The sequence below is a fragment of the Streptomyces sp. VTCC 41912 genome, assembly GCF_045799175.1.
GTDB lineage: Bacteria > Actinomycetota > Actinomycetes > Streptomycetales > Streptomycetaceae > Streptomyces > Streptomyces albulus_C.
Genome location: NZ_JBJMAB010000028.1, coordinates 1 through 109,291 on the forward strand (window position 1 = coordinate 1; position 109,291 = coordinate 109,291).

A 109,291-nucleotide genomic window follows, 5' to 3' on the forward strand; every position below is an offset into this window, starting at 1 on the left:
CGTGGCGCCGCGCGGCCGGCACTGCACCCGAGTGCCGGCCCGCGGCGCCACGGCACCACGGGCCGCCGTACCCGCGGGGTCAGGGCCGCGCGGGCGCGGGGGAGCGTTCCCCGGCCAGCAGTCCGATCAGGCCGTCGGCCAGTTCGGTGCGCCAACACAGGTAGTCGTGGCCGCCGTTGAACTCCCGGACCACCGCATCGTGGTAGCCGGCCCGGGCCAGCGCCGCGCGCAGCCGGCGGGCCGCCGGGAGCGCCACCCACTCCTGTTCCCCGAACGACAGCCAGAAGCGCACCGGCAGCCGGGGCGCGGCGGCCAGTTCGCGGGTCAGCCACTCCGCGCCGGGGCCGTCGGGCCACCAGAACGACCCGGACTGGGCCAGCACGTTGCCGAAGCGGTGCGGGGCGGCGTGGGCCGCGTAGGCGGCGGTCAGCCCGCCCAGGCTCTGGCCGGCGATCACGGTGCGGGCCGGGTCGTCGGTGATCCGGACCCGCTGCCGCACCCACGGCAGCAGGTCCTCGGTGAGGAAGGCGACGTACGAGGGCCGGCAGGCCAGCTCCGTCCACCGCGTCGCGGCGTCCACCGAGTCGGGGAGGACGGCGACGAGCGGGGGGAGGCGGCCGTCGGCGATCAGGTTGTCGAGGAGGTGGGCGACGCCGAGCCGCGGTTGCCAGTGCTCTCCGTCGAGCAGCACCAGCACGGGCAGTTCGCCGGGCTCCGGCGGGCCGGTCGGCGGCGTGTAGAGCCAGACCCGGCGCGGCCCGCCGAGACGCTCGGCGGGCACCCGGTGCGCGGCCACGGTGCCACGCGGCACGTCCGGCCGCGGCGTCCAGTCCCGTGCGTCGGGGGCGCCGGGCAGTTCGGCGTAGGACACCGGATCGCCGCCCCACCGGCCGGGCAGCACACGGGAGTTGAACGGGTCGGGGCGCCGCTGGGCGCGCAACCACCGCCAGTACCCCGGGTCGTCCGGCGCGGGGCCGTCGCCCGCGTCGACGCACAGGTCGTAGGTGCCGCGCCAGTCACGGCGCAGCCGGAGCGTCCAGTGCCAGACGTCGGTGCCGGGGAGTCGGGTCATGAGGTTGCCCCGCGGGTCGCGGGGATCCCCGAGCTTGTTCGGGAGGACGTGCACGGCCCGGGTGCGGGGCGTGCCGCGCCACAGGAAGGTCACCGCGGCGTGCTCCGGGCTGCCTTGCGGGTCCGGCCCGACCAGCGGGGTGCCGCGGCGGTGGACGTCCGCCCAGAACGCCGGGCCGTCCGCAGGCCCGGGAAGTGCCGCGGCCGGTGTGGCCAGGCGGGGCAGGGGGGTGGGGCGGGGCAGGCGGGGTGGGTGGCGCGGGGTGCCGTGGGGCGGGACGGACATGAGGGCTCCGAAGTCGCGAAGGGGACGGGGTCCGGCGGCTCGAACTTGCATTACTTAGGTAAGCCTAAGCTAAGTTGATGTCAGCGCGCCCCGCCCGGGTGCCCTCACCAAGGAGATTGACGCCGCATGACCTCTCTGCCCCGCCGCATCCGTCGCACCGCCGCGATCGCCGTGGCCCTCGCCGCCGGCAGCACGCTCGCCGCCGCCGGCCCCGCGAACGCCCGGCCGGCGACCTCCGCCGCCCCCGCCGCCTCGGCGCCGATCGCCAAGGGCCTCTACCAGTCCGCCTACTCCGAGCGGCACCACGTGCTGTGGGCCACCGCCGCCGTCGGACGGCCGCCGGTGACCTCCTCCGCCCTGGTGCAGGTCGATCCCAAGAGCCTGAAGGTCAAGGCCCGTTACACGCCCCCGGTCAGCAACCCGACCAACGGCGCCGTCGAGGCGGTCTACGGCGTCGCGGTCGACGACGAGCACGACACCGTCTGGACGACCACCACCCGCGACAACGGCCTGGCCGTCTACGACCAGCGCACCGGCAAGCACCTCGCCTCGCTCCCCGGCGTGAACCACGCCCGCGAGGTCGTCGTCGACGAGCGCCACGACACGGCGTGGGCCAGCGGCTTCGGCGACGGCAGCGTGGTCGCCTTCGACACCCGCACCTTCAAGGAGAAGAAGCGGGTGACGGTCCCCGGCGCCACCCCGGCCGGCCTCGCCGTCAACGAGCGGACCGGCGTCGTCTACGCCACCGACCTCGCCGGTGACCGGATCATCGAGATCGCCCCGCGGGCCGCCGCCCCGCGCTTCATCCCGGCCGGTGACGGCCCGATCTCGATAGCCCTGTCCAAGGACGGCCGCACCGCGTACTCCGCGGACCAGGCGGCCGGCGCGCTCTCCGTGATCGACCTGCGCAAGGGGGCCGTCACGAGGACCGTCCCGACCGGCGCGGGCGCCCTCTCCGTCGCCGCCGACCCGCGCACCGGCCGGGTCCTGGTCGCCAACCGCACCACGGCGACCGTCTCGGTCGTCGACCCCCGCAAGGGCGCCGTCGTCAAGACCGTCACCACCGGCGCGAACCCCAACCACGTCACCGTGGTGCACGGCACGGCGTTCGTTCTCGCCAAGTCCGGCTCCGGCCCCGCCGGCGAGGACGAGGTGCACCGCTTCCGCCTCACCCGCTGAACGGCCCCGACAGCCCCCTCCTTCACCAAAAACATGCATTCTGCACGGTCTCCCCATGACAGTCATGACTGTCTCACCGTTCGTCGGCGTGACAGCGTGGCTGTTGCCACCGCCCGAGGGGAGTGCGATGAACAAGGGGTACGCGGCCTTCTGCGACGCCGACCGGCAGTTCTACGACGCTCCGCACCGCGTCGCCGGCGATCCCGCCGGACGCACCGCACCGTACGCGGTGTTGAGCCGGGAACTGCCGGACGGCTGGCAGCGCCACCGCGCGGGCGACTGGCTGGCGTTCCGGCCGCTGGATCGCGAACTGCCCGCCCAGGGCTGGAAGATCCACGTCTCGGCCTGCCTGGACAACGCGGAACGGGTGCTGGCGAAGGTCTGGGACCACTGCGTCCCGCGCTCGGTGGCCTTCAAGTGCATACCGAGCCGCTACCTCCTCCACATGCGCAACGCCAAGTACGCGGACCGCGGGGCCAGCGGCAAGTTCCTGACCGTCTACCCCGCCGACACCGAGCAGTGCGGAGTGCTCGCCGAGGAACTGTCCACCCTCCTCGCCGGCGAGCCGGGACCGTACGTCCTGAGCGACCTGCGCTGGGGCGCCGGACCGGTCCACGTGCGCTACGGCGCCTTCACCGAACGGTACTGCCACGACGAGCACGGCGACCGGCGGCCGGCGATCGAGGACGACCGCGGAACGCTCGTCCCCGACCTCCGCGAACCCGCCTTCCGCCCCCCGACGTGGGTGCCGCTCCCGGACTTCCTCGCGCCGCACCTGGCCGCCCGCGACGCCACCACCGTCGCCGACCTGCCGTACACCATCGAACGGGCCCTGCACTTCTCCAACGGCGGCGGCGTCTACGTCGCCCTCGACCGGCGCACCCAGCGGCGCGTGGTCCTCAAGGAAGCCCGGCCGCACGCCGGCCTGGCCGCGGACGAGGCGGACGCGGTCGCCCGCCTGGCGCGCGAACGCGACGCGCTGCAACGGCTGTCCGGCCTGGCCTGCGCGCCCGAAGTCCTCGACTGGTTCACGCTCGGCGAGCACACCTTCCTGGCGCTGGAGTTCGTCGAGGGCCGCCCCCTCAACACCTTCTTCGCCCGCCGCCACCCCCTGATCGAGAACGACCCCGGCCCCGAGCGACTGGCCGACTACACCGCCTGGGCCCTGCGGGTGCACGGCATGGTGACGGAGGCGGTCGAGGCGATCCACGCCCGCGGGGTCGTCTTCAACGACCTCCACCTGTTCAACGTCATGCTCTCCGAGGACGAGTCGTCCGTGGTGCTGCTGGACTTCGAGGCGGCCTCGATCGACGATCCGGACAGCCGGCAGACCGTCGCCAACCCCGGCTTCGTGGCACCCGCCGACCGCCGCGGCCCGGACGTCGACCGCTACGCACTGGCCTGTCTGCGGTTGGCCCTCTTCCTGCCGCTGACCAGCCTGTGCGCCCTCGACCCGGGCAAGGCCGCACACCTGGCCCGGATCGCCGCCGAACAGTTCCCGGTGCCGGCCGAGTTCCTGGCGCCGGCGGTCGCGGAGATCACCCGCGGCCGACCCACGCCGGTGACGGTCGACCGGGCCGCGCCGGACGCCGCACCACCGGGCTGGCCCGACGACTACCTCCCGGTCCGCCTCGGCGACTGGCCGCACAGCCGGGACTCCATGGTCCGCGCCCTCCTGGCCTCGGCCACCCCGGAGCGCGAGGACCGGCTGTTCCCCGGCGACGTCGCCCAGTTCTCCGTCGCGGGCGGCGGAACCTGCGTCGCACACGGCGCGGCCGGCGTGCTGTACGCCCTGCACGCGACCGGGGCCCGGCCCTTCCCGGCCGGGGAGGAGTGGCTGCTGCGGCGCACGAAGAGCCCGGTGTCGGGCAGCCCCCTCGGCTTCTACGACGGGCTGTCCGGCGTGGCGTGGGTGCTCGACCGGCTCGGCCACCGCGAACCGGCCCTGGACCTGGTCGACCTCATCGCCGCACAACCGTGGCAGGCGCTCGCCCCGGACCTGCACGGCGGACTCGCCGGCCTGGGCCTGGCACTCGACGAACTGGCCGCGTCCACCGGCGAACGCGCCCTGCACGACAAGGCGTTGCGCTGCACGGAACTCGCCGTCCACCGCCTCGGGGCCGCCCACACGGCCGGTACCGGCACCGCCCCGGCGGCCCGCGCCGGACTGCTGCACGGCGCCACCGGCGTCGCGCTGCTGTGCCTGCGGATGGCCGAACGCACCGGCGACGCGGGCCTGCTGGACCTGGCCGCCGACGCCCTGCGCCGCGACCTCGCCCACTGCGTGCGCAGCGCCGGCGGCACCCTCCAGGTCAACGAGGGCTGGCGCACCATGCCGTACCTCGGCGCCGGCAGCGTGGGCATCGGCATCGTCCTCGACGACTACCTCGCGCACCGCCCGGACGAGGAGTTCGCCCGCGCCCGAAGCGAGATCGTCCGTGCCGCACAGGCCAAGTTCTACGCCCAACCGGGCCTGTTCCGCGGCGCGGCGGGGATGGTGCTGTACCTCAGCCGCACCACCGCCACCGGGCCCGGCACCGAACGGGCCGACCTCGACCGGCAGATCGACTCGCTCTCCTGGGGCGCCGTCCCCTACCGAGGCCACCTGGCCTTCGCCGGGGAGCAGATGATGCGCCTCTCCATGGACCTGGGCACCGGCACCGCCGGATGCCTGCTCGCCCTGGGCAGCGCCCTGCACGACACGCCCGTGCACCTGCCCTTCCTCCCGCCGCTGCGGCGGCCCTGAAGCCGGTCCCGGTCACCCGGGACCGTTCCTGAAGAACACTCCCGTCCCACGACGAAAGGAAGTCCGATGTCCCTTCTCGACCTCCAGACCCTCCAGACCCCCGAGCCCGAGGGCAACGACGACCTGCACACCGGCAGCCGCGCGAGCCTGCTGCTCTGCGGCGACAGCAGCCTGAGCGTGACCACCTGTAAGTGACCTCCGGTCACCCCGGGGCGACACCGAACGCCCCGGGGTGACCGTCCGCACGACGGAGGTGACGTTTCCCGCCATGCCCGCAGCCCCCCGGCCGCCGACCGGGACCGCGCCGGCCGCGCGACCCCGCGGCCACGGTGACGCCGCGGCGGTGCTCCGCGGCGCGCTCCGGCACGGCGCGGCCGGATCCGCGGCCCTCTGCCTGTGCGCCCTCGCCGTCGCCGCGACCGCCCTCGCCCTGCCCGCCCAACTCGGCCGCACCCTCGACCTGGTGCTGGCGGGCGCCCCCGCCGCGCCCGGCGCCCTCGCCCTGAGCGGCGCCCTGCTGGCCGCTGAGGTCGTCCTGGAAGCAGTCGCCGCCCTCCTCGGCGGCAGCACCACCGCCCGCAGCACCGCCTGGCTGCGCCGCCGCGGCCTGGACCACCTGCTGTCCCTCGCCCCGCACCGGGCCGCCGACCGCTTCGCCCCCGGCGACCTGGTGACCCGCCTGACCGGCAACGCGGCGGAGGCCGGCACCGCGCCCAGCACCCTGGCCGGGGGAGTGGCGGCGCTGCTCACCCCCGCCGGCGCCCTGCTCGCACTGGCCCTCACCGATCCCTGGCTGGCCGTCGTGTTCGTCGCCGGACTCCCCGTGCTGGCACTGCTGTTGCGGTCCTTCACCCGGGACTCCTCCAGCGCCGTGCGCCGCTACCAGCAGGCCCAGGCCGAGCTCGCCGCCCGCCTCGTCGAGGCGCTCGGCGGGGCCCGGACCATCGCCGCCGCCGGCACCCTGGAAGCCGAACGCCGCCGGGTCCTCGCCCCGCTGCCACGACTCGGCGCACAGGGACACCGGATGTGGCGGGTCTACGGGAACGCCGTGGCCGGCAGCGCCGTCGTGGTGCCCCTGCTGACCACCGCGGTACTGGCCGTCGGCGGCATCCGCCTGTCCCACGGGGCCCTCACCGTCGGCGCCCTGCTGGCCGCCGCCCGCTACGCCACCCTGGCCGCCGGGCTCGGCGGCGTGACCGGCCAGCTCAACGCCCTGGTGCGCAGCCGGTCCGCGGCCCGCCGGCTGGGCGCCCTCCTCGCCCTGCCCCCGCTCACCACCGGCTCCCGCCCGCTGCCCGCGGGCGGCCCGGGCCGGCTCGAACTGCGCGCGGTCACCGTCGTTCGCGACGGCGCACCCGCGCTGCGCGACGTGGACCTGGTGGTGCCGGGCGGCACCACCCTGGCGGTGGTCGGTGCCTCCGGCTCCGGCAAGTCGCTGCTGGCGGCCGTCGCCGGACGGCTCGTCGAACCCGACGCCGGGCGCGTCCTGTTGGACGGCGTCCCCCTCGACGCGGTCGATCCGCGCGAACTGCGCCGGGAGGTCGGCTACGCCTTCGAGCGGCCGGTGCTGTTCGGCGACACCCTCGGCGAGGCCATCGGCTGCGGGCCCGACCGGCCGGCCGCCGAGCGGGACCTGGTGGCCGCGGCCCGCGCCGCCGGCGCCGACGCCTTCGTCCGGCTGCTGCCCGAGGGGTACCGCACCCCACCGCACCGGGCGCCGCTCTCCGGCGGTGAGCACCAACGCGTCGGACTGGCCCGGGCGTTCGCCCACGCCGGCCGGCTGCTGATCCTCGACGACGCCACCTCCGGCCTGGACACCGTCACCGAACACCAGGTCACCCGGGCCCTGCTGCACGACGTGCGGCCGGGCACCCGGCTGCTGATCACCCACCGGGTCGGCTCCGCGGCCCGCGCCGACCTGGTCGCCTGGCTCGCGGACGGGCGCCTTCGCGCGCTCGCCCCGCACGCCGAACTCTGGCAGGACGCCGCGTACCGGGCGGTCTTCGCCCCTGGCGCCCCGGACACGCCGCCCCCCGCCGAACCGGAGACCGCCCCGTGACGGCCCCCGCCTTCCGGCTGCTGCCGCGCGCCGTGCGCTTCCTGCGGGCCCGGCCCCGGGCGCTCCTGGCGATGGCGGCCTGGTCCGTGCTGGAGTCCGGGCACACCTTCGTCGGCGGCTACGCCGTCGCCCACGCCCTCGACGCCGGGTTCCTGGCCGGGCGCACCGGGACCGGTCTGGCCTGGTTGGCGGTGGCCGCGGTGACCGTCGTCCTCGGCGGGATCGCGGGCCGCGGCGTCTTCCGGGGACTGGCCGCCCTCGTCGAGCCGCTGCGCGACCGGCTGGTGCGCCAGGTGGTCACCGCCGCGCTGGGCCGGGCGGTGGCGGACCCCTCCAGAGCGGCGGACAGCGCCGTGGTCTCCCGCCTGACCAACCAGACGGAACTGGCCCGGGACAGCTTCGCCGGCCTGGTGCTGGTGGCCCGCTCCTTCGTCTTCACCGCTGCCGGGGCCCTGATCGGGCTGCTCTCGCTCGCCCCGGAACTGCTGCTCGTCGTCGTCCCGCCGCTGCTGGCCGGACTGGTCCTCTTCCTGGCCACCCTCGTCCCGATGGCCCGCCACCAACGGGCCTTCCTCCAGGCCGACGAGGCGCTGGCGGCGGAGCTCGGCGCGGTGGCGACCGGCCTGCGCGACGTGGTCGCCTGCGGGGCCCAACGCCGCACGGCGGCTCGCACCCACGCCCTGATCGAGGCCGAGGCCCGGACCGCCCGCCGCCTGGCGCGCTGGACGGCCGCCCGCAGTCTCGCGCTCGGCATCGCCGGCCAACTGCCGGTGCTCCTGCTGCTGTTCGCCGCCCCCTGGCTGCTGCGCCGGCACCTCACCACCGGGGACGTCCTGGGCGCCCTCACCTATCTGACCCAGGCGCTGCAACCCGCCCTCCAGAGCGTGATGCAGGCCCTCGGCACCGCCGGCACCCGCCTCCTGGTGGTGCTCGAACGGCTCACCGGCGAGACCCCGCCCGACCCGCCACCGGCGCCCCCGCCCGCGCCGACGGCCCCGCCCGCCGACGGCCCCCGGGTGGAATTCCGCGCCACCACCTTCTCCTACGGCACCGGCGCCCGCCCGGTCGTCCGCGACCTGCACCTCACCGTCGAACCGGGCGAACACCTCGTGGTCGTCGGACCCAGCGGAACCGGCAAGTCCACCCTCACCGGGCTCGCCGCGGGGCTGCTCACGCCCACCGCCGGCGAGGTCCGCGTCGCCGGCCGCGCACCGTCCGCACCCACCACCGGCCCCGACCCGCACCGCGTCCTCATCCCGCAGCAGGCCTACGTGTTCACCGGCACGGTGCGCGAGAACCTGCTGTACCTCTGCCCCGACGGTGCGCCGCCCCGCGCGCTCGCGGCATCCCTGGACGCCGTCGGCCTCGGCCCGCTCGTGGACCGGCTGGGCGGGCTGGACGCCCCGCTCGACCCGACCGCGCTGTCCCAGGGGGAACGCCAACTGCTCGCCCTGGGCCGGGCCCACCTCTCCCCGGCACCCCTGGTACTCCTCGACGAAGCCACCTGCCACCTCGACCCGGCCGCCGAGGAACGCGCCGAACGCGCCTTCCGCGACCGCCCCGGCACCCTCGTGGTCGTCGCCCACCGGATCAGCTCCGCCCGGCGGGCCGATCGCATCCTGGTCCTGGACGGCACCCGCACCGCCCTCGGCACGCACGCCGACCTGCTGCGCCGCTCGCCGCTCTACCGCGACCTGGCGGGCGGCTGGGACCCGCAGTGCCCGGAGCGACCCCCGACCGGGGCGCACCTCGCGTGACGCCGCGGTTGCCCGGTCACCGCCCTACACCCAGCCCGCCGCCTGGGAGATGCGCAGCGCGTCGACGCGGTTGCGGGCGCCGGTCTTGCGGTTGATGGCCGCCATGTAATTGCGCACCGTGCCCTTGCTCAGATAGAGCTCGCCCGCTATCTCCGGCACGCCGGCCCCCTTGGCGACCAGCCGCAGCACCGCCAACTCGCGGGCGGTCAGCGGAATGTCGGCGGCGTTCAGCAGGTCGCGGGCGAGGGAGTGGTCGAGGTAGCGCTCGCCCGCCGCTACCTGGCGCACCGCGTGCCGCAGGCGGTCCGGCGGCGCGTCCTTGTCCACGAACCCGCGGGCCTTGGCCGCCAGGGCCCGTTGCAGCACGCCCGGCCGGCAGGCGCTGGCGAGGACGAGCAGGGCGCAGTCCGGCCCGCCGGGCGGCCCGGCCGTCGGGATCGGGTCGACGCCGTCACCGTCCACCACGCACACCTGCGGACGGAAGGACCGGGCGGTGCCGGAGGCACTGCTCCAGCAGGCGGCCACCGCCTCGATGTCCTTCTCGTCGCGCAGCAGCGAGGCGAGCGCCGAGCGCAACAGCCGCGTCTCATGAACCACCAAGACCCGGATCACCTGTGTCCCTTCGGGCCGTTCGACTCTGGATGTACGGCTGAGATTCTCACCGGCCGCGCCCGACGGCGGGCGGTTTCCGGCCCGTCTGACCTGAAAAGGCAGTTCACGACCGTATTGACGCACTGCCCAATACATGCCGGACATGGCGGGATCGCACAACGATCCCCGCCCGCCGCCCTTGATCCGTCCCGCCCGCCGACCGGCCGTCCGCCGTGGACACCGCCCACGACCCCCGACCGCCACCGGCCCACGACGGTTCCGCCTCCGTCCGCCGCCCGCTCCGTAGGAACCGCACAGTGCCCCCGGTACCCCGGACGTGGCCCGGGCCACCGAGCGACGGCGTATTCCTGCCACCGCGCACCCGCTCCGGCGGACCGGCCGCACGGTCGCCGACGACGCCCCGTCACCGCGACGGAGCAATGCCGCGTGATCTTCCGGCCACTGGTTCGTTCTCGCGGTGATCCCGGCATCGGGCCGGGACCGGTAGAGGAAGGAAGTTCCGTCGTGGGTAAGGCATTGAATGTGGTCGCGGGCACTCTGGGAGCCGGTGCGCTGCTGCTGTCGGTGGCGGGCACGGCCAGCGCCTCGGGCGGCGGCGACCGGTTCATCGAGAACGTCCACTGCACCCCGTCGTTCAGCCTCAGCCTGCTGTTCCCGCCGACGGACGGCTGCCGCTCGGACGTCGCCATCGACAACCACAAGAGGATCACCAAGGTCGTCCAGCGCGCCGGGGCCAGCATCTACGGCACCGACGTGGACGGCCGCAGACGCGGTCGCTGACACCGCCACGTACGAAACCGGCCCTGAACGACATCGCACCCCGAACGACATCGCACCCCGGAGCGCGCGCTCCGGGGTGCGATGTCGTTCGGGGCCGGCCGCCCGGGAACGCCGTTCGCCACTGCGCACGGAAGGGGCCGGTAGTCGCCCCCTGGATGCCGCGCCTGTGGGCGTCGTCCCAGTTCCCCCCGCCGCCGGGGGCGCCCGCGGCACATTCCGGCCAGCCGCACGTTTCGCGACAACCCTTTGCAACTGCGCTACGGGGCAGCACGGTTCGCGCTACACAGGAGGGGCCGGAGGGGGCCCGCTGCCGGGCGGGGCGACGGCGGTCGACGGGGAGGTTCGGACGGTTGCTGACGATCAACATCGTGGTGCTGCTCGCGGTGATCGTGTTTCTGCGGTTGCGCCGCCGCACGCAGTCCCGGAGCCGGTTCGACGAGAAGGTGACGGTCGTCATCGTGCTGGCGCTGGGCGTCCTGCTCGCGCCGACGCCGGTCGGGCAGGGGATCGTGCAGTTCCTCAGCCAACTCGTGCACGGCATCTCGCAGTCCGGGCAGTGAGCACCGGACCGACTCGGTACCCGGCCGGCCAGGGGAGGAACATGCATGACCCAGCGCGCCCGACGACGCGTCACCACCCGACGTCCTGACCGACGCCCCGCGCGTCGGCCCGTCCGCGGGCCCGCCCGGCGCCCCGTCCGCCGCCCGCGCGGCCGAGCGGCCCGGCGCAGGGCGCGCGAACGGGCCCTCACCCGTCTCGCCGTCGCCGCGCTGCTGCTCGCCGCGCTCGTCGCCCTGGCCCGGGCGCACCCCGTCGCCACCGTCACCGTCGGCGTCCTCGCCGCCGCGGCGACGCTGGTCCTCCTCGTCCGGACCGGCCGCCTCGACCTCCCGGGCGTCACCGGCCCCCGCCGGGACGTCACCCACACCCTCGCCGCCCTCCAGCACATGACCGGCACCCAGTTCGAGCACGCGGTCGCCGACCTCGCGCGCCAGGATCCGGCCGTGCGCTCCGCCACCGTCTCCGGCGGGGCGAACGACCGCGGCCTGGACGTCCTCGTCGTCCTGCGTGACGGCCGCCGGATCGCCGTCCAGTGCAAGCGCTACGCCGAGGGCAACCGGGTCGGTGCGCCGGCGATCTACACCGCGAACGGCACGTACCGCGCCTACCACCAGTGCGACCAGGCCGTCATCGTCACCACCTCGCGGTTCACCCGGGACGCCGAGGTCGCCAACGCCTCGCTCCCCGAACCCCTACGGCTGATCGACGGGCGCAGGCTGGCCCGTTGGCTCGGCGGCGGCGCACCGCCCTGGACCTAGGGCACATCCGATGGGTCGGGGGCGGAGAGACCGCCGTCCGCCGCATCCGGTCAGTGCACCCGGGGCCACACCGTCGCCGTCAGCATCACCATCCACGCCACGCCGATCGCGACCCCGCCCCTGCCGGCCCTGCCGTCCGGCAGGCGCCACCCCCGCAGGACGCCCACCGAGCCGAACCCGACGGCCAGCCCGGCGAACGCACCGATCGCCAGGACCTCCCCGAAGCCGGGGTGTTCGCGGGCCAGACTGGCGGACAGTGCGACGACGGTGACGCTCAGGGCCACGCCCAGCGGCACGAAGAACAGCCCCGGCTCGGCCCGCCCCACCACTGAAGCCCCCTCCACCCGTCGAGTGCAGCGGCACAGTACGCCACCGCGTCGTGCCCGGCGAGGATCTCGGCGGATCCTTCACCAACACCTCCCGACCGACCCGCGTGCCGGTCCGGCCGCCGCCCGGAAACGGACCCGCGTTCCCTTTTTCGCCAGGCCGTATATAGGCTCACGGCCGTAACACGTCTGACGGGGGAGCAACACCGGAGTGCAGCAGTTGCGGCAGGACGATCCGCCACGGATCGGGGACTTTGTGACGTTGGCGCGCCTCGACGCCGACGGGAGCCGGGGCGTGCCCGAACGCCGCTACCTGGCGCGCAGCGCGGACGGCGGGCGCACCGTCGTGGCGTGCCTGCCGGCCCCCGGCAGCGACCCGGCGCAGTGGGCGGCGGAGGCACAACAGGCGGCCCGGCTGACCCAGCCCGGGTTCTGGCCGGTCACCCAACTCGGGGGGACACCGGCCTTCCCCTGGTACGCCAGCCCCTACCGGCCCGCCCTGCCGCTGCCGGCCGTGCTGGCCGCCCACGGCGGCCCGCTGCCCGAACCCCTGGTCCGCACGCTCGGCGGCGCGCTGGCCGAGGCCCTGGCCTCCGCCCACGTCCTGGGCATCGTCCACGGCGGCGTGTGCCCGGCGGGCGTGCTGCTGACCGCCTGCGGGCCGTTGCTGGGCTGCTTCGGCGCGACCCGCGCCCACCCCCTCGCAGCGACCGCGCCCCCGCGGACCAGCGTCCTGGAGACCGGCTGCCTGGCTCCCGAACGCGCGGCGGGCGGCCCCGCGGACCGGGCCGGCGACGTCTACGCCCTGGGCGCCGTGCTGGCGTACGCGGCGACCGGCCACACCGTGCCGGAACGCGACGAGGTCCCCACCGGACTGCGCGACCTCGTCTCCGCCTGCCGCTCGCGCGACCCGCAGGGCCGACCCGAACCGGTCGCCGTGCTGGGCGCGTTGCTGCCGGGCGCGGCGTACGGCGGACTGGCCGGCGCCACCGAGCCGATGTCCCTGCCCGGCCGCGTCGTCGAGGCGCTGTCCCGCCAGTCGGCGGGGGTCCTCGCCACCGCACTGCCCACCCAGGAGCGCTGAGGCGTGATCTCCCCCCTTCTGCACGACGACCCGCACACCGTCGGCCCGTTCCGCCTCCTCGCCCGCCTCGGTGGCGGCGGCATGGGCACCGTCTACCTGGCCCGCTCGGCGGCGGGCCGCACCGTCGCGGTGAAGACACTGCACAGCCGGCTCGTCTCGGACACCACGCTGCGGACCCGGTTCCGGCTGGAGGCGGACGCGGCGCGCGTTATCGGCTCCGGGCACGGCGCGGCGGTCGTCGACGCCGACCCCCAGGCCCCCACCCCGTGGCTGGCGACGGAGTACGTCCTCGGCCCGCCGCTCGACACCGCCGTCGAGGCGGGCGGGCCCCTGGCGGAGCCGGCCGTGCGGGCCCTGGGCGCCGCCCTCGCCGCCGGGCTGGAACAACTGCACCGCTCCGAGGTGGTGCACCGCGACCTGAAGCCGTCCAACGTCCTGGTGACGGCACAGGGCCCACGCATCATCGACTTCGGCATCGCCCGGGCCTTCGGCGACGAGCACCTCACCAGCGTCGGCAACGCCGTGGGCACACCGGCGTTCATGTCGCCCGAACAGGCGGCGGGCCTGGAACACGCCGCGGCCGGCGACGTGTTCGCGCTCGCCGGCGTGCTGGTCTTCGCGGCCACCGGCGCCGGCCCGTTCGGCGGCGGCGCCCCCACCGACCTGCTGTACCGCGTCCGGTTCGGCGAGCCGGAACTCGGCCGGGTCCCCGAGACGCTGCGCCCCCTGCTCGCCCGCTGCCTGGCCAAGGACCCCGCACACCGTCCGACCACCACCGAGCTGCGCACCGCACTGGACGCCGCGGGCCAGACCCCGGCCGGCCACGGCGCCTTCGCGGAACTGCTGCCCGACGCGGTGCTGAAGGAGATCGCCCGGCGCAGCGACGAGGTGTGGCGCGAACCGCCGCACCGCCTGCCGCCGCCGGCGCCCGCGGACGCCCCGCGCGCCGAGCCGGCCGCCGGACCGGGGGTCTCCCGGCGGCGGCTGCTGGCCGTGGCCGGCGGCGCCCTCCTCGGGGGCGGACTCCTCGGCGGCGGGGGCTGGGCCCTGTTCGGGGGCGGCGGTGGGGGCGACACCCCGAAGAAGGACGCCGTCGAGCGGCCGAAGCCGCCCAGCGCGCTGTGGAGCGCCGGCCTGTGGTGCCCGGAGTCCGGCGGCGAGGTGATGCGGGTGGGCCGCAACCTGGCCCTGCGTGCGGGCATCGTGCTGTGCGGCATCAACGCCGAGTCGGGCAACGCGACGTGGCAGTCGAACATCGAGGAGACCTACCGCTCGGCCACCGACGGAACCCGGATCTACGCCTTGCGGGAGGCCGAGCAGGGCGCGTCGCTCGCGGTGTGCGAGGTCGCGCAGACCGACGGCGCGTTGGGCAAGCCCCTGGTGGAACTGTCCGCGTTCGCCGGCAAGGAGAAGTTCAACCAGCTGGTGTGCGTGGCCGAGGGGGTCGCGTACCTGGTCGCCAAGGCCGCCGCCGGCGGACGCTGGTACCTGGTCGCCGCCGACCTGGGCACGGCCAAGGAGCGCTGGCGCACCCCGGTGGACGGCCCGCAGGCCGAGAACAGCCCGCCCGCGCTGTGCGGCGCCGTGTCCGGGGCCCGGGTGGTGCTGTGCGGGAGCCCGTCGGAGGGCTCGAAGTTCCTCCACCTGTCCGTGCACGACAAGGCCAGCGGCCGCCAACTGTGGCAACTCGCCGAGACGTTCGACGGCGCACCCCCGTCCCATCTGGTCCTCGACGACCGCACCCTGTACCTGGGCGCGCAGGCCCTCACCGCCCGGCGGCTGTCCGACGGGGAACTGGCGTGGGTCTTCGGCACCCGGCGCGACGTCGGCGACAGCGCGGGGGAGGAACGGCGGTACGGCCCGCCCGTCGTCCAGGACGGCGTCGTCTACTGCACCGAGGCGGACCGCGGGCTGGTCGCCGTGGACGCCCTCTCCGGCACCCTGAACTGGCAGGAGAAGGGGCTGTCCGGCAGGAAGAGCCTGCGGGACGTGGGCGTGGCGGTCGGCAAGCGGTACGCCTACTGCGCCGACGACAAGGGCGTGCGCGCCGTCGACCTCAAAACCCGTGAGGCCGTCTGGACCTACGAGGCGACGCCCGTCGTCCTGACCGCCGACGCCGAGGCCGGCCACCTGTACGTCCGCCAGGAGAAGCGGACCCTCGCCCTTCCACTGGCCTGACCCGCCCCTCCCGCACGACCCAGGAGACGACCACCGTGAAACCCCTCGGCCAGGGAGACCCGCTGCGCCTGGGCCCCTACCGCCTCCACGGCGTCCTCGGCGAGGGCGGCATGGGCAAGGTGTACTTCGGCGTGGACGCGTCCGCGCGTCCCGCCGCGGTGAAGGTCCTACTGCCCGAACTCGCCCACGACGGGCACCTGGCAGAGCGTTTCCTGCGCGAGGCGCGCACCGCGCAGGCGGTGACCAGCGAGGGCGTGGCGCGCGTCCTGGCCGCCGAGTTGGCGGGCGGCCGACCGTGGATCGCCACCGAGTTCCTGGCCGGCCCCACGCTGGACGACGCCGTCACCCGCTTCGGACCGCTCGACGACGCGGGCGTACGGGAGTTGGCCCGGTCACTGGCCCGCACCCTCCAGGACGTGCACGCCACGGGGCTCGTCCACCGGGACGTGAAGCCCCCCAACGTCGTGCTGACCGCCCGCGGCCCCCGCCTCATCGACTTCGGCATCGCCCGCCCCGAGCACGGCCTGACCCTCACCCGCACCGGACAGATCCCGGTCACCCCCGGCTACGGCGCCCCGGAACAGGTCCTCGGCCAGCGCGTCGGACCGGCGGCCGACGTCTTCTCGCTCGGCGCCGTCCTCGCCTACGCCGCGGCCGGCCGCCCCGCGTACACCGGCGCCGAGATCACCGCGGTCCTGTACGAGGTCGTGCATGGCGAACCGGACCTGGCGGCCGTGCCCGAGCCCCTGCGATACCTCCTCACGCCGTGCTTCGCCAAGGACCCGAAGGCCCGCCCGCTGCCCAGCCAGGTCGCCGACGCCGCGGCGGCCCCGCGACAGCCCGAGAAGCTGTGGAAGTCCGGCCGGTTGGGGGAGGAGATCCGCCGTCGGGAGGCGGCGGCGCGGCGCGTGACGTCCCAGCCGGCCGGCCCGGCGCCCACCGCCGGTCCCGGCGCGGTCGGCGGCGGCCCCGGCGTCTCCCGCCGGCGCCTGCTGCTCGCCGCCGCCGGCGGCGGCGCGCTGCTGGCCGCGGCGGGCGGCGGAACGGCCTGGTGGCTCAGCCGCGGTGACGCCCCGTCCGACCCGTTCGACGTCCCGCCCGCCGTGCAGGTCCAGGCCGCGCCGTTGGGCTCCGCCGACGGCACCCCGACGCCGCTGTGGGGACCCCTCCAGGACGTGGCCGACGCCGGCTCGCCGGCTCCGCTGCCGGTGCGCGACGTGGTGGTGTTCGGGGCCTCCGGCGGCGGCATCGCGGCGCGCCGGGTCACCGACGGCCGGGAACGGTGGCGGGTCGGCGACGCCAAGGCGGACGCCGGCTACCTCTCGATCGGGGACCGCCTGGTGGCCACCGCCGACGCCGAGGGGACCCTGCGCACCTGGGTCGCCGCCACCGGATCGCCGCGGTGGACGGTGGACGCGCAGGTGGGCGCACTGCTCGCGGCCGACTCCCGCGCCGTCTACCTGCTCACCACCGACGGTCGGCTGCGCTGCGTCGGCACCGACGGGAAGGTGCGCTGGACGCAGCGGCCACCGCTGTCGCTGGCCGGCGGGCACCCCGTCGCGGCCCTCGGCGCCGGCCACTTGGTGCTGTGCACGCAGACCGGAGACGTGGCCGCCGTCCGCGCCGGCGACGGCGCCCGCGCCTGGGTCCGCAAGGGCCAGGCGGACGGAGCGCTCCGGCCCGCCATCGACGGCGGCACCGTCTACCTCGGCGGCCGGAGCCTGGCGGCGGTGGAGGTCGCCGGCGGTCGCCAACTGTGGTCCCGGGACCCGTTGCGACCGCCCCGGCGCGGCACCGGCGGCTGGGGCCCGCCCGCCGTGACCGGCGGCGTGGTCCACGCGCTGGACTGCGACGCACTGCGCTCGCTGCACGCCGACGGCAGCCAGGCCGCCGACCCGATGATGGTCGCCGGCGTCGTCCCGCCGTGGCTGCCACCGGTCGTCCAGGGCAACGGCGTCTGGATCGTGGAGAGCCAGGAGACCGGCGTGACCGGCCTGCCGCGCTCGGGCCAGGGCCGGCCCCAGACATACGCCCTCGCCGGCGGCCCGCCCCGCACCATCGCCGCCAGCGGCAACCGCCTCTTCGTCCTCAACCACGCGACACTGCTGGCACTTCCCGTGTACTAGGCGGTTTCGTTTGGATCGGCGTGCGGACCGGAGGAAGACGCCCGCGATGTGGAGTCCGCTCGGGGAGAGGGGTGAGGTCTTCTCGTAGCGGGTGGCGATGCCGCGCCACTGCGTCGAGCGGTCGATGCACCGCTCGACGGGTTGCGCTGCTTGTATGCCTCCCGGTCGAAGGCCGGTAGGGACACCCGGTCAGGGGTGGAGGGCCGCGCGCAGGGTGCGAATCTGGTCGGTGAGGTTGTGTTCGCTGATGCGGGCCTGGGGGAAGAGGATGTCGAAGCCGTGGACGGCACCGGGGACTTGGACGAGTTCGGTGGTGACGCCGGCGGCGGACAGGCGTGCGGCGTAGTCACGGCCCTCGTCGCGCAGCGGGTCGATCTCGGCCACGGCGATGTAGGTGGGCGGCAGGCCGCTGAGATCAGTGGCGCGGATCGGGAAGGCGTACGGGTCGGCGTGACTGTCCTTCGCGTAGTACTGCACGGCCAGTTCCATTGCGCCCCGGTTGAGGACCGGGGTGTCGGTGAACTCCCGTGCCGAGGCGCTGGTCAGGCTGCCGTCCACGCTGGGGTAGGTCAGGGACTGGAAAAGCAGGTGCGGGCCGGACAGGTCGCGGGCGCGGAGCACGGTGGAGGCGGCGATGTTCCCGCCGGCGCTGCCGCCGGCCACCGCGATGCGGGTGCGGTCTCCGCCGAGTTCGGCCGGGTTGTCGGCGATCCAGGTCAGGGCGGCGTAGGCGTCGTCGGCTGCGGCCGGGTAGGGGTGTTCGGGGGCGAGGCGGTAGTCGACGGAGACGACGACGGCGTGGGCGTCGCGGGCGTACCGCAGGCAGCGTCCCTCTTCGGCCTCCGGGGATCCGTAGGTGTAGGCGCCGCCGTGCACGTAGAGGATCATCGGCAGGTCTTCGGTGGTGTCGGGGCGGTAGACGCGCAGACGTAGTTGCCCTGCGGGGCCGGGGACGTACAGGTCTCGCACTGTGACCTGGTCGTCGGCGGGGGTGTCGGGGTGTGCGCGCAGCAGTGCGTAGCGCTCGGGGTCGGCGAGGACGGCATCCAGGCCGTGGACGGGGAAGACGCCGGTGTCGGCGGTGTCGAGCAGGGTCTGGATCTCGGGATCGACAGCGGGGACGGGCATGGCTGGATGGCCACCTTCCGGGTGTTCGACCGGGGGCTGCCCGGTCTGTTGTGCGGAACTGACCTCAGTCTCTGCCGATCACGGGCGGCACAGAAGTGGCCCGTGGGCCGCTATGTGCAACTATTGGGCCATGGTTGTTGCGACACCGCATCATGTGGCCGTCCTCGCCCTTGCACCGGTGGTGGCCTTCGACTTGAGCATCCCGGCCCAGATGCTGGCCGCGGTCGAAACCCGCGCGGGCACCGCCGCCTACGAAGTGCGCACCCTCACCCCGGACGGCTCTCCCGTACCGACGGTGAACGGGTACGGCGTCACGCCCCAGGGCGACCTGTCCCTGCTGGAGGACGCCGACACGGTGATCGTCGCCGGCACCCGCTGCCCGGAGGTACTGGACGCCGGCGCGGTGGACGCCTCCGTCGCCGAGACACTGCGCAGTGCGGCCCGGCGCCGCGCCCGGGTGGTGTCCCTGTGCACCGGCTCGTTCGTCCTCGCCGCCGCCGGCCTGTTGGAAGGCCGCCGGGCCACGACCCACTGGCGCTACGCGCAGCAGTTCCGACGGCTCTTCCCCGCAGTCGACCTCGACACCGCCCCGCTGTACATCGCCGATTGCGGGATCCTGACGTCGGCCGGCGGCGCGGCTGCCATCGACCTGTGCCTGCACCTGGTCCGGGAGGACCACGGCAGTTCCGTGGCGAACCGGGTGGCGCGGTACAACGTCGTCGCGCCCATGAGGGACGGAGGGCAGGCACAGTACATCGAACACCCGGTGCGGGAGGACGTGGGCACCTCGACGGCCGGGGCGCGGACGCTGATGGCGGAACACCTGGCCCGGCGGCTGTCCCTCAAGGACCTCGCGGCCCACTGCCACATGAGCGTACGGACCTTCACCAGGCGCTTTCGGCAGGAGACCGGGCTCTCTCCGGCGGAATGGCTCGCCTCGGCCCGCTTGGCACACGTACGCCATCTGCTGGAGTCGACCGAACTGCCTGTCGACGACATCGCCGCCAGGGCCGGCCTGGGCAGCGGCACCAACCTGCGGCAGCACATGCGCACCGCCCTGGACACCACCCCGTCCGCCTACCGCAGGGCATTCCGCTCGGCCACCACTGCCTGCGCACCACCCCTCTCCGAGGACCAGCGGGTCCGGTCCGCGGGCACCTGACGCCGTTCGCCGCGGGGCCCCCGAACACGACAGCCTGCACGGGGAGTCGGCCGCGCCGAGAGGCGAGCTCGTCTGGTACCTGGTGACGCCCCGCTACGAAGTCCGCGCCCAACCAGACGTGTTGTCCACCGGCAGCGACGTCCACCGGGCGTCCGCCCCGAGCACCGCGAGGCCACGGATCGGAGCGCTCGCCTGGGGGCGTCCTTCGCACCGGGCGCACTGCGGATGCGGGCGACGCACCGGTAGCGGTGCCGGAGCGTCGGTGAAGGACGGCGGGCCGGCGCCCGATCGGTGCGGATCTCAGTCGCCGTAGGCGGCGACCGCGATCCGGACGAACCCGCGGACCAACGGACGGGCGTCGCCGGCGCTCCACGCCACCACCACGCGGCTCGGGGCCATGTCGACCAGCGGCACCACGGTGAGCCCCGGCACCGGCTCGTGGTCCAGGAGGGTCATGCCGACCGTGCCGTTCCAGAGCACGGCCTGCTGGCACTCCTGAACGGTCCGCACCACCGGACCCTCGCGGGGCTCCCCGCCGTGCCAGTACGCCTGCCACCGCGGATCGGTGCCCTCCGGGAACCGGAACCAGCGGCGGTCGGCCAGGTCTGCCAAAGCGATAGGGCTGTTGCTGCCCCCGCTGACGGGTACCGCGCCCTGGCTGTGCCTGGCCGCGGCCGCCGGCTTCGTCGTCCTGCAACTCGCCGCGACGCGTGTCCACCTCGTCCGCGGCGACCGCCGGATCGCGCTCAACCTCACACTGCTCCTGGCCGCGGCCACGACCGGTTGGCTGGCCACGACCTGGCTGTGATCCCCGGCCGGACCGGCACCACCCGGCCCCAGGCATCCGCCGCGTGGCGACCGTGCGACCCGTGGCGCACCGAGGCCAACGGCCCACGTCCGCACGGTCGCACCGCGCACCTGCCTGTTGGCCAAAACCCCACGCTTCTTTCAACGTTTCCTGCGCTATGTTCTCCCAAATCCAGATCGGCGTTCTTATCGCCCGTCTAGGGGCGGTCATTTCCTTTTCTTCCGGTACGTGTTGAGCGCATCTGCTGACTTGTTGAGGGAGACACCATGAGAAACCGGGTCCTTGCCGTGGCGGTGGCGACCGGCGCGGCCGTGCTCTGCCTGCCGGGCACGGCACAGGCCGCCGACCCCGGCGCCTGCACCAAGAGCCACGGCGGCCCCGTGGCCACCGTGGCCTGCCAGGGCGTACCGCCCACCACGGTCTGGCGCGCCACCGACTGGTGCGTGCGCTACGTGAACGGCCAACCCTTCGACTTCTTCGTCCGGGGCGCACAGGTGACCGGCAACGGCACGTCGGTGGTCGCCTGCGGTCCGGGCACGTACGCCACGGACCACGTCAGCGCGGAGATCCTGTACGACGGCCGCCCGCGGACCCCCATCGTCGGCTACGGGGGCAAGTGCCTGGACGTCAAGGACGGCAAGTCGAAGAACGCCCAGCCGGTCCAGATGTACGACTGCAACGGCACGCCCGCCCAGGACTGGACGCTCAACGCGGACGGCACGATCGGCGCGTTGGGCAAGTGCCTGAACGTCGTCTGGGGCGGCAAGGACAACGGCACCCTCGTCGAGATCTACGACTGCGTCGCCGCACCGTCCGAGACCTGGCAGGTCCGCGACGACCGGACCCTCCTCAACCCGGCGTCGGGCAAGTGCCTCGACGTCCTGGGGTTCAACACCGCCAACGGCGCACGGCCGGGCCTGTGGGACTGCAACGGCGCCGAGAACCAGAAGTGGACCGTGACCCGCTGAGCACCCGAACGGGCCGCCGGGGCGGCGGAGTTCCGCCTCGGCAGCCCGTTCCGGTCCCTTCCGGCATGCCGCGTGGCCGACGGGTCCGATCAGCCGACCAGGCCGAGCGCGGCGAGGCGCGTCGGATCGGTGAGGATGTCGAGGCCGGTGATCCGGCCCTCGCGGATCGTGAACGACATGACCGACAGCGGACGCCCGTCGGCGAAGGACACCACACCGGGGGAGCCGTTGACGAGCACCAGGCGCGCATCGGCGGCGAACCGGGCGAAGGCCATCGCCTGGGAGGCGACGTCGTCCGCGCCACGCCGCAGCAGGCTGGGCAGGAGTGCCCCGCCGTCCGAGCGGGCCACGACCTCGGGGTCGAGGACGGCGAGGAGCGCTTCGAAGTCGCCGCCGCGCGAAGCGGCCAGGAAGGCGTTCACGACCTCGCGCTTGCGTGCCTGGTCGGTGTCGGCTCCCAAGGTGACGCCCTGGACGCGGCGGCGGGCACGACTGGCGAGCTGCCGGGTGGCTGCCGAGGTGCGGTTGACGACGGGCGCGATCTCGTCGAAGGGCACGTCGAACATGTCGTGCAGCACGAACGCCACCCGCTCCGCCGGCGCGAGGGCCTCCAGCACGACCATCAGCGCCATGCCCACCGAGTCGGCGACCAGGACCTCCCGCTCGGGGTCGAGCGTGGTCAGGCCGCTGACGACCGGGTCCGGCAGCCGCACCGAGCCGTCCTGTTCGGGCAACGGCTCCTCACGGCGCGCGGCGCGCGAGCGCAACTGGTCCAGGCAGCCGCGGCTGACGACGGTGGTCAGCCAGGCGCCCAGGTTCCGCACCTCGCCCACGTCCGTGCGGCTCAGCTTCAGCCAGGCGTCCTGGACGGCGTCCTCGGCCTCGGCCAGCGTGCCCAGCAAACGGTAGGCGACCGCGCGCAGTTGCCCGCGCTCCGCTTCGAAGCGCGCCGCCAACAGATCCTCTTCGCTCACCTGTCACATCCTCACACCGGTATCCGTCGGTCCCGTGACGGAACCTCATCGATCACGCCGCAAAGGCCCACGTCGCACTCCCGCGCCACCACCCCCGCCGGCCCGACCGCGTCCTACCGTGGGAGCACCAGATCGCGCCGGTACCAGGCCCCCTCTTTCCCGCCGAGATCGGCCGGGTCCGCCGGGCCGACCAAGACGAACCCGGCCTTGACCAACACCCTCCGGGACGCGGTGTTCGCGTGAGCGGCGGCCGCCCTGAGTGTCCGCAACCCGTGCCGCTCGACAGCCAGTCGGCACAGCTCCCGCACGGTTGCGGTCGCCACACCACGGCCTGCGACGTGCTGCGCGACCCGGTAGCCGAGCTGCGCCGTGCCCTCCTCGATGTCGACCAGGTTGAACCTGCCGAGCACCGCGCCATCCTCCGCGACGAGCACGTAGAAGGCGCAGACACCGGCCGCCTGCTCGGCCAACAGGGCGTCGTACCGACCGGTGAAGTCGGCGAAGTAGGCGTCGCCACGGTCGGAGATCGACGCGGCGAAGTACGCACGGTTCGCCCGCTCGAACGCCAGGACCGCGGGGGAGTGGCTGCCGTGCAGCCGGGTGAGTTCGGGCACCCCGCGACCCTAACCGGCCGAGGCGTCGAGCCCACCCCCGTTTTCCGTCGGCGAGGCTGCCGGTGAGGGGACGGCCCGCCGGACGACGAGGGCGGCAGCCAGGCACCCGGCACCGGCGACGGCCATCCCGGCGGCGGGGCCGAGGGCCGTCATCGCCCCGGTCGCGGCGGCCAGGACCAACGTCTCCAGCGTCATCCGCGTCGTACTGAACAGCGCGGCGCCCGCTCCTCCCCGCCGGGCGGGCACGTACCGGAGCGCCTGTCCGTCCGGGACGCCTTCGGTCAGGCCGAGGGCGAGCCCCACCACCCCCGCCGCGACGAGCAGGGCCGCCGGGCGGTCGGCGACCTGGAGGACGACCGCGGTCGCGGCGCAGGCCGACAGGGCCGTCGTCACCAACCACCGGGCCAGGCGGCGCGCGAGCCGAGCGGCCAGCAACGGCAGGACCGTCGACGGCACGGTCAGGAGACTGAGCATGACCCCTGCCTGGCCCGGACCCATGCCGTACGCCGACCCGAGCTGCGGGAGCACCGTCAACCCCACCACGAGCATCCCCATCAACGCGCCCGTCGCCACCGCGTACGCGCGGTAGGCGGGGATCCGCAACAGGTCCACGGGGATCGCGGGGACGGGCGCGCGCCGTTCCACCCGGACGAGGCGGGCGACGCCGGCCGCCGCGAGGACGAGGAGCCCGGCCGGCCCCCACCACGGAACGCCCGCCCCGAAGCCCAGTCCGAGTGCGGTCACCACGGCGGCGACGACCACCCCGAAGAGCACGGCCCCGGCGAGGTCGAACGCTGCGGACGGCTTCGGACCGCGCAGGGCGGGAAGCCCGCACGTCCCCAACGCCGCCAGCGCGGCCACGCCTCCCGGGGCCGCGAAGACCAGCGGCCATCCACCGACGGCCATGAGTGCCTGGGCAACGGCCGGCCCCAACGCCAGGCTGCTGCCCAGCACGGCCCCCGCGTACCCGTAGACCCGACGCCGCTCCTCCGGCGGGTAAACGGCCAGGACCATCGACGATCCACCGGCGGCACACATCGCCGCCCCGACACCGCCCACCGCCCGCAGCGCCACCAGCGACGGCACGTCCGGAGCGAGGGCGGACAACATGCCGGTGACGGCGACGACGGCATTGCCCGCGGCGAAGAAGCGGGTGCGGGCGCTACGATCCGCGCCCGCCCCGGCCAGCAACAGGGCTGCCGCGAACAGCCCGTTGTAGGCGAGGACGATCCACGGCCCCAGCGCATCCGCGCCGGGCACCTGCGCCGTCACTTCGGGGACGGCCGCCGTCGCACCGGTGATGGCGAGCGGAAACACCGCATCAGAGAGGAGGGCGGCCACCAGGACGCGCCGACGTTGACGAACGGACAAGACGAACAAGGGTGCGCTCCGGAACAAGGAGAATCCGAGCGCCACGAAGGCGCTCCTGGCCAGGGCTCAGGAGCGACGGCGAGAACCGGGGTCGTGCGCCGCCGCTCTCAGCGACGGCGCACCTTGTCTGTTTTCGGCACGAGCCCACGCTAGCAGGCCCTTCGGGCCGGGAACCTCGGTGACCCGATGCCGCGCCCTCACTCGAACTCCCCCTCAACACAGGGGCGTTGTGTGCGAAATGCGCCGCTTCCCGCGCCCGCCTGCCTCCCCCACAACCCCGGACGGCAGGCCGGGCCTGGAACCGCACGCCCCACCATCCGGCGTCCTACGGCACATGAACGGCAGCATGCGAGTGCGAGAGGCATCGACCGAGGACGCGGACGCGATGACGGACCTCCACACCAGGGCCCGGAGCGCCTACTACGCCGCCGGCGGGCAGACGGCGCCCGTCGGCCCGGCCCGGGGGGAGCCGACTACGTGCGCCTGGGTTTGCGCCTCGGCTGAGTGGCGATAGGGCGCGGGCGTCGTGCGGAGTGCTTTTCGTTGCCGGGTGGGCCGGAAAGTTGCCGGGTGGGCCGGAAAGGAGAACACCACATTTCCGTGGCACGCCTTCGTGCGCGGAAAGGGGCAGGGAGATGAATGCGCGGCGATGTCGAAACGGCGCCTGGCAGCAGCGAGCCCCGGTGCCGAGACGAGGGCTCGACACCGGGGCTGTTCGCCCTTGCTTACGTGTTTGGCTGCTTACTTCTGGAAGGCGCCGTTGTTGCACCCCATGTCGGAGCCCAGCTTGGTCTGCTGCGCGCCGGCCGAGCCCTCGCCGTTGAGTGCGTTCCCCAGCGCGCCGTCGAGGAGGCCGACCGCACCGAGGACGTCGATGTTCAGGTCGTGCGACCGGCACTGGGTGGCCTGGGAGACTCCGAAGATCCCTTCCCGCCCGCCCCTCTTGCCGCCGTCTTCCCGGTCGCTGGAGAAGGAGTTCGTCCCGCCCTGGCTCCCACCATGGGCGATTGCGGGGCCGGCGCCGAGGAAGCCGACGCTGCCCAGAACGGCGATCACCACGGCGGCCTTGCGAAGCTTGCGCATTTCATCTCCGGTAGGTTGAACGGAAGCGATCGGAAGGCGATCGACTTCGTACGGCTATGAAAGCTAGTGCGGAATGTGTCCCAACTCCTCGTTGACACGCGGAATTTCACGACTGCCGCAATGACGCTCTCTCGCGCTTATCGGATAACCCGTACCCTGCGCCGGTCACGGGAATATCGGCAGCTTTACATGAAGTGGGGTGAGGGGCCGGCCGGTCGGGACCCTCTGGTGGTGACTGGCCTCCGGCGGTCGTGACGCGGCGGAGGCGGGCATGGACGGGCCGGGCCGATGGTTGGTCAGCCCGGCCGGGGTGTGGCGTCGCTACGACCTGTTCCTGAGTCGGGCCCAGCGGCTCCAGCCGCCGTCCGTGGCGAAGGTCGCCACCAGGTCGGCGCCGCGGGCTGCCAGCAGGCGCCTGCGCTCCCAGCGCGAACGCGGCCGCAGGGCTCCCCGGTTGCCCTGCGTGGGGTGCGTGCGGGCGGTGAGCCGCCGACCGGCCTCGGCGAGGTCGGCCAGGATGCGTTCCCGGTGGTGCTCGTCGCGCGCACCGCGCAGCGCGGTGTACAGGCCCTCGATCTCCGCGACGGCCGCTCCGACGTGCAGATTGGTGCTGCCGATCGACGGCATCCTGCCTCGCGCCACCTCATGCCTCCCAGAAAATGAGTCAATGCGTAAAACACTTTCCCAACTGCGCAAGTCTGCAACCCTCTGGGGTGGCACGAACCCGCGCGGGAAGCGTTCCGCTCCCGGGGGCGGTGTGCTTGACGCCTTCAGGCAGGTGAGGGACGGCGCCGGGACGGGGAGCGGCGCTCGCCGTGGTGCCTGGATGGGGTAGGGGGACGGCTGTTGGACGGGCCCTGCTACGGGCGCGGAAGCCCGGGGCCGACCTTGCCGTGCTCCTTCCGCGGGCCGGGCACGTTCGCCGTCACCCGGCCGTCCTCGGCGAGCACCACGACGGCGTCGCCCTCGCCCAGCACCAGCGGTTCGGCCTTCGCGGGGTTGAGGACCACGCCGTAGGTCGGGGGTGTGTCGCCGTGTCGGGCGAGCCGGTAGCCGATGGCGGTCTCGCCGCGTTGGCGGGCGGCCTCGATGACGGTGGTGAAGTTCGCCGTGGTGCCTGGGGTGAGGTAGCTGGCGGCCGGCTTGAGGTAGATCTCCGATCCCTCCGGGTCGAAGAGGTCGGTGAACACGGCGTGGAGGTCCCGGTCCTCGGTGAGTTGGGTCAGCAGGAGACTGATGATCTTGGTGCTGACGATGAAGTCGTCGGCCTTGGTGACCTGGGCGATCTCCCGGTTGGCGTCGCTGTTCATCTCGGTGACGATCGAATACGGATTGCCGGTGCGGATGGCGATGTCGCGCAGGTGCAGCAGGGTCACCAGGGCGCGGTCGTCGGAGCGTTCGGGATGGATGTCGTCGTCGGTGAGGACGATGATGTGGCTGTAGCGGTCCAGGCCCAGGGACTCCAGGGACGGCCGGAGGGTCGGTTCGCAGGGTCGGTAGCCGACCGTGAGGTGCGCCAACTGGTCCCCGAGGTCTTCGGCGGGGGGACGGGGGGCCGCGACGTCGAGCAGCGCACCGGGCTCCACCAGGCGGTCCAGCAGCCTGACGATTTTGACGCCGCGGGAGTTCCACCCGATCACGAGGGTGCGGTCGGGGACCGGCAGTCGGTCGGCGGGCGGAGCGATCGCCGACGCGACGACGCGGGGGCGGCGCTCCGCCAGCCGGATGAGGATGTCGTCCTCGGCGATCACCAGCACCTGGTCCGTGCCGCCGATGGCGGTGTCCATCGGGGGGTTGATCAGGGTTGTGCCGTCGGCCCTGCGCAGGCCGACCGGGACGCCGAGGTCGAACCGGTCGAGGGCCTCTCCGTAGCTGGTGCCGGCCAGGGCGGTGGCGGGGTACGGATAGAACTCGTTGCCGACGAAGCTGAGCAGTTCGTTGAAGACGGTGGACAGGCCGGACTGCCGGTGGGACTGGACGATCAGGCGCACGGCGATGTCCTCGGCGTCGATCACCAGCGCCTCCTCGCCGGCCGCCAGCCGGGCCGCCGCCAGGTTCGGCGAATTCTGCACGGCGGCCACGATGTTCGGCCGAGTGCCCTTCCAGCGGCGGCTGTTGAGGAGCAGCAGGACCTTGATGACGTCGGTGTCGCTGTCGTCCCCGACCGGCGGCAGCACCATGACGGACTTGGCCGCGTCGAGGCTCACCAACTCCAGGTCCGCCCGTTGCAGGGGGCTTCCGGAGCGGCAGACCACCCGCGTGCGGCCGGTCTCCGGGATCCGCCGACGGATCTCGTCCTCCATCGCGACCTTGTCGCGGTCGGCGAGGATCACCACGCAGGAACGCCGTTCGCTCTGGTTGGCCTCCACCAGTTCCCCGATGACCGTGAAGACCTGCTCCGACCAGCCCAACACGACGGTGTGCTCGTGCTCGATCAGCCGTGACTTGCCCTTGCGCAGCTCCTGGATCTTGGCTTCGAGGCCGGTGGTCAGCACACCGATCAGCGCGCTGACGATGAAGATCCCGCCGATCGTCACCGTCAGCATCAGGCCCAGGAACACCGGCCCGCCGGTGTCGCCGCCCATCGTGCCGGGATCGAGCGTGCGGAGCAGGCTCATCCAGGCCACGCCCAGCCAGCCGCCGTTCTTCTCGGTGTCGGAGTTGGTGAACACCACCACCAGCACCGTCACCACGGCGATCAACGCGACCGAGGCGAGGCCCAGCCAGCCGATCAGGGCCGGCGTCCCCCGGTCCATCGTGCCGTCGAACCAGTACCGCAACCGGTCCCGCAGTCTCGCACGTGCCACGGAAGACCTTCCCTTTCACCCGATGACGTCACTTGCGCTCTTGCGCATCCGTCAAACCTATCGTCAACGGGACGAGTTGACGGGACGTCATGACGTGAGGTGCGGGCGCAGCGGACCCGAGAAGCTACCCGGGACGCTCGGGCGGAGGGGGTGCCGACGCCGCTTTGGGGGTGGCGAGGAAGATCGTGGCGAGGGTGAGGGCGGCGGCCAGCCATGTGATGGTGTGGAAGGCGTCCGCGAACGCCCGGGCCGTCTGCGGGGAGGTGCCGGCGTCCAGTGGGGACGTCGACGTGCCCGGCGGGAGGAGCGCGCGGTAGGCCACCGCGGCCACCGTGCCGAAGATGGCGATCCCCAGACCGGCCCCGGCCTCGTAGGAGACGGACTCGATGCCCGCCGCCGCGCCCGCCTGGGAAGAGGGCGCGGTGGACATGATGAGGTTCGAGGCGACCATCTGGACCAGGCCGTGACCGAACCCGATCAGGGCGAGTCCGAGCAGGACGACCGTGCCGGAGGCGACCAGGACGTACCCGGTCGCGGCGAGCAGCAGGCCGGCGGGGACGTCCGCCCGGGGGCGCCCCACGCGGGAGAGGACCATGCCGCCCACCGGGCCGGCCACCATCGCGGCCACCGGCATGGGGATCAGGTACAACGCGGCGTCCTCCGCCGACAGTCCGTTGACGAACTGCAGGTACTGCACCAGTTGGAGTTCGAAGCCGACCATCACCAGCACCGGCAGCACCGAGGCCACCACTCCGGCGCGCAGCCCCGGCAGCCGGAACAGGGACAGGTCCAGCATCGGGTGCGGCACGCGCTGCTGGCGCCGGACGAACAGCACCAGCGCGCCCAGGCCCAACGCGCCCGGCAGGGCCAGTTCCAGCGGTCCGACGCCGTCGTGGGTGAAGGCGATGATGGTGTAGGCGCAGCCCAGGAACCCCACGATCGACAGCAGGGGCGAGGTGGCCTCCCAGGGCTGCCGCTCGGACTCGATCTCGTTGCGCAGCAGCAGCATCACGGCGGGCACGGCCAGTGCCACGAGGGGCAGGTTGACGAGGAAGATCGAGCCCCACCAGAAGTGTTGGAGCAGGAGGCCGCCCACCACCGGTCCGAGGGCCGAGGCGCCGGCGGCGACCGCGCTCCAGGCCCCGATCGCCACCGCGTGGTCGCGGCCGTCGCCGAACGTCTGCCGGATGAGCGCCAGCGTGGCCGGGATGATCATCGACGCGCCGACCGCCAGCAGCGCCCGGGCTCCGATCAGGGTCAGCGGTCCCGTTGCCGCCGCGCACAGCGCCGAGGCCGCGCTGAACACCGCCAACCCCGCCAGCAGCAGGCGCTTGTGTCCGATCCGGTCGCCCAACGGGCCGCTCACCAGCACCAGTCCGACCATGAGCAGCGAGTACACGTCCACGGTCCACAGCAGTGCGGGCGAGGACGCGTGCAGGTCGTGGGCGAGCGTCGGGACGGTGATGGTGAGGATGGTGACGTCCATGGCCGCGGGCAGGAAGCACAGCAGCACCACGGCCAGCACCAGCCAGCGCCGAGCCCCGACCACGGGCAGCGTGTCGATCACCGGTCGGGGCTCAGAGCCGCCTTGACTCTGACGATGAGGTCGTGCAACTCGGCCAGGTTCGGGGCGTAGAACATGCAGCTCAGTCTGCCAGTTCGCAGATCCGTCAGCTCGGTTGGCACGACACCGCGCTCGGCGTGTCGGGGCGAGGCCACGAGCCGGCCGAGCAGGCGCAGCACTTCCGACAGGTCCAGGCCGGTCGGCAGTCCGTAGAAGTCGTAGTTGCCGACCGCGTGGGTGTCGAGGTAGTCGGCGCCGATGAGGTGGGCGCCGAACTCGTGGACGTGGCTCGACCCGGTGCGCCGGGCGTTGAGGTCGTGCAGGTGGACGACGCCGCCGCGGCCGATCGCGTCGATGCCGAAGCGCCCGCGGTAGCCGCGCCGTTGCATCTCCTCGGCCAGCCGCAGTCCGCCCTCGGTCAGCGGGCGGTACCACCAACGCTCGCGCAGCTCCCGCGCGGTGACGTTGCCGCGCAGGTGCGTGGCGCCCTCGAACAGCATGTCGGTCGTGTAGCACAGGTGGGGCGGGGCGTGCGCGGGAACCATGTACTCCACGGACGGGAAGCAGACGTCGCCGTCGAGGAACTCCTCGACCACCACCCGGTCTTCGTCGTAGAAGGTGCTCGCGGCCAGGCGTTCGGCGACGTCGTCGTCGCCCGGCCGGAAGATCAGCAGTCCGAGGCTGGCTTCCCCGCGGTCCGGCTTGACGATGCACGGCGTGCCGGTCGCGAGCATGGCGTGCACCGCCGCGGGCACCTCGTGTTTGGCCGCGCAGTGCGTACCGGTCGGGATGCGGCAGGGCCCGTCGGTCAGGCCGAGGTCGGCGGCGAGGTCGCGCAGGCCGGTCTTGGTGTCCAACAGGTCGCGCAGGCCCTGCTGCGGGGAGCTCTCGGGCAACTCGACCACCACGTCGTAGGTGCTGTGCAGGGTTTCGGCGAACCGCCACAGGTCGGCGGTGGTGGTGTGCGGGATCAGCCGGAGTCTGCGGCCCGGCCCCGCGTGGGCGACCACCGCGGCCATCAGCTCGGGATCGGCGAGCGCGTCGGCGAACAGCGACCCGGTGCGGCCCGCCGGGCTGAGGTTCACCACGCCGTCGAGCTCCAGGAACTTCCGTTGCCAGGCCAGGTCCCCGATCGGCTCGTAGGTGATGAGCATCTTGTCCAACGGCCCCCAGAACAGTGCCTGGTCCTGTTGGGCGTAGCACTCCGACAGCAGCTCGTCGACGTCGTCGGCGCGGACGGCGAAGTCGTGCAGGGTGTCGACCGCGTTGCACACGCAGAGGGTGGGCGTGGTCATGGTGTCTCCTCGCGTAGCAGTCCGTTGCCCTCGGACACCAGGGCGACCGCGGCCGCGACCACGTGCCAGAAGAGGTCCTTGCCGAGGGCGGCGGTGGCGTGGGAAGTGCTCGACAGGACGCCCTGGTTGGTCGTGCGGCGCACGTCGACGGGGTGCAGGTAGACGCCCGGGCGGGGCGGGTCGGCGTGGTCCGGCCGCGCGGCCGAGACCAGGTCCGGGCGGAGGTAGAGCATCAGGCTGGTCTCGGTGATCCCCGCGTGCTCGGCGTGCCAGCCCGGAAAGAGCGGCACCCGCCCGGCCAGCCAGTCCGGGTCGACCAGGCTCCACCAGCTCAGTGCGAGGAACTCCTTGCCCGCGGCGACCGGCCTGCGGCCCACCTCGTCCAGGGCCTCGAACAGGAACGGCTCGTTCTCGAAGTGGCCGTTGACGACCAGCAACCGGTGCCACGGCAGGGCGCACAACGACTCCAGCGCGTCCTCCAGGAAGGCCAGCAGCGATCGGCCCCGCACGTGGACGGTGCCGGGGAAGGCCAGTCCGCCGCCGCTCTGCGGCAACGACCGTGCGGCGATGGACTGCACCGGCAGGGTCAGGGCGTTCAACTCGTGGGCGATCTGCCGGGCGAAGGCGTCGGCGAGGACGGTGTCCACGGACAGTGGCAGGTGCGGACCGTGCTGTTCGACGGATCCCACCGGCCACACCACGGTCCGTCCGGTGGTGGCCGCCAGGACCTCGGCGCTGCTCAGGTCGCACAGGTGCGGCCCGGCCGACCGGGGCGTCACGACCGCACCTGCCGGGACCGGTCGGCTTCGGGGGCGGGTTCGGGGGCGTGGCCGGTGCGGTGCGAGCCGGTGGTCTCGGCGACGATGCGGACGAGCGTGGGGTTCATGTCGGTGTGCAGCGCGGTGTACACCTGGGCCGCCACCGCGCCGACCCGCAGGTAGTCGTGGACGTCGCGGCCCGACTCCACGCCGCCGGAGCCCAGCAGGGGCAGCGGGAACCCGGCCCGGCGCAGCTTCCACAGGGAGGCCAGGACGAGCGGTTTGATGCCCGGTCCGGAGTAGCCGAACACGCCGCCGAGGCGGAGGTCGCCGGTCTCCGCGTGCACGGCGGCGGCCGGCAGGGTGTCGCTGATGGTGACCGCGTCCGCGCCGGCCCGGGCGGCCGCGAACGCCCGGTCCTGGACGCCTTCGCCGCTGGCCAGCTTGACCGAGAACGGCAGCCGGGTGGCGGCGCGGGTGGCCGCGGTGTAGGCGTGCACCCGCTCGGGGACGTCGTCGAGGCCGTCCTGCTCGTTGAGGCAGGAGATGCCGAGTTCCAGCGCCCGGCAGCCCGTCGTCTCCACCTGGGCTGCCAGCGCGGCCAGTTCCGACGGGCTGTCGGCGTGCAGCGACGCGATCACGGGGAGCCGGTCCCGCGCCAGGTCGTTGAGGATGCCCACCCAGTGGTCGACGGACCGTTTGGAGTAGGTGGTGCTGTTGATCATCCCGGTGGGCAGCCGGACGATGCGCTCGTCCAGGCCGGTCGGCGGGTTGGGGTGGATGGTCTTGGTGACCACCGCGCCCGCGCCGGAGCGCAGCAGTCTGCGGATGTTCCGTTCCTGGTCGGTGAGGAGGCCGGAACCGACCACGACCGGATTGGCCAGGTCCATTCCCAGCACGCGTGTCGCGGCCGCCACGTCAGACCGCCGTCCTGGTTCGGCCCAGGGCCGCGAGCACGCCGTCGACCAGCAGTGCCGGGTCGGTGGCGATCTCCTTGGCGGACAGGAACGTGGCGGCGGCCACCTTGGCGAGGCCCTTGAGGAGATGACTGGCCGACTCGGCGAACGGCTGGTCGGTGATGCCCACGATGGGGCGGCCCAGGGCGCTGGCCCACCCCAGTTCGATGTGGGTGCCGTCGGTGCGCAGCAGGGTGCCGTCGAGGACCGGCAGCACCGGTACGAACACGTCGCACTCGCGCATCCACGCGTAGTCGCGCACCGACACCTCGTCGGGGGTGAACGAGGCGGTGTCGGCGCCGAATTTCTCCGCCACGTGCGCGGAGAGCACGGTGGCACCGGCCCGGCGCGATTGGTCGATGGCCTGGCTCAGGCATTCGCGGATGGGCGTCGCCATTCCACCGGGCACCAGGGCGTGCTGGATCGGGCCGCCGACGAACAGAGTGACGCCGCGCAGGGCGTCCGAGGTGACACTCATGGCTTTCGCGGTTCCTTTGAAAGGTTCTGCCGATGGCCAACGGCCGGGAAATCTGACGGACTTCGGCCGCCGGCAGGGAGGGGAATAGGCAGCGCAATCAGATAATGCGCTTGCGATGAATCGCAGGGACTCCGGGCGCGAAACCAGGTGGTGTCACCGGGCTGCCCGGTTGCCTCCTCGTCCCGCACGCGGCGTGCACCAGGTAGGCAAATAGACGCCTAAAGGCTAGTCAGGGGCGATTCGGGTCGACAAGCCCCATCTACGCCAGCTGAAAATTTACAGCAAATTACGCATATGGTTCATAACGATCGACCGGAAACGGGGTCCGACCACCCGCGTCGGGGCCCCGCCGCGGTGACTTCGCGGGTGCGGGTGGCCGTTCCAGGGGTTCCGTTCCGTCGCGCTATTCGCCGCCGGACGCGCATGGCCGAAACGCCGACGAACTCGTGTGCAGGGCCCTTGTGGACGTCGCATCCCGAAAAGTATCAAACAGGCAAAATCAGAAGCCGCGTTGACAGGTTCGCAAATCCTCAACTAGCTTCGATAAGCGTGCACGGTCGACACCATCATGCTTTCGATGGGGGTCGACTCGCCTTCGGCCGGACCGTTGCCGCGTTCTCATCTCCCTCTCTCCTCCATGCGCCGGGCGCCGGCCGTGGCCTTTTCGATGAACCCACCCAGACTGGATGAACCCGCCCAGAGGGGAAACTCCTGGTGAACTCATTGCAGACCATCAAACGCATTCTGCATTCCGATGTGCTGGTGGAAGTGCCGATCGACAAGATGCAGCTCGACGACAGCCTGCGCGAGAGCTACGGCATGGACTCCCTGGGGTTCGTGGAACTGCGCGTGCAGTGCGAGGAGGCGTTCGGCATCGACATCCCCGACGAGGCCGTCGCCGCCGGGGAGTTGGCCACCCTCGGCGACGTGCTCGCCCTGGTCGAACGGCTGTCGGGGGCCGACCACCCCCCGGCCGCCTCGTGACCGCGGCACCGGCCGCCCGCGACGACCGCGCCGGGGAACCGACCGGGGTGCTCGCGCGCGGCACGGACCTCCAACTCAACCACTACGGCGCCGCGCGGCTGCCGTTCGCCTGCGTGGGCGGGCGCGGCCTGGAGCTGGACGTGGTCGACCTGGACCCGGCACGCCGGGGACGGCGACTGCGCCTGCTGGACGCCAGCGCCGGCTACGCCAGCGCGACCCTGGGCGGCGGTCACCCCGTCGTGCGCGCGGCACTGACCCGCGGCACCGGGGTCGGCAACGTCACCGACGAACTGGGCTCGCTGGAGCGGGCCGAACTCCTCGACCGGCTCCTCGGCCCCGACGGACTGTGGACCGCACACTTCCCCGCCGGGCACTACCACGTCAGCGGCCGCAACTCCGGGTCGGAGGGCAACGAGCTGGCGTTGCGGCTCGTGCTGGAGTCCCGGTTCGACGGCCGGCGACTGCGCCACCACCCGGGCAAGGAGCGGCGCGACACCGTCCTGGCGTTCCAAGGTGCCTGGCACGGCTGGACCGGCGGACTGGTGCCGCTGCTCAACCGCAGGTACTACCGGGCCGGCCTGCCGGCGTCGGAGACCGAAGGGCCGTACGGCGTCCGGGTCGAACACCTCCCGTTCGGCGACCCCGACGCCCTGGCGGACTACTTCGCCGCGTCGGCGGACCGGCTGCTGGCCGTCGTGGTCGAGCCGATCCAGGGCGACGCGGGCATCCTCCCGCCGCCGCCCGGCTACCTGCGCGACCTCGCACGGCGGTGCAGCGCCGCCGGCGTGCTCCTGGTGGCCGACGAGGTGCTCACGTTCGCCAAGACCGGCGACTGGTTCGCCATGCGCGACGCGGACGGGCCGGTGCCCACCGACATCACCGTGATCGGGAAGTTCCTGGGCATGGGCGCGGTGTCCACGTCGATGGTGATCGCCCGCAGGGAGCTGGCCGTCCGCTCCTCCGGCGCCGTGACCACCTCCGACCTCCGCCCGCTGCACTGCGCGGTGATCCGCGACGGCATCGAGCACATCCTGGCCGAGGGCCTCCTACAAGGCTCCGCCGACCTCGGAGCGCACCTCACCGAGCATCTGGACCACGCCTTGGTGGACCACCACCCGGACGTGTTCACCGAGGTCCGCGGCACCGGAGCCATGCTCGGCGTGGAGCTGACCGCCGCGGCGGCGGACCGGATCGGCACCCTGCGCAGGGAACTGATCGAAGCCGGTGTGTACGCGGAGTTCATGGCGGGCGCGGGCAAGCGCTCCGGCGGCCGGCGCTACGTCCATCCCACCCTGCGGATCGTGCTGCCGCTGAACGCCACCGCGGCACAGGCCCACGAGATCGTGGACCGGGTGGCGGCGGGCGCCCGGGCGATGCGGTGAGCGCGGGGTTCCGCACCCGGATCGAGCACGTCGACACCGACGCGACCGGGATCGTGCACTTCTCCCGCTTCGCCTCCCTGATGGAGACCGCGGGCACGGAACACCTCGAAGCGCACCACGCGGGCCTGACCGCCTTCAGCGCGGCGGGCGTCGACCTGGTGGCCACGGACCTGCGGGTGACCTACCTCAACAGCGCCGTGTACCGCGACGTGATCGTCGCGGACACCCGGGTCGACCACGTCGGCGCCGCCTGGTTCGCGCTCGCCGTACGCCTGCTGCGCGCCGAGGCGGACGGCCTGCGCACCCCCTTGGTGACCGGCGACCTGGCCTTCGCCGCCGTCGATCCCGGCACCCGGCGCCCGGTCCCGCTGCCGGCGCCGCTGCGACAGACACTGAGAGGAATCGCCCCCGATGCGGCACACGAACGAAGCGGCACCCCCTCCCACCCCGGTCCGCACGGCGCGCCCCCTGGGCACCTCCGCCATCGCCGCCCTGGTGCGCGGACGCCATCCCCGACTGTTCATCGACCGGGTGCTGGACCATGAGCCGGGCGTGTTCCTGCGCAGCATGTTCGCGGTCTCGGCCGAGATGGGCGCACTCTGCGGGCACCTGCCCGAGCGCGGCCTGACCCCGGGGGTGATCCTGCCCGGCAGCCACACCATGCAGGCGTTCGCCCAATCCGGCGTCCTGCTCTACCAGTTGAGCAGCGCCCCGCTCGCCGACAACGAGGTGACCCTGGTGGGCACGGTCAAGTCCCGTTTCCTGGCTCCGGTGGTGCCCGGCGACCAGGTCGTGCTCGACGTGCGCGCGGACCGACTGTCCGGCCACACCTTCTCGTTCTCCGCCGCGGTGACGGTCGAGGGCCGCTCGGTCGCCGGGTTCCGCGGCGCGATGAGCCGGGTGACGGTCCAGCCCGCCGGAGCCCGCCCGTGGTGACCCCGGTGATCACGGGACTGGCCTGGGACACCCCGCTGGGCCGCGACCGGGAGGCGGTGTGGCGGCGCCTGTGCGCCGGCGACTCGGGCCTCGCGCCCGTCGACTCGCCGCACCCGCTGCGCAACACCGTCGCAGCCGTCATCGCGTCGGTGCCGTACGGGGCCCCGGCGGGCGAGCGCCAGCGGGTCCTCGCCGGGCGGGCGCTGCGCTGCGCGTTCGCGGACGCCGGCCTGTCCCCGGCCGACCCCGAGGTCGGCCTGGTGCTGGGCACCAGCTTCGGGGCCTCGTTGGACGAGAAGGAGCCGACCCTGCATGCCTGGGCCGACGACGCCGCGGCGGACGTCGGGTACCCGGGCAGGCCGGTGTGCGTCACGACGGCCTGCTCCGCGGGGTCGGACGCGATCGCCGTCGCCCACGCCCTGGTGCGCTCGGGTCAGCGGCGCGCCTGCGTGGCGGGCGGGGTGGACGTGGTCACGGAGGCGAAGCGGCTCGGGCATTCCGCGCTGGGCACGATGAGCCCCACCGGCCTGCGGGCGTTCGACCGGGCCCGGGACGGCATGCTGCTCGGCGAGGGCGCGGCGTTCGTGGTGGTCGAACACCCCGACGCCGCCCGGGCCCGCGGTGCCCGGACGTATGCCCGACTGCGCGGGGTCGGCGCGGCCAACGACGCCGCCGGGCTCACCGCACCGGACCCCACCGGACACGCCGTGGTGCGCGCCGTGGAACGCTGCCTGACGACGGCGGGCCTGGCCCCCGCGGACATTGCGGTGATCAACGCACACGGGACCGGGACCCCGCTCAACGACGAGGTCGAGGCGCGCAGCCTGCTCCAACTGTTCGGCCCGGACGGCCCGTTGGTCTTCGCCACCAAGGGCGCGTTCGGACACAGCCTGGGGGCCACCGGGGCGATCGAGGCGGTGGCGACGGTACTGGCCCTGCGCCACCGGAGGGTTCCGCCCGTCATCGGGTTGCGCACGCCGGCGGCCCCGCTGCGGTTGGCCACGGGGGTGGCGCAACCCGTGGGCGCCGGCGCCGGTTTGAGCCTGACGTTGGGGTTCGGCGGGTTCAACACCTGTCTGCTGTTCGAAGGGGTGAGGGCGTGACGCACGTACCGCCGGGCACACGGGTGTTGGGGTCGGCAACGGTCGTCGCCGACGACCCGGGCGAGCACGCGAGGAACAAACCGTCCTTCTACGCCGACCCCGCCGCCTGGCTGGTGGCCGAGACCGTGGACCGGGCACTGGAGGACTGCGCGGAGCACGTGCGCGACGACGCCGACGACACCGCGATCCTGGTGGTCAGCGCGACCGGCAGCGAGCGCACGATGCGCCGGATCGCCGACTCGGTGCCGCGCTCGCGGGTCTCGCCCCTGCGCTTCGCCGGCGCCAACCCGGGGGTGCTGGCCGGGCTGCCCGCCCTGCGCCACGGGCTGCGCGGGCCGTCGCTGCTGTTGGCCGGGCACCCGGACGCAGCCGCCCCCGTGGCCGGCACGGTGATCGCCGGATGGCTCCGGGACGGCCACGCCCGGCACGTCCTCCTGGTCGACCTGCACGCCACCGAGGGCGAGCGGGAGACATGCTGCTGCCTGGTACTGACCGGCGCCGGGGCGGACCGGTGAACGGCCTCACCCGGTCCGCGGTGGCCGACTTCCTGTCCCGGGTCGACGGCGCCCCGGCCGGCTCCGACGCGGTCGCCCCGGCCGGGGTGGACGACGTGCTGGCCGACCTGGCCGGGCTGGGCCTGGCACCGGGCGACGCGGTCGTGCTCTGTCTGGCCAACGGAGTGGCGCTGCTGCGCGTGCAGTTCGCGTCGTTGCTGCTCGGCCTGGTGCCGCTGGCCGTGCCGCCGAGCACGCCGTGGCAGCGGGTCCGCGCACTGGCCGGGCACGTCGGGGCCGGTGTGGTGGTGACCACCCGACTGACCGGCACGGGGCCGCGGGCCGCGGTGGGCGGCGCGTTCGCCGTGCCGACCGGACACCCGACCACCCCGTACCGGCCGGGCGAGATCCTGCTGTCCACCTCCGGCACCTCGGGGATGTTCAGCGCCTGCGTCCACCGGGTCTCCTCGCTGCTGCACAACGCCCGCCTGCACGCCGCCGCCACCGGCATCACCGCGTCCGACACCCTGCTGGTGAACCTGCCGCTGTACTACTCCTACGCGCTGGTGGCCCAGGCGTTCGCCGCGTACGTGACGTCGGCGCGGCTGGTGCTCGACGGACCGCCGTTCGCACCGGCCGCCTACCGCGACGCGATCACCACGCACGGCGTCACCCATTCGTCGGTGACCCCGACGATCGCCCGCCAACTCCTCGCCGACCCCGCGGTCCTGCCCCGTGGCCTGCGGACGCTGGCGGTCGGCGGGGACCGGCTCGCGCCCGCGGAAGTGGCGGACCTGCTGGCCGCGCGCCCCACCGGGGAGCTGTACCTGACCTACGGGCTGACCGAGGCCGGGCCCCGCGTCTCGACCCTGGCCGCGCACGCCGAGCCGGCGCACCGATACGGCTCGGTCGGCCGTACGCTGCCCGGCGTGCGCGCGTCGCTGCGCGCGGTGCAGGGCGACGTGGGCGAATTGCTGGTCGAGTCCGACACCGTCCTGCTGCGCCGGGTCGGGGGGCCCAGCGGGCGCGTCCTGCTGGCGCCGCGGACCATCGCCACCGGCGACGCCTTCTCCCTCGACGACGGCTACCTGACCTTCCACGGACGCCTGTCCGACTTCGTGGTGCTGCGCGGCGAGAAGGTCTGCCTGAACACCGTCCGCCAAGCCGCACACGCCATCCCGGGGGTGGTGCACTGCCTGCCCGAAGTGGTGAACGAGGACGGCACCCACGTGCTCGACGTCCACCTGTCGGTCACCGCCGCTCCGCCCGGCGGCGAGAAGGCGGTCCGACGCCTCCTCAACTCCCAGCTCCTGCCCGCCGAACGCCCCCGTGCGGTCTTCATCTCCACCGCCGACCCGGAGACCTTCCGCAAATGACCCTGCGCCTCGGCTGCACCGTCCCGACGGGCCTTCCGCCCGGCGAGCTCCGCGCGTTCGCCGTGACCGCGGAACGCCTCGGGTACCACCATCTCTCCGTCCCGGAACACCTCGTCTCCCGTACCCCCGCCTACGAGAGCCTGACCCTGGTGGCCTTCCTGGCCGCTGTGACCACCCGGATCGAACTGGCCACCGCGATGACGATCCTGCCGCACCGGCCGGTGGTGCTCGCCGCCAAGCAGGCCGCACAACTGGCCCACCTCAGCGGCGACCGACTGCGGTTGGGCATCGCCCTCGGCGCCGACGACGCGGAGTCCGCCGCGCTCGGTGTCGCCCGGGAAACCCGCGCGGCACTGTTCGAGGAGCAGGTCCGGGCCCTGCGCCTGCTGTGGACGCGGCCGGACGCGGAGTTCGCCGGCGCGCACCTCGCGTTCTCCGGCGTCACGCTCACCCCCCGCCCGGGGCCGATCCCGCTCTGGATGGGCGGCGGCACCCTGCGCACCGGAGGCAGACCCGGCGCCCTGCGCCGGATCGCCACCCTCGCCGACGGGTTCACCATGTCCGGCCTGCTCGCCAACCGGACCCGCCGCGGCGCCGCACTCATCGCCGAACTGCGCACGGCGGTGACCGAGGCCGGCCGTGACTGGGCCGCCTTCGGCACCGAGGCCCGCCTCCGCCCCGCCCCCGGTCGGCCGGACGCCTGGCGCGCGCTCGCCGATGCCTGGCGGTCCGCCGGTGCCACCCACCTCACCGTCACCACCGACGACCGGTCCCTGTTGGGCCCCCTGCACGCGGCGTTGACGGAGTAGCACGACGGGGTCCGTCGCCCGGTTCGCCGGCCGGGGTCAGGCGGTGTCGAGGGTGTCGGTGACGGTGGAGGTCGGGGTGTGGAGGACGGCGTCGAACGCCTCGACGACGGGGGTGTGGAGGTAGGCGCTCTGGATCCGGATGCGGTCGGGGCCCGGGGGCAGGTCGGTGCGTCCGGGGGATCGCGGGCGTGCCTGCCGGAGGTCGGCGATGCTGAGCCCGAGTCCGGCGTCGGTGAAGGCGGCTTCGATGCTGCCCGGTTCGGCCGGCTCCAGCGGGGTGGCGTCGATGGTGAAGCCGAAGCGGGCGTTCTCGTCGCGGGGCATGTCCGCGGTGTGTCCGGTGGTGCTCGTCAGGCCGAGGGGGAGGTAGGCGGCACCGAGCGCGCGGTGCAGGTGCTGTCCCATGGGGAGTCCGGTGAGGTGGCCGTCGAAGGAGACCGGAGTCCGCTGGATGTGGGCGTTGTGCGCGGCCAGTACGACGCGGGTCCCGGGTTCGAGGCGCTCCAGGTGCCACAGCACCGAGTGGGCCATGTAGGCGTCACGGGCCGAGGTGTCGGCGGTCAGTCCCTTTCCGGCGAAGAGGTCGGCCATGGCGCGGAAGGCGTGGTCGGCGTGGCAGGCGCCTTCGAGCCGGCGCACGGCGATGTCGTAGCCCTGCTGGTCGCCGCGGGAGACGTACAGCGGTTCCAGGGCGCGGAAGCGGATGAGCAGGCGCGCCAGGAGTGCGCTGAGGGCGTCCTGTTCGGCGGTGGCCAGGCGGGCCCAGGCGGGTGCGGCGACGGCTCCGGAGCCGGCGGCGAACGGTGCGGCGATCCGCAGCGCCTCCTGGAGGGCGGGCAGGGTTTCGGGGTCGATCCGGCGCAGGTAGTCGGCGACCGGCGTCAGGGCGGGAAGCAGCGAGCCACCTGCCGCGGGGATGTCGACGCCCGCGAAGCGCACCGGCGTTGCGGCGGTGCGGTTGTGGTGACGCAGCCACCGCAGCGGTGCGTCGAGTCCCACGGGGATCGTCCCGGCGAGGTGCGCCGCGAGGGCGTCGTCCGTCCCCTCGCCCTGGGCCCAGGCGTCGAGGGCGAAGCCTTCGCTGAAGCCGTACTCGAAGGCCAGGACGGTGAATCCGCAGCGCTCGACCAGGAACCGCAGGATGCGCTCGCGCATGACCGCGAACTCCTGGATGAAGTGGGAACTCTCGCCGATCGCGACGACCCGGGCGTCGCCGACGACGGCGCGCAGCGGCTCCAGGTCGTCGAGCGGCGCATCGGGGTCGAGGTGGGTGAGGGGAGCGGCGTGGGCGCGGAGCCAGTCGGCGAACGGGTTGGGGTGGGGTGAGACAGGCATGGTGGCGGCGGGCTTTCTCGGGAGTCGGGAGGGGGCGGATCATCGTGCGGGCGGTCGCCGCGAGGCCGGTCGCGTCGTGCCCGGACCGTTCAACGGGCCCTCATGCGACGGGTGTTGATGGCTGCTGCGGCGTTCAGTCCTGCTCGGGTGCCGCGTTCTCCAAGTCGTCGATGCTGCCGGACATGACGGTGCGGAGGTGCGCGGTGAGGTGCGGGAGGGGCCAGTCCCACCAGGCCAGCGCGAGGAGGCGGTCGACGTCGGCGTCGCTGTAGCGGCGCCGGATGAGCCGGGCCGGGTTGCCGCCGACGATTCCGTAGTCGGGGACGTCGTCGACGACCACGGATCCGGCGGCGATGATGGCTCCGTGGCCGATGCGGACGCCCGGCATGACCATGGACCGGTAGCCGAACCAGACGTCGTGGCCCACCACGGTGTCGCCCCGTCCGGTCAGGCCGCTGAGCAGGTCGAAGTGTGCGGACCAGGACCCGCCCATGATGGGGAACGGGAACGTCGAGGGGCCGTCCATGCGGTGGTTGGCGCCGTTCATGAGGAATCGCACGCCTTCGCCCAGCGCGCAGAACTTCCCGATGACCAGCTTCTCCGGCCCGTAGTGGTACAGCACGTTGCGCGTCTCGAAGGCGGTCGGGTCGTCGGGATCGTCGTAGTAGGAGAACTCCCCGACCTCGATCAACGGCGAGGTGACGAGCGGCTTGAGCAGCACCACCCGCGGCTGCTCGGGCATCGGGTGCACCACGGTCGGGTCGGCGGGCACGGGCGGCGTCATGGCAACGCTTCCTTCCTGGGGAACGACGGGTACGTGAGGGATGGCGGGCTCAAGGAGTGGGGTGGGCAACGGACTTCGAGGGGTGCCCGGGCGCCCTCCGGCGGGCGGCTGCGGGCCCGGGTCGGGCCTCAGCGGGCGACGGCGGACGGTGCGGTCGCCCGCAGGTCCAGGTGGGTGCCCCGCCAGCGCCGACGCAGCCGGCGATCGTGGCTGACGATGACGAGGGTGCCGGCGTACCCGAGCAGGGCGGATTCCAACTCCTCGACGAGCGCGGGCGACAGGTGGTTGGTGGGTTCGTCGAGCAACAGGACGTCGGACGGCGCGTCGAGCAGCCGCGCCAGGGCGAGCCGCTGTCGCTGTCCGGTGGACAGCCTGCCGACCGGCACCGCCAGTTGGTCGCGGTCGAACAGGCCGAGGGACAGCAGCCGTTCGGCCTGCGCGTCGGCCGTCCCCGCCCGCCCGCGGGCGAACGCGGCCAGCACGGTGTCGTCCGGCTTCCCGGGCCGCGGCTCCTGACGGAGGTAGCCGATCCGGCCGCGGCGGCTGACGTGCCCGGCGTCGGGCGCCAGTTCACCGGCCAGGACCCGGAGCAGGGTGCTCTTGCCCGCTCCGTTCGCCCCCGTGATCAGCAGGCGGTCGCCGGCCGTCAGGGCGAGGCTGGTGCGGGCGAGTCGGTCCGTGACGGCGACGTCGGCGGCGTCGAGTACGACGCCTTCCAGACGGCGGGCCCGCAGGACCGGGGTGAAGCGCAGGGGTTCCGGCGGTGGCGGGACCGGGTCGGCGACCAGGCGGCGCAGCCGTTCCTCGGCGTTGCGCACCCGACTGGCCAGGGACTGCTGCACCCGGCCGCCCGCCCGGTCGTAGGCCATCTTGTTGCCGTCCTTCATCGCCCGGCCGGGGGCCACCTGGCGGGCGGTGGTCGCGGCGGCCTCCCGGAGCCGGTCGACGTCGGCCCGCCACTGGTCGTGTGCCTGGGCCCAGCGTTGCCTGGCGGCCGCCTTCTCGGCGAGGTAGCCGGAGTAGCCGTTGCCGTACCGGTCGACCCGGCGCCGATCGGCGTCCACCTCCAGCAGGGTGGTGGCGACCCGTTCGAGGAAGACCCGGTCGTGGGAGACGGCCACCGTGGTGCCGCGCCGGGCGCGCAGGTGCTCCTCCAACCAGCGCAGGGCGTCGTCGTCGAGATGGTTGGTCGGCTCGTCCAGCAGCAGCACCTCCGGGGCGGCGGCCAGGACGGCCGCGAGCCGCAACCGGACCCGTTCGCCGCCCGACAGGCTGCCGGCGGTGCGCTCCCGGCCCACCAGTCCCAGACCGAGACCGTGCAGCGCACGTTCCACCCGGGCGTCGGCGTCGTAGCCGCCGCGCAGCTCGAAGACCGTCATCAACTCCCCGTATTCGGCCATGCCGGACTCGTCGCCGGCGGCCATCGCGGCCTCCAGGCGGCGCATGCGCCGCTCGACGGCGCGCAGATCGCCGAGCGCCCGGTCGATGACCTCCTGGACGGTCGTCTCCGCCGCCAGGTGCTCGTCCTGGGCGAGATAGCCGACCCCGCCGGTGGCCTGGACGACGACCTCGCCCTGGTCGGGCCGCTCGCGCCCGGCGAACAGGCGGAGCAGGGTGGACTTGCCGGAACCGTTCTCACCGATGATCCCGGTGCGCTCGCCGACGGCGAGCGAGCAGGTCACGGCGTCAAGGACGAGCCGGCCACGGAAGGACTTGCTGACGGTGAGCGCACTGATCTGTGTGGGCATGCAGGGTCTCCAGAGCATTCGGGAACGAGGCGACGGTGCGGGGCCGCGCGGCCGGGCGAACGCTGGGGAAGAGCATGGTCACTCCACTAGTGCGACAACTGATGCTTTAAGATCGTGCCACAACACCGCCTCCCGAGCAAAGGAACTTTTTCCCGTGACGACCCCCACGGACCCGGACCCGGAAGACGGAGCCGCCCCGCAAGGCGACCAGGCCCCGCCCCGACGCCGCCCCGGCGGCCGCACCGCCCGCATCCGCCAGCAGGTGCTCGACGCGGTCCTCGCGGAACTCGGCGACCACGGTTACGACGGGCTCACCACCGACACCGTCGCCGCCCGGGCCGGCGTGCACCGCACCACGGTGTACCGGCGGTGGAGGGACGTCGGCGGCCTGCTCGCCGACGTCCTCGACGCGGCCGGCGACGACGACTGGCAGCCACCGGACACCGGCTCGTTGGAAGGCGACCTGACCGCACTGAACGAGGAGATCCACTCGGCGCTGACCGCCCGACCGCCGATCGTGGCCGCACTGATCGCCGCCTCGTTCCGCTCCGAGCAGGCCGCCGCCGCCCAACAGCGGCTCTGGGACGACCGCTACGCCCGCTGCGAGGTCGTCGTCGACCGGGCCGTCGGACGCGGCGAACTCCCCCCGCACAGCGACGCCAGACGACTGCTCATCGCCGCCACCGCACCGCTGTACCACCAACTGGTGCTGCTGCGCACGCCCCCCGACCCGCAACTGCCGGGCCACGCCGCCAGAACCGTGGCCCTCGCCGCGGCCGCCGGCGCCTTCGTCGAGCCCCCGCCGGCGGCCGACGACTGAGCGGGGCCCGCAGGGTGTCCGCGCGCACGTCTTACTGGGGCTGCTCCGCCGTGGAGAACAAGTCGAGCAGGCCCTGCGGAGTGGTGCCGTCGAACAGCAGCTCGTAGTGGCGGAGTCCTTCGGCGGCGGCTTCGGCGCTGCGGGGGAACATGGTCTGCTCGTACGCGGCGAGGGCCGCCTCGACGTCATCGGGGTGGGCGGCGAGGGCCTGGCCGAGTTCGGCGCCGTCCTGCATGGCCAGGTTGGCGCCCTCGCCGTTGGGCACCGAGAGGTGGGCCGCGTCGCCCACCAGGGTCACCCCGGGCACCCGGTCCCACCGGTGCTCCGTCGGCAGGGCGTAGTGGGGACGCACGACGGGCGTGGTGTCACTGTCGGTGATCAGGGCGGTGAGCTCGGGGGCCCAACCGTCGAATTCCCGCGCGATCCGCGCGGTGGCCGCGGCGGCGTCGGTGAAGTCGATGGCGGCGAACCACTCCTGAGGCTTGAGCAGCGTCACGTAGGCGTGCAGGGTGCCGCCGCTCTCCCGGTGGGCCCCGATCCACTTCTCGTTCCCGCCCGGTTCGAACGTGCCCAACGACCCGCCGCCGACCGCCTGCGCGCTGGCCGGGTGCCGGATGTCGGCGTCGAACAGGTAGGTCTCGACGAACGACCGGCCGCTGTACTCGGGCGCGGCGTCGGAGAGCAGCGGCCGGACCCGGGACCACGCGCCGTCCGCACCGACCAGCAGACGCGTGACGGTGGTGCGGCCGTCGGCGAAGGTCACCTCGTGGCGGCCCCCGCCCAGGGCGCGGACGCCGTCGGCCTTGTGCCCCCACCGGACGGTGCCGGCCGGCAGCGAGTCGAGCAGCAGCTGCCGCAGTTCGCCGCGCTGCACCTCCGGGCGTCCGCCGGTGCCGTCGTCGGCCTGGTCGAGCAGGACGGTTCCGTCGCGGTGGAGGATCCGCATCGCCTGGTGCCCCTCCAGGATGATGCTGCGGAACTCGTCCGTCAGCCCGGCCGCCTGGAGCGCGGGCTGCCCGTTGTGGTGGTGGATGTCGAGCAACCCGCCCTGCGTGCGGGCCATCGGCGAGCGCTCCGCCTCGTAGACCGCGACGGGGATGCCGTGGAGGTGCAGGACGCGGGCCAGTACGAGGCCGCCGAGTCCGGCGCCGATGATCGTGACGGGAGTGGTCATGGTGGTTCCTTCGCGCTCGTGGACCGCCGGGCGGACGCCCGGCGCCGGCCCGCCCCACGCTCCCGGCAGCCGTCGACAGACCGCCGACAGACCTCCGATACGCCGCCGTCCACCACCGTCGGATCACTGACGGGCCCGGCCACCGCTGACCGCCCCCCCCCCCCGGGGGGCGTCGCCTGCGGGGCATCGCTCAGGACCGGGCGGGGGCGCCGGGCGTCCGCTCCGAGCGGCGGAGCCGCCCGGTCGACTCGGCGGCAAGCGCGCCGCGTTCCCGCACGGAGGGCGCGGGAGGGGGAGGGGTCAGTCGGCGGTCGCCCCGGGCGCGTCGAGGGGTGAGCCGGGGCGATCCACGATCCCCTGCACGATCCGCAGCAGGCGTTCCCCCGCCCGGTCGATGCTGCCGTTCTGCGTGCTGACCTGCGCGCCTTCCAGTACGAAGGTGATCTCGGCGGCGGCCTGCTCGGGGTCGGGCAGCCCGGCCGCGGTGCACATGCCGACCAGCCTGCGGGTCTGGAGTGCCTTGTGCTGCTCGATGACCTGGCGTGCCGGATGGGCGCGGTCGGGCAGCTCGGCGAGGGAGTTGATGAAGGGGCAGCCCCGGTAGGAGAGCGCGGGCAGCCCCTCGGCGATGAAGCGGGCCAACGCCAGGATCTGCTCCCTGGGCCGGTCGTGGAATGCGGTCTCGACCCGGTCGAAGGCGGCCTGGTAGTCGGCGGCGACGATCCGCAGCCACTCCGCGACCAGCGCGTCCTTCGTTTCGAAGTGCCGGTAGATGGCCATTTTGGTGGTCTCGGCCTTCTCGGCGATGGCCTGGACGCCCACCCGCCGGATCCCCTCGCTCTGGAAGAGCTCCTCCGCCGCGTCGAGGATGCGCTCGCGCGGCGGGAGTTTCGCCACCCTGCTCGGCCTGCTGGCGGTCGTTGCCATGACTGCTCCGTGACGTCCGGTCGGTTGTGGGCCCCGCACCCCTCGCTACGGTACCAGCTCGTCCTGTGCGATACCGTTGGGTATCGTTGGGAACTCATCGGTATCGTTTTTCCTCTGGGAGTGACAGTGAGAGTTGCCGAGTACGTGGAGTTCGACGGGGTCGGGCTCGCGGAGCTGGTGGCCCGTGGCGAGGTGACCCCCGGCGAAGTCGAAGCAGCCGCACGCGAGGCGGCACGGACGGTCGATCCGCAGCTCAACGCCATCGTGGAGACCTGGCCGGCCGACGACGCGCCCGCCCCCGGCAGCGCACCGCTGGCCGGGGTCCCGTTCCTGATCAAGGACATCGGGGTCACCATGGCCGGCCGGCGCACGGAACTGGGCAGCCGCCTCGCCGCCGGCAACGTCGCCGGAGCCGACTCCGCCCTGATGCGGCGCTTCCGCCGCGCCGGCCTCGTGACGTTCGGGCGCACCACGACACCGGAGATGGCCTACAGCAACACGACGGAACCCGTCCTGTACGGCGCCACCCGCAACCCCTGGGACCCGGAGCGGAGCGCGGGCGGATCCAGCGGGGGAGCGGGCGCGGCCGTCGCCGCCGGGGTGGTCCCGCTCGCGCACGCCACCGACGCCGCCGGCTCGATCCGCATCCCCGCCGCGTACAACGGCCTCTTCGGGCTGAAGCCCACCCGCGGCCGGGTCTCCTGGGGGCCCGACTTCGACGAGATGTTCAACGGCCTGGCCGTGCAGGGCGGCCTCAGCCGCACGGTGCGCGACGGCGCGGTGCTGCTCGACCGGATGCGCGGTCCGGAGCCGGGCGACCCCTACCACGCCCCGGAGCCGCCCCGGCCGTACGCCGAGGAAGTCGCCCGTCCCCCGGGCTCGTTGCGGATCGGCGTCCTCGCCCAGGCATGGGGTGGCCGCCGCACCGCCGCACCGGTGGCCGGAGCGCTCTTCCGCACCGCGCGCCTGCTGGAATCCCTCGGGCACCACCTGGTCGAGGTCGAGGTCGACCTCGGTGTCGACTGGGAGGAGTTCCTCCTGGCCAACGCCCGCCAGTGGACGGCGAACCTCACGGCCTCGGTCGACGAACTGGCCGCCGCCTTCGACCGGCCCGTCGACTCCTCGACCCTGGAACCGCCGGTCCTCGCCAGCTACCACTACGGACGGCGGGTCAGCGGTGTCCAGTTGGTCACCGCGCTCGCGGTCCGCAACCGGGTCGCGCGCCGCCTGGCACGGTACTTCGACGCGTACGACGTGCTGCTCACCCCGACCGTGCCGGAGCTCCCCGTTCCGCTGGGCACGCATGCCGAGGGAGCGGAAGCGCTGGACGGGCTCGGCTGGCTCCGCCGCCTCTTCGACATCGGGCCGTTCAGCGCCGCGTTCAACGTGGCGGGCACGCCGGCCATGTCGGTGCCCCTGGCCGCGGACGCGGAGACCGGGCTCCCGATCGGCATGCAGTTCGCCGCCGGCTACGGGCACGAAGGCCGCCTCTTCCGCCTCGCCGGACAACTCGAACGCGCGAACCCCTGGTCGCACCGGACCCCCGCGGTGTGGGCCGGGAACCCCGCGGGGTCGTGAGACGTGCCCCGGGCCGGCGAGCCGGCCCGGGGCGGCTGCGGCCGTTGCGGCATGGGGAGTTGAAGGACGGCACCGACACCTCCCGGTGTCCCGCCGCCCGGGGAGTAGATTCGCGCGCATGCGAGCAGTCGTGATCGACGGCAGGGGCGCCTTCCGGCTCGAACGGCGCGCCGATCCGGTCCCCGGGCCCGGCCAGGTGGTGGTGCGGGTGCGCGCCGCCGGGCTCAACGCGGCCGACCTCCAACAGGCCCGGGGCGACTACCCGGCGCCCCCGGGCTGGCCCGCCGACGTCCCCGGACTGGAGATCGCCGGCGAGGTCGAGCAGCTCGGCCCGGGGGCGACGGGGGTGGAGGTCGGCGACCGGGTCATGGCCCTCGTGGGCGGCGGTGGCCACGCCGAACGGATCGTGGTCCCCGTCGAGTTGCTGCTTCCGGTCCCCGCCGGGTTGTCCTGGCGGGAGGCGGCCGGTTTCCCGGAGGCGTTCGGCACCGCCTGGGACGCGCTGGTGATCCAAGCCGGGACGCGCGCCGGGGACCGGGTGCTGGTCACCGGAGCCGCGGGCGGGGTCGGCACGGCGATGGTGCAGGTGGCTGCCGTCGCCGGCGCCCGCGTCGTGGCGAGCGTGCGCCGGCCCGCACTGCACGACCGCGTCGGGCAACTCGCCCCCGTCGGGGGCCGCGTGGAGGTGGTCGTTCCCGCTGAGGAGGGCGAACGGGCGCCGTACGACGTCATCGTCGAGTTGGTCGGAGGCGAGGACTGCCTCCGGCGGGTCGCGCTGCTGCGCGCCCGCGGGAAGATCCTCGTGGTGGGGGTCCAGGGCGGCTCGGTGGCGCCGTTGCGGATGTTCGACCTGATGCTCGCGCGCGCCCAGTTGATCGGCACCACCCTGCGCGGCCGCTCCCCGGCGGAGAAGGCGCTCCTCGCGGCCACCCTGCGCACCGCCGTCGTCCCGCTCCTGGCCGAGGGGCGCCTGCGGGTACCCGTCGAGGCGACCTTCCCGCTGGACCGCTACGCCGACGCCTACGCCAGGCTGGCGGGCCCGGGGAAGTTCGGCAAGGTCATCCTGGAGCCGTGACCGGTACCGGCGCGGAAGGCGCCGACGAAGTCGCGGCGCGGACCGGGAAGATCGCGCCCTACGGTCTGCACTTCGCGCTCGCGCGCATCGAGGCCCACCCCTCCGACGTCGCGGGCATGAACGCGTGCTTCGTCTGAGCGGTCGACGGCCCGCGCGGCACGTCGGCACCACCCCCGCGCAACCCCTCGGCGCGGCAATCCCTTTGCACGGCAATCCCTTTGCGCCGCTGTTCCGTACCGGTGGTCGAGGGGGTGGGTCGGAGGAAGGGGCGATCATGGGAGTCTTCGCAACGCTCGTTCCCGCAATGGGCCGCGGCCATGGCGACCACGGCGAGAGGGGTCGGCACGGGGACCGGGACGACCGGGACCGCGACCGGCGCGGGCGGGACGATCGGGACCATGGCCATGACGGTGGCCGCGATCGCGACCGGGACCGCGAAGGGAGGTACTGAGTGTTCAAGTGGCCGTCAGCGGCCGGGCGCCCCGCCCGGCCGCACGGGTCGGTGAGGCGACGTGAGCCGCGCGGGACCGCGCTGCTGCACCCGCGGTGACGCCCGGGGCGCCGACGCGGCCGGGGCGGCCACGCCGTCCGCGGGCGCGCGGGAGCGGACGTGCGAGCGGTGGTGGCGGACGACGAAGTCGCCGCCCGCGGCCCGTGCTTCCGGTGGCGCCGACGCGGTCGTCGAGGCCGCTCCGCCGGTGGCGCTGCGCGAGGTGTTCCGTCGGTTCTGGCCCTACACGCGCGGTGGCCGCCCGTGGTTCGTGGTGATCCTGGGCCTCGTGGTGCTGGGGCCCGTCGTCGATGCGGCCGAGGTCTGGCTCTTCAAGATCCTCATCGACGACGTGCTGATCCCGCGCGATCCGCACCTCCTCGTCCCGGTCGCCCTCGCCTTCCTGGGCCTCACCCTCCTGGCCGGGGCCCTGGACTTCGCCGACGACGTGACCTCCACCTGGGTCAGTGAGCGGTTCCTGCTGGCGCTGCGCTCGGCGCTCTTCCGCCACGTCGAGGGCCTGTCGCCCGGCTTCTTCGAGCGGCGGCGGCTCGGTGACGTGCTCTCCCGGATGACCGGCGACGTCGACGCGGTCGAGACCTTCCTGCTCTCCGGGATCGTGAACGCCCTCGCACAGGTCGTGCGGCTGGGCGTCTTCCTCGGCGTGCTGTCCTACCTGAGCTGGCACCTGACGCTGCTGGCCGTCGTCATCGTGCCGATGTTCTGGTGCACCGCCCGGTGGTTCTCCCGGCGCGTCAAGACCGTGGCGCGGGAGCGGCGGCGGCGCAGCGGATCGATCAGTGCGATCGCCGAGGAGACCCTGGGCAACATCGCGCTCGTGCAGGCGTACAACCGGCAGCGCTGGGAGCACGGCCGGTTCGAGCGGGAGAACCTCGGTCGATTCCGGGCCGTCATGGCCTCCGCCCGCCTCGGCGCGGTGTACGCCACGGCCGTCGAGCTCATCGAAGTGGTCGGCGCGCTGCTGGTGTTGGGTCTGGGGACCTGGGAACTGATCCGGGGCCAGCTCACCCTGGGCGGCCTGATGGTCTTCCTCACGTTGCTCAGCAGGCTCTACAGCCCCATCCGCGGTCTGTCCGGGCTCAGCAACACCTTCTCCTCCGCGTCGGCCTCCGCGGAGCGGATCATCGAACTGCTCGACCAGCGGCCGCAGGTCCGCCAGCGCGCGACTCCCCGGACGCCGGGACGCTGTCGTGGCGAGATCGCCTTCGACGACGTCTCCTTCCGTTACCCGGGTGCCACCGCGCCCGCCCTGGTGGGGGTCTCGTTCCGGGTGGCGCCGGGCGAGACGCTGGCACTCGTGGGCGCCAGCGGTGCGGGGAAGACGACCGTCGCCAAGCTGCTGCTGCGCTTCTACGACCCGGACCGAGGCAGCGTCCGCCTCGACGGGCACGACCTTCGCGACCTGAGCCTGGACGCCCTGCGGGACAACGTCGCCGTGCTCCTCCAGGAGACCCTGGTCCTCCACGGCACGGTGCGCGACAACATCGTCTACGGCCGGCCCGGCGTGGGCGACGCCGAGATCGTCGCCGCCGCCCGTGCAGCGGACGCCCACGGCTTCATCAGCCAACTCCCCGACGGCTACGACACGGTGGTCGGCCAGCGCGGCCGGCTGCTCTCCGGCGGACAGCGCCAGCGCCTGGCCATCGCCCGCGCCATGGTCCGCGACGCGCCGCTGCTCGTCCTCGACGAGCCGACCACCGGCCTCGACGCGGAATCCGGCCGGCGCATCCTGCACCCCCTGCGCCGGCTGATGCGCGGCCGCACGACGATCCTGATCTCGCACGACCTGCTCACCGTCCGCGATGCCACCCGGATCCTGCTCCTCGATCACGGTCGCGTCACCGCCCGCGGCACGCATCGGGAACTGCTCGCCCGCAGCGCGGCGTACGCACGGCTGTACCGGCCGTACGAGACCACCGCCGGACCGCAGGCCGGGGGGCCGTCGACTGGACCTTGAACCCTTCGCCGCCCCACACGTACACCGGACGTCCCGACCGGGCGGTTCCGGGAGGCTGCGACGTCTTCAATGCCTGCGATGCCTGCGATATCTGCGATATCTGTGATGTCTGCGCGTCCAGGCGAGGCCGTGCTGAGGGGCGCCGCGGCCGGTTGCGCCCTCCTCAACGCCGTCGTCCACCTCATGCTGGTGCCCGAACACCTCGCGGAAGTGCCGTACGTGGGCGGCCTGTTCCTCGTCGGCGGCGTGGCGCTGGTCGTCGCCGCCCTCGGGCTCGCGCGCCGGAACCCGACGCCGGCCTGGGTACTGGGCGCGCTGGTCAGTGCGGGCATGGTCCTGGGCTTCGCGCTGTCGCGCCCCGTCGGGCTGCCGGGCTACCACGAAGAAGGCTGGGAACCCCCGTACGGGATCTCGGCCCTCGTCACCGAGGTGACGTTCCTGGTCGCGCTCGGTGCCTGGTGGGGCGTGACGGCGGCGCGCACGCCCGCCGCTCCGGGCGCCCGCCCCGGCTCGTCCGTGCGCAACGGGCAGCGTCCACGGACCCCGCGCCCCGCCCCGTGAGCGGGCCGTCCCCCTCCTGGAGGGGCGGTGGCGGAGGAGGAGAATGGGAGCGTGCCATTCCGTCGCCGCCCGGCAGCAATCCCCGGGCCGGGCCGGACCGTACGTAGGGGTATGCAGTGGTTGCAGCTCCCGGTCGGACGCATCCCGGACGAGGCGCTGCTGGCTGGCCTGGCCACCGGTGACCCGGAGCTCGCCGTCACGTTCGTGCGGCGCTTCCAGCACACCGTCTTCGGCGTGGCCGTCGCGGTCACCCGAGATCCCCAGCTGGCCGAGGACATCGCCCAGCAGACGTTCGAGCGCGCGTGGCGGCACGCCCAGGTCTACGACTCCCGCCGCGGCTCCGTGACCGCCTGGCTGACGACCATCGCGCACAACCTCGCCATCGACGCCGTCCGATCGCGCCAACCGGACCCGGTGGCGCCGGAGGACCTCGACGCCCTCCTGAGCGCGGTGACCGAGACCCCCGAACAGCAGGCACTGGCCGACGAGGCGTCGGCCACCCTGCGGGCGGCGGTGGCACGGCTCCCGTACGAACAGCGCCGCGCCCTGGTGATGGCGGGCCTGTACGGGATGACCGCCCGGCAGGTCGCCGACCGGGAGCACATTCCGCTGGGCACCGCCAAGACGCGGATCAGGGCCGCGATGGGCAAGCTGCGCGCCACCCTCACCGCCCCCGAACGTCCGCACCCGGGCGCCGCGCCCCCGACGCCCACGAACCCGCACCCCGCGTCTCCGAAGGGAGGCGACCATGGCTGAGGACCTGTCCTGCACGCAGTTGCACCAGGCCGGTGCCGAACTGGCCCTGGGCGTGCTCTCGGGCCGGGAGCGGGCCGAGGCGACCGCCCATCTGGACCGCTGCGCGGACTGCCGGGAGTACATCGGGCAGCTGGCCCGCGTCGGAGACGGGCTGCTCGGCCTGCTGCCCGGCAGTGAGCCGCCGGCCGGATTCGAGACCAGGGTGGTGCGTCGGCTGGCCCGGGCCCGGGCCGCGCGGGACGGGCGGGACGCCGCGCGCGGCTTCGGGGCCCGGTACGGAGCGCTGCGCAAGGGCGTCTGGCTGCGGGTGGCGTCCGCCCTGGCCGTACTCGCGCTCGGCTTCGGCTTCGCCGGCTGGGCACTGGGCACCGCCGTCGAGGACGTCGTGGCCGGCCCCGCCCCCTCCGCCCCGGCCGCGGCGGGGATGCTGCACGCGCACCTGACGGGAGCCGGTGCGGGACATCGCCAACAGGCCGGTGACCTCTACGTCTACCGCGGGCCGCCGGGCTGGGTCTTCATGTCCGTCGACCTCGCCGATGCGGGACTCCCGTACAGCGGCAAGGTGACGTGCCTGCTGGAGCGGTCCGACGGGTCGACCGTCCGGCTCGGCACCTTCGAGCTCCACCACGGGTACGGCTACTGGGGCGTCCCGGCCCCCGGGGACCACGCCGCGCTCTCCGGCGTCCGTCTGGTCTCCGCCGAGGGCCACGACCTGGCCACCGCACGTTTCACCGCACCGTGAGCCTGCGCCGGTGCGGACAGCGACGTCACTTCGCCGCCCCCTCCTCGTCGTTGGCGGGGGCCGGGCCGCCTGTCCCGTGGGCGGGGAGCGCGGCCGGTGGGCTCGTCCGGGTGAGCGCGCCGATCTGGGCGTGGAGGAGCGCGAGCGCGGCCTGCGGGGTGAGGTGGCCGATCAGGACGTGGGTGGTCAGGCCGTCGGCGAGGGCGAGGAGTGTGCGCGCCGCCTGGTGCGGCTCGTGATCCGGGCCGGCGCCGACGTCCCCGTCCGCAGCGGGGGAGTCGGCGCGGCCCGCGCCGAGCAGGCGCACGAGCAGGGGGTGCAGCGCGGTGTAGCGGTTGCGCAGCGCGGCGGCGAGTTCGGGCGTCACGGCGGCTTGCGCGACGAACGCCAGCCAGACCCGGGCCTCGGCCCGGTGCGCCTCGTCGACCAGGGCGACCTCGCCCAGTACCCGCGCCAGCGTCGCGCTCGCCGGGTCGGGGTCGGCAGTCGTGTCGGTGCGGGGCCGTGCGCGTTCGGTCACCCGCTCGGTGACCCGTTCGCCGATGTGGTCGAGCGCGAAGACGAGCATCTCCTGCTTGGTGCGGAAGCAGCGTTGGACCGCTCCCATCGACACGCCGGCCCGGGTGGCGACGTCGCGCAGGGTCACGCCCTCCAGGCCGCTGCTGTCGGCGAGCGCGCACACCGCCTGGGCGATCCGGCGCCGCCGTTCCTCGTGGTCCACCTGCCTGGGCATCGTTCGCCCGCCCTCCTCGTAGTAATGCGCTTGCATCGCTTCCCAGCATAGGATGTGATGCAAGCGCATCGGAACGAAGGAGTGCCCGACGTCATGGCGTGCCCTGGCGTCGGCACGCCGCAGCGAGGGGAAGGGGGCAGGGCCGCGCGCTCGCCACGAGGGCGGAGCGGGCGACCCACCGACGCCATGAACACGGAACTGTGGAAGCTGAACGCGACGGAGTTGGCTGCGACCGTCGCCCGCGGCGAGGTCTCGGCGGCCGAGGTCGTGGAGGCCCACCTGGCGCGCGTCGCGGCGGTCAATCCGACCGTGAACGCCGTCACCCAACTCATGGCGGACGGCGCCCGCGAGGCCGCGCGCGCCGCCGACCGGCGCCGCGCGGCGGGGGAGCGGCCCGGTCCGCTGGCCGGCGTGCCCTTCACCGTCAAGGAGAACATCCACGTGGCGGGATGGGCGACCACGCACGGCGTGCGGAGGTTCCGCGATCACGTGGCCGAGGCCGACTCCCCGCCGGTGCGCCGGCTCCGCGCCGCGGGAGCCATCCCGATCGGCCACGCCAACATGCCCGACCTGGCGATCTCCTCGGACCCCGCGAGCCAGTTGTACGGCAGGACGTACAACCCCTGGGACCCGTCGAAGACCCCGGGCGGGAGCAGCAGCGGGGACGGGGTGGCGGTGGCGGTCGGCATGGCCGCGCTCGGCCTCGGCAACGACTCGGGCGGCTCCGTGCGCATGCCCGCGGCCTTCAACGGCGTGGCGGCGCTGAAGCCGAGCTACGGGCGCTTCGCCGCCGACCACCGCATCATGGGCCAGGAACCGATGCTGGCCTCCCAACTCATCCCCGTCGACGGCCCGATCGCCCGCTCCGTCGCCGACCTGCGCGCCGCCTACGAGACGTTGGCGGGCGCGGACCCGGAGGATCCGCGGGCGGTCCCGGTGCCCGCCTACGGGGCCGACGCGACCGGCCCGCTGCGGGTCGGCGTCGTGGCCGATCCGGCCGGAGCGGGCATCCACCCGCAGATCCGCGCCGCCCTCGACGAGGCCGCCACCGTCCTGGAGCGGGCGGGCCACGTCGTGGAGGAGGTGCAGATCCCCCGGCTGGGCGAGACCCTGGAGTGCTACGGGACGCTCATCATGACCGAGTTCGGCGTGAAGTGGCCCCGGATCAGGAAGCTGCTCACCGAGAAGGGCGCCCAGCACCTCGACCTGTTCATGGAACGCACCCCGCACACCGCACTCGACGAGTTCCTCCGGCAGACCGGGGTCCGGCTCTCCCTCCAACGTGACTGGGCCGAGCTGCTCGACGCCTACCCGCTGCTCCTCGGCGCCACCTGCCCCCAGCCCGTGCCCGGGTTCGACCTGCTTCCCGACGACACCGACGCCGAGAGCCACGCCCGGATGATGCTGGCCGGGGCCCTGTGCACGGTGACCTCCCTCGTCGGCGTGCCGGCGGTGAGCGTGCCCACCGGCTTCGCGGACGGCATGCCGCAGGGCGTCCAGCTCATCGGGCAGATGTACCGCGAGGACCGGTGCCTGGCGGCCGCCGAGGTGATCGAACGTCACTTCGGCGTGCTCGCCCCCATCGACCCGCGCTCGTAACGCGAGCGCGCACCGGTGTCCGCCCTGGCGACGGGGCAGGGCGGACACCGGCACCCCGCCCCGGGCACGGGGACCTCAAGCGCCGCGCGGCCACCACGACCCCGCGACCCGCCCTACGGGGCCCGGTCAGCGTCGTCCGAGGACCTCGGCGAGACGGCTGAACCCGTCCTCCCCATGGCCCAGTCCGACGGCGCGACGGGCCATGCCCTCCGCCGCGCGCATCACACCGGCATCGATGCCGTGGGCCTCGGAGGTGTGGACGATGTGGGCCATGGACGACACCGCAGAGGTGAGCGGGTTGCCCGCGCCGGAGAACCCGCCGCCGTCCACGTCCTCGGCGAACTGGTCGAAGAGCGGCGGGAGGATCGCACCGATGCCCTTGGCGAACGGCGCCAGTTCCCGCGCGGTGACGCCCTCGGCCCGCGCCACCGCCAGCGCGTGCACGTAGCCCGCCATCGCGGTCCAGAAGACGTCGAGCAGTGCGACGTCGTACGCCGCCGCGCGCCCGATCTCCTCGCCGAGGTGCGTGTGGCTGCCGCCCAACGCCTCCAGCACGGGACGGTGCTCCCGATGGAGTTCCGCCGGACCACTGTGGAGGAACACCGCGGCGGACGTTCCGATGGTGGTGGTCGGCGTCATGATCGCACCGTCCAGGTACCCGATGCCGCGCTCGGACGCCCAGTGCGCCGTGTCCCGGGCCCGGTCCGGAGTGTCGGCGGACAGGTTCACCACCGTGCGCCCCTTGAGCGCGTCGGCGACCGCATCGGGCCGCAGGACGGCATCCGCCGCGTCGTAGTTCACCACGCAGACCACGGTCAGTGCGCTCGCGGCGACCGCCTCCGCCGCCGTTGGCGCGGCGACCGCTCCTCGTGCCACCAACTCCGCGTCCCTGCCCGGCGTGCGGTTCCAGACCGTGGTCCGCAGCCCCGCGTCGAGGAAGGCGCCGGCCAGGGCCCGGCCCATCGGCCCCAGACCGAGCACGGTGACGGCAGACTGTTCAGAGTGCCTGGACAAGATCCAACTCCTTGATAAAACGTGATGAATGCGATGAAAGGGATGAACATGACGCGCAGTCGTGCCCAAGACCTGAATGTCTGTGGGGTGACCGCCGCGGTCGCCGTGATCGACGGCAAGTGGAAGACGGCCCTGCTCTGGCGGCTGGAGTCGGGTCCCTACCGTCCCGGTGAGCTGCGCCGGCAGGTGCCGGGCCTCAGCGAGAAGGTGCTGACCCAGGCGCTCCGCGAGATGGAGGCGGACGGACTGGTGCACCGGGAAGTGCACGAGGCGCTGCCGCTCAAGACCGTCTACTCCCTGACGGAGTTCGGTCGTGACCTCGCCGAGGCGTTGGCGCCCCTGTCCGACTGGGGCCACCGCCGCCTGGCGAAGCTCGCCGCTTCCGCGTCGGCCTCCTGACGCGACGCCACTTCCTCCCGTCGAACTCCGGCGACCGCCCCTGACTGCGCCCCACAAGGTTCGCCCGGGCCGCCAGGCGCTGCCAAGTACCCACAAAAAAGTGGGTACGCCGCAACGACGCGGCAGGCGGACGCGACCTCGGCGGACACGCGCTGCCGGGCCACCGGTCGGCCGGTGGCCGGACAGCACCCCGAACAGTGCCTCCGCGCCCCCGAGTTCGCGCGACTGCCGCCCCGAGCCCTGCCGCGGCCGAGCGGCCACACAGGAATCCCCGCACGGCGCGGCGGTCCGCCGTCCTTCAGGCCCTGTGGCTATGTGCACATAGCGAAACTGGTCTTGGAACGCATGAGCGCCCTGTCCCTACGGTCTTCCTCGGGGCCGTCGCGCAGGCGGCGGGCACCGGCAACCGCCCCTGCGCGACGTCCGGACAGGCCCCGCTCCCGTCGCCGGCCACCCGGCCTTCGCTGAGAACGAAAGGCCCGCGGTGCGTTCGGCCCGGCCGCCGGGGTTCGCCGGGGCGGCCGGGCCGAACGGGCACGCGGGTACGGAGTCACCGCCCGTCAGCCAACGGCGTACCGGGTGACCTCGGTGAGGCTAGATCGGCCGGAAGGACCGCCGCGTCGCACACCACGCCAACACGTCTCCCGTGGCGTCGTCGTGGTGCCAGGCATGGAGCGTGACCTGGCGCTTCGCGAGGCGGCGGGTGACACACGGGTAGGTGCGCAAATGGTGCAGCTGCGCCAGCAGATGGCGCTGCTCGGCCGCCGTCGAGGACGTCGGACCTGCGTGCTGATGGGCGTCGTCCGCACGCGTGCGATGGGCGGCGCGACTGAACCAGTTGTGAACGAGCGGCAGATCGGCGACGGACGGGTCCCGTCGGAGGGAGTGCAGCGCGGTGCAGTTGCCGTGGCCGCAGAGGATCACGTCGCGGACCCCGAGGACCCCCAGGGCGAACTCCAGGGTTCCGCCGACGCCGCAGTGCGCGCCGGGTCGGAACCTCGGGATGATCTGTGCGGCGGTACGCAGTTCGTACAGCTCACCGGGGGCTGCGCCGGTCAGGAGGGCGGGTGGGACGCCCGCGTCGGAGCAGCCGATGAACAGGGCGCGTGCGGTGGGCGGGCCGGACGTCGGCGCGGAGTCCGTGGGGGGTGCGGTGCGGGAACGCGTGTCGGTGAGGAAGGCATGCATGATCGACCTCTGGCTCTTCTCGGTCAGTGGTTGCGGCGAGGACGCGGCGTGCTCCGTGCACCCGTGACGGGAGTGCGCGTCGATGTCCGGCGAGGGCCCGATCCCAGGGGCCGGGCCACCGTCGATCAGACGCGTGCCGTGACGGGCGGGAGCGCGCTGCCGCTCAGCAGCGGATCACTTGCAGCGTGACCGGATCCGGTGGCCGGCCGGCGCCGGAGGTCCGCCCCGCGCGGCACTGCTGTGCCACGGGGTCGGCCGCGGAGCACAGGCCGTCGTGCGGTGCCGTCCCGACGGCGCGCGCGACCTCCGGGGATGCGCCGACGTCGCCGTCGGGCAGGACGACGGGAGCCTCCGCGTCGGAGAGTTGGGTCTGGTCGCCCGCGTCGTCCTCCGCTTCGTCGTAGCGGGGAGCCGGTGCCTGGGCCGTCGACCAGGTGACGCCGGTCTCGCTCTCCTCCCCCCAGGGCGGCGGGTGGTGACCGATGGTCAGGAGCAACAGGAGACCGGAGAACAGCAGCGCGAGCATCGCGACGCCTCTGCGTGCCATCGTCCCTCCCCTCCCTCGGCCACCCGACGCGACATCATCGTCTACAGACGTGTAGACGATGATGTCGCTCCATCGGTTCCCTCGGGTGCGGCACCTCATGCCGGCCGCGAACGGATTTCCCCGCGGGCTGCGGCTCGCCGCGTTCGGGCGCGCCGGCGCGGGCCGGTCTCAGCGGCGTGCGAGCCCGTCGAGCATCAACGCGACCGTGAAGTCGAAGCGTTCGTGCTCGGCTCCCGAGGTGAGTTCGGCGGCGTGGCGCTTGGTCTGCGGGAAGGTGTCGGGCAAGTTGGCGAACCGGCTCAGCAGTTCGTCCCGGCTGACGACCCATTCGCCGCCGGGGCGGCTGACCAGCGCGACCTCAAGGGCGTAGGCGTTGACGTAGAGCATCAGGGAGTCGATGCCCCAGGCGGCGGTCTGCGGGGCGATGCCTCCGGCGAGGAGGAGGGCGAGCATGCCTTCGGCGATGCGCAGGGTGTCCTCGTTGGTGGGGGCGGTGGCGAGGGCGGCCCGGGAGATGCCGGGGTAGCGCAGGTACTGGTCGCGCAGCTGGGTGCAGACGTCGGTGATCTGCTCCCGCCATGCGTCGGGGTCTGGTTCCGGCAGCTCGACCTCGGCGCACAGGCGGCCGATGAGCAGCTCGTCGAGGTCGTCCTTGTTGACGACGTGCGCGTACAGCGAGGCCGGTCCGGTCTCCAGGGCGGTGGCGACGCGGCGCATGGTCAGGGCCCCGTAGCCCTCCTGGGCCACGACGTCGAGCGCCGCATCGACGACGGCGTCCACGGTGATCGGCTTCGCCCGCCGACCTCGCGCCGCTGGGGCGCTCGCATCGGGAACGGGCTGGTGGTGCCGCGCTGCGCGCCGTTGCTGAGGAGTCGGTGGCATGTACCGAGCATACCGGATGAACGAACCTCGTTCCTTTGCTAGCGAACGTCGTTCGTCTTGACGCGATCGGTGTTCGTGTGTGAAATGTCGTTCGTGACTCTCGAACAACGTTCTTCCGCTCGCGACAGCCCTGCCGCGGTGCCCTCGCGCGCCACCTGGCTCGTGCTGGTCGTCGTCCTCCTCGGCGAGGTCATGGACCTCGTCGACTCCAGCGTCGCCAACCTCGCCGGGCCAGCCATCCGGGCCGACCTCGGCGGCGGGCCGATGACCTTGCAGTGGACGCTGTCCGCCTACACCGCGGCCTTCGCGCTCGGCCTGATCACCTCGGGCCGGCTCGGCGACGTGCTCGGCCGCCGCCGGCTGTTCCTCATCGGCATGGCCGGATTCACCCTCACCTCGCTGGCCTGCGGCCTCGCTCCCGGCCCCGCCTTCCTGATCGTCGCGCGACTGCTGCAGGGCCTGTTCGGATCCGTGCTGATCCCGCAGGGCATGACGCTGGTGAAGGTCGTCTTCCCGCCCGAACGCCTGCGCGCGGCGCTGATGCCGTTCGGGCCGATCATGGGCCTGGCCATGGTCGCCGGGCCGATCCTCGCCGGCTGGCTGCTGCACCTGAACCTGTTCGGCAGCCAGTGGCGCTCGATCTTCCTGATCAACGTGCCCTTCGGCGTCCTCGCCCTCGTGCTCGGCCGGCGCGTGCTGCCCCGCAGCGGTGGCGAGGATCCCGATGCCCGCCTCGACCTGACCGGTGTGGGCCTGCTCACCGCCGGCTCCGCCCTGCTGATCGTCCCGCTCATCCAGGGGCGCGAACTCGGCTGGCCGGCCTGGACCTACGCGATGATGACGGCCTCAGTCGTGATGTTCGCGCTGTTCGTCGTCTCCGAGCGCCGCAGCAGGCACCCGGTCATCGCGCCGTCCCTGTTCCGCAAGCGCAGCTTCGTCGTCGGCCTGCTCGTCGTCGCCGGCTTCCACGCTGCGCTGAGCGCGTTTGTGCTGGTCATCAACCTGCTGCTGCAACTCGGCATGGGCTGGACGCCGCTGCGCACCGGCCTGACGCTGATTCCGTGGGCCCTGGGCACCGCCGCCGCCGTCCTGTTCGGCGGGGGAGCGCTCGGGAGGCGACTGGGACGGGCGGCCCTGCACATCGGACTGTCCCTCGCCGTCCTCGGTCTGCTCGTCCTGTGGTGGTCCACCCACCACTGGGGCGCCGCACTCACCGTCGGCGAGCTGGCGCCGTCGCTGTTCGTGACGGGATGCGGCGCGGGCCTGGTGTTCGTCCCGCTGTTCGAGTTCATCCTCGGCGACGCCTCCGCCGAGGAGGTCGGCACCGGCGCCGGCCTGCTCAACGCCGTCCAGCAGTTCGCCAGCGCCATCGGCGTCGCCGCCCTGGGCACCGCGTTCTTCGCCGGACTGGGAAACCCCTCCCCGCACGCCTACTTCGCCGCCGCGCAACTGGTCTTCGCCCTCTGCGCCGGCCTGTACTTCCTGACCCTGCTGCTCGTCGGGCTCCTGCCCGGACGCGCACCGCACGCCCAACAGTGAACCCCCTTACTCAGCAAGGGAGTTCGCCCCGCACCCGCACCCGCACCCGCACCCGGCGGCCGACGGTCCCGGTCGGCACCCGCCCCCACCACGGAAGGAAAACGGCATGACGACGAAGGTCGCACTCATCACCGGCACCAGCCGCGCCATCGGCCTCGGCTTCGCGGTCGCCCGGCAACTCGCCCGACTCGACCACCACGTGCTCCTCACCGCGCGCGACGTCTCCCGCGCGGAGTACCTGGCCGCACGGCTGCGCCGGGAGGGCCACCAGGCCACGGCCCTGCGCCTGGACCTCACCGACGCGGCCGGCATGTACCAGGCGGCCGACCACATAGCCCACCGCTTCGGCCACCTGGACATCCTGATCAACAACGCTAGCGACGCCGTCGACTTCACCGTCCTGTCCGCACTCGACGCCGACCTCGACGCGGTGCGGTCCGCGCTGGACGTGGACGTGCTCGGTCCCTGGCGACTGGTCCAGGCGACGCTGCCGCTGCTGCGGGCCGCCCCCGCCGCCCGCATCGTCAACGTCACCAGCCTCTCCGCCCGACAGATCGCCACCGGGCTCGACCTCGGGGCCGGCCTCCGTGCCCCGGCCCACTCCTTCGCCAAGCACACCCTCGACGTCCTCACCACCGTCCTGGCCCGCGCCCTGAAGGGCACGCCGATCCTCGTCAACGCCGTCGACCCGGGCGAAACCGCCACCCACCCCGAACGCGGCGACGAGGAGCACGCGCGCCCCGCCGCCGACAGCGCACGCGGCGTCGTCTGGGCGGCGACCCTGGGCGAGAACGGCCCCACCGGCAAGCTCTTCCGCGACACCCGGCCGGTGACCTGACCCCGCCCCGACGCCCCACGCTCCCGCCGGCCGACCCCGGGCCGCGTCCGGGAGCGCGCCCCGGCGGATTGCCGTCACGGTGGGGAACAAGGGAATGCCGCGCCGGCGAGGCCGGTTGCAACCGGCATGAAAGCCATAGGTGTTGAGGTGTTCGGCGGTCCGGAAGCCCTGCGCGTCATGGAATTGCCCGAACCCCAGGCGGGCTCCGGTGAGGTCCGCATCCGGGTGCACGCGGCCGCCGTGAACCCGACCGACGTCCTGCTGCGGCAAGGCGCCCACGCCGTGCGCATGCCCGACCGGCGGCCCCCGTTCGTGCCCGGCATGGACGCCGCAGGGGTGATCGACCAACTCGGAGCCGGGACCGCGGGCCGCCTCGCCCTGGGCCAACGCGTCGTCGCCATGGTGCTGTTCACCAGCGCGCACGGCGGAGCCTACGCCGAGCACGTCGTGGTGCCCGCCGCCTCGGTGGTGCCGGTACCCCAGGGAGTGGACTTCCCCGCGGCGTCCACCCTGCTCATGAACGCGATGACCGCACGCCTGGCACTGGACGCGCTGGCCGTACCGCCCGGCGGCACCGTCGCCGTGACCGGTGCGGCCGGTGCCGTCGGCGGGTACGCGGTCGAACTGGCCAAGGCCGACGGCCTGACCGTCATCGCGGACGCCGCCCCGCACGACACCGACCGGGTCCGCGGCTTCGGCGCCGACCACGTCGTGGCGCGCGGCACCGAGGTCGCCGCCCGCATCCGCGCGCTGGCACCGGACGGCGTTCCCGGCCTCGTGGACGCATCGATGCAGACCACTGAGATCACGTCGGCGGTCGCCGACGGCGGGACCGTGGCCGAGTTGCGGGGCTGGTCGGGTCCGGCCGAACGCGGCATCCGGGTGCGCCCGGTGATGGTCACGGACGGCATCACGGACACCGCCCGGCTGGACGCGCTGCGCCGCCAGGCCGAGGAGGGCGTCCTGACGCTGCACGTCGCCGACGTGCTGCCCGCCGAGGAGGCGGCCGAGGCGCACCGCCGCCTGGAAGCGGGCGGCCTGCGCGGCCGCTTGGTGCTGGACTTCTCCTAGCGGTCCCGCACGCGACGTCAACGGGTCGGGGGGGTGTCGGTCAGGTGGTGGGGCGGGCGTCCCAGGCGTTGCGCAGGGCTGGCCGCACGTCCCCTCCCAGTGCGATGTGCGTCTGCTGGCCGGGCAGCACGGGCAGTTCGGCCCAGTGCGTCACCGTTTCGGCACTGGCGAGGCCGTGGGGCAGACGGACGATTCCGTCGGAGTCGACGAAGCAGTCCCTGTGCTCCACCCCGTCCTCGCCCCGGTGCAGCGTGGTGAAGTACATCGGCCTCACCAGCCAGAATTCCTCCCCCGCTTCGCCGTCGGACCCGCCGGCGCGGTCCGCCGGGTACCGGCCCGTGATCGCCGCTGCCACCGGTGCACCGCTCCGGGGAAGCCTCTCGCGTGCGTCGATCCACGTCACGACGGTATGGAGATTCGTCATCCCGCTCCTCACCCCAACACTCGGGAACGCGCCTCTTGTCCGGGGCCGGCGGATCGGCGGGGGCGCCGGCCCGACCCCGACATCCGGCAGGACCGCGCGGCGCCCGCCAAGGTTGCTCGCGGCGGAACGCGCAGAACGTGAGAACCAACGGGGACCAAGGGGAACCAAGGGGAACCAAGGGGAACCAAGGGGAGCCAAGGACAACCGAGGGGACCAGTCCCCGCACAACAAGAACGCCCCCTCGCTGCGAGGGGGCGCCGACAATCACTTCGTTGTGCGCTTCTTGCGTGCAGGCTTCACCGTGGGGGCCTCGATCGTGCGGGCCACGTCGGTGAAGGGCTTGACCGCCTCCTGGAGCGCGGCCACGTTGGCTTCGCTGAGGTCGATCTCGTACCACTGCGTGTCACGGATCTGACGGACGCCGAGCTTCGCCGTGCCGTCTTCGTTGGTCTCTCCGGTCTCGTACTCCTCCTCGACCAAGGCCGGCACGGCGAGCTTCACGGTCGTGACGCCGTCCGTCGCCTGGGGGTCGAGGTCGTCCTGGAGGATCGACCGCCAGTACGTCGCCTTCTTGATGACCTCACTGCCGACCGGTACGGGAGTGATGACCTCTTGCACTCCCGGCTCGTTCTTCTGAGATTCGTCGACCTGGATGGTTTCCTTCACGGCCACAACGGCGCCCCTTTCGATTGGTGCACCCAAATTCTAAGGTAAATGGGGGAGTTGAAGCCAATCGAGCCCGGCCCGTGCGAGAGGCGCTTGATTGCGGATCTCCCTGGTCAACTCTCCGGGTGATCCCGGAGTGCCCACTTCTTTTCGCGGCGGCGCCGTTGGTGGTCTTCACGGAATGGGTGTAACGGGCAGAGGTCCAGAAAGCCTTAAAGGTCCTCGGTGAAGAGAGAGGGTCCTCTTTATCCCGGGCGGTGCCGCGGGGCGGCCGAAGTGTCCGTTGGCGTGGCCCGGTTCGGTGTTGCTGGCGGGCCTCGACGCCCTCGGCCGCCGGCCCGGCACGGGTGCACGCTCGGACCTCATTCGGTGATGGTGGCAAAAGCCGATGCCGCCTTAGGGACACTGCTGCTTGAGGCCCTGGCTCTCGATGAGGGCTTGTGGCGGGCCGAAGCACTCACGGTCAGGTTCTCGGAGGTGCTGTCACCTTGGGGATGTCACGTGGTGGCGCCGCGCACTGAAGAGGTCCTGGTTTTCTGCTAGGGCTCGCTGCGCGTTGTGTCAGGAGTTCTCCGGTGAATTCCGTCGCAGAGAGGCTGTATTGCATGAGCGCGCGTGAAACCGGACGAGTAGCCGTCGTAACGGGCGGTGCCAAGGGAATGGGTCCGGCATTCACCGGGGCCGGCGCTCGGCGGTGCCGAGGTCCGGGGTGTCCTGGCTGCCGCCCGTGCCCGCCGCCCCCCGACCCGTTCCGCCGGCCTCCGTGGTTCCGTTCGGCTCCGGGGCGGACAGCCGGCGGGCGCGGTGCTTGGCGACGTTGAGGCGGTTGCCGCACAGTTCGGGCATGCAGTAGCGGCGCCGCCCCGCCTTGCTGGTGTCCACGAACATGCCGTCGCACACCGGTGAGGCGCAGTGCCGGATGCGCTCGTGACGGAGCGTGCGGAGCACGCCCAGGAGGCCGGTGCCGATGAGGGCGGCGAGTTGCTGGGCGAGCGGGGCCTGCGGATCCGTGGTCACGTACCACTGCCAGCGCCCGTCCGCGTCCCGTTCGAGGGACGGAGCCACGCTCGCCCGACTGACCAGGGCGTTCGCGCCGGCCACCACTTGATCCTCACTGTCGGACTCCAGGAGCGCGCGCAACTCCCGGCGCAGCGCGACCACTTCCTCCAGATCCTGCTCGGTCGCCCGGTGCCCGAGGTCCGCGGGGTCGACCGGAATTTCGTACTCCACCAGGAAGCGGTCGAGCGCGGCGGGATCCATGAGCACTTCGCCCGTGCTCCTGCGGACCAGGGCGGAGGTGTTGACCAGGTCGGTCGCGACACCTGCACCCAATGCGTAATCGGAAAAAAGGAACTTCAAGGCTTACTCCATGTAGAGTAACTGGAGAAAATCCATTATACCCCTTAGCTCTGGAGGGATCGGCGTGAGCGCGTATGCCCAGCCCACCCCGTGGAAGCTCCACCAGCGGGTACCGGTCGCCGCCGGCGAGGTCGCCACCGGCGTCTTCGGCGAGGGTCCGCCAGTGGTCCTCGTCCACGGCACCCCCGCCTCGTCCTACCTCTGGCGGAACGCCGTCCCCACCCTCGCCCGCCACCACACCGTCCACGTCTGGGACCTCCTCGGCTTCGGTGCCTCCCGGATCGCCCCCGGAGCCACTCCCTCCATCGCCCAGCAGGCCCGCACCCTCGCCGAGCTCGTCGACCACTGGGGACTGACCGCACCCGCCCTCGTGGGTCACGACATCGGCGGCGGCGTGGTCGTCCGCGCCCACCTCCACGACGGGGTGCCGGCCTCCCACCTCGCGCTCCTCGACGCCGCCGTCCTCGGCCCCTGGAACACCCCCTTCACCGAACACCAACAGCGCTACGCCGAGGCGTACCGCACCATGCCGGCCCACATCTTCGACGACCTCGTCACCGCCCGCCTGCGCACCGCCGCACACCGCCCGCTGTCCGAAGCGGCCGCCGCGGCCTACCGCGCACCCTGGGCGGGTGCCGAAGGGCAGCGGCGCTGGGTCGACCAGGTCTGCGCCGTCACCTACGAAGACACCCGCGAGGCCGTCGACCGGCTGGGCGAGATCGCCGTGCCCACCCTCGTCCTGTGGGGCGCCGAAGACCAATGGCTCCCCACCACAACGGGCGACCGGCTCGCCGCCGCCATCCCTGGCGCGGAGCGCCGCACCCTCCCCGGCGCCGGCCACTTCGTCGCCGAGGACCAGCCGGCGGCGACGGCCGCGGCGTTGATCGAGTTCTTCGGGCGCCGACCCGGCTGAGCGGCGTGCAGCGCGCCACCGCGACCGCCCCGCACCTCACGAACGGCCGGCACCGCCCTGCCGCCCCCTCGCCTGACGCGTCAACGAGCGTCATGGTTGGAGGTGTACGCGCATGAGGGGCCAGTGCGCGCTACCAGCCGCGCCACAGCTGGTACCGGACGGTCGCGAGGAGGTAGGCGACGAGGCACGCCAGCCCCGGGAAGAGCGCCATCCCGACGACGGCGCTGATCCCGCGGTAGCCGGATTCGGGTCCCGACACGGCGAACGCCACGCATCCCGCAACGCCCGGCAGCAGTAGGGCGATTGCCCACGTCCGGCGGACCGCGACGCGCTTGCGCCAGGCGAGGTCCTCGTTGCGCCACCGGATCGCGGGAGCTTCCTCCTGGGCCCTGCGCACCGCCTCGGCCCGTCGCTCCGCCTCGGCCCGCGCGGCGTCCTCGGCGTCCCACTGGCGGCTCAGCCGCTCCCGGTAGCGGGCGCGCCACCTGGCGTCCTCCGGGCTCTCCGCCGGCTGTCCGCCCACCGTGACGTCTCCGTACACGGTGCCGAACTGCCCGACGGGACCCGTGACGTTGCCGCTGACGTCGTTGCGGGTCCGGTGGTGCACCGTGCGGTCGTCCCGTTCGTCTCCAGCTTCCCCCATGGGGCAACCGTACCGTCGGCCCAGTCGAACGCGACGGCCGTTCCACCAGGCCACGTGGCGTTCGATGGAGCCCCAGACCCCTCCCCGCGCCGCCCGGGGGCTTTCAGTTCACGGGCGTGCGGCGGTCGCGCACGGCGGCCAGCACCGTCGCGGCGGTCCCGGCGAGGAGCGGCACCACCATGGCCGCGAACAGCCAGCCGGACACGTGCCGGTCGGCCGTGGAGCGCCACAGCACCGCGCAGCCGACGAGGAGCGAGACGCCCGTGCAGGCGTTGAGCACCAGCAGCGCCCTGGCGGTGCGGAGCGCGGAGGCGCGGGTGCGGGGGCGGTTGAGGGAGGATCTGACCAGCCCGTTGCCGAACGGTGCCGTGTCCTCGGGCAGTTCGGCCTCCGGCGTCACGCGCAGCGTCAGCTCGGCACAGGCGGTCAGCAGCACGGTCGCTCCGAGGTGCACGAAAACCAGCGCGAACGCGGTGCCGATCGACGGTTCGGCCCAGGCGTCCACGCCGTCGCTGCCGATGTGCCGGGGTATCCGGTCCGGCAGATGCGGGTAGCGCAGGACGCCCCAGACGATGAGTGCGGCGAGCAGCGCGACGTTGGGGAGCAGCCACAGGCGGACTGGACGTGAGAAGACCATGGGCCGATTGTCCGCCGCCGGCGCGTTCGTCGCAGGCGGTGCCGCGCGTCGGGGCGCGAGCGGCGGGGCCCGGTGCGCTGTGGGGCTGCGCCACGGAGGGCAGGGTCCCGGACCGCGCCTGGTACGTCCTCCTCGTCGTTGCCGGACCAGCGCCCAACGGACCGTCGGTGACGCACTGATGGCCCGGAGAGGAGTCTCCGGGCCATCGTCGTGCCGCGTGCGGGAGAGGAGAATCGCCCCGGTGGCCCTGCCCGCATCGTTGTCCGCCGAGCGCGTCCTCGGGCTGCTCCGCTGCCTCGTGCGGGTCGCCCTCGGTGCGCTCCTGGTGGCCCCGTGCCGGGCGTGCGCGGTGGCGCACGACGCGGCCCGGAGCCCGCTTCGCGACACCTATATCAGTTGCCCGGTCGTCACGGTCGTCCTGTCGGTGGCGGCCATGGTGACACTCCTCCTTGCGTCGGTGTGTTTCCCTGACGCACGACCGCCTGCCCCGCACCTTTCGGGGCAAACACCCCCAACACCCGCAAAAACCGCTGTCACTTCAATGGCCCACCGCGCGGGCTCCCGTCCGGGTCGGAAGTCCGCAGTGGTGCGCGAGGGCCGCGGGCGAGGTGGTGCTGGAGGCGGGCGTGGCGGAACTGGTAGACCGCACCGGCCTGACGGAGCACGCCCCGCCGGTAGGCGTCTTCGAGGAAGGCGACGACGGACCAGGGGAGCCGGCCGGTCAACGGCAGCCAGATCCGGGAGAAGACCGTCCACTGGCCCCAGGAGGTCAGGCTGAACGCGTAGCCGAGGGCGCCGCCGAGCCCGCTGATGAGGCCCAGTTTGAGCGCGGCCGTCAGATTCCAGGCGACCGGACCCAGCACCGCCGCCGCGGGGTAGACCACCGCCAGGGAACCGAAGCCGACGAGCACGCCGAAGACCGGGGACCAGACCAGGAGCTGGGTGGCGACGGTGCGGCCGTTCGTCCGCAGCAGGCTGATCGGATTGAGGGCGGAGCGGATGTCGAGCGGGGTCTCGAAGAGGGTGAGCAGTCCGAGGGCGGGGCCGGCCGCCAGGGCGAACATCAGGCCGTAGAGGACGCCGTCGCCGATGCTGCCGGCCAGGACGAACGGGAGCGGGACGTGGGCGATGGCGCCGTTGAGGACCCCGCGCACGAAGCCGTAGCCGACGCCGAACACCAGGCCGCAGAGCGCCCCGATCATCAGGCGGCGGAGGGGATTCCGCCCGGTTCTCCGCTCCCCGCCGCGGATTCTCATGCGGACGGCGGACGGCTCCACGGCCGCGTCCTTGGCCGCGACCATGAACCAGTACGCGATCCCGAACAGGAGCCCCGTGAGGAGCCCCGCCACCAGCCCGTCCAGGAGCTGGTACGCCACGGAGTCGAAGAGGGTGCCGACGACGCCGTCGACGAGCGCGATGGTCAGGCCGATGACCAGGGCGGTGACCAGGGCGCGGGTGGTGCGGCGCATCCCGTAGCCCAGGCGCCACCACTCCAGGTCGGGGGTGTCGAGCCGGTTCAGGTGCTGCGCCAGATAGCCGAGCCAGTGCCGGGCGCGTTCCGGGTCCCAGGCGCGGAGCGGCCCGCTGCCGGGGCGGGGGCGGTAGGCGGTCGTGACGAAGTTGTCGAGGAGGTGGTCCTCCAACTCCTCGGGAGTGCCGAAGTGGCGGGTGTCCAGCAGCGCGGCCGGGTCGCCGTCGGGGGCGTCGCTGTGGACGGCGCGGGCGAGGGTGACCATCAGCGGAGTGGTCAGCACCGCGGCGAGGTTGGTGCCCGCCTGGGTGCGCGGTCGCTCGCGCAGGGCGTGCAGTACGGGTTCCCAGCCGGTCGCCGAGCGGCCGCGGGCCTTGCGGGCGGTGCGCGGCAGGTACGCGGCCAGATCGTCCAGGGTGAGATCGGTGAGTTCGACCGCGGCGGCGGAGGTGAGGACGTCGGTCTCGGCCACCGCGGCGGCGTACTCGGCCGGACGGCTCGTCAGGAGCAGCGGCAGCGTCGTGGCGTTGAGGGCCTCCAGCGCGGGGCGGCGCAGGCCGTCGGCGATCTCGTCGAAGCCGTCCAGGACGGGGAGGATCCGGCCGGTCTCGACGAGCCCCTCGGCGAGGTTCGTCCCACCGGGCCCGGGGGCGGCGAGGCCGGGGTGATCGCGTCTGAGTTGCGCGGCGAGCCAGTCCCGGAGGGTGATGGCGGTCGGGTCCCACGAGCCGATGCTGAAGATCACCGGCACGGCGTCGGCGTGCCCCCTGGCCTTCAGGTGGTCCAGGGCGAACCGCACGGCGAGGATCGTCTTGCCGGAGCCCGAGCGGCCCAGCACCACCAGCCGCCCGGACGGGATGCGCCGGTAGACGTCCACGATCGCGTCGAGTTGCCCGCCCAGTTCCAGGGGGGTGGGGGCGCTCCCCGGGGGCAGGCGGCGGATGTTGGCCCAGTGGTCGGTCAGTTCCTCGGCGACCGGCCGCCAGCGCACCGGCAGCGGATAGGGGTCGTGGACCTGCCGCTGTTCCTCCTCGCGCCGCCAGCGGGCCGCCACCGTCTGTGCGACCTGGTCGGCGACGTCGGCCAGGACCTCGTGCAGCGGCGACCGCGTCGGACCGCTCGCCGTCGGCTCGGGGGCGGAGGCAGCGGCGGGCGGAACCGGTGGTTCCGTCGGACTCTCGGCGTCCGGAACCTCGCCGCCCGGAGTTCTCAGGACGGCCGTCGACAGGAGCCGTTCGCGTTCCTCGGGACGCAGCCCGAGCGCGTCGGCCAGCAGCCGCACGGTGGTCACCCGTGGGTCGGCGCGTTCGCCGGTCTCCAGCCCGCGGATGGTGCGGACGCCCACCCCGGCGCGTTCCGCCAGGGCTTCCTGCGTCAGGTTCGCCTCCCGCCGCAGCCTCTTCAACAGCGCACTGAACTCACTGGTCACGGGTCTCGGCCTTCCCCCGGCATGTCGATCTCCCCAGGTGAGGGACTCTAGCGCGGCCACCGGCCGGATACGGCCGGTCTGCCGGCCTGTTCGTTTCACCGCCCCGGGACCAGCGTCGTCGGCAACCGTCCGACCGCCTCAGCTCAGGAGAGCCCGCAATGCCGACCACCGCGGCCCTCGACCGACCGACCGCCACCGAACTCACCGGCCAGGAGCGCGAAGTGCTCCGCGCGGTCGGCTGCGGCCTGACCGACGGCGAGGTCGCCGGTGTCCTCGCCCTGCCCGAGCACGCGGTCGACGTCCACCTCCGCCGGATCCTCGTCAAGCTGCAACTGCGCGACCGGGCCGCCGCCATCGTCCACGCCTTCGACTGCGGGCTGGTCGTGCCCGGACGGGGCCCCCGCGTGGCGGCCCGCCCCGTGCCGCGGGCCGTCGGCCGCCGGGCGCCGGAGCGGCGGGTGCGGATCTCCGTGCTCGGGCCGCTGCGGGCGTCGTACGACGGGCAGCCGGTGGACCTGGGGCACCTTCGCCAGCAGGCCGTGCTGGCGGCGTTGGCGCTGTGCCGGGACCGGACGGTCAGCAAGGACGAACTGCTCGACGGGATCTGGGGGATGGAGCCGCCGCTCACGAAGGTCGTGCCGGTGTACATCTACCGGCTCCGCAAGGTCCTCCAGACCGGGAACGGCACGGAGTCGGTGATCCGGCACGACCGGTGCGGCTACCGGTTGGTGCCCGGCGCGGTCGAGGTGGACGAGGCGCGGATGGAGGAACTGGTCACCGCCGCCGGTGCGGCCGAGCGGGGCGGTGAACTGGCCGAGGCGGTCCGCGTGCACGCACAGGCGCTGGGCCTGTTCGGCAGCGAGCCGCTCGCCGGACTCCCGGGCCCGTTCGTGGAGTTGGAGCGGCTGCGGCTCGCCGAGCGCCGGACCGGGCTGCTGCTGCGCAAGCTGGACCTGCAACTGCGGCTGGGCCGGCACTCCGAGACGGTCGGCGAGCTGTGGGCGCTGGCCACGGCCCAGCCGTTGGACGAGCCGGTCGCCGCGATGCTGATGCGCGCGCTGTGTCTCAGCGGCCGGCAGGCCGACGCGCTGTCCGTCTTCGAGCGCACCCGCCGCCGGTTGGCCGACGAGTTGGGGGTCCTGCCCAGCCGGCTGCTCCAGCGGACCCACCAGACGATCATGCGCGGGTGCGATGCCGGCCTCGCTCCGACCGCGCCATGACCGGACCGACGCCGCGCACCCGCGGAGCGGAGCTGCTGCTGGCGCGGATCTCCGCGGCGGCCGGCCGCGCCCGCCTCGGCCGACGACGGGCCACCTACCCGGCGACCGTCCACCGCCCCCGCGCGCGCAGGGGCCCGTTCCGCGCGGTCCGTCTCCTGGCGGACCTCGCCCGACGCGGCGGGTCCGTCGCGTCGCGGGCGAGTCCGAACGCGCGACTGGACCTGTACGAGCACGGGGCGACCGTCGCCCTGAACGGCCGGATCCACGTCGTCCGCTACGACACCACCGCGATGTTCCGACATCGCACCCGGTCGCGTGGAGCCGCCCCTTCCGGCACCGCCGTCCTCCACACGCTCACCGACGTCGACCGGCGGCACCTGGTGCTGCGCGGCGGTCCGGCCGGCGGTGAACCGCCGGCCTGGGAAGCGGAGCTCCAACGGGCCGTCACCGAAGCCCAGTTACCCGGCGCCCTGGCCGCGCTCCAGCGGGGTCAGCGCCTCTCCTTCGGAGACGTCTGGCTGACCAGGGAGCAGGTCGGATCGGGTGGACGGTGCACGTCGTGGTCACAGGTGCAGCGGATCGGCGTGCAGGGCGGGTTCCTCGTGCTCACCACCGGTGGTGAGCAGCACCGGTGGGGACCGGAGTCCAGGATCCCGAACCCCTTCGTGTTCTGGGCGCTCGTCGAACGCCACCGCACCGACGACACCCGCTGACCCCCGGGGCCCGGGCACCGTCCGCTGTGCCGGTGCTTTGTCCCCCGTGTTTCATCCCCATTCCAACGACGACGGCTAACGTCGTTCCCTCACGGACGACTTGTCCCGTCCCAGCCCAAGGAGAAGCCGAGCGATGACCCTGCGCGCCAGATGGAAGACGGCGATCGGCACGGCCGGCGCGACGGCGGCGGTGGCCCTCACCGCCGCCACGCCCACCGTCGCCCACGCGGCTCCGGTGCACCACTACTACCTGGAGATCGGCGGCACGGGCTCGGCTGCGCCCGCGCCCGACTGCACCTCCACCTTCGCGTTCGCCAACAAGCACCTCGACGGCGGCATCCCGGTGCCCGTCTGCTACCCGGCGAGCGCCGGCCCCTGGCTCAACGGCCACAACGCCCCCGACGTCGGCGCCCTCAGCTACGACGCCAGCGTCCGGGAGGGGTACCGCAACCTGCTGGCCGCCGCCGAGAAGACCTACCACCGCGATCCACAGGCCCGTTTCACGATCGTGGGGTACTCCCAGGGCGCCCAGGCGGCCGACCAGGTGCTCCGGACGATCGCCGAGGGCCGCACCGCGATACCCCGCTCGCAGGTGAACGGCATGCTCTACGCCGACCCCATGCAACCCGGCACCGGCATCTGGGCGCGGGTTCCGCAGGGTTGGAGCGCCCTGGGGTTCACGTCCACGGGGGCCGCTCCGGCGAAGTACGACGGTGTCCCGGTGCGGCGCTTCTGCATCCGCACCGACCTGGCGTGCGACGCCACCTCGATCCGGTCCGTGCCCGGATTCCTGAACCAGCACCCCAAGTACTGGCAGGACGGCAACGTCATGACGCAGACCATCGGCCACGACGGCGGTGACGGCACCACCTGGTACGACGCCCAGTAGGCCGTCGGCCGCAACGCTGCGGGGCAGCCGTCGAGAAGTTCCGGACGTTCGGCGACCGCCCCGCAGTCCTGCGCCGGGCACGGACGCCCAGCGGCCACCGCTCAGGTGCGGTAGGCGTAGTACGCGGCGCTCGGGTACGACGCGACGATGCTGGCCACCGACCTGTTGTAGGTGTCGGTGGAGTGGTACGTGAGGTACGGCACGCCCTGCCGGCTGCGGCTGGTGACGATCATCGAGTGGTCCTTGGACCCGTCCCGGTCGAAGTCCAGTTGCAGCACGTCACCGACGTCCATCTGGTAGACGTTGGCGAGGCTGGTGGCCCGCTTGGAGGACAGCGCGAACCAGGAGAACTCGTTGACGCCGACGAAGGAGTCCGACTGGATCTCGGCGTTGCCGAACCACTTGTGGAAGTCCGTCGTGTAGCCGGGGACGTGCTGCCACCCGCCCGCCTTCAGGGCCTGGCTGACGAAGTTGGTGCAGTCCCCACCGGCGCCGGCGTCACTGAAGTCGGGGTAGTCCGGGTTGTACCGGCTCCAGTACTTCGTCGCGTACGTCGCCATGGCGGCGTAGTCGTACCCGGTGGCCGTGAAGTTCTTCGGGTTGGCCGGCGCGGGCCGCGTGGTGGCCGAGCGGGTGGCCGAGGGCGGGTCGTCTGAGGTGGCCGGCGCGGCGACGCTGGGCCTGGCCACCTGGTTCACCGCGAGGTAGCCGTCGTCGGTGTCGCGGACGTCGGTCAGTTGCCAGGCGTCGTCGCGGTCGGCCTGGAAGGTCAGCCGGTGGTGGGCCTGGAAGCCGGTGGTCCCGGGCCGGCCGGGCTCGGCCTTCTCGTACGTCAGGGACGTGGTCTCGGTGACGTCGACCGTGGCCCGACGCCCCGTCAACGTCGCCCCGTCGAGGACGACTTCGGTGCTGGCTCCGCGGTACTTCTCACCGAGTCGGGCCAGCCGGGACTTGCGGGCGCGCAGGGCGTCGAGCGTGGCGCCCTCCTCGCGGGCCTGCGCCGCGGACAGCCGCACCTGCCCGGTGAAGCCGGACGTCCGACGCGGGTGTGCCTGCTGGGGTCCGCCGCCAGCGCCGTCCACCAGGGACTGCGTGCGATCGGCGAAGACCGCATCGGCCAGCCGCTGGAAAGTGGCCTTGGTGGCCCGGTCCATGGTCGGCCCGTCGGCGACCGCCGCGCCGGCGGTTCCGCTGGGCAGCACGACTCCGGCGGCCAGTGAGGCTGCCGCCACCGCGATGACGGTGGTGCGGCTCCGCCCGCGGCCTGTTCTTCTCGATGTCAACGATGTTCCCCTCTACGCCGGCACACGGACCGGGCGAGCGCATTTTCGCATGAGATGTGTGCATGGTGTGAAGGGGTGTGCACAATTGCAGCCAGGTTGACTTCGGGGTCACTTGACGACCGTGGACCAGTCCGGGGCCTGTGCCGGATCCAGTCCGCGCAGCCGCTGCAGCGTCTCGGGCCGCTGCACGTCCAGCCAGTCGGCGAGCTCCTTGAAGGACACGCACTTGACGCCCTTCTTGGTGCAGGTCTTCTTGATCACCTGGTCGATGGCCTTCATGTAGATGCTGCCGTTCCAGTCCTCGAAGTGGTTGCCGATGAACAGCGGCGCCCTGCTCCCGTAGTAGACGCGGTCGAAGCCCGCCATGTAGGAGTCGACGGTCTGCTGCTCCCAGGTCGCGTACTTGGCCGGATCACCCTTGGTCTCGCCCTTGGACTGGTTGTAGAGGAAGTTGAAGTCCATCGACAGGCCCTGGTAGTCGCCGCCGGGGTACGGCAGCATCTGGAGCGGGAAGTCCCAGACGCCGTCCTTCTTGGTCGGCCATATCTGGAAGTCGCCCGGGGAGCTCGCGTCGTAGCGCCAGCCGTAGCTCTTCATGGCCTTGAGCAGGTTCGGTTGCCCCTCCAGGCAGGGGGCGCGCCCACCCGTCACCTCCTTGCGGAAGTCGAAGGGCAGGGCGGGAACGTCCCGGTAGCCGGTGTTCGTCCGCCACTTCTCCACGAAGTCGTAGAACTGGTCGATCTCGCTCTTCCACTCCGCCACGCTCCAGTCGCCGCCCCCCTTGGCGCCGCAGAAGTGGCCGTTGAAGTGGGTGCCGATCTCGTTGCCGTCCTCGTAGGCCGCGGAGAGTTGGGTCAGGGTGGTGCGGATGTGCTCGTCGGTGGGATAGCTGATCGCGGCCGAGCCCACCGGGTGCTGGGGCGGGTGGTAGAGGTCCTGCTTGCTCTTGGGCAGCAGATAAATGCCGGTGAGGAAGAAGGTCATGTGGGCGTCGTTGTCCTTGGCCAACTCGCGGTAGTGCGAGAAGAGCCGCTCCTCGCCCTCCAGCGCGCCGTCCCAGGAGAAGACGACGAACTGCGGCGGCTGCTCGCCGGGCTTGAGGGGCTTCGCCGCCAACTGCTTCTTCTGCGGCCCGGTGTAGGAGGTCGAGCCGTCCCCGAGGATCTTGGTCTTCCCGTCCCAGGCCGGCTCCTTGGGGGGCTTCGCGGGCCCCCGGTCGAGCGAGGCGCCCTTGTCGCCGGAGGACGCCTGGGCGTCGCCGTTGGCCTGGTCGAGCACCAGGTACCCCGCGACGGCCGAGCAGACGACGAGGACGGCGGACGCGAGGACCGCGGAGCGGGTGCGGAGGGTGCGGTGGGGTGCGCGCGCCTTGCGGCGGCGGCCTGGAGTCGACTTCATTCGGGGCCCAAATCTGCGGTGGGAGGTTCCGGTCCGGATGCGGTGCGTGCGGGGGCGGGCGGTCTACCGTTCAGTGCAGTGGGCTCGCGGCGCCCGCCCAGATGGTGTACGGGACGCTGTCGGCGGCGGTTCCGGCGAGCCCGCCCAGCGGCAGCGGTTCGAGGCTCTTGGCCAGGTCCATGCGGTAGACGACCACGGCCGTCGAGACGGCGCGGGCCGTGCCGACGTACCAGGCGGCGGTGTCGTCGGCGGTGGTGCCGGCCTTGCCGGACACCGCGGCCGATGCGGGCGCGGCGCCCGGGTGGGCGGAGCGGAACGCGTCCGTGAGCGCCCGCGTCACCTCGGCGGCCACCCCGGCGGTGACCGCGCGGCGCTTCTCCGGGGTGGCCAGCGGCACGGCGGCACCGTTCCGGGTGATCTGGCGCACGGAGTACGGTTCGACGTGCTGTCCCGCGGCCGCGAAGGTGGCGTAGCCGCTGGCCATCCGGATCGCGCTCGGCGTGGAACTGCCCAGGGACAGGTCGGGGACCTGGGGCCCCATGCTGCCGGGCAGCAGTCCGGCCGCCTGGGCCGTCTGCTTGACCTTGTCCAGGCCGGTGTCCATGCCCAACTGCATGAACGGCGTGTTCACCGACTCGGCGAGCGCCTTGCGGAGCGTGATCGGGCCCCACGACCTGCGGTCGTCGTTGTGGGCGGCGACCTTCTTGCCGCTGCGGTTCCAGTAGGGGCCCTCCGGCGTGCTGACGGGCACGCCGTCGTTGCCGTCGTAGCGGGACTGCGCGGTGACCTTCTCCCGGGGCGCGTCCCGCTGTTTGACGACGCCGTGTTCGAGCCCGGCCGCGTAGACGAACGGCAGGAAGGCCGAACCGGCCGGTACGGTCGCGGCGTTGGATTCGTTGTAGCCCTGTTTCCGGTGGTCGGGGCCGCCGTAGACGGCGAGGACGCGGCCGTCCGTGGCCACCGAGGCGATGCCGTAGTGGGCGGTTGCCGCCGCGGCCGGGTCGCTCTGCCGGGCCTTCTTGCGCGCCGTGGCCACCAGGCCGTCGAGCGCCGCCTCCCGCTTGCGGTCGAAGGTGGTGTAGATCTGGTAGCCGCCCAGGTCGAAATCCCTGGCCGGAATGTGCCCGGCCTTCTGGGCGTACTGGGAGGCGACCTCGACGAGGTAGTCGCTCTGCTGGCCGGTGTCGTACAGCGGGTTCTGCTTGAGCGGCTCGGGGAAGGTCCGGTACTTGGCCCGCTCGTCCGGCGACAGCTTGCCGATCCGCACCATCCGGTCCAGTATCCACTTCCAGCGCTCCACCGCCCGCTGGTGGTTGGCGGCGCCGAGCGTGGGGTCGTACAGTCCGGCGCCCTTGAGCAGCGAGGCGAGGAACGCCGCCTGGCTCACGTCGAGTTCGCTGACGTCCTTGCCGTAATAGGCTTGTGCGGCGCGCTGGATGCCGTAGGTGCCGCGACCGAACCAGCTGGTGTTGAGGTACCCCTCCAGGATCGCGTCCTTGCTCATCCGGTTGTCGAGCTTGAGGGCGATCATCGCCTCGGTGAACTTGCGGCTGACGGTCTGGTCCTGGTTCAGGTAGACGTTCTTGACGTACTGCTGGGTGATGGTCGAGCCGCCCTGGGTGTCCCCCCGGCCGAGCGTCCGCCACAGGGCGCGGGTGAGGCCCTTGAACGAGACGCCCGGGTCCTCGTAGAAGCTCTCGTTCTCGGCCGCCAGCACGGCCCAACGGACGTCCTCGGGTATCTCCTTCAGCGGCATCGCCTGCCGCTGGACCCATCCGGTACGGGCCATCGGTGTGCCGTCGGACCAGAAGTACACGTTGTCCTGCTGGGTCGCGTACGTGTTCAGGTCCGTGGGGATGTCGGTGGTGGCGTAGGCGATGCCCAGGAACAGACCGGTCAGGCCGACGGCCGTCGACGCGACGCCCAGCCACTGCCGCCACGAGGGCGCCCAGCGACGCCAACCGGTGCGGCCCGGGCGCGGATAGCGTGGCTTGATCCGGCGGGTGAACGGGGCCAGGCGCGCGACGAGGGCAGCCAGTTGCGCGCCCAGGCGTATGCGGGCCGAGGAGGACCGTACGGCCCGACGTCGGCCGGCCCGCCCGCCGGCCCGCTCCGACCGCGGCGCCGGCGCGGCACCGTCAGCGGCTGCGGGCGGTGGCATCCTCAGTTGCAACGTGTACTCGGGGTCCGCGGGCGTCGTGGCCCGCACGCCGTCGCCCGCGCCGGTCAGGGGCTCCCGCGGCGTCCGCCGCCGACGGCCCGACGGCCCGCGGGTCTCATCCGGCCCGCCCGGCCCCCGCCCAGTCGCTGTCACTGCGTCTTCCCTCCGCGCTGCGCGAGTGGCCCGCCCGGGGCACCGCAGCCGCCGCAGACACAACTGCCATCACCCCACCCCCTCCAGCCACGCCGCGGTCTTCACCACTTATACAAATCTATCAGTGACCTTTTCGAAATCTCCATGCACGGCTCGAACAGGGAAGCAATTCGGACGGGGTCCGGCGGTCGATGTCCTCGCCACAGCGCAGTGCCGCGCCTCGCCGCGCCGCGCCCGCCGCACCGGCTCGCCGCCGACGCACAGACGCGTTCGCACCTGCACAGGGGGAGGTTCACCGAGGGACACGTGTGACGGACGCGTATCCCGCTCATCGCGGCCGACCGCGCCCGGGACCAGCACCCTTCGCCCCCGGCCCGCACCCGCACCGAAGCCCTCCGCCGGTGCCGGGCCCCGCGCACGGCCCGTCAGAAGTGCCGGTTCAGCCAGTCCAGCAGGAGCGCGTTGGTGCCTTCCGGGTCTTCGAGCTGGGTCCAGTGACCGGTGTCGATCATCCGGCGCTCGAACTCCGCGAAGTACCGGAGCAGGTCGTCGGTGAGCAGCGGGTGGCAGATCGGGTCGTGCCTGGCCGCGATGAGCAGGGCCGGCACGTCGACCTTGGGGACGTTGCCGTCGGGGAACAGCGCGGTCTGCACCTCCCAGTTGCGGAGGATGCTGTGGTACCAGCTGAGCCCGCCGCGGAAGCCGGTGCGCGTGTAGGCGTCGGCGTAGTAGCGCAACTCCGCAGGTGTCATGAGGACTTCGCCGGGCCAGGTCGACTCGTCGTCCCAGAGCCAGTGGATGTAGCCCATGCTGTCGGGATCGTGGCGGCCGGTGCGGGACAGGTTGGTGCCGGAGCCGGTGTCCCGCCGCATGAAGAAGCGGAAAGAGCGCTCGGGGTCCTCGTCGAGTTTCTGCTCGCACTCCCGGGTCTGGAAGTGCGCCACGTAGTTCCGCGGCCCGTAGAGCTGCGCGTACCGGTCCACGGGGTTCTCCCGGGAGTGGCCGAAGGGTGTGTTGAGCGTGATCACGCCGGCCACCGAGTCCGGCTGGAGGTGGGGCATCATCCACGAGACCATCCCGCCGAAGTCGTGGCCGACGACCACGGCCTTCTCGTAGCCGGCGTCGGCGATCAGGCCGGCGACGTCGGCCGTGGTCTCCGCGATGCTGTAGGCGCGACGGTCCTCGGGGCCGCTCGACCGGCCGTAACCCCGCATGTCGGGCGCCATGACGTGGAAGCCGGCGTCGGCCAGGGGCTGTAGTTGCTTCCGCCAGGACGCGGCGAGTTCCGGGAAGCCGTGGCAGAGCACGACGCACACGTCCTTGGTCCTGCGCTCCGGCTTCGCCTCGAAGACGGCGAGGCGCACGCCGTTCGTGGCGACGAAGCGTGGTTCTGGCAGCACTGGGCCTCCCTCGGGAGCGGCGACATGAAGTCGCGCGAACGACATGACGTCGCGCGAACGACATGACGTCGCGCGAACGACGTGACACCGAGCGAACGACATGAAGTCGAGCGAACGATTGGAGCGGTCGATCCAGCTGTGACACCGGGCCGCCCGACTCGACGGCGCGGTCGACTAGGCTGCGGCGCATGGCCTCCACCTCGTACAACCGGCAGGGCGACGCCACCCGGCAGCGGCTGATCAAGGCCGCGGAGCGCTTGTTCGCCGCACACGGTGTGGACGCGGTGTCGGTGCGGGCCATCAACGCCGCGGCCGGGCAGGGACCCGCTTCGGTGCACTACCACTTCGGTTCCAAGGAGAACTTGGTGGCCGCGGTGCTGCTCGGGGTCGGGGCCGCGGTGCGCGATCAGATCGCCGGCAACGTGGACGCGCTCGCCGCGCGGCGAGCGGCCCCCACTGCGGCCGACGTGGTGCGTGCCCTGACCGACCCCTATCTGGCGCTCCTCCTCAAACACCGGGTGCGCGGCATGCGCTGGGTGAAGATCGTGGTGCAGATCTCGCGGGCCGGCCGGCCCGCCATCGAGTCCACCGGTCAGGACGCCGTCGCAGCGGGCCTGCGCGAGCAGGTGCGGCGCGCCTTCCCCGACTGCGCCGCCGAACGGATCGAGTTGCGCTGGCCGATCGTGGTGATGGGATTCCTCCAGACGTTGAGCCAGGCCGACGACCTGGCGACGCGGGGCAGCCGGCTCGGCCGCGACGAGCTGGTCGCGTTCTACGAGGACCTGGTGGACTTCGTCATCGGTGGCGCGGAGCGCATGTTGGGATGACGGGGCCGGCCGGCGTCAGTCGTCGGCCGTGCGCCGCGGCAGCACCATGATCTTCACGTGTTCCGCGGGGTCCCGCAGGGCGGTGAAGGCGTCCGCGACGCCTTCGAGCCCCACCCGGCCGGTGATGAGCGCGTCCGCGTCGATCTCGCCGTCGGCCAGGCGCTGCAACACGATCTCGTAGGCACGATCGGTGGGCCCCTGGCCGAAGTTGACCGTGATCCGCCGGAGTTGGCCGACCACCGGAATGATGGTCTCGTCGGCGAACGGTGCGGCCAGGACCTGGATGCGCGAGTCGTGCGGAAGCTGGTGCAGGAGGGCGTTGAGCATGCCGGCCCGGCCACTGCACTCGTAGGCGATGAGGGTGCCGTCGCCGGCCGCACCGTCCGCCACCAGCGCGTTCCACAACGCGACGGGGCCCCGTTCGGTCGGGTCGACGACATGGTCGGCGCCCAGCGCGACGGCGAGTTCGCGCCGCTTGGGCGACGGCTCGGAGGCGATGACGGTGCGCGCACCGCGGGCCTTGGCCGCGACGATCGCGCCCAGTCCGATCGTGCCGCACCCGATGACCAGGGCCGAGTCCGCCGGGGTGAGGCCGGAGCGCTGGACGTGCATCTCGCCGACGTGGAGGGGTTCCGCCAGCGCCGCGTGTTCCAGGGAGAGGCCCTCGGGGACGTGTCGGGCCCAGGCACCGTCGACCGTGATGTACTCGCCGAACGCGCCGTGATAGGCGTTCGAATACCCGATGATCTTGGGGATGCCGGTGTCGGTGTCGGTGGCGATGCCCAGGCCCGCCACCCGGTCCCCGACGGCGAAGTCGGTGACCTCGGCGCCGGTTTCCGCGACCGTTCCCGCGAACTCGTGCCCCAGGACCACCGGTCGCCGCGGGTCGAACTGGGCGAGGGGGTAGTCGGCGCCCTCGACCACCTCGACGAACCGGCACGGGTCCTTCGACACCGTCAGGTCGCTGCCGCAGATGCCGCACGCGGCCACCTCGATGCGCAGCTGCCGCGGTCCGAGCGGCGGCAGTTCGGGTACGTCGGTGAGCGTGAAGGCCCCGTCCAGGTACTGCACTGCGCGCATGGTTCAGGCTCCCGTCCCGGCCGATTCGCCGTAGTAGTCCGTGTGCGCCTTGGTGAGTGCCCCGACCAGCCGGCCGATCAACTGCTCGCGGTGGTCCTCGGCGAACTGCAGACTGGCCTGCCGGTTGCGGTTCCGCCCGCGGAAGTGCGGGACGACCTCGGAGGCGAAAAGCTCGTAACTGCGCTTGGTGTCCTCCCAGTTGGCCATGTCCACGTGCAGGATCAGCAGCGTGCCGAAGCCGCCGGTCTTCTCGATCAGCCGCTCGATCTGGGCGATCGCCTGGTCCGGGGTGCCGATGACGGCCTGGCCGAACTCCCCGAGGGAGTCGTTGCGCCAGTGGTCGATGACGCCCCGCGGGGTCCGGCCCCATTCCGGGTAGCGGCCGTTCTGCCGGTTCGCGTACGCGGCCATGGCCTGGATCCGGCGGCTGACCGCCCGCTCGGCCTCGGCCTGGGTCTCGGCCAGGAACATCGGGTTGACCAGGCGCCACCGCGCCCGGTCGGCGACGTGCCCGTGCTCGGCGGAGACCTTCTCGTAGATCTCCCAGTTCCGGTCGAGCGCGTCGAAGCCCGACGGGGAGCTCGCGGCCAGCGACAACAGCGACAGGCCGTTCCGACCGGCGAGAACGGACCCGTTCGGAGAGACCGTGGAGGCGGCCACGACCTCGATGCCCGCCGGGTCGTAGGTGGGCAGTTGGGCGCGGGCGTCGCGGAGGGTGAACCAGTCGGTCTCCATGGTCACCACCTCGCCGCGCAGCAGCGGCAGCACGGCGTCGAGCGCCTCGCCCTGCATCCGCCGCTGGTCGGCGGGGTCGATCCCCATCATGTGGGCGTCGAGCGGGATCTTGCCCGGTCCGGTGCCGAGGACGACCCGGCCGCGGGTCTGGAGGTCCAGCTGCGTGATGCGGTCGACGGTGACCAACGGATGGTGGTACGGCAGCGAGACGACGCCGGTACCGAACCGGATGCGGGAGGTGCGCTCGGCGGCGGCCGCGATGAACTGGTCGGGAGCGGGCACGATCTCGGCGCCGGTCGAGTGGTGCTCGCCGATCCAGGCTTCCTCGAAGCCCAGGTGGTCGAGGTGCGCCATCAGATCGAGATCGCGCCGCAGTTGCAGCGCCGGATCGGCGTCCAGCGGATGGAACGGAGCCAGGAACGCCCCGAACCTCAACGAGTCGGCCTTCCACATGATGTGACGTCTCCTCACATGACGCAGCGGACGCGAGCGGGGGAGCACTTGGGCGAGCGCCTCGTTGTCTATCACACATTTGAATCACTTGATAGAAGTCTTGCGACGGGTTCGGTCCCTCCCAGTGGGCGTCGCGCACCTCTGGGACCTGCCCTGGCGTTCACGTGCGGAGTCAGATGACGCGGGTTGCGACGGTGATGGTGCCGAGGAAGCCGTAGCCGCGCATGGCGCAGCGAGTGGCCGTGGTCCGAGCGTGCTTGAGCCGGTCGACCGTCCGCCCGACGGTGTTCAGTTACGTGTACCTCGTGCTGGAGCCTGGCGGCCCTCCGCCACATGAGCTTCTCGCCGACGGGTGGCCCGGGCCCTCACTTCCCGAGCCACCTCCCTTGGCACCTGCCGCGTGCCGTGCACGCGCACGATGGTGGAGTTCACCGCGAAGTCCCCATCGATCTCACCCGCCGTGTCAGCAGCGGCCTGGACCTCTTGAAGCCGACGCTCCCACGTTCCGTCGGCCGACCAGGGTCGGTGGTGTTCGTTCACTGGCTTCCAGGACCCGAACCGTTCCGGCCGGTCACGCGACCACAACGCGGTTCGAGGCCGGTGGAGACTGTCGTTGATCGCTTACCTGTGGTCTCGCCACCGGCTGCAACGCCCGTAGGCGACCGGCGGGAACGACCGCAGATCCTCCCGCTCCGCAGGGCTCGGATCGCCCTGAGCCATGCCGCGATGAACGGCCCCGGCGCACCGACCTTGGAAGCAGAGGCTCTGGTGGCCGAGCTGCGCTCCCTCTGAGCAGCCGGGAAACGGTCTGGTGCACCTTCGTGGAGATGGGTGTGCCACACCGTTCGCGTCGCCCCTCGAAGAGGGGAAGGCTTCGGCCACGGCCCTTGCGAAGAGGGATCGGGAGAATTGCCGGGACGGTCCGTCGGAACATCCGACGGACCGTCCCGGTCCGGAGTCGCGCTCCATCACTGTCTTGATCAAGAAAGTGTGAGCTGTTCAACGCCGTCGATAGCGAGCTGCGGCCCAGCCGCCCGCCGCGACGGCGGGAACGACGAGCAGCCATCCGGTGTCATCGCTCATCGTCGCGTATGTCGAACCAGTAGCAGCCGAGACAATCGCGGACAGCGCGAGGAAGACGACAAGGGTTACACCAGCGCCGATTGCAATCTCCGTCCACCAGTTCCGCCGGCTACGGCTCATACCCGTGATCATCTCTCATTCCGTTGCTATTTGGTGATGTAGTGGCACTGAACGGCCTTGCGTTGCCCGTTGATCCACAACTGGGCGCAGGTCTTGCCTGCTTTGACCGTCTTGGCTCCCTTGCTCAGCATGGGAACGGTACCGGTCTTGCACGAACCATTGAGCGGGCCCTTGTCGATGCGGTAGGTCTTGTTGTTGGTGTCCGCGTAGTGGAACTCGATGCGGGTGTTGCAGAACTTGGCGGCAATGGCCATCGGGCCTACGCAGTCAACGCCAGCCCGCTGAGAGTTGATCTTCAGCCCCTTGCCGCTGACGGCATGCGTGAGGAAGCAGCCCGCGGGGACCTTGATCGTCAGTCCGCCTGCGCTGTAGGTGAAGGCGCCGATCGCGGTCGAACCAGCCGCCGAGCGCAGCACCGGCGGATTCTCGTCGGTCTCCGTGGCCGGTTGGCCAGCGTCAACAACGGCCGCCGGGACGGCGGGCGTCGGGGCCGCGGAAGCCGGGGCCGCGAGTGCCAGAACCGCCGCACTGGCCGTGGCGCCGACGGCAGCGGTGATGAGGGTCTTCGATATAGGCAAAGCAGTGACTCTTTCCGGTCTCTACGGCAGGAAGCGCAAATCCGCTTTCGTATCGGCTCATGGCGTGGGTGTGTGCCGGTGCACGTCAGTCGCCCGCACCGTTCCTGGTTCGGGCGGTGTGCCGCCAAGGTCGGAGAGGGAACGACGTGCTCACATGCACCCGCCCTGCGCTACCGATTAAAGACATCTAAACAGATGGCATTGTTTGAGTAAAGGTGAGGTCAATGGTCAGCCTTGCGGTATTCGAGGAGTCGCTCACGTCGGGCAAGTGGAAATCTCAACTGGGTTCCTTTGGCGGCACATTGTGACGGGAAGGCGCCGCTGGTGCCGCACCGCACCGCACCGCATCGAACCGGCCACCGGCCCGCAGGGCGTTCTGCGTGGTTGAGTGCGAGGGGAAGTTGCCGAGTGCGATTGGGCTACGGATCTTCGGCGGGTACGGGCTGCGCAGGAGGCGACAGAATTCCGGGGACTTCGTGCGGTGCGCTATCGGCTTGATGCGGCCGCAGGGCCTGCGCCCTGAGCCAGAGCTTCGTGCTCGGGGGCATGAAGTGCTGAAGGAAGGCATCGGCTGTGATGCGGAGCCGGCACGCTACGGACCACCGGTTCGGTCAGTCCCGTTCGGGACGTAGCAGGACCTCGCTGCCGATCGGCGTGAATCCGCAGGCGAGGAAGGCGCGCAGGGAACGGGCGTTGCCCGGGGAGACGGCGGCGAAGACCGGTTCGCCCGCCGGGACCAGGGACAGGGCGTCGGCGAGGAGCGAGCGCCCGTGTCGCCTGCTGCCGCCCTGGGCGCGGTGGAGTTCGATGCTCAGCTCCCGCCGCCCGGCGAGGCCGCCCGCCAGGGTGACGAGGCCGCGTTCGTCGCCGTGCACCCGGACGTCCGTCCGCAGCCACCGGGCGTGGCGGACCCGGGCGTGGTCGTCCGCGTCGGTCAGCTCGGCCAGGCGCGGGGGTCCGCCGGTCCCGCGGGCCGCGAGCGTGGCGTCGATGACGCCGATCCAGCCCGTGGGCCCGGCGAGGTGACGTAGGAAGTCGGGGGCGAGCGACGCGCCGAAACCGTCCGGGCCCTGGGCGTGCACGGCCCGGTGGGACAGGGCGGTGGCGACGACGGCGTGGCCGGTGAAGGCGACCGAGCATTCGAGGCCCCGGGGCAGTGGCGGCAGCACCGTCACCCGGCCGTCGACCGGTGGGAAGCGACCGGAGGCGGCGTCCGTGAAGAACGTGAGGAGTGGGTGTGATGCGGGCACGATGGGCCACCTTTGGTGAGGAACCGGTCCGCGGGGAGGTGTTTCGACGAACGCACCGATGCGTACCCACTCCGCGTCGAGTGCCATCCGCTGCGCCCCGAACACACCTTACGCAAGGCATGAGTTGACCAAATATGGGTTACCCGGAAGTCAGAAATCGGCATGGATGCCTGTTGTTCACCGTCAGGGTCTACCCGCATAGAGCGCCGGGCTGCTCCCATGGCGTTCCAACGCCCGGGCCGTCTGCCCGGCATTCCCCCCACACGGAGCACCCATGCGAGCGACGCTACGACTCTCTTCCGCGGCAACGGCCATCGCGCTCACCGCCGCCGGCCTCCTGCTCACGACGGGCAGCGCCCATGCGGCCACCACCTGCTCCCGGTCGCACCTGCCGCTGCCCGACGCCACCTGCCAACCCGGCGCCTACAACCCCGACGTCACCCAGTCCACGATCGACTCGACGATCTGCGTGCCCGGCTGGACCAAGACGGTCCGCCCGCCCGTCTCCTACACCACCCCGCTCAAGATCAAGCAGATAGCCGAGTACGGCTACTCCGACACCAACACCGCCGACTACGAGGAAGACCACCTCGTCCCCCTCGAACTCGGCGGCGCACCCCGCGACCCGAAGAATCTGTGGCCCGAGCCCCGCTACGGAAACGAACCCGCCGCCAGCAAGGACTCGGTGGAGAACAAGCTGAAGACGGCCGTGTGCAACGGCACCGTCCAACTCGACGCCGCCCGCAGCGCCATCGCCACCGACTGGACCACTGCCCTGTCCAAGGTCGGAATCGGCTGAGCCGGGAGAGCAGCAGCACGGTCAACTCGGCGCGGACGACGACGCCTCGACCGGGGTCCGCAGGGTCAGGGGCCGGGCCCGGCCCCTGACCAGGACCTCCCGGGCATGCCGTGGGTGCGGGGCGGCGCAGTGCGCCTCGAAGGCCCGGCGGTCTTCCCACCGCTCCACGACCACCGTGCGGGGGGAGTGGTGGGGTCGGCGCAGACCCGGAGCGACAGGCAGCCAGGTCCGTCCAGCGTCGGTTCGATCAGCGAATCCAGCGCATCCAGCGCCTTCCAGTTCCTCTGTGCCCGTTGCGCGCCTGTGCAGCGACGGGCGCTGCCGCGCTGACCGCCGGTTCCCGCGACCCGCCAAGCGGTGTCTGTCGGCCAGCCGGCTTTTGGGGCCTGGCTCTCCGCGTCGGCGTGCCGTGCTCCACCCGCACGCCACGGCGTGGTTGCGGGTGCGAGCGGCGGGTGGTGCTCTCGGAGCTGAACCGCTCACCTGGGAGGACCGCGATGGACCGATCGTCCAGCCCGTCCCGTTGCCTGGCCACCGTCCTGGCCGCAGGCATCCTGATGGCCACGGCAGCCTGCTCGGGCGGCAGTTCGTCGGGGTCGGGGACGCCGTCGGCCTCGCCGACCGCGAAGCTCACCGGGAGCCAGGCCGAAGCGGCCCTGATCAGCCCCTCCGCACTGGGCGCCCAGTGGAACCCGGCCAGCGGCGGCGGCACCGGCCGTCAGGACACCCTGCTGCACAGCAAGGCCAACAAGGCCAACTGCCAAATGTTCCTCGACCGGCTGAAGTCGGGCAACCTCATGGGAGCCGCGCCCACGGCCAAGGCCGGCGAGGTCTTCACCGAACCATCCAGGCACGCCAGGATGACGTACCAGGTCGGCTCGTATTCCCCGGCGGACGCCGACAAGGGCATGGCGTGGCTGAAGACCCTGCCGAACGTCTGCGACGGGTTCACCGCCGTGGGCGGATCCGGGAACAAGGTGGTCGCGCAGGTCGTCCAGACGTCGCTTCCCAAGGCCGGCGACGACCGGTTCGGCGTGCGACTGTCCATGGTCACCACCGTGCAGGGCCTCACAACCACCCTGGCGCTCGAAGCGGCCGCCGCACGGATCGGGCCCAACGTCATCTCCGTGACCAACGGCGGACTCGGCGGTGCCGGCCACGCGGACACCCAGCAGGCCATCCAGAGCGGCGCGCAACGCCTCCAGAAGGTGCTCTCGGGGCAGACGCCGCCGGGCTGACGCCCCGCCGGCGCCCGACGGATCAGCCCACCGTGCCGTGCCGCGCGCCGGCTCCTCACCCGTTCGACGTCCGGCAGCGCGCTCGCCCACGCCCCGCCACCGACCATGGGCGAGGACCACGCGGTGCGCAGTCCCGTCGCACCGCGCGCGGTCCGCCGGCTCCGTACCCAGTCTGCTCGGAGGCCACCATGGGACACGCCGTCGGCGACGTACTCGGCCTGGCCGCGGGCGTCGCGGTCAGCCCGCTGCCCATCGTGGCAGTCATCCTCATCCTGGCCACGCCCCGGGGACGTCTCAACGGGGCGCTGTTCGGGCTCGGTTGGCTCGTGGGGCTGGCGGCACTGGGAGCGATCATGCTGGCCGTCGGGGGATCCGGCGGCGCCGCCAGTCACAAGCAGCCCGCGACGTGGGTGGGAGCCCTCAAGCTCGCCCTCGGCCTGCTGCTGGCCCTCCTCGGCGCACGGCAGTGGCGCCACCGTCCCACCGACCCCTCCCAGGCGCAGCTGCCGAAGTGGATGGCCGCGATCGACCACTTCAACCCACCCAAGATCTTCGGACTCGGGGTGGCCCTGTCGGCGGCCAACGCCAAGAACGCCCCCCTCACCCTCGCCGCGGGCGCGTCGATCAGCGCGGCCGGAATCCCCGTGGCCCAGCAGGCCGGGGCACTGGCGGTCTTCGTGCTCGTCGCGTCGGTGGGTGTCCTGGCACCACTGGTCGTCTACCTGCTGATGGGGGAGCGGGCCCAGCGCGTGCTCGGCAGTTGGCGGGACTGGGCCGCACGGCACAACGCCGCCGTGATGGCCGTGCTCTTCTTCGTCCTCGGCCTCAAGCTGCTCGGCGACGGCATCGGCATCCTCGCGCCCTGAGTGCAGCGGGCAGCGGCCTCGGTGCGCGCCGAGGCCGCTCGGCCGCTCAGCCGCCAGTGGCGAAACCGGGGAACAGGGTCATGCCGCCGTCCACGTAGAGCGTGGTGCCCACCACGTAGTCCATGAGGTCCGAGGCGAGGCCGACGACCGCGTGGGCGATGTCCTCCGGATCGCCGACGCGTCCGTACGGAATCAGCTGCAACAGGTCCTGCTCGGCGTCCGGAGTGTCCCAGGCACTGCGGTTGATGGGCGTCCTGATGGCTCCCGGCGCAACGGCGTTGACCCTGATCCTGCGGGGCGCCAGCTCCTGGGCGAGGGTCGTCATCATCATCTGCACGCCGCCCTTGGACGCGGCGTAGTTGACGTGACCGGCCCACGGGATCAGCTGGTGGACCGAACTCATACAGATGATCTTTCCGGCCGCCCGCGACACCTCGGGCACGACCCCCCGCCGCAGGAACTCCTTGGTCGCCTCGCGCGCGCACAGGAACTGTCCGGTGAGGTTGACGTCCAGGACCTTCTGCCACTGGGCCGTCGTCATCTTGGTGAACGGGGCGTCGCGCTGGAGCCCGGCGTTGGCCACGAGGATGTCGACCGTCCCGAACTCCTCGACCATCCGTTGGGTCATCGCGACGACCTGGTCCTCCTGGGACACGTCGGCCTCGTACGCCGCCGCGCGCACGCCGAAACCGGAGATCTCCTCGACCACCTGCTCCGCCGCCTCCCGTCCGGCGACGTAGTTCACGACCACGTCGGCTCCGGCGCGGCCCAGGCCGATGGCCGTCGCCTTGCCGATGCCCGAGTTACCGCCGGTGACCAGCGCCTTCTGGCCCTTCAGCAGTTGCGTGGGGATGACGCCCTGAGGGGCACCCTGGGGGACGCTCACGCCGGTTCTCCTCCTCGACTGGCCGGCCGCACGACCCGTGCGAGCCCGGTCGACTCCTGTCGCCACCGAACCATCGGAACCCCCAAGTCACACGCCGGGCGCGAGCAGATTGCGCCGCCCGGTCGACCCCGACCGGGCCGCCGCCCGCTTCCCGGGGTGCAGGTGGGGAGTGCCCGGGATAGGCTTTCTGACAGCAGTGTCAGGTTCTCTGAGCGGTATATCCGCCGGTCGCCCTGTCCGCGAAAACCGATTCCTTCTGCGGCGACCCGACGAGCGCGGTGCACCCCCGCAGCCCGCGGAGGAAGGGCAACGGCCACATCACCTCTCGCCAGCCGTCTCGCGCCTCGCGCGCCACCACGGTGCCGGCATCCGGGCCCGCAGCACGCAGCCCCTGTGGAGGTCGGGATGCGAGTTGTCGTTGATCTTTCCCGATGCGAAGGGTATGCGCAGTGCGCCTTCCTGGCTCCGGACGCGTTCCGGATGCACGGTGAGGAAGCGCTGATGTACGACCCCAACCCCGACGACGCCCGGCGTGACCAGGTTCTGCGCGCCGCGGCGGCCTGCCCGGTCCAAGCGATCCTGGTCGACCTGTTGGAGGGCCGGGACGCACCGGCGGAGGCGCGGTCATCATGACCAGCGCCGACAACCTGCAAGCGTTCAAGCGCGCGGGTCGCATCGTGGTTGTCGGAGCGTCACTCGCGGGACTGCGGGCCGCGGAGGCCCTGCGCGACGAGGGCTTCACCGGATCGTTGACCATGATCGGCGACGAGTTGGGCGAGCCCTACGACCGGCCTCCCCTGTCCAAGCAGGTGCTGACCGGGTGGGTGCCGGCCGACAACACCAGGCTGCCGCGACGCCGTGACGTCGATGCCGAGTGGCTGCTGGGCGTGCCCGCCAGCGGGCTGGACCTGGCGAACAACCACGTACGGCTGGCCGACGGTCGCGAGGTTCCCTTCGACCGGGTGCTGATCTCCACCGGGGTGCGGGCCCGGCCCTGGTTCGTCGAGAGAGAGGCGGCCCTGGACGGCGTGTTCGTCGTGCGGACGCGCGAACACGCCGAGGCCCTCCAGCGTGCCCTCGCCGCCGGGCCCTCCCGGGTACTGGTCATCGGCGCGGGATTCACCGGCTCCGAGATCGCCTCCGTCTGCCGCGAACGGGACATCCCGGTGACCGTCGCCGAACTCGCGCCGGCCCCACTGGTCGGGGCACTCGGTGCCATGATCGGTGACGTCGCGGCCGACGTGCAGCGTGCGCACGGTGTCGACCTGCGGTGCGGCGTCAAGGTCACCCAGCTGGAGGGCGACGCCCAGGGGCGGCTGCGCCGGGCGCACTTCGACGACGGCACCACGGTCGACGCCGACGTCGCGGTGGTGGCACTCGGAGGCATCCGCAACACCGACTGGCTGCGGGACTCGGGACTGGCGGCGGGTGTCTGGGGTATCGCCTGCGACACGGGCTGCCGCGCCCTCGACCTCAACGGCCTGGTGACCGACGACGTCTTCGTCGCCGGCGACGTGGCCCGCTGCCCGAACCCGATCTACGAGTACCGGCTCATCTCGTTGGAGCACTGGGCCAACGCCGTGGAGCAGGCCGAGGTCGCCGCGCACAACATGGTCAGCGGCCAGGCCGATCGCTGGCCCCACCTGACCCTCCCGTTGTTCTGGTCGATCCAGTTCGGCATCAACATCAAGTCGGTGGGCGTGCCGACCTTCGCCGACGAGGTGGTCGTCACCCAGGGCTCGGTGCCCGACCACCGCTTCGTCGCCGCGTACGGCTACCGGGGCCGCGTCACCGCGGCGGTGAGCTTCAACAACGCGAAGTGGCTGGACCACTACCGCCGGCTGATCGAGACGGCCGCGCCCTTCCCGCCGCCGTGTCCCACCCCCGACCAGCCCGCAGACACCAAGCCGGTGCCCGTCGACTTCCCCGGTCCCGCGCTGCTCGCCCAGGGCGCCACCGTGGTCGTCACCGGACACGACCCGAGCGAGCGACGCGTCACGGCCGCGTACCAGCACCGGTAGGAGGGACACCGAGATGACCACGACCCAGACGCCCGACACGCTGCGCCGGATCCTCGACTACTCCTCCCGGGCCGACCCGTACCCGCTCTACGCCGAGCTGCGCGAGACGCCGGTGGCCCGGCAGGAGGACGGCAGCTTCGTCATCAGCACCTATCGCGAGATCAGCGACATCCTGCACAACCCGCACCTGAGCTCCGACACCCGCAACCTGTCGTGTCCGACGGAGGGCATGCAGGCGGAGGGCACACCGGCGTTCATCAACCTCGACCCGCCCGAACACGACCGCCTGCGGCGTCTGGCGATGCGCCACTTCGGCCCCCCGCACACCCCGGGGCTGGTGACCGGCATGGAAGGCGCCCTGACCACTGCGGTCGGCCACCTGATCGACGACTTCGCCGGCAAGGAGCGGATCGACGTCGTCGACGACTTCGCCTACCCGTTCCCCGTCGCCGTGATCTGCCACCTGCTCGGCGTGCCCCGCGAGGACGAACCCCGCTTCCACCGATGGGTGGACGACCTCATCAACTCGATCGACTACAACCCCAAGACCGACCCGAAGGAGAAACTGGACAAGGGCGTCCAGGCCCGCAAGGACCTCCGCCAGTACCTCGGCGGACTGCTGGAGCAACGCCACGGGCAGCCCGGCGACGACCTGTTGTCGCGACTGGCCAACGACGACGGGCCCGACGGGCGGATGACCGACGAGGAAATCGTCGCCACCGCCAACCTGCTGCTGATCGCCGGCCACGAGACCACCGTCAACCTCATCACCAACGGCATGCTGACACTGCTGCGGCACCCGCACGTCCTCCAACGACTGTGCGAGGAACCGGACTTGGTCGTGCCACTGGTCGAGGAACTGCTCCGCTACGAGCCTCCCGTGCACATCATTCCCTGGCGGGCGGCGTACAGCGACATCACGGTCGCCGACACCACCATCCCCAAGGGCGCCCAGATCATGCTGATGTTGGCTTCGGGCAGCCGCGATCCGAACCGCTTCCACGATCCCGACCGCTTCGACCCCGATCGGCGCGACAACCAACACCTCGGTTTCGGCAGCGGCATCCACCTGTGCTTCGGCGGCCCGCTGGCCCGCCGAGAAGCCCAGATCGCACTGGGCCAACTGGTCCGGCACCTCGACCGGCCCCGGCTCGTCGCCGACCCGCCCCCGTACCGGCGCAGCCCCGTACTCCGCGGGCCGATCCACCTCTACGTCGAGCAGGGCGCAGCGTAGCGCCGGGGTTTCCGGTGCCGTCGGCCCGGTGTGCGGGACCGTTGTTGGCTTGTCGTCGGCGCAGCGGATGCCGCAACGCCGCTGCTCCGGCCGCCCTCGTCCGGCTACTTTCACCTTGACGCGTCCACGTCGTCGGCGCGGCACTAGAGTGAGACGGTGACCTCTCCGCAGGAAGACCCGCCGGTGGCGCTCAGCGAAGAAGACCGCGAGGCGGCCGTGCAGCGTCTGCAGACGGCCTACGCCGAAGAGCGCATCCCGCACGAGGAGATGGACGAACGCCTCGGTCAAGTGCTCACGGCCAGGACGCAGGGCGAACTCGCATCGGCCATGGCCTCCCTCCCGGAGGAAAGGCCGGAGCCCACCTCGACGATCGCTGCCGCTGGCGGACGGATCCGGCGGCGCGGCGCCTGGCGGGTACCCCGTCACCTCAAGGTGGCGTCCGCATTCGGACGGGTGCACCTGGACCTGTCCCGGGCCGTCGTCGAGCATCCGGTCGTCGACATCGAGCTGATGCTCGGCACCGGCCGTGCCAAGATCACACTGCCGCGCGACGCGACCGTCGACGTCGAGGGCCTCAGCACGGGGTGGAAGGACCTGCGCTACCAGCCCCGGCGGCGTTCCCGCGCCGGCGGGCCGAAGATCCGCATCTCGGGGTCCATGGGATTCGGCCGGTTGAAGATCCGCCACGCGCGGCGTTGAGGCGTACTCCTTCCCCCGCGACCGGACCACCCGCGCGGCACGTCGCCCCGCGCGGCCACCTCGCCGAGCGCCCAACGCCCCAGTCCGGGGACCGCACGGGGCGAGCGGAGCGTCCTCAGCGGAGGAGCCACCGGCACCACCTGGCGGGGATGGTTGCGTCGAGTGCCCGGCCGGGAGCGGCCGCCCGGACCCGCAGCAAACGGGCGCCGTGCGGTGGCGCGGTGGGACACTGGAGGGGTTCCGGCAGTACGTTCAGTCCGATGCCGGCCAGGGGCAGTGCTGGTCGGTCCCACGGAGCGGCGGTGGCGCCTGACAGGTCATCACCGTGCACGATCCCCACCAATTCACCGGCGAACTCGACCTGTTCAACGACCGCAAGAGCCTGGTGAACGGCCGGATGGCGGAGGACGGACAGGTGGTGCGCCTGAACCGCCCGCAGTTCCGCCGCCTGCTGGCCGCCGAACCGGACATCTACGAGACCGTGATGCGCGCGCTCATCCTGCGCCGCCTCGGCCTGATCCAGCACAGACAGGCAACCGTGGTGGTCGCCGGCCCGCCCACCACCGCCGACACACTGCGAGTGCTGCGCTTCCTCGAACGCAACGGCTACCCGGTCGCGGTCGTCGACCCGGCCGGCGGCCCGGCCGCCCGCGAGGTGTTGACCCGCTACGGCCTGGACGGCCGCAGGTCCTGGCCGGTGGTGGTCTACCGGCCGGACCGGTTCCTGGAGAACCCCACCAACCGGGAACTGGCGCAACAACTGGGCCTCGCCGAGGACCTCGATCCCCTCGCGGTGTACGACCTCGCGGTGGTCGGCGCCGGCCCCGCCGGACTGGCCGCCGCGGTCTACGCCGCCTCCGAAGGACTGCGCACGGTGGTGCTGGAGGCGGAGGCGCCCGGTGGCCAGGCCGGTACCTCCTCCATGATCGAAAACTATCTGGGGTTCCCCATCGGAGTGAGCGGCCAGGCACTGGCCGGGCGCGCCCAGGTCCAGGCACAGAAGTTCGGCGCCCGCATCGTGCTGCCCCGCCTGGTGGTGGGGGCTGGACTGCGAACGACGGCCCTACACGATCACGCTGGAGGACGGCGACCGCGTGCGGGGCCGGACGGTCGTCGTGGCCACCGGCGCGCGCTATCGGCGACTGGACCTGCCCGGCCTGGACCGGTTCGAGGGCAACGGCATCCACTACGCCGCCACCCTCATGGGGGCCGGCTTGTGCGAGAACGAGGAGGTCGCGGTCGTCGGCGGAGCCAACTCCGCCGGTCAGGCCGGGGTCTTCCTCTCCCGACACGCCCGCCGGGTGCAGATGCTCATCCGCGGCCCGGGCCTGTCCGAGACCATGTCCCGCTACCTCCAGGACCGCATCGAGGCGACCGACCGGATCCTCGTGCACCCGCACACCGAACTCACCGGGCTTGAGGGCGACGAGCACCTCACCGGGGTGCGGTGGGCCGACAACCGGACCGGCGCCGAGGAGTTCCGGCCGATCGCCAACGTCTTCCTGATGCTCGGCGCCACCCCCAACACCGACTGGCTGCAAGGCTGCCTGGAGACCGACCACCGGCACTTCATCCGCGTCGGTGCGGACGTCACCGACCACCGGACGCGTGCTGACGGTGCGCCACCGTCCGGTCTGGAGACCAGTCTGCCCGGCGTCTTCGCGGTCGGCGACGTCCGCGCCGGGTCCGTCAAACGGGTCGCCTCCGCCGTCGGCGAAGGCTCCGTCGTCGTCGCAGCCGTCCATCGCGCCCTCGCGACCGACAGGCCGTGAGGAGTGGCACGGCCCGGGAGTCCGCACCCCTCAGAGGCTGCGGGCGATGATGTCGCCGGTGGCGGTCGTCGCGTGCACGGTGAGGTGGTCGACGGCGCCGTCCGTACTCTTGAGCGAGTTGCGGATCCGGCCGTTGGAGGTGCCGCCGTCCAGGGACGCGGAGACCCCGGCGGCGGTGCAGACCTCCACCTCACCGGCGTCGGTGCGCAGCACCACCGTGCCGCGCACCGCCTCGGCGATGCGGATGTCGCCCTTGCTGGTGCGGATCTGCGCGGGGCCGCCGAGGCGGGCGATCGAGACGTCGCCGGCGCTGGTGGTGAGGCGGGCGCTCGCGACCTCGTCGAGGGTGATCGCGCCGTGCGCGCTGTCGACGGTGACGTCGCCGAAGCGTCCGACGGCCCGGATCGCGACGCTGGCCGCAGTCGTCTCGATCCGGGAGCCAGTGGGCAGTTGGACGGTGGCCTCGACGGATCCGGAGGGGCCGAAGTACTGGTTCTTCGCCGAGGCGGCGATCCGCAGGACGCCGTCGCGGTAGGTCACGGTGGTCTCTTCCGCCACCTTGACGTCACGGCTCTTCGAGGCGTCCGCAGGCAGGATCTCGACCGTGGTGTCGGACTGGTCGACGGCGATGAACTTCACGCGCCCGGCGGGAAGGTCGAGGACGGCGGTGATCGGCTCGGGGGTGTTGAAGGTGGGCATGGCGATGCTCTCCTGAGGGTTCGTCGGGGCGTTCCGCTGGTGTGAGGACGCCCGTCGTGGTGGTCGAAGCAGGCGAGTGCCTGACGACTGAGTCCACTCTCGACGGACGCCCTGACACCGGGCCGTCACCGCGCTGACGTGACCACTGACACGACACCCCGCAAACCAGAACGGCACCGTCTGGGCCCGGCAGTTCACGGCCACCGTGGGTCCAGCGGCACCACGGAGCACTGCGGTACGGGGGCGCGCCCCCGCGCCTGTTCCCCAGCGTGGCGGATCCGCCACGGCAGCAGTGCTCGCGTCAGGCGAGCCGGGCCACGGGTCCGGGACCCCGGCAATCACGAATCCCACGGATCGGTCGCACGTCGATGTCCCGTCTACGTGACTCCCATGGATCGGTCGCGCGTCGATGTCCCGTCTAGCGGAAACGGTGCGCGTGCTCTTCTGCCCATGACCGGAACGTGCGCGCCGGTGCTCCGGTGATCTCCTCCACCGTGGAGGTGATCACGTGCGATTCAGGTCGGGCGTCAGCACTGGCCAACAGCGCCTCGACGAGAGCGGGCGGCCTGCCGTCGGCGAGCATCCGCTGACGTGCGACCGCTACCGGGACCTCCTCGAAGCGCGTCGGGTGGCCGATCGCGTCCCCGATCATGTGTACCTGCTCGGCTCTGCCGAGTACCTGGGGTCCCGTCAGGACGTGTTTCCTGCCCTCATGTCCGTCATCGGTGAGGGCATGCACCGCCACGGCTGCGACGTCGCGTTCGTGGATCACCGCCGTGGCGGCCATGTCGGGGCCGCGGACGACGTGCGTGGTGCGTACCTGCTCGGCCCACCCCAGCGCGTTGGAGGCGAGGGTGTTCGACCGCAGGAAAGTCCACTCCAGGCCCGAGGCTTCGATCAGGCGCTCCATGTCGGCGTGGAGCTGGTTGATCGGGTCGGTCTGGCGTTCGGCGTCATCGTTCACTCCCGACGACGAGAGGTAGACGATGCGGTGAGCATGCCGTGCCGTCGCCTCCAGTACGGCAGGGGCGTCCTCGGTCGTGAGGAACGGCCATATCAGGAACACCGTGTCGCTCCCGGCCAGTGCCCCCTCCAACGCGTCCGGCCGGGTCAGGTCCCCGCCCACCACCTCTGCTCCCTCAGGCAGCCCGGCCGGCGCGGGCTCACGTGCCAGTGCCCGCACCGCCGCGCCTGTGGTGACGAGTTGGGTGACAACCTGCCGGCCGACATTGCCAGTTGCACCGATCACAAGAATTCGACTCATGACCACGTCAGCCCCGCCCCTGCCCGAGGTATTCCGAGGCTGCCCCGACGGTGCCGATACGGTGCCGAGGCGATCCCGAGACGCTCCGTGGCGCGGCCGGGCCGCTGCCGCAGTCGCCCCGGGAGCCTTCTATCCCAGCGAGCTCGTCGAGGGCAACCATCGATCCACTGATACCGGCGATTGCTGAGAACGGTGCATCGGCTGTGGCTTCCGCCGAGCGAAGTTTCCTCCTTGCGATGTTCCCTACTCTTGGGAGGGAATTCCGGTGTATTCGAAACTCGGTCAAATGGATATTTGATCGTGTTGAAATTCTGAGGGATCTGCATCATTCCGCCGCGTAACCGTAAACGGCGGTCGCTCGAATTGGGTGAGGCGCGAAAGGCGCCGTGTAGGGGTATCCGGCTTCCTCTCGCGCCTCGTCATGCGTGCACGTGCACGGGATATTCGTCACGCACAAAGCAGGACGACGAGCCCCCGGCAGTCTCCGTCGCCGCCACCGTGGTGATGGCCCTCCGGGAGGAGGAAAGCCCAGGGGTCCTGACCGCCGGATCGGAATCTGCCCTGGTCCTCATCGTGACGGATTTCGGTCGAGAGTGCCTTGGTGCTCTTGGTGCTCTTGGTGGTCTGCGGGATCGCATTCGCGGCTGCTGCTGTCGCGGGCGCACCCATCGCGAGGGTGAAACCCACGGCGGCGCTGATCGCGAATATTCGCAGAAACTTCTGCGGGTAATTTACGCGTGTCGTGTTCATGGAACAATCATGCACACATGCGGAGGTGCATCACCCTCGGAGGCGGGCCGATCGAGTGAGGTGCGGGAATCCATAGTAGCTGTCCATTGCGCGATTTTGATGCCCAGTCAGCGATTACTCGTCGCTGCGACCACCTCGCCGCAATTCCATCACTATTCGATGATTTGGTGCCGCGCGGCCAGTTCTCCGTAGTCGCGGATTCCGTGTCGCCCACGTTCCGGCGCTGTTGAAGGTCGCCACGTCTCCCATCGGGGCTGGCGGTCCGCGTTTATGGCTGAGGCTGCCCGAGGCTGATGTGGACGTAGGTGAAAGCCTCGTCGGCGCGTGGTGCGCGGGTCCAGGATCGGGTGGTGAAGGTGTGGAGCCTGCCTTGGGTCAGTGCGAAGTGGGGGAGTGAGAGACCGAGTTCGGTGTGCAGGGCCCGCAGTATGCGTCGTTCGCGGTCCAGTTCGGTGTCCTCGGGGTGGAACAGGCGTGCCGGGTCCAGTGCCTCGGGGAGCGTGCCGGAGCGTTGGATCTCCGTGCCCTGCACGGTGAAGGCGTAGAGCTGCTTGCCGCCGTCGGCCACCGACAGGTGGAACGCGGACGGGCCGTCGCCTGGGCTCTGGCGCCTCGGGTCGCGCCAGACCGCCACCGCGCGGCCGGACGAGGACGCGGCCCGGGCGGGCGACTGGAACAGCGTGTTCAAGCGGTGGCCCGAAAAGCCGTCGAAGGCGAAGGCCAACCCTTCGGCGGTGCGGCCGACGGCGACCACTGCCCGGTCCTCCCAGAGCTCCACGCCCTCCCGCTCATGGGGTCGGGGCGCCCGCCACGTCGCATCGCGCGGATCGATGGGTGCGCTCAGTTCGGCGGCTTCCTCGCCGATCAGGGCGGGCAGGTCGGTGGGGGCGATCCCCTCGACCCAGACGCAGCGGTATCCGTTGTGTGGCTGCCGGTTCGCCGACGGTTCCGTCAGCCACACGAGGCCCGGCGGGTCGAGATCCGGCACCGGCTCCGGAGTGGGGCCTGTCTCTCCGGTCCGTGGTGTCGCGAGCATCTCCCGGCCGCGCTCCGGGGTGATCAGCGGTCCCAGGATCGGATCGGCGAGCAGGCCGAGCGGGGCGATCAGGGAGGGGCCGGGAGCCGCCCAGGGCGGGAGCGCGTCCCGTAGCACGCGCCATGCGGTGTCGGTCGCTCCCCAGCGGGCCGCCTCCCGGGCCTGGGCGACGGCCCGGCCCCAAGGGCCTTCGGGCGCGTAGCGATGGGTGCCGTCCCGCACCGCGCTCAGTACGGCTTCGGCGGTCTTCCGGTCGGCGCCGCGGGCGGCCATCATCCCGAGCCAGCGGTCGGATTCGCCCGGCCGCCAGTCGCCGGCCGTTGCCTGCTGCAGAGCCTGCACGGGGAGGAGCTCGGGCAGGTAGCGCGGGTCGGCCACCAGGTTGCCGTAGTCCTGGGAGCTGCACGGGGTCAGTAGATGCCGGATCTGGTTGAGCAGGACGCCGCTGTGCGGCCGTCCGAAGGACAGTGCCTCCTCAAGCAGGGGCAGCGCCTCCTCGTACCGGCCGCCCAGGGCCAGCAGGCGGGCCTGTTCCACCTGGGCGTCCTGGCCGCGCGTGGTCGCGTTCACGAAGTCGGGTCTGTTCGCCCGGTCGCTGTGGAAGCCGCGGTACATGGCCTGCATGTAGGCACGGAACGACGGGTGGCGCCGGGGTGATTCACCGTGCCAGCCGTGGTAGACGTAGACCGCCCACTCGCCGTCCTCGTCGCTGTCGCCGGGGTCGAGCAGGGCGTTCGTCATGTCGGAATCCGTCTCCAACCGCAGTGCCCGTCGCCACATGCCTGCCAGCAGGACTTCCGCCCTGCCGGGGGCGTCGCCCAGGCCCTCCTCGTACAGCGGGGTCATGTCGTACGGATCGTTGAACCAGTCGATGTCCGCGGCCCCGCCCAGCTGATAGACCCCCACCATCTGGCCCACGTGCCATCCATCGCTCACGGCCAGGAACTCCCGGTACGAGGGCGGCAACCGCCGCCCCAGCCGCTTCTCGGCCGCGGCGATCACCGCCTCCTCGGCTCCGGGTCTGCCCAGCTGTACGTCGCCCGGCGCCTCCTCCTCGTCCTCGTGTGGAACCCATTCGTCCTGCCAACGCATCAGGAAATCTCGCCAGTTGAAGTAATCGTCACTCATGGAACGGATGGTGCCAGCAGGCACTGACAACGGCCGTCGACCTGCGCTGGGGCCGCTCAGGCCAACCGGCGTCCGCGCCCCTGCTTGCCCGTGAAGGCCCGTGAAGCCAGGCGATCAGCGGGGCAGTCGGGCGGGGCACAGGAGGGCGGTGCGGCGGCGCGGCGGCGGGCGGAGATCCGTATAGGGCGGGCATGCGCGACGATGACTGGATGGACGCTCGTTTCCTCGGCATTACCGAGTTGGTCGAAGCCCCGTCCGTGGCGGTCGTGGTCGACGTCATGCGCGCCTTCACGGTGGCCTCCTGGGCCTTCGCGCGGGGAGCCGACAAGATAGTTCTTGCCGGGTCGCTGGACGAAGCCCTGGCGCTCAAGGCTCGCCACCCGGATTGGTTGGCGCTCAAGGACGAAGGACTCGCTCATGGCGCTCCGTACGTGCGCCGTGCCCGTTTCGACCGACGCGGCTGCGAGCTGACCTCACCTCACCTCACCTCCGTGCAGTCGAAGTCACAGTCGCAGCCGCAGCCGCAGCTTCAGTCGGTGGTGCGCAGGGGCGGCAAGGGCGTGGAACAGGGCCGACATCATGGAACGGTTCCCGATGGGGAGGCGGCGGGGTTGTGAGGTCGCTGCCGAGGTGGCCGCGCCACTCGCGGGGGCGGAAGACGAACGAGGAGGAGGGCGTGGCGAGGTGAGGGTGGTTGAGGTAACGGACGATGTACGGGATTAGTGCACGCAGTTGGGGGCCGGCGTCGTGTACGCGCTGAGGGTGCTGTGCGCCCAACTGGTGGACGATCCGCTGAGGGGCGTTCCCGGATGGGATCCGTCGATGTACGTGGTCCACGTCGACGTCGAGACCTTTGAAGACTGTCCGGCGCTGGGCGTGCACTACGCCTACGGGCCGCCGGCGCTGGACGAGGGCGTGGCGGCAGGTGCGCAGGGTCGACGTGCTGCCCCGTGCGCCGGCGCGGATGGCATGGCCCGAGCCCGTCGGTCCGAGCGAGCGGCCGCTTGAGGATGCGGTGCAGGCACGGCAGGCGACCGAAGCGTGGCAGCGCATCGAGAGCTGGCTGCGCCGGCACGCCCCGACGACGCACGCGGCGCCCAAGTCCGGTGCTTCGGAGGCCCAGTTGGCCGCGCTGGAGGAGGTCATCGGCGTGCGGATCCCCGTACCGCTGCGAGTGCTGTGGCGCCAGTGTGCGGGGAGCCGCGACGTGCGCGGGGCAGGGCTGTTCCCCGATCACGGTTGGGCCTTGTGGGAACCGTGGAACGGTTGAGGCGCCCCGAAGGAGAGGGGACCGGACGTAGGTCTGTCCGGTCCCCTCTCCTTCGGGGCGCCTGAGCGCGTTGGGCGGTGCGGCTGCTCTCCGGCGCCCCGAGCCGGCGGGTTGACGTCCGCAGGCTCGACCGCACCGGGCCAGTCACGGGCCAGTCACGGGTCGGTCACTGGTCAGCCGCTGGTCACCCGTTGCCACAACCGGCCGCCGGCGCCCTCGCCGTCGAGCACCTGCCGACCGATCCTCTGCTGCCAGGCCCGTTCGCCGCCGTCCTCGTCGCGCCAGGACCACATGCGGGTGGTGGCCAGGCGGAGCGGGCTGAGTTCGGTGAAGCCGATGGCGCCGTGCAGTTGGTGGGCGATGCGGGTGATCTCGGCCACCGAGGCGGCGGCCTGTGCGGCGGCGAGCCAGGCGGTGAACTCCGCGGAGTCCGGTTCGGCCAGCGCGACGGCGGCCGCCTCGACGGCCGCGGTGACCAGGGCCGCTTCTTCGACGAGCTTGGCCTCCTCCTGCTTGACGGCCTGGAAGTGGCTCAACGGTCGGCCGAACTGTACGCGTGAGGCGGTGTGGGCGACCGTCAGTTCCACGCAGCGGCGGGCCGCACCCGCGATCAGGGCGGCCCGGGCCAGGCCGGAACGCCATGCGGCCTCGCGGACCAGCGCGGCCGGAACGCGGCGGACCCGCGCGGCGGGGACGGTCACGTCGAGCAGCACCAGGTCGTCCCGGGGCTCGCCCGCCAGGTTGGCGCCCGCCACCTGCCGCCACTCGGCGGCTTCGAGGAGGAAGAGCACGGGCCCGCCCCACGGACCCTCGGTCAGCACGACCGCGGCTTCGGCGGCCCGGGCCCACGGCACCCGGTGCAGCGTGCCGCTGACCCGCAGGGCGTCATCGGTGCCTGCCGCTCCCGTCGGCCCGACCCTGCTGTCGGTGTCCACGTGGGCGAACCGCACGTCGAGTGGGCCGGTCGCCACGGTGAGGTGGCCGTCCGGGACGGCCAGCCCGGCCGCGGCCAGCAGCGGGCGCGCGACGAGCAGCGTTTCGGCGAGCGGTGCCGGGGTGTGGTGGTGGCCGGCTTCCCGGGCCAGGGCCACCAGGGTGGTTGGCGGCGCATCGAGCGGGGGCAGGGCGTCGGCGGCGCGTTCGGCGGGGGGTGCGGCCAGGTGTTCGGTGGCGGATTCGGTGCTCATCGGGACAGCTCCAGACCTCGGGTGATGATGCCGCGCAGGATTTCGTTGGTGCCGCCGCGCAGCGTGTATCCCGGCGCGTGCAGGATCGCGGTGGCCAGCAGTTCGGGGTAGCTGCCGCGGGTGGCGTCGAAGCGGGCGGCGGTCGGAAGGATCTCGCGGACCTCGTTGACGAGTTCGCCCTCGAAGCGGGTCCCGAGGTCCTTGACCAGGGCCGCCTGCACGTCGGCGGGTCGGCCGGCCGCCAGGGCCGCGGCCACTCCCAACGACAACTGCCGGATGGCCGACAGGCGCGCGGTGAGCCGGCCCACGCGGGCCTGCTGCTCGGGACTGCCTCCGCCGGTCCGCTGCACCTGCTCCACCAGGGCGGTCAGGAGCGGAAGCGTGGACAGGAAACGTTCGGGACCGCTGCGCTCCAGGGCCAGTTCGCCGGTGACCTGCTGCCAGCCGTCGCCGGGGCGTCCGAGCAGTGCGTCGTCGGTGAGTTCGACGCCCTCCAGATGGCAGTAGTTGAAGGTGTGTTCGCCGCTGAGCAGACGGATCGGCTCGACGCGGACGTGCGGATCGCGCAGGTTGACGATGAACTGGCTCAGCCCGGCGTGGCGGTCCTCGGACTCGTCGGTCCGGGCGAGCACGATCGCGTGGTCGTTGACGTGCGCGCCGCCCGTCCACATCTTGGTGCCGGTCAGCCGCCAGCCGCCGTCGGTCCGTTCCGCCCGGGTACGTACCGAGGCCAGGTCCGAGCCGCTGTCCCGCTCGCTCATCCCGATCGAGAAGAAGCACGCGCCGGCGGCGATCCGGGGCAGGAAGTGGCTCCGTTGCGCCTCGGTGCCGTGGCGCAGGATGGTGGGTCCGGCCTGCCGGTCGGCGACCCAGTGGGCCGACACGGGGGCGCCGGCGGCCAGCAACTCCTCGATGACGACGTAGCGTTCGAGGTTGCTGCGTCCGCCACCGCCGTACTTCCGTGGCAGGGTCATGCCGACCCAGCCACGCCGGGCCAGGCGGCGGGTGAACGCGGGGTCCCAGCCGGTCAGCCAGGAATCGGGCCGACCGAGGATGGTGCCGGCGGCCCGCTCCCCGGCGAGGAAGTCGCGCACCTCCTGTCGTAACTGGACCGTCTCGCGGGGAAGTTGGACGGCCCCGGGATCGAGGGCGGAAAGGGTCATCGCGGTGCTCCTCAGACAAGGTGATGGGTGTGCACAGTGGTGGTAGGTGCGGGGCGGGCGCGGGGTGGGTACCGTGCCTGCGCCTGTGGTCAGGCGCCCGTGAAGTGCGGGTGGCGGCGCTCCCGGCGTGCCTGGACGCCCTCGCGGAAGTCGTCGGTGGTGGTCGTCACGGGCTGGGCGAGCGCCTCCCACGCCAGTGCCTGTTCGACGGTGGGCTGCCCCTGGGCCAGGCCGCTCTTGGTCAGCCGGACCGCCAGTGGGGCCGCGGCGGCGATCTCGTCGGCCACGTCGAGTGCGGCCGGAAGCACCCGGTCGGCCGGCAGCGCCTCGTGGACCATGCCGAGGGTGGCGGCCCGCGTTCCGCTGATCAGCCGTCCGGTCAGCAGCAGTTCCCGTGCCCTCGCCGGGCCGACGGCCTCGGCGAGCAGGGCGGTGGTGGCCATGCCCGGGTGCAGGCCGAGCCGGACGAACGGCGCGCCGAGCTTCGCCTCCGCCGCGGCGTACCGCAGGTCGCAGGCGAGGGCCAGTGCCAGTCCGGCGCCCACCGCGTGGCCGTTGACGGCCGCGACGGTGGGGACGGGCAGGTCACGGACGGCCAGCCAGGTCCGGTAGAAGTCGGACAGTTGGGCCCGGGTGCCGGAGAGGCCCTGGCCGTGTTGGTTGGCGAGTTCCCCCAGGTCGGCGCCCGAGCAGAAGGCGGGGCCGGTCCCGGTGATCACGACGGCGCGCAGGTCGGGCGCCTGGCGCAGGGACTGCATGGCGCGCCGCCACTGCGCGGTCAGCCGCCCGGTCATCGGATTGCGCCGGTCGGGGTTGTCGAAGGTCAGCACCGTGACGCCGTTCGGCCGGTGCTCGACGCGCAGCGGTTCCCGCTCGTGCGGCGCTGCCTGTTCGTCCAGGGGGGGTTGCTCGGTCACGGGTCCTCGATTCGGCCTGTGGGTGGGGGAGTTGGTGGTGGTTGGTCGGCAGTGCCGCGGGCCTGTCGCCGGGGCGACGTGGACCGGGGGTCCGGGGAGCGGTCACGGCCGACGGCTCAGGCGGACGGTCGGTGGCCGATCTCGGCGAGGACCTCCTCGGTGTGTTCGCCGATCTGCGGGCAGTGCCGGTGCAGGCCGGCGGGCGTGGCCCAGAAGCGCACGGGCTGGCCGATGAGGCGGTAGCCGCCCTCGGTGGGGTGTTCGGCCTCCTGGAGCAGCCCGCCCTCGGCGGCGTAGGTGCTGGTGGCGGCCTCCGCCAGGCTCAGCACCGGGGCGGCGGGGATGCTCTTCGCATCGCAGAACCCCTGCCATTCCGCGGTGGTGTGCCGGGGTGTGAACTCGCCCACGAGTAGGTAGAGTTCGTCGACGTTGCGGGCGCGCGCGGTGAACGACGCGAAACGTGGGTCGTCGGCCAGTTCCGGACGCTCGACGAAGGCGAAGAAGTCACGCCAGTTGCGGTCGCTGTAGGGCAGGATGCACATCCAGCCGTCCGCCGTGCGGGAGGCCGTGCGACGGGGGCTGAGTGCCCGCGGGTAGCCGATCGGCCCGGCGGGTGGGTTGTGGGTCGCCGCTGCCAGGTGCTCGACGAGGTTGAAGGCCAGCATGGTGTCGGCCATCGGGACCTCCACGTGCTGGCCCTGGCCGGTGCGGTCACGGTGATGGAGCGCGGCGAGCACCGACTGCACGATCACCAGGCCGCAGATCTTGTCAGCCAGCACCGTGGGCACGTAGTGCGGGACGCCGCTGACCTGCTCGTTCAGCCACACCAGGCCGGAGGCTGCCTGCACGACGTCGTCGTAGGCCGCATGCCCGCCGAGGGGCGAATCGCTGCGGAAGCCCTGGGCGTTGAGGTAGACCAGGCCGGAGTTGACGTCTGCCACGTCCTCGTACGACAGGTTGAGGCGCCGCAGGGCCTGTGGGCGGACGTTGGTGAGGAAGACGTCCGCGCTCGCGAGGAGGGCGAGCAGGGCGTCGCGGCCGCCCGGGGCCTTGAGGTCGAGGGCGACGCTGCGCTTGTTGCGGTTGAGGTTGAGGGATATCACCCCCATCCCGGGACTGCGGGTCGGCGGGTAGTGGCGGGTCAGGTCACCGGTCGGCGGTTCGACCTTGATCACGTCCGCTCCGAGGTCGCCGAGCTGTTGGGCCGCGTACGGGGCCATGATCACGCTGGCCAGCTCGACCACCCGCACGCCGTTCAGCGGACCGACGCCACCGTCCGCTTCCCGTCCTGTCGCCATGGCACGTCTCCGATCTCCACCGGGCCCGGCTTCACGCGCCGGGCCGTTGACAGCCAGTCAAATCCCAGGCACCCCATATCGTCCAATACTTCTTTCCGGCACCTTCCATATGCTGTGCCATATGGAATTGACCCAGCGCCTCCTCCAACAGGTCGTCGTGTTGGCCGAGGAACAGCACTTCGGACGTGCCGCCGAGCGACTCGCCATGCGGCAGCCACCGCTCAGCCAGGCGATCCAACGACTGGAGCGCGGCCTCGGCGTCGCCCTGTTCGACCGCCTTCCGCGGGGGGCCCGACTCACCCCGGCCGGCCGCGCGTTCGCCGAGGACGCCCGGCGGCTGCTCGAAGCGCAGGCCGCCGCCGTGGACCGGGCGCGGCGGATCGCCAGCGGACACGAGGGCGAACTCCGGCTCGGATTCATCAGCAGCCTCGGCTACGACTTCCTGCCGCGCCTGCTGCGCCGTACCCACGCGCAGTTGCCCGGACTGCGGCTGCACCTGGGACAACACCCCTCCGCGGAACTGGTCGACATGCTCCAGGCCGGAACGCTCGACCTCGCGCTCGTCCGGCTCCCCGTCACCGGCACGGAACGGCTGACGGTCCGTCGAATCGGCGTGGAACGGCTGGTGGCGGTCCTTCCCGAACGCCATCCGCTCGCCACCGCGGCACGCCTGGACCTGCGGGAACTCGCCGGAGAGCAGTTCGCGATGCCCAAGCGTGGCGCCCTGCCCGGGTTGGCCGAGCAGGTCGCGCTCGCCTGCGCACAGGCCGGCTTCACACCCCGACCGCGCGGCCAGGCGGACGACCTGCCGGGACTGCTCAGCTACGTCGCCGCCGGCCTGTGCCTGGCGCTCGCCCCCGAGCAGGTACGCACACTGGGCATCCCGGGAGTGGCCTACCGTCCCCTGCACGGCGATTCCCCCTACCTGGAGACCGCGGTCGCCGCCGTGCACCGCTCGGACGGCCCCGACGCCGCCGTACAACGGGTACTGAAGCTGATCGACGCCTGCGACCTGCCGCCCGACACCGACCCGCCGACCGCGCGACGCAACGGCGGCTAACGGGGACCGTTCACCCGACAGGACAACAAGCCGATACGAAGCGGGAGATGAGCAGCGCAACCCCCTGCTATGGTGCGCCGATGCCATCGATCAAGCAGTTCCAAGTCACCTTCGACTGCGCGGAGCCTGAGCGCCTCGCTCGGTTCTGGTGCGAGGTGCTGGGGTACGTCGTGTCGCCGCCACCGCAGGGGTTCGCCACGTGGGACGACTTCGACCGCTCCCGGCCTCCTGAGGACCGGGGTTCCTGGTGCGCCTGTAGCGATCCGTCCGGCGTGGGCCCGCGACTGTTCTTTCAGCGCGTTCCCGAATCCAAGATCGTCAAGAACCGGGTCCATCTCGACGTGCGGGTCGGCACCGGACTCGTGGGTGAGGAACGCCTCGCCGCGCTCGAAGCCGAGTGCACACGAGTGGTCGCGCTCGGCGCGGTGCGCGTGCAACTCCTTTACGACGGCCACGACTCGTGCATCGTGATGCAGGACATCGAGGGCAACGAGTTCTGCATCGACTGAGGAGGTCCCTCCTCGTGGCAGGGCGCCCCAAGAACGCCGGAGGTGCCTCATCCCCCGTGCCGTGGACGGGGGCCCGGCGGGCGGGGAGCGAGACGAGCCCGTGCGGTGGAGCCCCGCCGGAGTTCCGGCGGGGCTCCGGCGCGTAACGGGCCTTAGCCGGGTGTTAGTGGAGCGGCAGTGTCGCGGTAGTGGTGGCGGCCAGAGTGGTTGTCGTACCGAGGAGAGAACGACTTCGACTTCCCTGGGGGGACCCGAAATG

The 109,291-nt window shown here is 72.5% G+C and carries 100 protein-coding genes and 3 pseudogenes; 53 read left to right on the forward strand and 50 right to left on the reverse strand.

Annotated elements, in window-relative coordinates; translation table 11 throughout:
• Nucleotides 1–79 precede the first annotated feature (79 nt).
• Entirely contained in the window at nucleotides 80–1,357 is a 1,278-nt protein-coding gene (gene fes, locus ACJ6WD_RS29465; RefSeq protein WP_407616872.1) for an enterochelin esterase, read from the reverse strand.
• A gap of 126 nt (nucleotides 1,358–1,483) precedes the next feature.
• Between fes and ACJ6WD_RS29470 the strand changes: the two genes are divergently transcribed.
• The 5 genes from ACJ6WD_RS29470 to ACJ6WD_RS29490 all read left to right on the forward strand — a co-directional run bounded on the left by ACJ6WD_RS29470 (nucleotide 1,484) and on the right by ACJ6WD_RS29490 (nucleotide 9,098).
• On the forward strand, nucleotides 1,484–2,536 hold the full coding sequence (locus ACJ6WD_RS29470; protein WP_376559030.1) for a YncE family protein: 1,053 nt from the start codon (nucleotides 1,484–1,486) through the stop codon (nucleotides 2,534–2,536).
• Nucleotides 2,537–2,663: 127 nt separating this feature from the next.
• Entirely contained in the window at nucleotides 2,664–5,282 is a 2,619-nt protein-coding gene (lanKC, locus tag ACJ6WD_RS29475) for a class III lanthionine synthetase LanKC (protein ID WP_407616913.1), read from the forward strand.
• 66 nt (nucleotides 5,283–5,348) lie between these two features.
• Nucleotides 5,349–5,477, forward strand: coding sequence for a SapB/AmfS family lanthipeptide (locus ACJ6WD_RS29480; RefSeq protein WP_016570339.1), 129 nt, complete (start codon nucleotides 5,349–5,351; stop codon nucleotides 5,475–5,477).
• Nucleotides 5,478–5,550: 73 nt separating this feature from the next.
• Nucleotides 5,551–7,341: an ABC transporter transmembrane domain-containing protein gene (locus ACJ6WD_RS29485; protein ID WP_407616873.1), complete on the forward strand. Its 1,791-nt coding sequence runs from the start codon at nucleotides 5,551–5,553 to the stop codon at nucleotides 7,339–7,341.
• Nucleotides 7,338–9,098, forward strand: coding sequence for an ATP-binding cassette domain-containing protein (locus ACJ6WD_RS29490; RefSeq protein WP_407616874.1), 1,761 nt, complete (start codon nucleotides 7,338–7,340; stop codon nucleotides 9,096–9,098). The genes ACJ6WD_RS29485 and ACJ6WD_RS29490 overlap by 4 nt, the downstream gene beginning before the upstream one ends.
• A gap of 24 nt (nucleotides 9,099–9,122) precedes the next feature.
• On the opposite strand, the gene ACJ6WD_RS29495 is transcribed toward ACJ6WD_RS29490, so the two are convergent.
• Nucleotides 9,123–9,710 (reverse strand): response regulator transcription factor, encoded by a 588-nt coding sequence (locus tag ACJ6WD_RS29495; RefSeq protein ID WP_233661003.1) that lies wholly within the window; start codon nucleotides 9,708–9,710, stop codon nucleotides 9,123–9,125.
• 504 nt (nucleotides 9,711–10,214) lie between these two features.
• On the opposite strand from ACJ6WD_RS29495, the gene ACJ6WD_RS29500 reads away from it, so the two are divergent.
• From ACJ6WD_RS29500 to ACJ6WD_RS29510, 3 genes are all read left to right on the forward strand, one after another.
• Nucleotides 10,215–10,490, forward strand: a complete 276-nt coding sequence (locus tag ACJ6WD_RS29500) for a hypothetical protein (protein WP_233661002.1) — start codon at nucleotides 10,215–10,217, stop codon at nucleotides 10,488–10,490.
• 350 nt (nucleotides 10,491–10,840) lie between these two features.
• Nucleotides 10,841–11,050 (forward strand): hypothetical protein, encoded by a 210-nt coding sequence (locus ACJ6WD_RS29505; RefSeq protein ID WP_233661001.1) that lies wholly within the window; start codon nucleotides 10,841–10,843, stop codon nucleotides 11,048–11,050.
• Nucleotides 11,051–11,095: 45 nt separating this feature from the next.
• Complete coding sequence (locus ACJ6WD_RS29510; RefSeq protein WP_233661000.1) at nucleotides 11,096–11,809, forward strand: restriction endonuclease; 714 nt, start codon at nucleotides 11,096–11,098, stop codon at nucleotides 11,807–11,809.
• A gap of 50 nt (nucleotides 11,810–11,859) precedes the next feature.
• Here the strand turns inward: ACJ6WD_RS29510 and ACJ6WD_RS29515 are convergent, their stop codons facing one another.
• Complete coding sequence (locus tag ACJ6WD_RS29515; protein ID WP_331247864.1) at nucleotides 11,860–12,153, reverse strand: hypothetical protein; 294 nt, start codon at nucleotides 12,151–12,153, stop codon at nucleotides 11,860–11,862.
• 193 nt (nucleotides 12,154–12,346) lie between these two features.
• On the opposite strand from ACJ6WD_RS29515, the gene ACJ6WD_RS29520 reads away from it, so the two are divergent.
• From ACJ6WD_RS29520 to ACJ6WD_RS29530, 3 genes are read left to right on the forward strand one after another with little or no spacing between them, the layout of a single operon-like run.
• Complete coding sequence (locus tag ACJ6WD_RS29520) at nucleotides 12,347–13,219, forward strand: serine/threonine protein kinase (protein WP_331247865.1); 873 nt, start codon at nucleotides 12,347–12,349, stop codon at nucleotides 13,217–13,219.
• 3 nt (nucleotides 13,220–13,222) lie between these two features.
• Nucleotides 13,223–15,397 (forward strand): protein kinase domain-containing protein, encoded by a 2,175-nt coding sequence (locus tag ACJ6WD_RS29525; protein ID WP_407616875.1) that lies wholly within the window; start codon nucleotides 13,223–13,225, stop codon nucleotides 15,395–15,397.
• A 35-nt stretch (nucleotides 15,398–15,432) separates the two neighbouring features.
• On the forward strand, nucleotides 15,433–17,523 hold the full coding sequence (locus tag ACJ6WD_RS29530; protein ID WP_407616876.1) for a serine/threonine-protein kinase: 2,091 nt from the start codon (nucleotides 15,433–15,435) through the stop codon (nucleotides 17,521–17,523).
• 189 nt (nucleotides 17,524–17,712) lie between these two features.
• On the opposite strand, the gene ACJ6WD_RS29535 is transcribed toward ACJ6WD_RS29530, so the two are convergent.
• Nucleotides 17,713–18,651: an alpha/beta hydrolase gene (locus ACJ6WD_RS29535; RefSeq protein ID WP_233660995.1), complete on the reverse strand. Its 939-nt coding sequence runs from the start codon at nucleotides 18,649–18,651 to the stop codon at nucleotides 17,713–17,715.
• Nucleotides 18,652–18,781: 130 nt separating this feature from the next.
• Here ACJ6WD_RS29535 and ACJ6WD_RS29540 point away from each other — a divergent pair, with 130 nt between their 5' ends.
• Nucleotides 18,782–19,813: a GlxA family transcriptional regulator gene (locus ACJ6WD_RS29540; RefSeq protein ID WP_407616877.1), complete on the forward strand. Its 1,032-nt coding sequence runs from the start codon at nucleotides 18,782–18,784 to the stop codon at nucleotides 19,811–19,813.
• Between the two features lie 300 nt (nucleotides 19,814–20,113).
• On the opposite strand, the pseudogene ACJ6WD_RS29545 reads toward ACJ6WD_RS29540, so the two are convergent.
• Nucleotides 20,114–20,425: pseudogene (locus tag ACJ6WD_RS29545) on the reverse strand (LysR family transcriptional regulator); the annotation flags it as partial.
• A 13-nt stretch (nucleotides 20,426–20,438) separates the two neighbouring features.
• Here ACJ6WD_RS29545 and ACJ6WD_RS29550 point away from each other — a divergent pair.
• Both ACJ6WD_RS29550 and ACJ6WD_RS29555 read left to right on the forward strand, forming a co-directional pair.
• Nucleotides 20,439–20,621 carry a DoxX family protein gene (locus ACJ6WD_RS29550; RefSeq protein ID WP_374206880.1) on the forward strand — a complete coding sequence of 61 codons (183 nt, stop codon included), beginning with the start codon at nucleotides 20,439–20,441 and terminating at the stop codon, nucleotides 20,619–20,621.
• 266 nt (nucleotides 20,622–20,887) lie between these two features.
• Nucleotides 20,888–21,589: a ricin-type beta-trefoil lectin domain protein gene (locus tag ACJ6WD_RS29555; protein ID WP_233660993.1), complete on the forward strand. Its 702-nt coding sequence runs from the start codon at nucleotides 20,888–20,890 to the stop codon at nucleotides 21,587–21,589.
• An 89-nt stretch (nucleotides 21,590–21,678) separates the two neighbouring features.
• On the opposite strand, the gene ACJ6WD_RS29560 is transcribed toward ACJ6WD_RS29555, so the two are convergent.
• From ACJ6WD_RS29560 to ACJ6WD_RS29610, 11 genes are all read right to left on the reverse strand, one after another.
• Complete coding sequence (locus ACJ6WD_RS29560; protein ID WP_233660992.1) at nucleotides 21,679–22,563, reverse strand: sigma-70 family RNA polymerase sigma factor; 885 nt, start codon at nucleotides 22,561–22,563, stop codon at nucleotides 21,679–21,681.
• 113 nt (nucleotides 22,564–22,676) lie between these two features.
• The gene (locus tag ACJ6WD_RS29565) at nucleotides 22,677–23,177 is read right to left on the reverse strand and encodes a GNAT family N-acetyltransferase (RefSeq protein WP_233660991.1); all 501 of its coding nucleotides are present in this window, start codon (nucleotides 23,175–23,177) and stop codon (nucleotides 22,677–22,679) included.
• A 9-nt stretch (nucleotides 23,178–23,186) separates the two neighbouring features.
• Nucleotides 23,187–24,548 (reverse strand): MFS transporter, encoded by a 1,362-nt coding sequence (locus tag ACJ6WD_RS29570; RefSeq protein WP_376553737.1) that lies wholly within the window; start codon nucleotides 24,546–24,548, stop codon nucleotides 23,187–23,189.
• Between the two features lie 741 nt (nucleotides 24,549–25,289).
• Nucleotides 25,290–25,631, reverse strand: a complete 342-nt coding sequence (locus ACJ6WD_RS29575) for a hypothetical protein (RefSeq protein ID WP_016570383.1) — start codon at nucleotides 25,629–25,631, stop codon at nucleotides 25,290–25,292.
• Nucleotides 25,632–25,952: 321 nt separating this feature from the next.
• Nucleotides 25,953–26,273, reverse strand: a complete 321-nt coding sequence (locus tag ACJ6WD_RS29580) for a hypothetical protein (protein ID WP_044380479.1) — start codon at nucleotides 26,271–26,273, stop codon at nucleotides 25,953–25,955.
• A gap of 218 nt (nucleotides 26,274–26,491) precedes the next feature.
• A complete protein-coding gene (locus ACJ6WD_RS29585) occupies nucleotides 26,492–28,438 on the reverse strand; it encodes a CASTOR/POLLUX-related putative ion channel (RefSeq protein ID WP_407616878.1) in 1,947 nt (648 codons plus the stop codon).
• A gap of 124 nt (nucleotides 28,439–28,562) precedes the next feature.
• Complete coding sequence (locus ACJ6WD_RS29590; RefSeq protein WP_407616879.1) at nucleotides 28,563–30,005, reverse strand: MFS transporter; 1,443 nt, start codon at nucleotides 30,003–30,005, stop codon at nucleotides 28,563–28,565.
• On the reverse strand, nucleotides 30,002–31,297 hold the full coding sequence (locus ACJ6WD_RS29595) for a hypothetical protein (protein WP_233660987.1): 1,296 nt from the start codon (nucleotides 31,295–31,297) through the stop codon (nucleotides 30,002–30,004). Before ACJ6WD_RS29595 ends, ACJ6WD_RS29590 begins: the two co-directional genes overlap by 4 nt.
• Nucleotides 31,294–32,076: a creatininase family protein gene (locus tag ACJ6WD_RS29600; RefSeq protein WP_407616880.1), complete on the reverse strand. Its 783-nt coding sequence runs from the start codon at nucleotides 32,074–32,076 to the stop codon at nucleotides 31,294–31,296. Before ACJ6WD_RS29600 ends, ACJ6WD_RS29595 begins: the two co-directional genes overlap by 4 nt.
• Nucleotides 32,073–32,972 carry a dihydroorotate dehydrogenase gene (locus ACJ6WD_RS29605; protein WP_376439666.1) on the reverse strand — a complete coding sequence of 300 codons (900 nt, stop codon included), beginning with the start codon at nucleotides 32,970–32,972 and terminating at the stop codon, nucleotides 32,073–32,075. Before ACJ6WD_RS29605 ends, ACJ6WD_RS29600 begins: the two co-directional genes overlap by 4 nt.
• 1 nt (nucleotide 32,973) lies before the next feature.
• Nucleotides 32,974–33,489 carry a nucleoside 2-deoxyribosyltransferase gene (locus ACJ6WD_RS29610; protein WP_016570376.1) on the reverse strand — a complete coding sequence of 172 codons (516 nt, stop codon included), beginning with the start codon at nucleotides 33,487–33,489 and terminating at the stop codon, nucleotides 32,974–32,976.
• A gap of 714 nt (nucleotides 33,490–34,203) precedes the next feature.
• Here ACJ6WD_RS29610 and ACJ6WD_RS29615 point away from each other — a divergent pair.
• Genes ACJ6WD_RS29615 through ACJ6WD_RS29650 form a run of 8 tightly spaced genes read left to right on the forward strand, consistent with a single transcriptional unit; the run spans nucleotide 34,204 to nucleotide 40,573 of the window.
• Nucleotides 34,204–34,473, forward strand: a complete 270-nt coding sequence (locus ACJ6WD_RS29615) for an acyl carrier protein (RefSeq protein WP_233660984.1) — start codon at nucleotides 34,204–34,206, stop codon at nucleotides 34,471–34,473.
• Entirely contained in the window at nucleotides 34,470–35,855 is a 1,386-nt protein-coding gene (locus tag ACJ6WD_RS29620) for an aminotransferase class III-fold pyridoxal phosphate-dependent enzyme (protein WP_407616881.1), read from the forward strand. The genes ACJ6WD_RS29615 and ACJ6WD_RS29620 overlap by 4 nt, the downstream gene beginning before the upstream one ends.
• Entirely contained in the window at nucleotides 35,852–36,400 is a 549-nt protein-coding gene (locus ACJ6WD_RS29625; protein WP_407616882.1) for an acyl-CoA thioesterase, read from the forward strand. Before ACJ6WD_RS29620 ends, ACJ6WD_RS29625 begins: the two co-directional genes overlap by 4 nt.
• Nucleotides 36,387–36,791, forward strand: coding sequence for a 3-hydroxyacyl-ACP dehydratase FabZ family protein (locus ACJ6WD_RS29630; RefSeq protein ID WP_407616883.1), 405 nt, complete (start codon nucleotides 36,387–36,389; stop codon nucleotides 36,789–36,791). The genes ACJ6WD_RS29625 and ACJ6WD_RS29630 overlap by 14 nt, the downstream gene beginning before the upstream one ends.
• Nucleotides 36,785–37,894, forward strand: coding sequence for a beta-ketoacyl-[acyl-carrier-protein] synthase family protein (locus tag ACJ6WD_RS29635; protein WP_233660981.1), 1,110 nt, complete (start codon nucleotides 36,785–36,787; stop codon nucleotides 37,892–37,894). The genes ACJ6WD_RS29630 and ACJ6WD_RS29635 overlap by 7 nt, the downstream gene beginning before the upstream one ends.
• Entirely contained in the window at nucleotides 37,891–38,409 is a 519-nt protein-coding gene (locus tag ACJ6WD_RS29640) for a beta-ketoacyl synthase N-terminal-like domain-containing protein (protein ID WP_233660980.1), read from the forward strand. Before ACJ6WD_RS29635 ends, ACJ6WD_RS29640 begins: the two co-directional genes overlap by 4 nt.
• Nucleotides 38,406–39,764, forward strand: a complete 1,359-nt coding sequence (locus ACJ6WD_RS29645) for a class I adenylate-forming enzyme family protein (RefSeq protein ID WP_233660979.1) — start codon at nucleotides 38,406–38,408, stop codon at nucleotides 39,762–39,764. The genes ACJ6WD_RS29640 and ACJ6WD_RS29645 overlap by 4 nt, the downstream gene beginning before the upstream one ends.
• Nucleotides 39,761–40,573 carry a TIGR03619 family F420-dependent LLM class oxidoreductase gene (locus ACJ6WD_RS29650; protein WP_407616884.1) on the forward strand — a complete coding sequence of 271 codons (813 nt, stop codon included), beginning with the start codon at nucleotides 39,761–39,763 and terminating at the stop codon, nucleotides 40,571–40,573. Before ACJ6WD_RS29645 ends, ACJ6WD_RS29650 begins: the two co-directional genes overlap by 4 nt.
• A gap of 36 nt (nucleotides 40,574–40,609) precedes the next feature.
• Here ACJ6WD_RS29650 and ACJ6WD_RS29655 read toward each other — a convergent pair whose 3' ends face one another.
• The 3 genes from ACJ6WD_RS29655 to abc-f form a co-directional block, all read right to left on the reverse strand.
• Complete coding sequence (locus tag ACJ6WD_RS29655; RefSeq protein WP_233660977.1) at nucleotides 40,610–41,908, reverse strand: erythromycin esterase family protein; 1,299 nt, start codon at nucleotides 41,906–41,908, stop codon at nucleotides 40,610–40,612.
• A gap of 133 nt (nucleotides 41,909–42,041) precedes the next feature.
• Nucleotides 42,042–42,692 carry a CatB-related O-acetyltransferase gene (locus ACJ6WD_RS29660; protein ID WP_407616885.1) on the reverse strand — a complete coding sequence of 217 codons (651 nt, stop codon included), beginning with the start codon at nucleotides 42,690–42,692 and terminating at the stop codon, nucleotides 42,042–42,044.
• Between the two features lie 128 nt (nucleotides 42,693–42,820).
• Nucleotides 42,821–44,440, reverse strand: a complete 1,620-nt coding sequence (abc-f, locus tag ACJ6WD_RS29665; RefSeq protein ID WP_233660975.1) for a ribosomal protection-like ABC-F family protein — start codon at nucleotides 44,438–44,440, stop codon at nucleotides 42,821–42,823.
• Nucleotides 44,441–44,594: 154 nt separating this feature from the next.
• Between abc-f and ACJ6WD_RS29670 the strand changes: the two genes are divergently transcribed.
• Nucleotides 44,595–45,260 (forward strand): TetR/AcrR family transcriptional regulator, encoded by a 666-nt coding sequence (locus ACJ6WD_RS29670; protein ID WP_374206879.1) that lies wholly within the window; start codon nucleotides 44,595–44,597, stop codon nucleotides 45,258–45,260.
• 31 nt (nucleotides 45,261–45,291) lie between these two features.
• Here ACJ6WD_RS29670 and ACJ6WD_RS29675 read toward each other — a convergent pair whose 3' ends face one another.
• Both ACJ6WD_RS29675 and ACJ6WD_RS29680 read right to left on the reverse strand, forming a co-directional pair.
• Nucleotides 45,292–46,434 carry an FAD-dependent oxidoreductase gene (locus ACJ6WD_RS29675; RefSeq protein ID WP_376553719.1) on the reverse strand — a complete coding sequence of 381 codons (1,143 nt, stop codon included), beginning with the start codon at nucleotides 46,432–46,434 and terminating at the stop codon, nucleotides 45,292–45,294.
• A gap of 300 nt (nucleotides 46,435–46,734) precedes the next feature.
• A complete protein-coding gene (locus ACJ6WD_RS29680; RefSeq protein WP_376553716.1) occupies nucleotides 46,735–47,361 on the reverse strand; it encodes a TetR/AcrR family transcriptional regulator in 627 nt (208 codons plus the stop codon).
• 126 nt (nucleotides 47,362–47,487) lie between these two features.
• On the opposite strand from ACJ6WD_RS29680, the gene ACJ6WD_RS29685 reads away from it, so the two are divergent.
• From ACJ6WD_RS29685 to ACJ6WD_RS29715, 7 genes are all read left to right on the forward strand, one after another.
• A complete protein-coding gene (locus ACJ6WD_RS29685; RefSeq protein WP_376553763.1) occupies nucleotides 47,488–48,939 on the forward strand; it encodes an amidase in 1,452 nt (483 codons plus the stop codon).
• 118 nt (nucleotides 48,940–49,057) lie between these two features.
• The gene (locus ACJ6WD_RS29690; RefSeq protein ID WP_376553713.1) at nucleotides 49,058–50,014 is read left to right on the forward strand and encodes an alcohol dehydrogenase catalytic domain-containing protein; all 957 of its coding nucleotides are present in this window, start codon (nucleotides 49,058–49,060) and stop codon (nucleotides 50,012–50,014) included.
• Nucleotides 50,011–50,151, forward strand: coding sequence for a hypothetical protein (locus tag ACJ6WD_RS29695; RefSeq protein WP_407616886.1), 141 nt, complete (start codon nucleotides 50,011–50,013; stop codon nucleotides 50,149–50,151). The genes ACJ6WD_RS29690 and ACJ6WD_RS29695 overlap by 4 nt, the downstream gene beginning before the upstream one ends.
• Nucleotides 50,152–50,526: 375 nt before the next feature.
• The gene (locus ACJ6WD_RS29700) at nucleotides 50,527–52,482 is read left to right on the forward strand and encodes an ABC transporter ATP-binding protein (RefSeq protein ID WP_407616887.1); all 1,956 of its coding nucleotides are present in this window, start codon (nucleotides 50,527–50,529) and stop codon (nucleotides 52,480–52,482) included.
• A gap of 105 nt (nucleotides 52,483–52,587) precedes the next feature.
• The gene (locus ACJ6WD_RS29705) at nucleotides 52,588–53,043 is read left to right on the forward strand and encodes a hypothetical protein (RefSeq protein ID WP_407616888.1); all 456 of its coding nucleotides are present in this window, start codon (nucleotides 52,588–52,590) and stop codon (nucleotides 53,041–53,043) included.
• 111 nt (nucleotides 53,044–53,154) lie between these two features.
• Nucleotides 53,155–53,799, forward strand: a complete 645-nt coding sequence (locus ACJ6WD_RS29710) for an RNA polymerase sigma factor (RefSeq protein ID WP_407616889.1) — start codon at nucleotides 53,155–53,157, stop codon at nucleotides 53,797–53,799.
• Nucleotides 53,792–54,541, forward strand: a complete 750-nt coding sequence (locus tag ACJ6WD_RS29715; RefSeq protein ID WP_376553704.1) for a zf-HC2 domain-containing protein — start codon at nucleotides 53,792–53,794, stop codon at nucleotides 54,539–54,541. Before ACJ6WD_RS29710 ends, ACJ6WD_RS29715 begins: the two co-directional genes overlap by 8 nt.
• A 25-nt stretch (nucleotides 54,542–54,566) precedes the next feature.
• Here ACJ6WD_RS29715 and ACJ6WD_RS29720 read toward each other — a convergent pair whose 3' ends face one another.
• Complete coding sequence (locus ACJ6WD_RS29720) at nucleotides 54,567–55,274, reverse strand: TetR/AcrR family transcriptional regulator (RefSeq protein ID WP_407616890.1); 708 nt, start codon at nucleotides 55,272–55,274, stop codon at nucleotides 54,567–54,569.
• Between the two features lie 186 nt (nucleotides 55,275–55,460).
• On the opposite strand from ACJ6WD_RS29720, the gene ACJ6WD_RS29725 reads away from it, so the two are divergent.
• Nucleotides 55,461–56,873 (forward strand): amidase, encoded by a 1,413-nt coding sequence (locus ACJ6WD_RS29725; RefSeq protein WP_407616891.1) that lies wholly within the window; start codon nucleotides 55,461–55,463, stop codon nucleotides 56,871–56,873.
• A 126-nt stretch (nucleotides 56,874–56,999) separates the two neighbouring features.
• On the opposite strand, the gene ACJ6WD_RS29730 is transcribed toward ACJ6WD_RS29725, so the two are convergent.
• On the reverse strand, nucleotides 57,000–57,887 hold the full coding sequence (locus tag ACJ6WD_RS29730; RefSeq protein WP_407616892.1) for an NAD(P)-dependent oxidoreductase: 888 nt from the start codon (nucleotides 57,885–57,887) through the stop codon (nucleotides 57,000–57,002).
• A 48-nt stretch (nucleotides 57,888–57,935) separates the two neighbouring features.
• Between ACJ6WD_RS29730 and ACJ6WD_RS29735 the strand changes: the two genes are divergently transcribed.
• A complete protein-coding gene (locus ACJ6WD_RS29735; RefSeq protein WP_233660963.1) occupies nucleotides 57,936–58,286 on the forward strand; it encodes a helix-turn-helix domain-containing protein in 351 nt (116 codons plus the stop codon).
• A 594-nt stretch (nucleotides 58,287–58,880) separates the two neighbouring features.
• Here the strand turns inward: ACJ6WD_RS29735 and ACJ6WD_RS29740 are convergent.
• From ACJ6WD_RS29740 to ACJ6WD_RS29750, 3 genes are all read right to left on the reverse strand, one after another.
• Nucleotides 58,881–59,474 carry a carbonic anhydrase gene (locus tag ACJ6WD_RS29740; protein ID WP_407616893.1) on the reverse strand — a complete coding sequence of 198 codons (594 nt, stop codon included), beginning with the start codon at nucleotides 59,472–59,474 and terminating at the stop codon, nucleotides 58,881–58,883.
• A gap of 163 nt (nucleotides 59,475–59,637) precedes the next feature.
• A complete protein-coding gene (locus tag ACJ6WD_RS29745) occupies nucleotides 59,638–60,021 on the reverse strand; it encodes a hypothetical protein (protein ID WP_407616894.1) in 384 nt (127 codons plus the stop codon).
• Nucleotides 60,022–60,189: 168 nt separating this feature from the next.
• Nucleotides 60,190–60,903 (reverse strand): TetR/AcrR family transcriptional regulator, encoded by a 714-nt coding sequence (locus ACJ6WD_RS29750; protein WP_233660960.1) that lies wholly within the window; start codon nucleotides 60,901–60,903, stop codon nucleotides 60,190–60,192.
• Between the two features lie 84 nt (nucleotides 60,904–60,987).
• On the opposite strand from ACJ6WD_RS29750, the gene ACJ6WD_RS29755 reads away from it, so the two are divergent.
• The 3 genes from ACJ6WD_RS29755 to ACJ6WD_RS29765 all read left to right on the forward strand — a co-directional run bounded on the left by ACJ6WD_RS29755 (nucleotide 60,988) and on the right by ACJ6WD_RS29765 (nucleotide 64,351).
• Nucleotides 60,988–62,442, forward strand: coding sequence for an MFS transporter (locus ACJ6WD_RS29755; protein ID WP_233660959.1), 1,455 nt, complete (start codon nucleotides 60,988–60,990; stop codon nucleotides 62,440–62,442).
• A 106-nt stretch (nucleotides 62,443–62,548) separates the two neighbouring features.
• Nucleotides 62,549–63,280 (forward strand): SDR family NAD(P)-dependent oxidoreductase, encoded by a 732-nt coding sequence (locus ACJ6WD_RS29760; protein WP_407616895.1) that lies wholly within the window; start codon nucleotides 62,549–62,551, stop codon nucleotides 63,278–63,280.
• A gap of 126 nt (nucleotides 63,281–63,406) precedes the next feature.
• Nucleotides 63,407–64,351 (forward strand): NADP-dependent oxidoreductase, encoded by a 945-nt coding sequence (locus ACJ6WD_RS29765; protein ID WP_233660957.1) that lies wholly within the window; start codon nucleotides 63,407–63,409, stop codon nucleotides 64,349–64,351.
• A gap of 40 nt (nucleotides 64,352–64,391) precedes the next feature.
• On the opposite strand, the gene ACJ6WD_RS29770 is transcribed toward ACJ6WD_RS29765, so the two are convergent.
• The 3 genes from ACJ6WD_RS29770 to ACJ6WD_RS29780 all read right to left on the reverse strand — a co-directional run bounded on the left by ACJ6WD_RS29770 (nucleotide 64,392) and on the right by ACJ6WD_RS29780 (nucleotide 66,773).
• Nucleotides 64,392–64,775 (reverse strand): AQJ64_40280 family protein, encoded by a 384-nt coding sequence (locus ACJ6WD_RS29770; protein WP_331247899.1) that lies wholly within the window; start codon nucleotides 64,773–64,775, stop codon nucleotides 64,392–64,394.
• A 264-nt stretch (nucleotides 64,776–65,039) separates the two neighbouring features.
• The gene (locus tag ACJ6WD_RS29775; protein WP_016573067.1) at nucleotides 65,040–65,447 is read right to left on the reverse strand and encodes an Lsr2 family protein; all 408 of its coding nucleotides are present in this window, start codon (nucleotides 65,445–65,447) and stop codon (nucleotides 65,040–65,042) included.
• A 666-nt stretch (nucleotides 65,448–66,113) separates the two neighbouring features.
• Nucleotides 66,114–66,773 (reverse strand): CGNR zinc finger domain-containing protein, encoded by a 660-nt coding sequence (locus ACJ6WD_RS29780; RefSeq protein WP_407616896.1) that lies wholly within the window; start codon nucleotides 66,771–66,773, stop codon nucleotides 66,114–66,116.
• Nucleotides 66,774–66,864: 91 nt separating this feature from the next.
• On the opposite strand from ACJ6WD_RS29780, the gene ACJ6WD_RS29785 reads away from it, so the two are divergent.
• Complete coding sequence (locus tag ACJ6WD_RS29785) at nucleotides 66,865–67,713, forward strand: alpha/beta fold hydrolase (RefSeq protein ID WP_233660954.1); 849 nt, start codon at nucleotides 66,865–66,867, stop codon at nucleotides 67,711–67,713.
• A gap of 130 nt (nucleotides 67,714–67,843) precedes the next feature.
• On the opposite strand, the gene ACJ6WD_RS29790 is transcribed toward ACJ6WD_RS29785, so the two are convergent.
• The 3 genes from ACJ6WD_RS29790 to ACJ6WD_RS29800 form a co-directional block, all read right to left on the reverse strand.
• Nucleotides 67,844–68,356: a hypothetical protein gene (locus ACJ6WD_RS29790; RefSeq protein WP_376553673.1), complete on the reverse strand. Its 513-nt coding sequence runs from the start codon at nucleotides 68,354–68,356 to the stop codon at nucleotides 67,844–67,846.
• A 103-nt stretch (nucleotides 68,357–68,459) separates the two neighbouring features.
• Nucleotides 68,460–68,993: a DUF1648 domain-containing protein gene (locus ACJ6WD_RS29795; RefSeq protein ID WP_331247902.1), complete on the reverse strand. Its 534-nt coding sequence runs from the start codon at nucleotides 68,991–68,993 to the stop codon at nucleotides 68,460–68,462.
• 533 nt (nucleotides 68,994–69,526) lie between these two features.
• Nucleotides 69,527–71,893, reverse strand: a complete 2,367-nt coding sequence (locus tag ACJ6WD_RS29800; RefSeq protein ID WP_407616897.1) for a helix-turn-helix domain-containing protein — start codon at nucleotides 71,891–71,893, stop codon at nucleotides 69,527–69,529.
• Nucleotides 71,894–72,051: 158 nt separating this feature from the next.
• Here ACJ6WD_RS29800 and ACJ6WD_RS29805 point away from each other — a divergent pair, with 158 nt between their 5' ends.
• From ACJ6WD_RS29805 to ACJ6WD_RS29815, 3 genes are all read left to right on the forward strand, one after another.
• Complete coding sequence (locus tag ACJ6WD_RS29805; RefSeq protein WP_233660951.1) at nucleotides 72,052–73,113, forward strand: BTAD domain-containing putative transcriptional regulator; 1,062 nt, start codon at nucleotides 72,052–72,054, stop codon at nucleotides 73,111–73,113.
• Nucleotides 73,110–73,826 (forward strand): DUF6585 family protein, encoded by a 717-nt coding sequence (locus ACJ6WD_RS29810; protein ID WP_331247904.1) that lies wholly within the window; start codon nucleotides 73,110–73,112, stop codon nucleotides 73,824–73,826. Before ACJ6WD_RS29805 ends, ACJ6WD_RS29810 begins: the two co-directional genes overlap by 4 nt.
• 133 nt (nucleotides 73,827–73,959) lie before the next feature.
• On the forward strand, nucleotides 73,960–74,715 hold the full coding sequence (locus tag ACJ6WD_RS29815) for a PE-PPE domain-containing protein (RefSeq protein WP_233660949.1): 756 nt from the start codon (nucleotides 73,960–73,962) through the stop codon (nucleotides 74,713–74,715).
• Between the two features lie 101 nt (nucleotides 74,716–74,816).
• On the opposite strand, the gene ACJ6WD_RS29820 is transcribed toward ACJ6WD_RS29815, so the two are convergent.
• From ACJ6WD_RS29820 to ACJ6WD_RS29835, 4 genes are all read right to left on the reverse strand, one after another.
• The gene (locus ACJ6WD_RS29820; protein ID WP_331247933.1) at nucleotides 74,817–75,932 is read right to left on the reverse strand and encodes an amidase domain-containing protein; all 1,116 of its coding nucleotides are present in this window, start codon (nucleotides 75,930–75,932) and stop codon (nucleotides 74,817–74,819) included.
• Nucleotides 75,933–76,106: 174 nt separating this feature from the next.
• Nucleotides 76,107–77,396 (reverse strand): hypothetical protein, encoded by a 1,290-nt coding sequence (locus tag ACJ6WD_RS29825; RefSeq protein WP_376553666.1) that lies wholly within the window; start codon nucleotides 77,394–77,396, stop codon nucleotides 76,107–76,109.
• Between the two features lie 70 nt (nucleotides 77,397–77,466).
• The gene (locus tag ACJ6WD_RS29830) at nucleotides 77,467–79,557 is read right to left on the reverse strand and encodes a transglycosylase domain-containing protein (protein ID WP_407616898.1); all 2,091 of its coding nucleotides are present in this window, start codon (nucleotides 79,555–79,557) and stop codon (nucleotides 77,467–77,469) included.
• A gap of 578 nt (nucleotides 79,558–80,135) precedes the next feature.
• Nucleotides 80,136–81,110 (reverse strand): alpha/beta fold hydrolase, encoded by a 975-nt coding sequence (locus ACJ6WD_RS29835; protein ID WP_407616899.1) that lies wholly within the window; start codon nucleotides 81,108–81,110, stop codon nucleotides 80,136–80,138.
• Between the two features lie 188 nt (nucleotides 81,111–81,298).
• Between ACJ6WD_RS29835 and ACJ6WD_RS29840 the strand changes: the two genes are divergently transcribed.
• Nucleotides 81,299–81,937 (forward strand): TetR/AcrR family transcriptional regulator, encoded by a 639-nt coding sequence (locus tag ACJ6WD_RS29840; protein WP_233660945.1) that lies wholly within the window; start codon nucleotides 81,299–81,301, stop codon nucleotides 81,935–81,937.
• 15 nt (nucleotides 81,938–81,952) lie between these two features.
• Here ACJ6WD_RS29840 and ACJ6WD_RS29845 read toward each other — a convergent pair whose 3' ends face one another.
• The 4 genes from ACJ6WD_RS29845 to ACJ6WD_RS29860 all read right to left on the reverse strand — a co-directional run bounded on the left by ACJ6WD_RS29845 (nucleotide 81,953) and on the right by ACJ6WD_RS29860 (nucleotide 87,236).
• A complete protein-coding gene (locus ACJ6WD_RS29845) occupies nucleotides 81,953–83,017 on the reverse strand; it encodes an alcohol dehydrogenase catalytic domain-containing protein (RefSeq protein ID WP_407616900.1) in 1,065 nt (354 codons plus the stop codon).
• 3 nt (nucleotides 83,018–83,020) lie between these two features.
• Entirely contained in the window at nucleotides 83,021–84,205 is a 1,185-nt protein-coding gene (locus ACJ6WD_RS29850; RefSeq protein WP_038524386.1) for an LLM class flavin-dependent oxidoreductase, read from the reverse strand.
• Between the two features lie 1,229 nt (nucleotides 84,206–85,434).
• On the reverse strand, nucleotides 85,435–85,986 hold the full coding sequence (locus ACJ6WD_RS29855; protein WP_233660943.1) for a hypothetical protein: 552 nt from the start codon (nucleotides 85,984–85,986) through the stop codon (nucleotides 85,435–85,437).
• A gap of 611 nt (nucleotides 85,987–86,597) precedes the next feature.
• A complete protein-coding gene (locus tag ACJ6WD_RS29860; protein ID WP_233660942.1) occupies nucleotides 86,598–87,236 on the reverse strand; it encodes a hypothetical protein in 639 nt (212 codons plus the stop codon).
• Nucleotides 87,237–87,510: 274 nt separating this feature from the next.
• Here ACJ6WD_RS29860 and ACJ6WD_RS29865 point away from each other — a divergent pair, with 274 nt between their 5' ends.
• From ACJ6WD_RS29865 to ACJ6WD_RS29875, 3 genes are all read left to right on the forward strand, one after another.
• Nucleotides 87,511–88,035 carry a hypothetical protein gene (locus ACJ6WD_RS29865; RefSeq protein WP_331247912.1) on the forward strand — a complete coding sequence of 175 codons (525 nt, stop codon included), beginning with the start codon at nucleotides 87,511–87,513 and terminating at the stop codon, nucleotides 88,033–88,035.
• Nucleotides 88,036–88,532: 497 nt separating this feature from the next.
• Nucleotides 88,533–89,273, forward strand: a complete 741-nt coding sequence (locus ACJ6WD_RS29870) for a hypothetical protein (RefSeq protein WP_407616901.1) — start codon at nucleotides 88,533–88,535, stop codon at nucleotides 89,271–89,273.
• 188 nt (nucleotides 89,274–89,461) lie between these two features.
• A complete protein-coding gene (locus ACJ6WD_RS29875) occupies nucleotides 89,462–90,139 on the forward strand; it encodes a GAP family protein (protein WP_407616902.1) in 678 nt (225 codons plus the stop codon).
• A 46-nt stretch (nucleotides 90,140–90,185) separates the two neighbouring features.
• Here the strand turns inward: ACJ6WD_RS29875 and ACJ6WD_RS29880 are convergent, their stop codons facing one another.
• The gene (locus ACJ6WD_RS29880) at nucleotides 90,186–91,025 is read right to left on the reverse strand and encodes an SDR family oxidoreductase (RefSeq protein WP_233660938.1); all 840 of its coding nucleotides are present in this window, start codon (nucleotides 91,023–91,025) and stop codon (nucleotides 90,186–90,188) included.
• 405 nt (nucleotides 91,026–91,430) lie between these two features.
• On the opposite strand from ACJ6WD_RS29880, the gene ACJ6WD_RS29885 reads away from it, so the two are divergent.
• The 4 genes from ACJ6WD_RS29885 (at nucleotide 91,431) to ACJ6WD_RS29900 (ending at nucleotide 94,979) form a co-directional block, all read left to right on the forward strand.
• Nucleotides 91,431–91,658, forward strand: a complete 228-nt coding sequence (locus ACJ6WD_RS29885) for a ferredoxin (RefSeq protein WP_078488744.1) — start codon at nucleotides 91,431–91,433, stop codon at nucleotides 91,656–91,658.
• Entirely contained in the window at nucleotides 91,655–93,046 is a 1,392-nt protein-coding gene (locus ACJ6WD_RS29890) for an NAD(P)/FAD-dependent oxidoreductase (RefSeq protein ID WP_233660937.1), read from the forward strand. The genes ACJ6WD_RS29885 and ACJ6WD_RS29890 overlap by 4 nt, the downstream gene beginning before the upstream one ends.
• A gap of 13 nt (nucleotides 93,047–93,059) precedes the next feature.
• Nucleotides 93,060–94,280, forward strand: a complete 1,221-nt coding sequence (locus tag ACJ6WD_RS29895; protein WP_233660936.1) for a cytochrome P450 — start codon at nucleotides 93,060–93,062, stop codon at nucleotides 94,278–94,280.
• Nucleotides 94,281–94,436: 156 nt separating this feature from the next.
• Nucleotides 94,437–94,979, forward strand: coding sequence for a DUF1707 domain-containing protein (locus ACJ6WD_RS29900; RefSeq protein WP_407616903.1), 543 nt, complete (start codon nucleotides 94,437–94,439; stop codon nucleotides 94,977–94,979).
• A gap of 115 nt (nucleotides 94,980–95,094) precedes the next feature.
• On the opposite strand, the gene ACJ6WD_RS29905 is transcribed toward ACJ6WD_RS29900, so the two are convergent.
• Nucleotides 95,095–95,505 carry a hypothetical protein gene (locus ACJ6WD_RS29905; RefSeq protein WP_233660934.1) on the reverse strand — a complete coding sequence of 137 codons (411 nt, stop codon included), beginning with the start codon at nucleotides 95,503–95,505 and terminating at the stop codon, nucleotides 95,095–95,097.
• Here ACJ6WD_RS29905 and ACJ6WD_RS29910 point away from each other — a divergent pair.
• Nucleotides 95,464–95,952: pseudogene (locus tag ACJ6WD_RS29910) on the forward strand (FAD-dependent oxidoreductase); the annotation flags it as partial. The gene ACJ6WD_RS29905 and the pseudogene ACJ6WD_RS29910 overlap by 42 nt on opposite strands.
• A 103-nt stretch (nucleotides 95,953–96,055) precedes the next feature.
• Nucleotides 96,056–96,751, forward strand: coding sequence for an NAD(P)/FAD-dependent oxidoreductase (locus ACJ6WD_RS29915; protein WP_407616914.1), 696 nt, complete (start codon nucleotides 96,056–96,058; stop codon nucleotides 96,749–96,751).
• A gap of 30 nt (nucleotides 96,752–96,781) precedes the next feature.
• On the opposite strand, the gene ACJ6WD_RS29920 is transcribed toward ACJ6WD_RS29915, so the two are convergent.
• The 4 genes from ACJ6WD_RS29920 to ACJ6WD_RS29935 all read right to left on the reverse strand — a co-directional run bounded on the left by ACJ6WD_RS29920 (nucleotide 96,782) and on the right by ACJ6WD_RS29935 (nucleotide 101,628).
• Nucleotides 96,782–97,450, reverse strand: a complete 669-nt coding sequence (locus ACJ6WD_RS29920) for a DUF4097 family beta strand repeat-containing protein (RefSeq protein ID WP_407616904.1) — start codon at nucleotides 97,448–97,450, stop codon at nucleotides 96,782–96,784.
• Nucleotides 97,451–97,868: 418 nt separating this feature from the next.
• Complete coding sequence (locus ACJ6WD_RS29925; protein WP_407616905.1) at nucleotides 97,869–98,714, reverse strand: NAD(P)H-binding protein; 846 nt, start codon at nucleotides 98,712–98,714, stop codon at nucleotides 97,869–97,871.
• Nucleotides 98,715–99,161: 447 nt separating this feature from the next.
• Complete coding sequence (locus ACJ6WD_RS29930) at nucleotides 99,162–99,464, reverse strand: hypothetical protein (protein ID WP_407616906.1); 303 nt, start codon at nucleotides 99,462–99,464, stop codon at nucleotides 99,162–99,164.
• A gap of 268 nt (nucleotides 99,465–99,732) precedes the next feature.
• Entirely contained in the window at nucleotides 99,733–101,628 is a 1,896-nt protein-coding gene (locus ACJ6WD_RS29935; RefSeq protein ID WP_407616907.1) for an SMI1/KNR4 family protein, read from the reverse strand.
• Between the two features lie 209 nt (nucleotides 101,629–101,837).
• Here ACJ6WD_RS29935 and ACJ6WD_RS29940 point away from each other — a divergent pair.
• Nucleotides 101,838–102,050: pseudogene (locus tag ACJ6WD_RS29940) on the forward strand (2-phosphosulfolactate phosphatase); the annotation flags it as partial.
• A 503-nt stretch (nucleotides 102,051–102,553) separates the two neighbouring features.
• Nucleotides 102,554–102,898 carry a hypothetical protein gene (locus ACJ6WD_RS29945; RefSeq protein ID WP_407616908.1) on the forward strand — a complete coding sequence of 115 codons (345 nt, stop codon included), beginning with the start codon at nucleotides 102,554–102,556 and terminating at the stop codon, nucleotides 102,896–102,898.
• A gap of 173 nt (nucleotides 102,899–103,071) precedes the next feature.
• On the opposite strand, the gene ACJ6WD_RS29950 is transcribed toward ACJ6WD_RS29945, so the two are convergent.
• From ACJ6WD_RS29950 to ACJ6WD_RS29965, 4 genes are all read right to left on the reverse strand, one after another.
• On the reverse strand, nucleotides 103,072–104,085 hold the full coding sequence (locus tag ACJ6WD_RS29950; protein WP_407616909.1) for an acyl-CoA dehydrogenase family protein: 1,014 nt from the start codon (nucleotides 104,083–104,085) through the stop codon (nucleotides 103,072–103,074).
• Nucleotides 104,082–105,248, reverse strand: coding sequence for an acyl-CoA dehydrogenase family protein (locus tag ACJ6WD_RS29955; protein ID WP_233660928.1), 1,167 nt, complete (start codon nucleotides 105,246–105,248; stop codon nucleotides 104,082–104,084). Before ACJ6WD_RS29955 ends, ACJ6WD_RS29950 begins: the two co-directional genes overlap by 4 nt.
• An 89-nt stretch (nucleotides 105,249–105,337) precedes the next feature.
• Nucleotides 105,338–106,165 carry an enoyl-CoA hydratase/isomerase family protein gene (locus ACJ6WD_RS29960; RefSeq protein ID WP_407616910.1) on the reverse strand — a complete coding sequence of 276 codons (828 nt, stop codon included), beginning with the start codon at nucleotides 106,163–106,165 and terminating at the stop codon, nucleotides 105,338–105,340.
• Between the two features lie 116 nt (nucleotides 106,166–106,281).
• Nucleotides 106,282–107,463: a CaiB/BaiF CoA transferase family protein gene (locus tag ACJ6WD_RS29965; protein ID WP_407616911.1), complete on the reverse strand. Its 1,182-nt coding sequence runs from the start codon at nucleotides 107,461–107,463 to the stop codon at nucleotides 106,282–106,284.
• A 121-nt stretch (nucleotides 107,464–107,584) separates the two neighbouring features.
• Between ACJ6WD_RS29965 and ACJ6WD_RS29970 the strand changes: the two genes are divergently transcribed.
• Nucleotides 107,585–108,523: a LysR family transcriptional regulator gene (locus ACJ6WD_RS29970; protein ID WP_407616912.1), complete on the forward strand. Its 939-nt coding sequence runs from the start codon at nucleotides 107,585–107,587 to the stop codon at nucleotides 108,521–108,523.
• A gap of 80 nt (nucleotides 108,524–108,603) precedes the next feature.
• Nucleotides 108,604–109,032: a VOC family protein gene (locus tag ACJ6WD_RS29975; RefSeq protein WP_407616915.1), complete on the forward strand. Its 429-nt coding sequence runs from the start codon at nucleotides 108,604–108,606 to the stop codon at nucleotides 109,030–109,032.
• Nucleotides 109,033–109,291 lie beyond the last annotated feature (259 nt).

What these genes read in the sequence shown, in the direction of transcription:
- fes (WP_407616872.1), bottom strand. Translation starts at nt 1,357, where the DNA reads ATGTCCGTCCCGCCCCACGGCACCCCGCGCCACCCACCCCGCCTGCCC.
- ACJ6WD_RS29470 (WP_376559030.1), top strand. Translation starts at nt 1,484, where the DNA reads ATGACCTCTCTGCCCCGCCGCATCCGTCGCACCGCCGCGATCGCCGTG.
- lanKC (WP_407616913.1), top strand. Translation starts at nt 2,664, where the DNA reads ATGAACAAGGGGTACGCGGCCTTCTGCGACGCCGACCGGCAGTTCTAC.
- ACJ6WD_RS29480 (WP_016570339.1), top strand. Translation starts at nt 5,349, where the DNA reads ATGTCCCTTCTCGACCTCCAGACCCTCCAGACCCCCGAGCCCGAGGGC.
- ACJ6WD_RS29485 (WP_407616873.1), top strand. Translation starts at nt 5,551, where the DNA reads ATGCCCGCAGCCCCCCGGCCGCCGACCGGGACCGCGCCGGCCGCGCGA.
- ACJ6WD_RS29510 (WP_233661000.1), top strand. Translation starts at nt 11,096, where the DNA reads ATGACCCAGCGCGCCCGACGACGCGTCACCACCCGACGTCCTGACCGA.
- ACJ6WD_RS29535 (WP_233660995.1), bottom strand. Translation starts at nt 18,651, where the DNA reads ATGCCCGTCCCCGCTGTCGATCCCGAGATCCAGACCCTGCTCGACACC.
- ACJ6WD_RS29540 (WP_407616877.1), top strand. Translation starts at nt 18,782, where the DNA reads ATGGTTGTTGCGACACCGCATCATGTGGCCGTCCTCGCCCTTGCACCG.
- ACJ6WD_RS29555 (WP_233660993.1), top strand. Translation starts at nt 20,888, where the DNA reads ATGAGAAACCGGGTCCTTGCCGTGGCGGTGGCGACCGGCGCGGCCGTG.
- ACJ6WD_RS29575 (WP_016570383.1), bottom strand. Translation starts at nt 25,631, where the DNA reads ATGCGCAAGCTTCGCAAGGCCGCCGTGGTGATCGCCGTTCTGGGCAGC.
- ACJ6WD_RS29595 (WP_233660987.1), bottom strand. Translation starts at nt 31,297, where the DNA reads ATGACCACGCCCACCCTCTGCGTGTGCAACGCGGTCGACACCCTGCAC.
- ACJ6WD_RS29610 (WP_016570376.1), bottom strand. Translation starts at nt 33,489, where the DNA reads ATGAGTGTCACCTCGGACGCCCTGCGCGGCGTCACTCTGTTCGTCGGC.
- ACJ6WD_RS29650 (WP_407616884.1), top strand. Translation starts at nt 39,761, where the DNA reads ATGACCCTGCGCCTCGGCTGCACCGTCCCGACGGGCCTTCCGCCCGGC.
- ACJ6WD_RS29655 (WP_233660977.1), bottom strand. Translation starts at nt 41,908, where the DNA reads ATGCCTGTCTCACCCCACCCCAACCCGTTCGCCGACTGGCTCCGCGCC.
- ACJ6WD_RS29660 (WP_407616885.1), bottom strand. Translation starts at nt 42,692, where the DNA reads ATGACGCCGCCCGTGCCCGCCGACCCGACCGTGGTGCACCCGATGCCC.
- abc-f (WP_233660975.1), bottom strand. Translation starts at nt 44,440, where the DNA reads ATGCCCACACAGATCAGTGCGCTCACCGTCAGCAAGTCCTTCCGTGGC.
- ACJ6WD_RS29675 (WP_376553719.1), bottom strand. Translation starts at nt 46,434, where the DNA reads ATGACCACTCCCGTCACGATCATCGGCGCCGGACTCGGCGGCCTCGTA.
- ACJ6WD_RS29680 (WP_376553716.1), bottom strand. Translation starts at nt 47,361, where the DNA reads ATGGCAACGACCGCCAGCAGGCCGAGCAGGGTGGCGAAACTCCCGCCG.
- ACJ6WD_RS29690 (WP_376553713.1), top strand. Translation starts at nt 49,058, where the DNA reads ATGCGAGCAGTCGTGATCGACGGCAGGGGCGCCTTCCGGCTCGAACGG.
- ACJ6WD_RS29705 (WP_407616888.1), top strand. Translation starts at nt 52,588, where the DNA reads ATGTCTGCGCGTCCAGGCGAGGCCGTGCTGAGGGGCGCCGCGGCCGGT.
- ACJ6WD_RS29710 (WP_407616889.1), top strand. Translation starts at nt 53,155, where the DNA reads ATGCAGTGGTTGCAGCTCCCGGTCGGACGCATCCCGGACGAGGCGCTG.
- ACJ6WD_RS29715 (WP_376553704.1), top strand. Translation starts at nt 53,792, where the DNA reads ATGGCTGAGGACCTGTCCTGCACGCAGTTGCACCAGGCCGGTGCCGAA.
- ACJ6WD_RS29720 (WP_407616890.1), bottom strand. Translation starts at nt 55,274, where the DNA reads ATGCCCAGGCAGGTGGACCACGAGGAACGGCGGCGCCGGATCGCCCAG.
- ACJ6WD_RS29725 (WP_407616891.1), top strand. Translation starts at nt 55,461, where the DNA reads ATGAACACGGAACTGTGGAAGCTGAACGCGACGGAGTTGGCTGCGACC.
- ACJ6WD_RS29735 (WP_233660963.1), top strand. Translation starts at nt 57,936, where the DNA reads ATGACGCGCAGTCGTGCCCAAGACCTGAATGTCTGTGGGGTGACCGCC.
- ACJ6WD_RS29740 (WP_407616893.1), bottom strand. Translation starts at nt 59,474, where the DNA reads ATGCATGCCTTCCTCACCGACACGCGTTCCCGCACCGCACCCCCCACG.
- ACJ6WD_RS29745 (WP_407616894.1), bottom strand. Translation starts at nt 60,021, where the DNA reads ATGGCACGCAGAGGCGTCGCGATGCTCGCGCTGCTGTTCTCCGGTCTC.
- ACJ6WD_RS29750 (WP_233660960.1), bottom strand. Translation starts at nt 60,903, where the DNA reads ATGCCACCGACTCCTCAGCAACGGCGCGCAGCGCGGCACCACCAGCCC.
- ACJ6WD_RS29755 (WP_233660959.1), top strand. Translation starts at nt 60,988, where the DNA reads ATGTCGTTCGTGACTCTCGAACAACGTTCTTCCGCTCGCGACAGCCCT.
- ACJ6WD_RS29760 (WP_407616895.1), top strand. Translation starts at nt 62,549, where the DNA reads ATGACGACGAAGGTCGCACTCATCACCGGCACCAGCCGCGCCATCGGC.
- ACJ6WD_RS29765 (WP_233660957.1), top strand. Translation starts at nt 63,407, where the DNA reads ATGAAAGCCATAGGTGTTGAGGTGTTCGGCGGTCCGGAAGCCCTGCGC.
- ACJ6WD_RS29770 (WP_331247899.1), bottom strand. Translation starts at nt 64,775, where the DNA reads ATGACGAATCTCCATACCGTCGTGACGTGGATCGACGCACGCGAGAGG.
- ACJ6WD_RS29790 (WP_376553673.1), bottom strand. Translation starts at nt 68,356, where the DNA reads ATGGGGGAAGCTGGAGACGAACGGGACGACCGCACGGTGCACCACCGG.
- ACJ6WD_RS29795 (WP_331247902.1), bottom strand. Translation starts at nt 68,993, where the DNA reads ATGGTCTTCTCACGTCCAGTCCGCCTGTGGCTGCTCCCCAACGTCGCG.
- ACJ6WD_RS29805 (WP_233660951.1), top strand. Translation starts at nt 72,052, where the DNA reads ATGCCGACCACCGCGGCCCTCGACCGACCGACCGCCACCGAACTCACC.
- ACJ6WD_RS29810 (WP_331247904.1), top strand. Translation starts at nt 73,110, where the DNA reads ATGACCGGACCGACGCCGCGCACCCGCGGAGCGGAGCTGCTGCTGGCG.
- ACJ6WD_RS29815 (WP_233660949.1), top strand. Translation starts at nt 73,960, where the DNA reads ATGACCCTGCGCGCCAGATGGAAGACGGCGATCGGCACGGCCGGCGCG.
- ACJ6WD_RS29825 (WP_376553666.1), bottom strand. Translation starts at nt 77,396, where the DNA reads ATGAAGTCGACTCCAGGCCGCCGCCGCAAGGCGCGCGCACCCCACCGC.
- ACJ6WD_RS29830 (WP_407616898.1), bottom strand. Translation starts at nt 79,557, where the DNA reads ATGCCACCGCCCGCAGCCGCTGACGGTGCCGCGCCGGCGCCGCGGTCG.
- ACJ6WD_RS29840 (WP_233660945.1), top strand. Translation starts at nt 81,299, where the DNA reads ATGGCCTCCACCTCGTACAACCGGCAGGGCGACGCCACCCGGCAGCGG.
- ACJ6WD_RS29845 (WP_407616900.1), bottom strand. Translation starts at nt 83,017, where the DNA reads ATGCGCGCAGTGCAGTACCTGGACGGGGCCTTCACGCTCACCGACGTA.
- ACJ6WD_RS29850 (WP_038524386.1), bottom strand. Translation starts at nt 84,205, where the DNA reads ATGTGGAAGGCCGACTCGTTGAGGTTCGGGGCGTTCCTGGCTCCGTTC.
- ACJ6WD_RS29865 (WP_331247912.1), top strand. Translation starts at nt 87,511, where the DNA reads ATGCGAGCGACGCTACGACTCTCTTCCGCGGCAACGGCCATCGCGCTC.
- ACJ6WD_RS29870 (WP_407616901.1), top strand. Translation starts at nt 88,533, where the DNA reads ATGGACCGATCGTCCAGCCCGTCCCGTTGCCTGGCCACCGTCCTGGCC.
- ACJ6WD_RS29875 (WP_407616902.1), top strand. Translation starts at nt 89,462, where the DNA reads ATGGGACACGCCGTCGGCGACGTACTCGGCCTGGCCGCGGGCGTCGCG.
- ACJ6WD_RS29885 (WP_078488744.1), top strand. Translation starts at nt 91,431, where the DNA reads ATGCGAGTTGTCGTTGATCTTTCCCGATGCGAAGGGTATGCGCAGTGC.
- ACJ6WD_RS29890 (WP_233660937.1), top strand. Translation starts at nt 91,655, where the DNA reads ATGACCAGCGCCGACAACCTGCAAGCGTTCAAGCGCGCGGGTCGCATC.
- ACJ6WD_RS29895 (WP_233660936.1), top strand. Translation starts at nt 93,060, where the DNA reads ATGACCACGACCCAGACGCCCGACACGCTGCGCCGGATCCTCGACTAC.
- ACJ6WD_RS29920 (WP_407616904.1), bottom strand. Translation starts at nt 97,450, where the DNA reads ATGCCCACCTTCAACACCCCCGAGCCGATCACCGCCGTCCTCGACCTT.
- ACJ6WD_RS29925 (WP_407616905.1), bottom strand. Translation starts at nt 98,714, where the DNA reads ATGAGTCGAATTCTTGTGATCGGTGCAACTGGCAATGTCGGCCGGCAG.
- ACJ6WD_RS29930 (WP_407616906.1), bottom strand. Translation starts at nt 99,464, where the DNA reads ATGAACACGACACGCGTAAATTACCCGCAGAAGTTTCTGCGAATATTC.
- ACJ6WD_RS29935 (WP_407616907.1), bottom strand. Translation starts at nt 101,628, where the DNA reads ATGAGTGACGATTACTTCAACTGGCGAGATTTCCTGATGCGTTGGCAG.
- ACJ6WD_RS29950 (WP_407616909.1), bottom strand. Translation starts at nt 104,085, where the DNA reads ATGAGCACCGAATCCGCCACCGAACACCTGGCCGCACCCCCCGCCGAA.
- ACJ6WD_RS29955 (WP_233660928.1), bottom strand. Translation starts at nt 105,248, where the DNA reads ATGACCCTTTCCGCCCTCGATCCCGGGGCCGTCCAACTTCCCCGCGAG.
- ACJ6WD_RS29965 (WP_407616911.1), bottom strand. Translation starts at nt 107,463, where the DNA reads ATGGCGACAGGACGGGAAGCGGACGGTGGCGTCGGTCCGCTGAACGGC.
- ACJ6WD_RS29970 (WP_407616912.1), top strand. Translation starts at nt 107,585, where the DNA reads ATGGAATTGACCCAGCGCCTCCTCCAACAGGTCGTCGTGTTGGCCGAG.
- ACJ6WD_RS29975 (WP_407616915.1), top strand. Translation starts at nt 108,604, where the DNA reads ATGCCATCGATCAAGCAGTTCCAAGTCACCTTCGACTGCGCGGAGCCT.